Here is a 115,343-nt window from a genome sequence, read left to right on the forward strand (position 1 = left end):
CCGCCCCCCGCACCCCCGCCGCCCCCACCGGCACCCGCGCCGCGACCGGAGCCCCGGCCCGCCCCGCCGCCCGAACCGCAGCCGAAGCCCACCCCGCGCCCCACCGCGACCCCGGTGAGCTACCCGGCGTACCACCCCAAGCCCACCCGGCGGACCACGTCCTCCCCCACCTCGCCGGTCACCTACGTGCTGCTCATCACCGTCCCCCCGATCGTCGCCGTCGCCGCCCTGCGCCCGCGCTGACGCGGCCGTACCTCACCCCTGGAGGAACCACGTGTCCGATTGGCTTGTCCTGCTCCTGGCGATGCTGGGCGCGTGCGCGGTGGTGGTCGTCATCACCCTCGTACGGCACAAGCGGGCCCCGGAGGACGAGGACCCCAGCGAGACCCCGGACGTCATCGAGTACATGACGATGTGGATCGGTGTCGTCTACGCCATCGTCCTCGGCCTCGCGATCGCGGGCGTGTGGGAGGCCCGCAACGCCGCGCAGGACCAGGTGCAGAGCGAGGCCCAGGCGCTGCACGAGATCTCCGAGCGCGTCCGCGTCTATCCGCCGGAGGTGCGCGACCGCATCCGGAACGACATCGACATCTACGTCTCCCACGTCGTGACCACCGAGTGGAAGTCGATGACCGACAAGGGCGAAGTGACCGACAAGGGCGGCGAGTTGCTGGCCAAGGTCCGGCACGACGTCACGGACTACCAGCCCAGGAACGACTTCGAGGCCCAGGCGTACCAGCCGGTCCTGGACCAGCTGGCCGCCGCCGACCAGGCGCGTAACGCACGAGCCGACTCCACCGGGGACACCATGCCACCGGTGGTGTGGTGGGGGCTGCTCGCCGGTGCGGTGATCACCGTCGGCATGGTCTTCGCGCTCCAGATCCGGCGCACGGCACGGGAGTTGATCCTGGCCGGGCTCTTCTCCGCGACCATCGCCTTCATGCTCTTCCTGATCTGGGACCTGGACGCCCCCTTCAGCCGGGGCATCTCGGCGACGGCGGAGCCCTTCCTCAGCCTGTTCCCGGGCGCCAGGGGATAGCACCCCGGCGCCTCACGGGTACACGAAGATGCCGCCGCGTCCCGCGACGGTCGGCGGCGGCATCCGGGGTGAGGGGGACGGGGGTACGGCCCTCAGATCCGCCTCTCGCCCCGTCGGCGCAGCCAGAACACGCCGCCGCCGAGGAAGGCCGAGGCGACCAGACCGCTGCCGATGGCCATGTCGGCCGGGGCGGGCCCGCTCGAACTGCTGCCGCCGAAACCGCCGTTGACCCCGCCGAGCACGGTGAAGGCGTTGGGGCTGGTCACGGTGCGGCCACCGCAGTCGACGGTGATGTCGTAACGGCCGGGCCGGGCATTGCGGTTGATGGTGGCGACACCGCGCGCGCTGTTGTCGCGGAACGAGTTGAGCTGGGTGGTGCGGAAGACCTCGGAGTAGACGCTGCCGCCCCGGCAGCCCTCCACGGTCACCGTCAGGCGGCCACCGGCCGGGAGCGCGTTGGGGCTCACGTCGATGTTGCGGATGCCGCCGCCGTGACCGCCGCCTCCGCCGAAGTCGCCGTTGTTGCCCCGGCCGCCACCGAAGTTGTCGTTGTCGCGGCCTCCGCCGAAGTTGTCGTCGCCCCGGTTGTTCCCGTTGCCGTTGTTGTTGCCGTTGCCGTTCCCGTGCCCGTTGTCGTTGAAATTGCCGTTCCCGTTGTTGTTCCCGTTCCCGTGCCCGTTCCCATTGTTGTTGTTGAAGTTGTTGTTGCCGTTCCCGTTCCCGTTGCCGTGTCCGTTGTTGTTGTTGAAGTTGTTGTTCCCGTTGAAGTTGCCGTTCCCGTTCCCGTTGAAGTTCCCGTTGCCGGGCACCGGGACCGGGACCGGGACGACGCCCGACGTCCCCGCCACACCGTTTCCGTTGCCCATGCCGTCCGCGACGGCCACGGGCGCCGTCACCGAGAGCACGGCGATGGCGGCGCACACCGCCGCCAAGGCACCTTGGTTGCGCATCTGAATCCTCCGCGGGAGGCACCCCGGGTCCGGTTTCCGGGTCGATCGGCGAGAAAGCACCTCCCGACAGCACCATCGGGCGCGCGGAACACGCCCGCATGTCGAGAATGCTCCGTCCTGGTGATCAAGGACGTCGTACGACAAGCACACAATCGGATGTTGTCGCAGGTCACGCGCCGTCAGAAATTTCCTGTGAACCGCAACTCGGATGGCGCACCGCGCGGCTGACGGGCCACCCGTTCGCCCCTCGCCCCGTCGCCGCCGCCCGCGCGGGGGACTTAATTTCTTCCCATGCGCTGTGGACGTGGCCGCGACCACGTGACGAAGGGATGGCCGATGTCTGCCTCCGAGCTTGCGGAGTGGGAGGAGCGGCCGAGGAGACGCGCGCCCTGGGGCGTCATAGCGCTCGTCCTGCTGACTGGTCTGGCCCTCATCCGCAACGGCTCCGGCGAGTTCGACGTGGGCCCGCCCCAGCCGGCCGCGGCGGCGGCCCTGGACACCGGCACCGCGGCGACCGTCCCCGACGTGCCCGCCGCCCCGGCCGCGTCGGGCTCGGCCGCCCCCGCGGCGCCCTCGCTCGCGTTCTCCGCGCCCTCCCGGGTGCGCATCCCCGCGATCCGGGTCGACGCCCCCGTCACCTCGGTCGGTCTGAACACCGACGGCTCGGTGGGCGCCCCGCCGCCGGAGGACACCAATCTGGCGGGCTGGTTCTCGGGCGCGGTCTCCCCGGGCGAACGGGGCACCGCCGTGATCGTCGGCCATGTCGACAACCAGCGCGGCCCCGCCGTGTTCTACGGCCTCGGCGCGCTGAAGAAGGGCGACCAGGTCGAGGTGGACCGCGAGGACGGACGGACAGCGGTCTTCGAGATCTACGGCGTCGAGGTCTTCGCGAAAAGCACGTTCCCCGGTGACCGGGTCTACGGCTCGAAGGGCACCCCGGAGCTGCGCGTGATCACCTGCGGCGGCGGCTTCACCAAGCAGAACGGCTACGACGGCAACGTGGTCGTCTTCGCCCGCCTGGCCACGGCCGGCTGAACCGGCGGCGGCCGGGCGGGAGCGGGCCCGCTCAGGCCGTACGGCGGGGCGGGACGGTGAGGTGGTAGCCCTGGTCGAGCAGATAGGGCAGGTACTCGCGGATCGCCTGGACGCTCTGGGTCCGGTCACCCCCGGCGTCGTGGGAGAGGATCACGACGCCGGGCCCGGCGTTCTTCTCCACCCGGTCGATCACGGTGCGGGTGCCGGGGGTCATCCAGTCGGTGGTGTCGTGGGTCCAGGCCATGGGCTCCATGCCCAGCTCGGCGCCGAGCTGGAAGGTGGCGCGGTTCCAGGCGCCGTAGGGGGCGCGGAACCACTGCGGGCGGTCGCCGTAGGCGTCCTCGATCACGTCGCAGGTGCGCTCGATCTCGTCGCGGATCTCCGAGCGGCGCAGCTGGGTGAGGAGCGGATGGGTCCAGGTGTGGTTGCCGACCACGTGTCCCGCCTCGGCCATGCGGGCGAGGAGTTCCTTGTTCTGGACGGCCATCTCGCCGCACACGAAGAACATGGCGCGCGCGTCGTACTTGGCGAGGGTGTCCAGGATGTGCGGGGTGTAGTCGGGATGGGGTCCGTCGTCGAAGGTCAGCATCATCTGCCGGCCCTTGGTGGAGATGCGCACGAACGGTGCGTGGCGGACCTTCAGCTTGGCGGGGGCGGTGTGCGGGGTGCCGTAGCCCGCGAGGGGCTGGAGCCGGAAGGCGGAGGGCTTGAGCGCCGGGCGGGCCTGCGGTCCGGCGAGGGCGGCCGGGGCGGCGGGCTTCTCGCCGCCGCCCGCCAGAAGGAGACCCCCGGTCCCGGCGGCCCCGAGCGCGGCGGCCGAGCCGAGCAGCAGCCGACGCCGTGTGAACAACCGATGCTTCTGCATGACCCATCAGTCGCCCCGCCCGACGCGTGGCCCCCACATCGACACCGCGAGGCCCGGCGATTCCACCCGCTCGGCGGACGGATATCGCGTCCAGCGGTATGACGAATACGACGAGCGGAACATGGCCCGGACGTGCCGCTTGTGCTCGCCGACGGTTTCGATAGCCTCGCCCGCGTGAAGGAACAGCACGCGGAGAACGCGCATCAGTTCGAGCGAGGTACCGACGGCCCCAGGGTCATCCTGGTCGGGATGGACGGCTCCGATTCCTCGCTGCGGGCCGCGGCGTACGCGGGCGGCCTCGCCCGGCGCCAGGGCGCGCTCCTCGTGGTGGTGTACGTGCAGCCGGTGCTCGCGGCCGGGGCAGCGCTCGGGGCGCCGGTGGCGGAGACGACCGACGAGATCGCCGAGGACCTGATCGCGCAGATCCGGGAGGCCGCCGAGCGCGTGAAGGGGATATTCGAGGTGCGCTGGGAGTTCCACACCTTCCGCGGCGACCCGTACAACGGCCTGGTCCGGGCCGCCGACGAGCTGAAAGCGGACGCGGTGGTGGTGGGCGCCTCCGAACAGGCGGGCCACCGCATCATCGGCTCGGTGGCGGTACGCCTGGTCAAGGCGGGACGCTGGCCGGTGACGGTGGTGCCGTAGCGGGGCGGCTGCACGGGCCAGAGCGAACGCTCGCGCGGGCTGTGGCGGCGGGCCCCCGTCGGACCACCGTAAGCGGTCGTGCGGGGCCGTGGCGGGGCGATCCGCACCAGGCCGGAGCAGGCGGGCCCAGCGAGGCCGTAGCAGGGCGGTCGGACCGGGCCCGCGCGGGCGGGCGTGCACCGCCGTGGCAGCCGGTCGCTCGGTCGCAGCGAGCAGTCGCGCGGCGGGCCGTCGTGGTCGGTCACATAGGACCGCAGCGCGGCACCCGTACCGGGCCGGAGCGGGCGGCCCAGCGAAGCCCTGGCGGGGCGGTCGACCGGGCCCGAGCGGGCGGACGCACACGGCCGTGGCGGCCGGTCGCGCGGGCCGCAGCGCCGCGGTCGCGCGGGGGCCGTCGTGATCGGTCGCGTAGGGCCGCAGTGGGCACTCGTACCGGGCCGGAGCGGGCGGTCGCGCTGGGCCGGGACCGGTGGTCCGTGCGTGGCGTCTTCCCTCCTCGGCGGGGCTGAGTCATCATGATCCGCCGTCAGCCGTTTGCCGTCGGGGAAGAGGTGAGGCGTGTGGCCAAGATCCGTGCGGGTGAGGGGATTCTCCGTCGCAAACCCATTGAGCACATCGACGAGTCCGAGGCGGCCGAGAGCGGCGGCCTCGAACGCTCGCTCGGGCTGTGGCAGCTCACCGCGATCGGCGTGGGCGGCATCATCGGCGCGGGCATCTTCACGCTGGCCGGGACGGTGGCCAATGGCAAGGCCGGTCCCGCCGTCCTGGTCTCCTTCCTGATCGCCGGTGTGGCGAGCGCCTGCGCGGCGCTGTCGTACGCCGAGTTCGCCGGGCTGATCCCGAAGGCGGGCTCCGCGTACACCTACGGCTACGCGGTGCTCGGCGAGTTCGCGGGCTGGTTCATCGGCTGGGACCTGCTGCTCGAGTACACCGCGATCGTGGCGGTGGTCGCCATCGGCATCTCGGGCTACTTCAGCTTCCTGGTGGAGCAGCTGGGCGCCGACCTGCCCGCCTGGATGCTGGGCGCCCCCGGCACCGGAGCGGGACACCGGGTGGACCTGTTCGCCGCGCTGCTGTGTCTGCTGATCGCCTGGCTGCTCACGCTCGGCATCCGCAGCGCGGCCCGCTTCGAGACGATCGTGGTCGTGCTCAAGGTGCTGGTGGTGCTGCTGGTGATCGGAGTGGGCGTGTTCCACATCAGCACCGCGAACTACCACCCGTTCTTCCCGTTCGGCATCACTGGCGCGTTCACGGGCGCCGCGACCGTGTTCTTCGCGGTGTTCGGCTACGACGCGATGTCGACGGCCGCCGAGGAGTCCAAGGACGCGCAGCGGCACATGCCGAAGGCGATCATCTACTCGCTGATCATCTCGATGGTGCTGTACGTGGCGGCCTGTCTGGTGCTGACGGGCATGCAGAACTACAAGGACATCGACCCGGAGAGCGGCTTCTCCTCGGCGTTCAAGTCGGTCGGGCTGAGCGGGCTCGCGGACGTGATCGCGGTGGGCGCGATCATCGGCATCCTCACCGTGATGTTCACCTTCATGCTGGGCGTGACCCGGGTGTGGTTCTCGATGTCCCGCGACGGACTGCTCCCGCGCTGGTTCGCCAAGACGCACCCGACCCGGCACGTGCCGACCCGGGTGACCTGGATCGTCGGCGCCGGGTCCGCGGCCATCGCCGGGTTCGTGCCGATCGGCGAGGCCGCCGAGCTGACCAACATCGGCATCCTGCTGGCGTTCGTGGTGGTGTGCGTGGCGGTGATCGTGCTGCGCTACAAGCGCCCGGACCTGCCGCGCGCCTTCCGCACCCCGTGGATGCCGTTCGTGCCCGCGCTGGGCGTGATCTTCTCCATCTGGCTGATCACGTTCCTCGCGTGGCAGACCTGGGTGCGGTTCGCCATCTGGTTCCTCATCGGTTGCGTGATCTACTTCGGCTACTCCTACCGCCGCTCGACGCTGGCCCGCGAGCCCGCGCCGGAGCGGCAGGGGTGAGAGCGGCGGGAGTGAGCCCGCCTCAGGGCGCCATGGTCAGCCCCGCCTTGGCGCCTCCGCCGCCGAGGGCCGCGTCCTTGATCCGGTCGCGCACCCCGGTGAGGTCGGCGCCCTGGGTGAGGGCGGTGCTGACGTCCAGGAGACGGCCGGAGTCCTGGTCGTAGAACTGCGGCAGGAACTCGGCCCGGCGGACCTCCCAGCGCCCGCCGGGCTTGGCGGGCGGGGCGAAGGTGAAGCGCGCGGTGGTGGACTCGCCGCCGCGCCAGTCCCCCGCGCCCTGCGCGCCGGTCGCGCCGGGGCCGATCTGGTCGCCGCTGCCGTAGACCACCCAGACGCCGTTGACCTTGCCGTACGCCTGCGGGAGATGGCCGTCCGCGCCGAGGATCAGATCGACGTCCGGGCGCCCTCCGGTCTTGGCAGCGGTCAGCCGCTCGGCGAGCGCGGTCACCGCGCCGTTGGGGGCGTCCTGCCAGCCGTCGCCCCAGTCCAGGGACAGGACGACCACATCGGCACCCGCCTTCCGCGCGGCGCGGGCCCCGGCGATCACCCGCTGCTCGTTGAGCGCGGCGACGGTCCACTCGGGGCTGTCGCCGGCCCGCTGTCCGGGGTCGTAGGTGTACGACAGGTGCGCGACCTTGGCCGGGCCCGCCTGGAGCAGCGGTGTCTGCCCCGCCTCGGCCTGGGTCCGGGCGGTACCGGCGTGCCGGATCCCGGCGCCGTCCAGGGCGTTCAGGGTGCGCGGCACCCCCGAGGGGTCGACGAGGGCGTCGGCGGCAGCGGTCGCGCAGCTGTCGTAGCCGGTGGCGGCGAGCGCGCGGGCGAGCTGCGGCAGGGACGCGGCGGCGGGGTCGCTGTCGTCGCCGGGTACCGGATCGAGGCGGCAGAGCGCGAGGTCCGCGTCGGAGACGGCGGGTTCGACGGCGGCGAGCATGGGGCCGAAGTCGTAGCCACCGCCGTTGTCGCTGTTGTCGCCGTTGCTGGTGCCGCTCGCGTCGAAGGCCGCCCGCTCCGCGACGGTGCTGTGCGGCACGACGCTGCCCGAGGCGACGAGGGTGAAGCCCCTGGTGGCGACCGGCGTCTGCGGTCCCGCGGCCGGGGCGGCCCGCTCCTGGTTCTGACAGGCAGCCGCCGCCGCGAGGACGGCGGTGAGCGCCAGGGCCACCTGATGCTTGCGTCCGATCATCGACTCACCCCTGCGTGGTCACGTAGCCGGAATTGTCGTATTGACAGATGAAGCCATGAGGGGTGGGCGAGGACGAAGGGGACTCCCCGGGCGGGTGGGACGGGAGGCCCGATCGGCCCATTCGGGAGGCGGCGCCGAGCCTCGGGGGCGGGAGCGGGGGCGGGAGCCGGGGACGCTGCCCCGGGACCGGGGAGCGCGGCACGGGACCGAGGGCGACCGCTCGTCCGACCGTTCACCGACGGAATCGACCGCCCGTCGCACAACCCTGCGCGCGCCCTGTCCCCCACCGGCGCCCTGCGCTGCCATACGGCCATGACGGCCGTGACCTCCACCGCACCCGGGACGACGACCGCCGAGCACGAACTGGCCACGCTCCAGCGCGAGCACGGCCGCACCCTGTTCGCCCTGCTCCTCCGGCTCAGCGACGGGGATCGCCAGCGTGCCGAGGATCTGGTGCAGGAGACGCTGGTCCGGGCGTGGCAGCATCCCGAGGCGCTGCACGCCGCCGAGTTCGAGTCCGTACGACCGTGGCTGCTCACGGTCGCGCGGCGGCTGGCCATAGACGCCCGGCGCGCGCGGCGGGCCCGGCCGCCGGAGATCGTGGACGAGGTCCCGGAGAACGCGCGCGTCACGGCCGACCACGCGGAGCGGGCCGCCGCCGCGCTGGACGTACGGCAGGCCGTGAAGACTCTCACACCCGAGCACCGTGACGTCCTGATACTCGTGTACTTCCGCGGTGCGAGCGTGGCGGAAGCGGCCGAGATCCTGGGCATACCGGCCGGTACCGTGAAGTCCCGCGCCTACTACGCGCTGCGAGCCCTGCGCCGGGTGCTGCCCGGATACGCGACCGAACCCCGCTGAAACCGGATGCCGGGTCAAGTCTCGGCAAAGCGCCTTGCCGTGACCGGTGCCGGGGCCATGAGCTGTCCTCATCCGTGTTCCGGGCGGGGGCCGGGTTCGGGCGACACGTACGCACGCACCGGAGGAAGGCAGGCAGGGATGCTGCACAGAGGTCACGAGAGCACGGGCGACACCGGGGGCGAACTCACCGTTCCCATGGCCTGGTTGTACGCCGAGTACATCGCCGACGAGCTGCTGCGCACCGGCGATCTGATGCCACCGACGTCCTTCGAGTTCCGGGCGGGGCGCGACGCTCTCGCCCTCACCGTCTTCCTCTCCGACACCGACGGTGAACTCTCCTGCGTCCGTGTGGTCTCGCACCTGGAGCACTGGCTCTCCCTGACGGCCTACGACCACCTCTGGCAGGACTGGGTCCGCGAGCGCCTGGCCACCCTGACGGCCGAGTCCCCCACCCCCTCCCCCGATCTGGCGCTCGCCGTCTCGGCCTGGCGCTGGCTGGAGGAGACGGAACTGCTCGCACCGGACCTGGACGCGGTCCCCGGCGGAGCGGGGCCCTTCGGGGAGGACGACGGGCCGAAGGTGTGGACACCGGCGTGGCAACTGGGGCTGCCGCTGGGGCACTTGGCGATCCATCTGTTCTGAGCGGCTGCGTCTCTCGACGAGTTGGCCGTTTCCGGCACCCCCGGCTGGCCAGGGAACGGCAGGCGAGACGATCATGCCGGAATGGATCACACGTCCTCACCCTCAGCGGCACCGGTGGTACGCCTCCCGCACTACACACCGGCCGACCAGGCCGAAATCCTCGGTGACGGCCCCGACCCCTTCGGCGTCGCCGACACCGGCCTGACCTTCCGCCCCAAGGAGATCCACTTCGGCATCAAACCGCACGACCGCCTGATCGCCCACGCGGGCCTGCTCGAACTCCCCCTGTCGATCGGCCCCTTGACGACGAAGGCCATGGGCATCGGCGGCGTGGCCGTAGCCCCGGACGTACGCGGCCAGGGCCTCGCCCGCCGCGTCCTCACCACCGCCCTCACCCACGCCCGCACCCTCGGCCCGGACCACGCCCTCCTCTTCTGCCGCCCCCCACTCGTCCCCTTCTACGCCCATCTCGGCTGGCACCCCCTGACGGTGAACGTCACCGTCGAACAACCCGGGGGCGCCGTCCTGATGCCCCTCCCGACGATGTGGACACCACTGCGCGCCGGGGCGGAGTGGCCCGAGGGGGAGGTACGGCTACTGTCGTACCCGATGTGAGCCGTCTTCAGGACAACGGGGGAGCCCATGGGAATCGACCTGGAACTGCACTCGGGGCATCAGAAGGCGGCCCTGCTCGACCTCGCGGAGTTCCTTGACGCGTGTGCGGCGACGCCGGGGAGCTACTTGTGGTTCGTGGGCGACTAGACGGGCATGGCGGAACCATGTGGCCGTCTCCGCGGGCACCGCTTGGACCGCATCGTCAGGAGGAACCCGTGTCATACCCGCACCTGCCCACCCCCGAGGAGAGGCTTGCCGAGGCGAAGAAGCTGTTGAGCCTGCCGCGTATCGTCGTGATCTGTGGCTCCACCCGCTTCATGGCCGAGATGAACGAGGCCGAGCTGCGGGAGACCGAAGCCGGAAGGATTGTCGTCAAACCGGGCTGTGACATGAAGTCGCCGCACGCACTGTGGTCCGACCCCGTCAAGGCCGCGGCCCTGAAGGTCCGACTCGACGCTCTGCACCGGGCCAAGATCCGGCTAGCCGATGAAGTGCTCGTGGTCGGCGACTACATCGGGGACAGCACCCGCGCCGAAATCGCCTACGCCCGGTCGCTGGGCAGGCCCGTACGGTTCACACACCCCGAGGTCGACCCGTCGGTCACGTGAGTCCAGCGGCCTGCCGGAGCCTCGCTCGGTCTTCGGGGCTGGGCAGTTCCGACCGAGACCAGAAGGCTCAGCAGCTCGGACCGCACAGGGAGTTGTGGATCACCGGCCAGGCGGAGCAGGAAGGGCAGCGCCGTCGGCATCGCGACGTGAGTCTGTCGGGGGCCACCGGCCGTAGGGCAGGGGCCGGGTGTCCTTGGTCAAGAACTCGATCCCGTATGCCTCCCGTTCGGGAAAGCCGCTGGTTCGCCGGGTCCACGCCGCCCTACGGTGACGCCATGAGCGATCGCCAGGAAGCACCTGTCGCACCCGTCGAGCCCTACCAACCCCCGTACTACGTCGCCGTCTTCACCGCGGTCCGCACCGAGAACCAGAGCGGCTACAGCGAGATGAGCGCCCGCATGGAGGACCTGGTGAAGACCATCCCCGGCTACCTGGGCATGGACCACGCACGGACCCCCGGCGGCCTCGCCATCACCGTCGGCTACTTCCGCGACGCCGACGCCCTCACGGAGTGGCGAAGCAACACCGAGCACCAGGCGGCCCAGAACCGCGGCCGAGCCGACTGGTACCAGAGCTACACACTCCACGTGGCCAAGGTGGAACGAAGCCACGGGTTCACCCGACCACAGGACTGAACACCGTCGAGACCAGAATGTAACCAGCCATTTCCAGTGGACCACTCCCCCACGACGCCCCCGCGCGACACCCCCATCACACCCCCTGACCAGCCCCTTCCCCCACCCCCCGAAACGGACCGGAAATCGCACCAATCCAAACCTCCCCCCGCTCCGAATCTCTTCGCCGTGATTCGTGGATGTGGCTTGAGTGATTCGGCCGTGCTCTGCGTACGGATGGGTGCAACGAGTAACCCCCCACCCGCACCCACCGGCACGAGGTTTCGGCATGAGGTCCCTGGAAAGGCATCGCGACGTCGGCGCTTATGCGCTCGGCGTGCTGGACGAGGCGGATGCCTTCCGCTTCGAGGACCATCTCGTGGAGTGTCCCCAGTGCGCGGCACGGGCGACCGAATTCGGGCCCACCGCACGGCAGTTGATGCTGTTCCGGCAGGCTACACCGCAGTTCGTGCCGCCGCTCGCACAACCCGGACCCCGGATGCTGGAGCGGCTGCTCGGGGAGATCGGCGTACGCCGCAGGGCGCAGCGGCGGCGGTTTCTGTACGGGCTCGCCGCCTCCGTCGTGCTGGCGGTCGCCGGCTCCGCGCTGGCGCTGCAGACCGGGTCGAGTGCCGCGCCGGAGGCCAGAGTCACGGCGGCCACCGACCCCAGCACCGGCGTGTGGGCACAGGTCACGGCCGAGGGCGCGGACTGGGGCAGCGGACTGAGCCTGAAGGTGCGCGACACCTCCGGGCCGCACTCCTGCCGTCTGTTCGTGGTCGGCCGGGACGGTACGGAACAGGCCGTCGGCGGCTGGAACGTCGGGGCGCACGAGAGCGGTACGACCTCCACGACCGTCGGTTCCTCGATGAGCCCCGACGACATCGACCACTACGACGTGCGCACCTCGGACGGGCAGCGCCTGGTGACGCTTCCGGCCCACTGACACCCGCCATGCAAAGACAGCGCTCACTTCAGCAGCCGCGAAAGCCTCCGGTCCGCCAGCGGCTTGCCGCCCGTCTGGCACGTCGGGCAGTACTGGAGCGAGGAGTCGCTGAAGGAGACCTCGCGGATCGTGTCCCCGCACACCGGGCACGGTTCGCCGGTCCGGCCGTGGACGCGCAGCCCGCTCTTCTTCTCCGCCTTCAGCCGCCCGGCGGCCACGCCCCGCGACCGCTCCACCGCCTCGGTGAGGGTCGTACGCAGCGCCTCGTACAGCCGTGAGGTCTCCTCGGGCGTCAGGGAGGCCGCCAGTTTGAACGGGGACATCTTCGCGGCGTGCAGGATCTCGTCGCTGTAGGCGTTGCCGACCCCGGCGATCAGGGACTGGTCCCGCAGCGCGCCCTTGAGCTGCCGCCGCTCGTCCCGCAGCAGCGCGGCGAACCGCTCCTCGTCGAAGTCGTCCGCCAGCGGGTCGGGGCCGAGCCGGGCGATGCCGGGCACCTCGGCCGGATCGCGGACGACGTACACCGCGAGGCGTTTCTGCGTACCCGCCTCGGTCAGGTCGAAGCCCTCACCGGTGTCCAGGGCGACGCGCAGCGCCAGCGGCCCTTTGCCGGGGCGGGGCGGGCCGTCCGGGAGCCGGTCGCGCCACTGGAGCCAGCCCGCGCGGGCCAGATGGGTGATCAGATGGAGGCCGCCGTCGGTCTCCAGGTCCAGGAACTTGCCGTACCGGCGCACGGCGGTGACCTCCGCGCCCTCCACGGCGGTGACCGGCGGGTCGTACGTCTTCAGGACGCTGATGGCCACCGGCAGGACGCGCACCACCCGGCGTCCCACCAGGTTCTCGGTGAGGAAGTCCCTGAGCGCTTCCACCTCGGGCAATTCCGGCATACGTCCAGAGTGCCATCCGTCACCGACAGCGCCAGGCGGACACGGACGGGAGACGGCATGCGGGCGTACGTCAGCCCGCGTCGCGCTCCCCGCCGCCGTCCCCGTCCGCCCCGCCGTCCCCTTCCTCCCAGTCCTCCCGCTCCGCCCGCACCTCGAACTCGCACCACACCGCCTTGCCCCCGCCCCGCGCCTCCACCCCCCACCGGTCCGCCAGCAGCTCCACCAGCAGCAGCCCGCGTCCGGAGACCCCCTCCGCCCCCGCCTCCCGCCGCCGGGGCAGCGCGCTGGAGGAGTCCTCCACCTCGACGCGGAGCTTGCGCTCGGGGCCGTCGAGCACCCGGAGGGTCACCGCCGCCGAGCCCTCCGTGTGCATGAGGACGTTGGTGACCAGTTCGTCGGTGACCAGCTCGATGTCGTCGGCGCGCTCGCGGGCGCCCCAGGCGCGGACGGCGGTGCGGATCATGTGGCGGGCGCGGGAAAGGGCCTCGGGATCGCCCGGGGCGACATGGCGGCGCAGCCGGCCGCCCGCGAGGGGGGTCTCGGGGACGCGGCGCCTGAGGAGGAGCAGGGCCACGTCGTCCTCGCCGCCGCGTTCCTCGGCCATGCCGATCAGCCGCCCGGCGAGTTCGCGGACGTCCTGGGGTCCGGCGGCGACGGCGGAGGCGAGGGCGCGCATCCCGTCGTCCAGGTCGACGCCGGGCTGTTCGACCAGGCCGTCGGTGCACAGGACCAGGGTGCGCCCTGGATCGAGTTCCAGGGTGGTGATCGGGTACTCCAGACGGCCGAACTCGGCGGACAGACCGAGCGGCAGCCCGCCCTCGACGCAGATGCGGCGGCAGGTGCCGTCGGAGTAGCGCAGGAGCGGGTCGAGGTGGCCCGCGCGGACCATCTGGACGACGCCCGTGGACAGGTCGGCCTGGGCGTAGAGGCAGGTCGCGAACCGGTCGGTGTCGAGTTCGTGCAGGAAGACGGAGGCGCGGGCCATCACCGCGGCCGGGGTGTGTCCCTCGGCGGCGTAGGCGCGCAGCACGATCCGCAGCTGGCCCATGACGGCGGCGGCGTGGGTGTCGTGGCCCTGGACGTCGCCGATGACCGCGCCGACCCGGCCCCCGGGGAGCGGGATGAGGTCGTACCAGTCGCCGCCGATGTCGCGGCCGAGGGCCGCCGAGCGGTAGCGGACGGCGACCTCGGCGCCGCGCACGCTGGGGATGGTGCGGGGCAGCATCGCCTGCTGGAGGTTCTGGGCGAGGTCCTTGTCCTGCTCGTAGAGCATGGCGCGCTGCAGGCTCTGCGCGATGCTGCTGCCGAGCGCGACGAGGACGGCCCGCTCCTCGGCGGAGAAGCCGCGCCGGTCGCTGTAGAGCAGGCCGAGGGCGCCGATGGGGCGGCCCTGGGCGATGAGCGGCAGGTAGGCGGCGGAGGTGACGTGCAGTGCGGTGAGGTGCGGCCAGAGGATGGGGTAGCCGTCGGAGAACTCCTCCGGTGACTCGATGAAGCGGGGCGCGAGCGTGCGGACGACCTCGCTCATCGGGTACGGCTCGTCGATCCGGGTGATCCGGGTGCCGGGCACGAAGCTCCCGGCCAGTCCCTCGGCGACCAGCCGGATGCGTCCGGCCTCCACCAGGCCCATGACCACGCTGGCCACGCCGAGGCGGCGGATGCCGTGGGCGTTCTTGAGCACGTCGATCACGTCGTGGACGCTGCGGGCGTGGGCGAGGGCGGCGGTGATGACCTGGACGACGTTGGTCTGGCGGCGGAACGCCTCGTCGCGCAGGGTGCGCGGCCCGTGCTCGGGGCTCTCGGCGAGTTCCCGGGTGGCGTCCCGGACGATGCCGACGACCCGGTGCGGGCGCCCTGTGCCGTCGCGGCGGATGGCGCCCTGGCTGTGGGTCCAGCGGTAGCTGCCGTCGCGGCGGCGGATGCGGAAGTAGGTGCCGTAGTGCTCGCTGCCGTCCTTGATGGCGCGGGCGACGACGGCGTCGAGATGGGCGGCCTCGGGCGGCGGCATCCGGGCGGCCAGGGACTCCAGGCGGCCGTCGTACTCCTCGGGGAGCAGGTCGAAGACCTCGTGGGCGCGGGCGTCCAGGTGGAAGAGACCCGCGTCCAGGTCCCAGTCGAAGGTGCCCATGCCGTTGAGCGCCAGGATCGTGTCCGGGTGGGCGGGCGAGTCCTCCGGGAGTGACAGGGCACTCGCTCCCCGTTCAGCCATGGAGCCACCTTGCCAGCAATCGGCGGATTCTTCGAGTGCTGCACAGGCGTCCGGTTAGCCGGGCCGGGGCGCGCGGTACATGGACTGGCGGGCGTCGAGCGGCCGTGTGCGGAGCGGTCGCGCCGGAGGCAGGAGTGTCGTGGACTGGTTCACCGCGCCGGAGTACTGGCTGAGCCGGCTGGTGTTCCAGCGCGCCCTGGCCGGGCTGTATCTGGTGGCGTTCCTGACGGCGGCCCTCCAGTTCCGGGCGCTGCTCGGCGAGCGCGGGATGACGCCGATCCCCCGCTATCTGGCGCGCACGCGCTTTCGCCGGGCCCCGAGCCTGTTCCATCTGCGCTACTCGGACCGCTTCTTCGCGGGGTGCGCGTGGGCGGGCTGCGCGGTGTCGGCGGCGCTGATCGCCGGGGTGGACTCGCTGCTGCCGCTGTGGGCCGGGGTGCTGCTGTGGCTGGTGCCCTGGGCGCTGTATCTGTCGATCGTGAACGTCGGCCAGACCTGGTACGCGTTCGGCTGGGAGTCGCTGCTGCTCGAAGTCGGCTTCCTCGCGGCGTTCCTCGGCAACGACGAGGTGGCACCCCCGATCGTGGTGCTGTTCCTGCTGCGCTGGGTGCTGTTCCGGGTGGAGTTCGGGGCCGGGCTGATCAAGCTGCGCGGCGATCCGTGCTGGCGGGACCTGACCTGCCTCTACTACCACCACGAGACCCAGCCGATGCCGGGCCCGCTGAGCTGGTTCTTCCACCATCTGCCCAGGCCGCTGCACCGGGTGGAGGTAGCGGCCAACCACTTCACCCAACTCGTCGTCCCCTTCCTGCTGTTCACCCCGCAGCCGATCGCCTCGGCCGCCGCCGCGCTGATGATCGTGACCCAGCTGTGGCTGGTGCTGTCCGGGAACTTCGCGTGGCTGAACTGGATCACCATCGTGCTCGCGTTCTCCGCGCTGCTCCTCCCCACCGACGCGCCCTCGGTGCCCCCGGCGCCGCTCTGGTACGAGGTCCTGGTGCTGGCGGTCGGCGCGGGCCTGCTCTTCCTGAGCCACCGCCCGGTGCTGAACATGCTCTCCCGCCGCCAGGTGATGAACCGCTCCTTCGACCCGCTGCACCTGGTCAACACCTACGGCGCGTTCGGCAGCGTGGGCCGGGTGCGCTACGAGGTGGTGATCGAGGGCACCTACGACGATCCGCCCCGGGAGGACTCCGACTGGCGGGCGTACGAGTTCCGGGGCAAGCCGGGCGATCTCGGTCACTGGCCGCGCCAGTTCGCGCCGTACCATCTGCGCCTGGACTGGCTGATGTGGTTCGCCGCGCTGTCGCCCGGCTATGCCGGGGAGTGGTTCGGCGGCCTGGTGGAACGGCTCCTGGAGGGCGACCGGGCCACCCTGCGCCTGCTGCGCCGCTCCCCCTTCCCGCCCGAGGCCCCGCCCCGCCACATCCGCGCCCGGCTCTTCCGCTACCGGTTCACCGACCGGCGGGAGCTGCGGGAGACGGGCGCGTGCTGGAAGCGGTCGTACGTGCGGGACTATCTGCCGCCGACACGGCTCACGGAAAGCCGTTGAGCAGGCGGTTCACCGGCGGCGGGCCGCGCCGGGCTCTCGACGCGGGGGCGCGCGAGCGGGCACAGTGGCCCCTGCGCGTCCAGCGTCGGGCGCGCGGAGACAGCAACGAGGAGCGTCCGTGAACGACTGGGCCGGCCGCAGCGCCGCCGAGATCGCCGCCGCCGTGCGCGAGAAGCGCGCCACCCCGCGCGAGGTGGTCGCCGACCATCTCGCGCGCATCGAACGGCTCGACGGGCGGGTGGGTGCCTTCCGCACGGTGCGGGCCGGGGCCGCGCTCGCGGAGGCGGACGAGGTCGCGGCCCGGGGCGATCTGGACCGGCTGCCGCTCGCGGGGGTGCCGGTGGCGGTCAAGGACAACCTGTCGGTGCGCGGCGAGTCGGTGCGCAACGGCTCCGCCGCGACCCCGGACACCCCGGCCACCGAGGACCATGTGACGGTGGCCCGGCTGCGGGCGGCGGGCGCGGTGGTCGTGGGGCTGACGAACGTGCCGGAGCTGTGCGTCTTCGGCACCTCCGAGAGTGTGTACGGCACCGCCCGCAACCCGTGGGACCTCACCCGTACGGCGGGCGGTTCCTCCGGGGGCAGCGCCGCGGCGGTGGCGGCGGGCCTGGTGCCGCTCGCGGTGGGCAACGACGGCATGGGCTCGCTGCGCATCCCGGCCGCGCACTGCGGTCTGGTCACGCTGAAGCCGGGGCACGGGGTCGTACCGGCCGGGATCGGCAACGGCGACTGGTTCGGGATGTCCGAGAACGGCCCTCTGGCCACCACGACCGAGGATCTGCGGCTGATGCTGTCGGTCCTCGCGGACACGGAGTTCACCGGTCCGGCGGGGCCCGAGCCGCGCCGGATCGCGGTGGGGCTGCGCAGCCCGATGGCCGGGTTCCCGGTGAACGGGGCGTACACCGCGGCGGTGCGGCGGGCGGCCGGGCTGCTGGCCGGGGCGGGCCACACGGTCCGCGAGGCCGAGCCGCCCTATCCGCTCGACCTGGGCATGACGGCGCTGAGCACATGGACGGCGGGTACGGCGGTGGACGCGGCGGAGCTGGACCCGGCGCTGCTCGCCCCGCGCACCCGGACGCACGCGGCCGTCGGCCGTCGCTTCCTCGGCCCGGTGCGCACCGGGAAGGCGCGGGAGCGGCTGCGGGCCCGCCTCGCGCCGTTCTTCGCCGAGCACGATGTGCTGCTGACCCCGGCGCTGGCCCGGCGCGGTCCGAAGGCCGAGGCGTGGCACGAGCGTAGTTGGGCGGCCAACCTCGCGGTGAACAGCGCCTGTTCGCCCTTCACCCCGGTCTGGAATCTGACCGGCTGGCCCGCGATGTCGGTGCCGTTCGGCAGGCTGTCCGACTCGGGTGCCCCGTGCGCGGTGCAGCTGGTGGGCCGTCCGGGCAGCGAGCCCGTACTGCTGGCGGTGGCCGAGGAGTTGGAGCGGCTGCTGCCCTGGCCGCGCACGGCGCCGCTGGAGCCGTAGGGCCTGTTCTCAGAGCGCCCGGTGCATGATGTGCAGGCCGACCCGGCCGTGCCGGGGGTGTGCGAAGGCGTCCGGGACCGTGCCGAGGACGGTGAAGCCGAGGGCGGTCCACAGGCGGACGGCGGGGTTGGTCTCCACGACGGCGTTGAAGACCATCGCGCGAAAGCCCTGGGCCCGCGCCTCGGCGAGGACGTGTGCGGCGAGGGCGCGGCCGACGCCGCGTCCGGTGTGGCCGGGGTCGACCATGAAGGCGGCGTTGGCGATGTCCGCGGCGGGGCCGCCGTAGTTCGGGGTGAGGTAGGCGGAACCGGTCACCGTGCCGTCCGCGTCCTCGGCGACGTAGACCCGGCGGGGCGGGTCGGTCCACAGTCGCCGGGCGGCGTCCTCGGGGGTGTCGGGGGCCCAGGTGTAGGTCTCCCCGGCGGCGACGATCCGGTGCCAGAACGGCCAGATCCGCGGCCAGTCGGCGGCCACGGCTTCTCTGATCTGCATGGGCGCGAGTGTGTCACGCCCATGCGGTCACGGCGGTCGGCCCGGGGTCAGTCCACGCTGGGCAGGATGTGCGGCTCGGCGAGGTCGTCCTCGTAGCCGGCCAGGCGAATCGGGGCGGAGCGGGCCCATACGTCGAGGCTGCCGAGCTCTCCGGGCCTGCGGCGGGTCCGCTCCGGGCGTTCGTCGGGGCCCTGTTCGCGATTCGTCTTCTCCGGTGTCACCGCGCACTCCCTCTGTGTCGGGTCGCCCCTCTCCATTCAGGTTAACCAAATGAGCGGGGCTCCGCTCGACAGTGAGTGCAAACAAGACGTAAGCATTGCGGGTCCTCGGGACCTCAATACCCGTCGATGTGTTGCGATTTCATGACACGCGCACCGCGTGACCGTCCGCCGGGTTCACCCACTCGGCCTACGGACCGTCACACGGTGCCAGGGCGGTTTCACCACTTGCCGGGCGCGTAGTCCTTCATGAAGACGCCGTACAGGTCGTCGCCCTGCTCGCCGCGCACGATCGGGTCGTATACACGAGCGGCGCCGTCGACCAGGTCGAGCGGGGCGTGGAAGCCCTCCTCGGCCAGGCGGAGCTTGTCGAAGTGGGGGCGCTCGTCGGTGATCCAGCCGGTGTCGACGGAGGTCATCAGGATGCGGTCGGTGTCGAACATCTCCTGGCCGCTGGTGCGGGTCACCATGTTCATCGCGGCCTTGGCGGCGTTGGTGTTCGGGTGGCCCGCGCCCTTGTAGCCACGGGCGAAGACGCCCTCCATGGCGGAGACGTTCACGACGTACGCCCGTCCGCTCGCCGCCTTCTTCGCGGCCTCGGCCATGCTCGGGCGCAGCTTGCTGATCAGGATGAACGGCGCCGTGTAGTTGCACAGCTGGGTCTCGAGGAGTTCCACCGGGGAGATCTGCTCGATGGTCTGCACCCAGGTGTTGGACTCGACCACGTCGGGGAGCAGGCCGCCCGCGTCGATGGCGGTGCCGTCCAGGTGCCGGGCGACGCTCGCGTTGCCCGCGACCAGGGCGAGGTCGGCGACCTTCTGGGCCTCGATGCCGCTGGTGCCGAGGGGCAGCGCGGCCAGGCCGTCCACGGCGCCGGAGTTGAAGGCGCCGATGACGTGGTGGGCGGGCAGCTCACCGGCGGGCAGCGGGGCGCTCTCGCCGTCGACCAGGGCGGCGTAGGCGGAGGGCAGCCGGCGCACGGTCTGGGTGGCGTTGTTGACGAGGACGTCCAGCGGGCCCGCGTCGGCGACCTGGTCGGCGAGGGCCACGGCCTGGGCGGGGTCGCGCAGGTCGATGCCGACGACCTCCAGGCGGTGCATCCAGTCCGCGGAGTCCTCCATCGCCTTGAAGCGGCGGATGGCGTCCTTGGGGAAGCGCGTGGTGATCGTGGTGTGCGCGCCGTCGCGCAGCAGCCTCAGTGCGATGTACATGCCGATCTTGGCCCGGCCGCCGGTGAGCAGGGCGCGCTTGCCGGTGAGGTCGGCGTGGGCGTCGCGCTTCTCGCGGTTCACGCGGGCGCAGTCCGGACAGAGCTGGTGGTAGAAGTAGTCGACCTCGACGTAGCGGGTCTTGCAGGTGTAGCAGGAGCGCGGGCGCTGGAGTATGCCCGCGATACGGCCCGCCTCGACCTTGGAGGTGGGCAGGATGCCCTCGGTCTCGTCGTCGATGCGCTCGGCGGAGCCGGTGGCGGTGGCCTCGGTCACGGCGCGGTCGTGCGCGGTCTTGGCGGCGCGGCGCTCCTGGCGGCGGCGCTGCTTGACCGTGCGGTAGATGTGCGAGGTGGCCCGGCGCACCGCGATCGCGTCGGGGTGGTCCACGTCGATCCGGTCCAGTTCCTCCAGCACGCTCAGGCAGACGGCCAGGCGCTCCGGGTCGATCCCGGGTCCGTGGACCACCTCGTCGACGGCCTCCGTGGACACCGAGCCCATGGACGCCGCGCCGTCCTCTGTCACCGTCATCGCGCTGCCGCTTTCCCTGATCACCCGAGCGGCGCCGGACTGGCGCACGCTGTCGAACGGGGAATTTTACGGAGCGCCCGGCCCCGGGACCAAACCCGAGGCCGGACCGGTGACTCAGATCTCTCCGGCCGTGATCAGCAATCCGCGCAGGCGGCGGTCAGCGCGGCCGTCTCCGCCGTGAGCGCGCGGGCCAGTACGTCCAGGTCGGGGACGGCGCGGGCGTCCGCGACGAGGCCGTAGTGGACGCGTCCCCGGTAGGTGGAGATGGCGACCGCGAGGGACTGGCCGGGGGCCAGCGGGGCGAGCGGATAGACCTCGGTGAGCTGGTGGCCGCCGAGTTTCAGGCCGATGCCGGGCAGGGGCACGCTGGTGACGAGGATGTCGAACCAGAGCCGGGCTGCCTGGCCGACCAGCGGCCCGCCGAGCCGGTGCCCGAGCGCGGGCACGTGGTCCGCGAGCAGGGCGACGGCACCGGCACCCCGGTGGGGGCCCGCGTCCTTGTTGCGCAGCATGGCGGTGCGCACCGCGTCCAGGCGGCCCAGCGGATCGGGGTCGCCGACCGGAAGCCGTATCAAGTACCCGGAGAGCCGGTTGCCCTGGGGGTGGGCGGTGCGCGGGCGGCGCCGGGAGACCGGGATGAGCGCGCGCGGCGCGACGCCCTCGCTGCCGTCGCCGCGCTCGTCCAGCCAGCGGCGCAGGGCGCCCGCGACCACGGCGATCAGGACGTCGTTGACGGTGCCGCCGACGCTCTTGCGGATGCGGTGCACGTCGTCGATGTCGAGCACGGCCCCGGCGATGCGGCGGGTGCCGCTGGGCGCGGAGGTCAGCGCGGGGGTGGGCCGCATCCCGAGGGTGGAGCGGGCCAGCGAGGCGCCGATGTCCAGGGCCCGGCCCACGTCGGAGAGCGTGTCCCTGACCAGCCCGGGGACGCGGCCGGGCAGCGCGCGCACCTCGGAGAGCAGCCCGCGCGGCGGCTCGGCGGGGCGCGGGGCGCGCTCGGGCAGCTCGACGGGGTCGAGGAGACCGGCCGCGAGCTTGAGGGCGCGCAGGCCGTCGGCGAGGGCGTGGTGGAACTTGAACAGCACGGCGAAGGACACGCCGTCCTCGCCGGGCAGCACATGGGCCTCCCAGGGCGGACGCCCGCGCCCGAGCGGGCGCTGCATGAGCCGTCCCGCCATGGCGTGGAAGTCGGCGGTGGGGGCGTGGAGGCGGACGTGGTCGAGCGGGTCGAAGTCCGGGACCTCCTCGCGGGTGGCGCCACCGAAGGCGAGGGGCTGCCACACGTCGCGGATGCGCATCCGCAGCCCGGGCACGGCGGCGGCGCGCGCGGCGAGCAGGTCGGCGGCGTGCGCGCCCGCGGTCGGCGAGTGCGTGGCGAAGATCCCGAGGGCGCCCAGGTGCATCGGGTGCCGGTCGGACTCCATGTTCCAGAAGGCGAGGTCGAGTGGAGCGAGCAGGTCGGAAGTCAAGGGCGTGCCTCGCGTCGTCGACGGGTGGTTGTGTGCAGTCAATCCCCGAACCTTGATTACGGTCAAGTGCGATCACGTTACGCTCAGTTAACAGCAGATAAAGTCCCGCCCTCGAAGACGGGGCGGACTCCTCAGATCGTGAGGTCATCTCAGTACCGGGGGTGCCGCGCCCGGTGTCGTGCCCCACTCGGACGGGCGCGGGCCGACCGTGAACGCGAGCGTGCGCAGGGAACGCAGGGCGCTCGTCGACAGCCAGGTCCGCCCGTGCGCGGTGCCGTCCGTGCGGACGCCCTGGATGTACCGGGCGTCCGCCGAGGTGCCCGGCGCGGTGACGGTCAAGGCGCCCGTCGGCCAGTAACGGCGGTCTAGGGTGAGGTCGACCCGGTCGAAGACGGGGGTGGACAGGCCCCAGGTGTCGTAGCCGGGCTGGACCGGGAAGATCCCGATCGAGGAGAGCACCATCCAGGCGGACATCGTGCCGAGGTCGTCGTTGCCGGTCATGCCGGTCGGGGTGGGGGTGAAGAGGGTCAGCGCGGCGTGCACCACGTCGGTGGTCTTCCAGGGCTGCCCGGTGGAGAGATAGGTGTAGGGGGCGATCAGGTCGGTCTCGTTCTGCGGGTTGTACGTGGTGGCGTTGTAGTAGTCGTACGGGTCGCCGTGCACCCACACCCGGCGGGCGGTGCCCTCGGGGTCCGCGAGCAGCCGGTCGTAGGCGAAGAAGGAGTCCAGGCGCTTCCCGGCCGCCTCCGGGCCGCCGATCAGGCCGATCATGCCGGGCAGGTCCTGGGGCACGAGCCACTGGTACTGCCAGGCGGTGCCCTCGTGGAAGCCGGTCCCCCGGGCCGGGTCGGCAGGACCGGTGAAGGCGCCGGAGGCGTCGCGGGCCCGGAAGAAGCCGGTCGACGGGTCGAAGACGTTGCGGTAGTTGCGGGCACGGGCGGCATAGCGGGCCGCGTCCTCCGAGTGGCCGAGACCGCGTGCCATCTGGGCGAGCATGGCGTCGGCGAGGGCGTACTCCAGGGTCGCGGAGGCGCCGAAGTGGTAGTCGGAGTCGCCCATCTTGGCGTAGGGGCGGCCCTGGACGTACGGCGCGAAGCCCTGCGCCAGATACTCCTGGTTGGCCTCGCGGCCGACGCCCGGATAGGCGGCCGGGGGCACGCCGTCGGCGTTCTTCCGCAGCGCCCGGTACGCCCGCTCCTCGAAGCCCTTCAGCAGGCCCATCTGATAGGCGGTGGTGAGGAACGGGGTGACCGGGTCGCCGGTCATGATGTTCGTCTCGACCGTGCCGTAGCCCCACTTGGGCAGCCAGCCGCCGTCCTCGTCGATCCGCACCACCGAGCGCGCCATGTCACGCGCCTCGCGCGGGGCGAGGAGGGCGAGGAGCTGGGCCTGGGTGCGGTACGTGTCCCACAGGGACCAGTTCTGGTAGTAGGTGAAGCCGTCGGCGTGGTGGGGTTTCTGGTCCCAGCCGGTGTAGCGGCCGTCGGCGTCGCTGCCGATGTTCGGCGCCAGGAACGAGCGGTAGAGGGAGGAGTAGAAGGTGCGGCGCAGGCTGTCCTCGCCGCCGCCGACCCGGACGGTGCCGAGCCGCCGCTCCCAGTCCGCGCGGGCCCGCTCGCGCACCGCGTCGAAGGAACGGCCGCCCTCCGCACGGAGGTTGAGGGCCGCGCCGCGCGCGTCCACGTACGACAGCGCGGTGGTCGCCTCCACGGTGCGGTCCCTGGTGGTGTCGAACCGTACGTACGCCCCGCCGGTCCCCGTCTTCGCGCCGTCGGTGACCGTGGAGCCGGTCCAGGTGCCGTGGGCGATGAAGGGGCGGCTGAAGCGGGTGATCGTGTAGACGGAGTACGGCCCGGTGTCGCGGCAGAAGCCGTGGCCGCCGATCCGGGTCCGGACGGTGCGGTCGTCCAGGATCTCGACCTCGCTGCCGCCCGGCTTGTGCAGCGACTGGGCCGCGTTGAGCAGGACGTTGGCCTTGGTGGTGGCCGGGAAGGTGTAGCGCTGGACGCCGGTGCGGGCGGTCGCGGTCAGCTCGGCGCGGATGCCGGAGTCCAGACCGACGCGGTAGTAGCCGGGGCTCGCCGCCTCGTCGGCGTGGCGGAACCCGGCGGCGTAGCGGGCGTGGTCGGTGGTGGTGACGTCGCCGGTGGTGGGCAGGACGGGCAGGTCGCCGCCGATCGGGCAGCCGACGCCGGAGAGATGGACCAGCGAGAAGCCCCGGATACGGCTCTGCCCGTAGTCGTAGCCGGTGCGGTGGCCGGTGTCCGGGGAGAGCTGGACCATGCCGAAGGGCACGGTGGCGCCGGGGAAGGTGTTGCCCTCGTTCTGGCTCCCGATGAAGGGGTCGACCAGGTCGGTGAGGGGGCCGTCGGCCCGCGCCGCGCCCGTGGCGGGACGGGTGGCGGCGCCCGCGGCCGGGCTCGTGGTGGGGTTCGCGACCAGCGCGGACGCTGCCAGCACTCCGGCCAGGCACAGCCGGGTGCGCCGGGTCCGTCTCATGGATGGCCTCTCGGGGTTCGACGTCGTTGCCTGCATCGTGCGGGTCGGACGACGTGAACCCGGGCATCCCGGGCGGAATGTGTCGGCGCGTCGCGGAACGGCGTCGCCTGGAGCGCGGGTCAGCCTCAGGTCACCAGCTGTCCCTTCCCCAGCGCGATGACCCCGCCCTTCGAGACGGTGTACAGCTCGGCGTCCCGCTCCGGGTTGACCCCGATGGTCGCGCCCGGCGGGACCTCCACGTTCTTGTCCAGTACGGCGCCCCGCACCACCGCGCCCCTCCCGACGCGCACGTTGTCGTGCAGCACCGAGCCCTGGACGACCGCGCCCGGGTCGATCCGCACCCCCGGCGACAGCACCGAGCGGGTGACCTGTCCCTTGATCAGGCAGCCCGCGCTGATGATGGACTCGCTCGCGATGCCGCCCGCGTTGAAGCGGGCCGGGGAGAGCTGGCCCGAGTGGGTGTAGATGGGCCACTGGCGGTTGTAGAGGTTGAACGCCGGGCGCTCGGCGATCAGGTCCATGTGGGCGTCGTAGTAGGCGTCGAGCGTGCCCACGTCGCGCCAGTAGCCCTGGTCGCGGCTGGTCTCGCCGGGCACGTGGTTGTCGCCGAAGTCGTAGAGCTGGGCCTCGCCCCGGCCGGTGAGCTGGGGCAGGATCGAGCCGCCCATGTCGTGCACGGACTCCTCGTCCTCCGCGTCCCGCTGCAGCGCCTCGATGAGGACCTTGGTGGTGAAGACGTAGTTGCCCATCGAGGCGAACACCGAGGCGGGGTCGTCGGCCAGGCCCGGCGGGTCGGCGGGCTTCTCCTGGAAGCGCTGGACCGTACGGCCGTCCGAGCCCGGGGTGATCACGCCGAAGGACGAGGACTCAGCCCGGGGCACCCGGATACCGGCCACCGTGACGCCCGCGCCGCCCTCGATGTGCTGCCGGAGCATCTGGCGCGGGTCCATGCGGTAGACGTGGTCGGCGCCGAACACCGCGACGTACTCGGGCTGTTCGTCGTGGACCAGGTTGAGCGACTGCAGGAGCGCGTCGGCGCTGCCCAGGTACCAGCGCGGGCCGAGCCGCTGCTGCGCCGGGACCGGGGTGACGTAGTTGCCGAGCAGGCTGGACATCCGCCAGGTGGTGGTGACGTGCCGGTCCAGCGAGTGCGACTTGTACTGGGTGAGCACGCAGATGCGCAGCACGTCGGCGTTGACCAGGTTGGACAGCACGAAGTCGACCAGCCGGTAGGTGCCGCCGAAGGTGACCGCGGGTTTGGCGCGGTCCGTGGTGAGCGGCATCAGCCGCTTGCCCTCCCCGCCCGCCAGCACGATCCCGAGTACCGAAGGTCCCCCTCGCCGCATGGCCACTCCCCTCACCGTGGATGAACCCATGGATGCCCCCGCGCCGGGGGGGCTAAGCCTGCGCGAGGATCTCCTCGTACAGCGCCGCCGTGCGCCGGGCCACCGCGTCCCAGCCGAACTCCGTGGTCGCGCGCGTCCGTCCGGCCTCGCCCATGCGGGCGCCCGCCGCCGGATCGGCGAGCACGGCGTCCAGGGCGCGGGCGAGGTTCGTCTCGAACTCCCCGTCCACGTCGACCAGGAGGCCCGTGCGTCCGTCGTCGACGACCTCCGGGATGCCGCCGGTCCGGGAGGCGACCACGGGGGTGCCGCAGGCCATCGCCTCCAGGTTGACGATGCCCAGCGGCTCGTAGACGGACGGGCACACGAACACGGCCGCGTGGGTGAGGAGTTGGATGACCTCCGCGCGCGGCAGCATCTGCGGGATCCACAGCACACCCGCGCGCTCCGCGCTCACCTCCTGGTACAGCTCGCGGAACTCCCGGTCGATGTCCGGGGTGTCGGGCGCGCCCGCGCAGAGCACGACCTGTACGTCGGGGTCGATCTGCCTGATGGCGCGCAGCAGTTGGGGCACGCCCTTCTGACGGGTGATCCGGCCGACGAAGAGGACGTAGGGCCGCTCGGGATCGACTCCGTTGCGGACCAGGGCTTCTGTGCCCGGGTCGGGGCGGTACAGGGCGGTGTCGATGCCGTTGTGGATCACGTGGACGCGGGCGGGGTCGAGCGCCGGGTAGCAGGCGAGGATGTCGTCGCGCATAGCGCCGGATACGGCGATCACCGCGTCCGCCGCCTCGATCGCGGTGCGCTCGGCCCAGCCCGACAGGGCGTAGCCGCCGCCCAGTTGCTCGGCCTTCCAGGGGCGCAGCGGCTCCAGCGAGTGCGCGGTCACCACGTGCGGGACGCCGTACAGCAGCTTGGCGAGGTGACCCGCGAGGTTGGCGTACCAGGTGTGCGAGTGGACCAGGTCGCGGCCCTCCAGGGCGGCGGTCATGGCGAGGTCCACGGAGAAGGTGCGCAGCGCGTCGTTGGCGTCGTCCAGGGCGGCCCAGGGGCGGTGGCGTACGACGCCGGTGCTGCGGCCCTCGCCCCAGCAGTGCACTTCGAGGTCGACCAGCCGGGACAACTCCCCGGCCAGGAACTCGACATGGACGCCCGCGCCGCCGTACACGTCCGGGGGGAACTCCCGGGTCAGCAGTCCCACTCGCACCGGACAACCCCCTGGATTCGGCGGCAGGTTCCCTCATGGTCACCCAGAAGCGGCGCGCGGGGAAGAGCCCGGTGGCCGTGTGAAGCAGCAGTCTCCGCAGACTCCGCCGCCGGGGACGCGGTAGTAGAGGCAGCAGCTGCGGCGGCGGAAGGCTCTCCCGGCGCGCGCTCCGGTGCCGTACAGCGGGGGCCGGGCGAAGAGGGCGTCGGTGAGGGCGGCGGCGCGTCCGGCCACGTCCCTGCGGCCGTTCGCCCGTGCCCAGTGGTCCAGTTGGCGGGCGGCTCCGGCGAGCGCGGAGGCCGCGTTGCCCCACAGGAGTCCGGACGCGACCCCGTAACGGGCCGTCAGGGTGTCTCCCAGGGGTGCGAGGTGGGCGCGCAGGACGGTGTCCGCGAGGGTGTCCGCGTCCCCGGGCAGCGGTCGTACGCCGGTGAGCCACAGGTCGTCGGGGGCGCTCGCGGTGGCGTCCCAGTGGAGCGGGGCCAGGTCGGGGACCTCGCCGTACAGCGCGGCGCAGGCCAGTGCGGGCGACCACAGCCGGGCGGCGAGGCCCTGCTGGGCGATGGAGGCGCGCACGCGGGGCTCGGTCACCCGGAGGCGGTCGCCGACCAGGGCGACGCGGGCGTCCAGGGCGTCGGGTTGAACGCCGGGGGCGGGCGTCCCGTACACCTCCGCGAGGAGCTGCCCGGGAGGGCGGGTGCCGTCCGGGAGCGTGCGCAGGGCGAAGAAGCCGCCGAGCGGGCGCAGTGCGGTGAGGTCGGGATCGAGGGCCACGTCCGCACTTGTATCAGGGCCCGAGCGGGACCTGCGCCAGGGTCGGAGCGGGGTCGGGCATCAGGGCGCAGTCAGGGCAGGGCGGACGAAGTCACCCGCCTCGGGGATGATCGGGAGGCTTCCGTACTCCATCGGCAGTAGGACGCATCGCGTGCTCAGGGACGACGACTTGGGGCGCGCGGGCGGGCAGAGTTGCGCCCATGGAAGCCGACCGCGCACCGCGCCGGGCCCTGCGGGCCCTTTGTCGAGGGAGCCGTAGATGAGCGCCCTCGCGCTGTCCGTCCTGCTGTCGTTCGTGTCCGCCGTGGCGTACGCGGGCGGCGCCCTCGCGCAGGAGCGGGTCGCGGTGTCCTGCCCGGACGCCCGGTTCCTGCCGCTGCGCCGGGCCGGCTGGTGGGCGGCGCTCGGGCTGAACGGGCTCGGCGCCGTGCTGCACGTCGTCGCGCTCGCCTACGGCCCGCTGAGCCTGGTCCAGCCGCTGGGCGCGCTGACCATCGTCTTCGCGCTGCCGATGGCGGTGCTGTTCGTGGGCCGTCCGACGGGGGCCGCCGCCTGGCGCGGGGCTGTCATGGCGACGGCGGGGCTCGCGGGGCTGCTCGCGCTGGTCGGCGCGGCCGAGGCGCACAACCTGGACCCGGCCCGGCGCATGGCCGTCGCGCTGGTGGCCGGTGGAGTGGTCGTGGCGCTGATGGTGGCGGGCCGGGCCGCGCACCGCAGTCCGGCGGTGCGCGGGGTGTTCCTCGCGGCGGGCGCCGGTACGGCCTTCGGCATGGGGTCGGTGTTCACGAAGACGGTCGCCGCGGACTGGAGCGTCAGGCCGGGCCTCGGGGACCTGTCCTCGCTGGTGCTGATCGGTGTGTTCTCGGCGGCGGGCGTGCTGCTCTCCCAGGCGGCCTACCGGGGTGGCGGCCTGGCCGCGCCGCTGGCCACGCTGACCGTGATCAACCCGGTGCTGGCGGCGGTGGTCGGCATCCTGATGTTCGGCGAGACGTTCCGCCACGGCACGACGGGCACGATGCTCGCGCTGGCGTGCGGGGTGGTGACGGCGGGCGGGCTGATCCTGCTGACGACGGAGCGGCCGGAATCGGACGCGGAGGTGCCCGCGGCGCGGACGGAACTGTCCGGGGCGCGCGCCAAGGGGCTGCCTCCGGTGGATTTTCCGCTGGACGCCGTCAAGGTGCTGCCCGGACCCCGGCGCGCGGAAGCACTCGTCCCGGACGTGGACGCCGTACACGGCCCTGAGGGACGCGCCGCCTGACCGTCGTACGGCGCGCCCGTGCGGCCCGGTCGCAACGGCCGGGCCGCGCTCAGAGTTTGACGCCGTGTGCCCTCAGGAAGGAGAGCGGGTCGACGTCCGTGCCGAAGCCGGGGCCGGTCCGCACCTCGAAGTGCAGATGCGGGCCCGTCACGTTGCCCGTCGCGCCGGAGCGGCCGACCCGCTGCCCCAGGGCCACGTTCTGCCCGGCGCGTACGGAGATCGCGGACAGGTGGGCGTACTGCGTGTACCGGCCGTCGGCGTGCCGGATGACCACCTGGTAGCCGTACGACCCGCCCCAGCCCGCCGCCACCACGTGCCCGGCACCGGCCGCCTTGACCGAGGTGCCGGTGGGCACCAGGAAGTCGACGCCCGTGTGGTAGCCCTTCGACCAGTGGGAGCCGCCCGCGTGGTACCCGGTGCCGATGGCGGCACTGACCGGGGCGGCGAACCCGCTGGTGGAGGCGGGGTGCGCGGCGGTCTTGTGCGTGGGGGCCTTGTGCTCGGGGGCCTTGGGCGCGGGGGTCTTGTGTTCCGGAGCGGCCTTCTTGCGGGCGGGCTTGCTCTCGGGGGTGGTCGTACGGGCCGCCGTCCCGGAGCCGGGCCGCAGGCTGAGCCGCTGTCCCGGCAGGATCAGGTCGGGATCGGAGCCGATGGCCGCCCGGTTGCCCGCGTACAGTCCGCGCCAGCCGCCGCGCACCTCGTGCTCGTCGGCGATGCCGGAGAGGGTGTCGCCGTGCACGACCGTGTACATCTCGGCGCGGCCCGCCCGGGACTGGGGGATGGTCTGCGGGCTGACGTCCTGCGCCTTCGCGCTCCGCGCGGGGCGGACGGCGGCGCTGTCGGTGTGCGGCGCGGCGGTGTGCTGAGGAGCCGTGTGCTGAGGGGCCGGAGCGGCCTCGGTGTGCGCGGGTGGCCCGCCCCGGGTGAGCCCCGCCCGGACCGAGCAGACGGGCCAGGCGCCCGGCCCCTGTCCGTTCAGGACCTTCTCGGCGACGGCGATCTGCTGCTCGCGGGTGGCCAGGTCGGCGCGGGGTGCGTAGCGGGTGCCGCCGTACGCCTCCCAGGTGGAGCGGGTGAACTGGAGCCCGCCGTAGAAGCCGTTGCCCGTGTTGATGCTCCAGTTGCCGCTGGACTCGCAGGCGGCGACCTTGTTCCAGGTGGAGGGCGCGGCCGCGTCGGCGGTGCCGGCGGCCACCAGCGGGATCGCGAGTCCGGCGCCTCCCGCCGTGACGGTGAGCGAGGCCCGGTTGATCCTGCTGGGCTGGTACCGGCGATGCCGGCCGCGTACGGCCATCTCCGCAATCCCCTCGACATGTGTCAGGAGGGGCAAAAGTAAGGGCGGGGCACAGGCCGTGACAAGAGGGGAATCCGGCCGAAGTCGGTGGCCGATTCGCCCCTTGCGTCTGGATTCCTGATGGGGTGAAAGAAGCCGCCTGTCAGGGCACGGCGAGGCTGTCGGCAGCGGATTTCGCCTACGCTCCCGTGAACTGAGCCGAGGGGCGCCTCCCGTCCGTAAACATGCGTGGCGGGCCGGATGTGCGCTCGCCGGGGCGGCGCGACAGGATGGGCCGCGAGGCCCGCACGACGGAGCCGCACATGACGATGGCAGCTAGGGAGCAGGCGATATGAGCAGTTCAGCGCAGATCGGCGTCACCGGCCTCGCGGTCATGGGCCGCAATCTCGCCCGGAACTTCGCGCGCAACGGCTACACGGTCGCCGTGCACAACCGCACGGCGTCGAAGACGCGCGAGCTGGTCGAGGAGTTCGGCGGCGAGGGCGAGTTCGTCCCGGCCGAGACCGCGAAGGAGTTCGTGGAGGCCCTGGAGCGCCCGCGCCGCCTGGTCATCATGGTGAAGGCCGGTGAGCCGACGGACGCGGTGATCGAGGAGTTCGCGCCGCTCCTGGAGCCCGGCGACATGATCATCGACGGGGGCAACGCGCACTTCGCGGACACCCGGCGCCGGGAGCGGGAGCTGCGCGAGCAGGGCATCCACTTCGTCGGCACGGGCATCTCCGGCGGCGAGGAGGGCGCGCTGAATGGCCCGAGCATCATGCCGGGCGGCTCGGTGGAGTCGTACGACTCGCTCGGCCCGATGCTGGAGAAGATCTCCGCGAAGGCGGACGACGGCGCCCCCTGTGTGACGCATGTGGGCCCCGACGGCGCCGGGCACTTCGTGAAGATGGTGCACAACGGCATCGAGTACGCCGACATGCAGCTGATCGGTGAGGCGTACCAGCTCCTTCGCGACGTCGCCGGGTACTCCCCCGCCGAGATCGCGGACATCTTCCGCACCTGGAACCGGGGCCGCCTGGACTCCTACCTGATCGAGATCACCGCCGAGGTGCTGTCCCACGTGGACGCGGAGACCGGCAAGCCGTTCGTGGACGTGGTGGTCGACCAGGCCGAGCAGAAGGGCACCGGCCGCTGGACGGTCCAGATCGCGCTCGACCTCGGCGTGCCGGTGTCCGGCATCGCGGAGGCGGTCTTCGCGCGGTCGTTGTCGGGCCACGCGGCGCTGCGGGAGGCTTCGCGGGACCTGGCGGGACCGAAGCCGACGCCGCTGAGCAAGGAGGAGGCCGCCGCCTTCGCGGACAAGGTCGAGCAGGCGCTGTACGCCTCCAAGATCGTCTCGTACACCCAGGGCTTCCACGAGATCGCGGCGGGCAGCGCGGAGTACGACTGGGACATCGACCTCGGTGAGGTCGCCTCGATCTGGCGCGGCGGCTGCATCATCCGCGCGGCCTTCCTCGACCGCATCCGTGCCGCGTACGACGCCCGCCCGGACCTGCCGAGCCTCCTGTCGGACGAGACCTTCGCCCGCGAGATCGCCGAGGCCCAGGACGACTGGCGCGAGGTCCTGATCGCCGCCACCCGCCAGGGCGTCCCGGCCCCCGGCTTCGCGGCGGCCCTCGCGTACTACGACGCACTGCGCGCGGACCGGCTGCCCGCGGCGCTGACGCAGGGGCAGCGGGACTACTTCGGCGCGCACACGTATCGGCGGGTCGACAAGGACGGCTCGTTCCACACGCTGTGGGGCGGGGACCGGGCGGAGGTCCGGGCGTAGGTGACGCGGGAGGGGCGGGGCGGCGGGATCTGCTGAGGCCGCGTCGCCCCTCCGGGTTCGGTACGGGCTCGGGGTCCGGCGGCACGGGGTCCGGCGGCACGGGAGACGGGCACGGTCCCGGCGGCACGGGGACGGCGGCGGGACCGACTGGAACCGTTGCCGGGGCCCTCGCCCCCTCCGGGATGAACGCGAGCCGGGTCGCACCTGACTCCTCACTCCTCCGGCGTCAGCGGCGGTCCCGGCTCCGGGTTCGGCATGGGCTCGGGGCCCGGCGGAACGGGAGACGGGGACGGCCCGGGCGGCACGGGAGACGGCGGCGGAACCGGCTCGGGACTCGGCGGCACCGGCGGCACCGGGGACGGCGGAGTCGGCGGCGGGCCGGGCGGCACCGGAGGCGGCGGGGTCGGCTCAGGACCTGGCGGTACCGGGGACGGCGGGCTGGGCTCAGGACCTGGCGGTACCGGAGGCGGTGTCGGACCCGGTCCCGGCGGTGTCGGCCCGGGGCCCGGCTCCGGAGGCGGCACCGGGCTCGGGTACGGGTCCGGCGGCGTGGGCCCCGGACCGGGCGGCGGGGCCGGAGGTGCGGGGTCGGGGTTCGGCTGGGTCATGACTGTCCTCCGAGCGGTCCCCGGACCTGGTGACCCGGGACCACCCCCCGACTACCCGACCACCCCGCACTCACTCACGCCGATACGGCCTGCGGACTCCGCTCCTGGTCGGACCCCGGCACCGGCTCGGAGGGGTCGGCCCCGAGCGCGACGATCCGGTTCTCCCCATCCACGTGCACGACCTTCGGCTTCAGCGCCCGCGCCTCGGCATCGTCGACCTGCGCGTAGCTGATCAGAATCACCAGGTCCCCGGGGTGCACCAGATGCGCGGCGGCCCCGTTGATCCCGATGACCCCGGACCCCCGCTCCCCCTCGATGACGTACGTCTCCAGCCGTGCCCCATTGGTGATGTCCACGATGTGCACCAGCTCCCCGGGCAGCAGATCAGCGGCATCCAACAGCTCGGCATCGATCGTCACCGATCCCACATAGTGCAGGTCGGCCTGGGTGACGGTGGCGCGGTGGATCTTCGACTTGAACATCGTGCGCAGCATTCTTGACTCCTGAAAGACGGCTCCCTGCCTGCTTTCTGCAGGTCAAGGGCGGCGTTCACTGTACTCAACATATCTTCGACTCGAAGACTTTCCAGAACGTCGTGCGTCGTAGCGCGCAGGCTCCCCACCTGCATGATCTGTGAGCAGCAAGCTGCCGCGAAGCCTGCAACCGGGAGCATCTACGGAAGACTGCCTCGGTCCAATGCTGACCGGATGCTGACTTACCTGGTGAGTTGTCAGGTAGGTCGAGGGGGCCAGAGCAAGTTGCTAAAACCATGTCCTACGTGGTGAGGCGTGGAGTTGGATTGTTCCGGATGGGTTGTGGGAGATCGCGAAGCCGTTGATCCCGCCGTCACGGGTGCGGCCACAGGGCGGCGTAACCCGGACACACTGATGAAACGCTGTTCGCGGCGATCATCTACGTGCTGGTCAGCGGTTGCGCCTGGCATTAACCTCGCACCCCCTGCAGACGCGGGGACGACGAGACGGCGGCGCCGACGAGACCGGTGGCGGCGGAGCAACCCCCGCGGTCGCGGGGACGACCCGCACCCTGGGGTCCGTCTCCCATCCGGTGGTGAGCAACCCCCGCGGTCGCGGGGACGACACGCCGGGCTGCTTGGTAACGGCCTCCACGATCGAGCAACCCCCGCGGTCGCGGGGACGACCGCGGCGGCGTCAGGTACGCCTCGACCATCTCCGAGCAACCCCCGCGGTCGCGGGGACGACCTTATCCCCCTTTTTCAAGCACGGCAGGCTCCCGAGCAACCCCCGCGGTCGCGGGGACGACCCCTCCTCCTGCCGGATGTACAGCCAGTGCCACGAGCAACCCCCGCGGTCGCGGGGACGACGAGCTCGTCGGCGCGGGCCGCGACCCGCTGTGCGAGCAACCCCCGCGGTCGCGGGGACGACGGTGCGGGGCGAGCCCCGGCAGCCAGGTGTGTTGAGCAACCCCCGCGGTCGCGGGGACGACACGGTTCCGCGTTCGAAACCGAGTTTTCCACGGGAGCAACCCCCGCGGTCGCGGGGACGACGACATAGAGCTCGTAGAACACGCGGACGTTCGGGAGCAACCCCCGCGGTCGCGGGGACGACGGCATCGCCAACTACCTTGCCGTCAGCGAGCCCGAGCAACCCCCGCGGTCGCGGGGACGACATTTTGACCTTGAGACCAAGCAACACGAGTTGCGAGCAACCCCCGCGGTCGCGGGGACGACACTTGCTGAACTGCGGTGATGGTAGCAAGGCCGCCTGTTTTCATTCACCTGTGTGAGGCTGCGAGGCGTCTCCTCCTGGATTGTCAGACCCGGCGTCTATGGTGCTGGGCAGTTTGGAACGGGGCTGGTTGGGGGCCGGTGATGGATGAGCGTTCTCTTGTGGACCTGATGCGGTCGATGGGGGTATCGGACGAGACCGTTGCTCGGGTGTCTCGGTTGTGGGGGAAGTCGGCAGCGCTCAATGGGGGGCGAACGCATCTGCTGCTGGGACATCTACTGGACACGGCGGCGGTCGCGGCCCTGATGTGGGATGGGTACCTGTCGCCGTCGTTGCGGCGGCGTCTGGACGAGATCAGCCGCGGCCGGGGGCGGGCGTGGTTCATGTGGGTGTGCGGGATTCATGACTGCGGTAAGGCGTGTCCCGCCTTCCAGGGGCTGGATGAGGCAGAGGCCGCTCCCGTGCGCGCCACCGGACTGACCTGGGGCAGGCTCCCGGCCGGGAAACCCAGGAAGTGGCGACATGACGTGGCTGGTGGCGCACTACTGCGGGCCCGGATGCGTCGGGAGTGGGCTGATGACGAGGCGGCCGGTTGGGTGTGGCCGTTGGTCGCGGGCCACCACGGTGCCTTCCCTTCTGCGAGCGGGCTGCGAGTGCCGTATCCGGATGCGCTGGGGCGCGGAGCAGGGTGGGCCGAGACTCAACAAGCCGTGGTTGATGTGTTCACACGGGCTGTCGGCTTTGACGCTTTTGCTGAAGTGAAACCTGCTGCAGCGCTACGGAAAGCAGAGCAGTTGGCGTTGTCGGGGCTGATCGTGATGGCGGACTGGATCGCCAGCGACAGCGCGTCCTTCCCTGGTCTGGCCGATGCTCGGGAGATCTCGCCCGCCGGCGCGATGCGCCGGGCTGAACTGGCATGGAGCAAGCTTGGGTTCACGCCCGGGTGGGGGCATCTGGTGATGCCGGACCGTGCGCTCGCACCGTTGGAGGACCGTTTGGGGGTCTCTCCACGTGCGTCACAGTGGGAGCTGGTGGAGCGGGCTTGGTCGATGCCGGTTCCGGGGCTGTTGGTGGCTGAGGCCCCGATGGGTGAGGGCAAGACCAAGGCAGCGTTTGCCGCAGCAGAGATTCTGGCGGCTCGTTTCGGCTTGAATGGCGTGTTCGTGGCGATGCCGACGCAGGCAACGAGCGATCCGATGTATGGGCAAGTGCTGGAGTGGGTGCGCTCGTTCGATCCGGCTCTGGAGTCGCAGGTGGCGCTCCTGCATGGCAAACGGGGCTTCAACCGTCGGTGGGTGGAGATTTGGTGGGAGGGCCGACCGGATACGGCCGATCAGCCCGATGGCTCGGTGTGGGACGACTTCGGAGCCATCGACGAGGACGAGGACTTCGGCTGGCAGCCCGGCACCAAAGCGCAGGAGGACGCCGAGCGAGCGGGGCCGCCCGTGTGGTTCCTGGGCAACAAGCGCGGGCTGCTGACACCGTTCGCTGTGGGCACCGTCGATCACCTGCTGTACGCGGCGACGCGTACACGGCATGTGATGCTGCGGTTCGCGGGCCTGACGGGCAAGGTCGTGATCGTGGACGAGGTCCATGCGGCCGATGTCTACATGCGGCAGTTCCTGCTGGAGGCGTTGCGGTGGCTGGGACAGGCGGGTGTGCCGGTGGTCCTGTTGTCGGCCACGCTGCCGCCGGCGCAGCGGCAGGCGTTCGTCGATGCCTACCTGTCAGGGGTGCTGGGAAAGGCTGATACCGAGGAGCCAGTGCCGACGCCGGCCGGTTATCCCTGCGTGACGTCGGCGTCCGCCGTGGACGGCCGCCCGGTCGTGGAAAGTTCCCGCACGCCGACTCCGGCCTGGCGCAACCCGGTGGACACGCAGATCGAATGGCTTGCCGACTCGGACAAGGAGGGCGCAGCCGTCGCGTCGGCGGCTCGTGAAGCGGTCCGGGACGGTGGTGTCGTCCTGGTGGTGGTCAATCAGGTGGACCGAGCCCAGGCCATCTACAGAGAGTTGGCCAAAACGCAGTTCGACGGGCAGCTTCACTTGCTGCACGGACGTCTGAGTACCGGTCACCGCGCAGAGCGGACGGAGCGGTGTCTGCGGCTGATGGGGCCGCAGGCCGGTGACGATCGGCCGGAGCGGATGGTGGTAGTGGCCACGCAGCTTGCCGAGCAGTCCTTCGACGTCGATGCCGATCTGCTGATCACGGATCTCGCCCCGGTGGACCTGCTGCTGCAGCGAATCGGCAGACTGCACCGGCACGTCGGCACCCGTCGGCCCGCCTCGCATTCGGCGCCGCGGGTCCTGGTGACCGGGGTGAGCCCTGGACCCGAGGGAGGGCGTCCTCGGTTCCTGCCGACGTCCGAAACGATCTACGGTCGTTGGTCGTTGCTGCGGGCGGCTGCTCTGGTGGCAGAGGCTGCGGGGCCGCTCGATCCCGAAGCCGGGGATGGGCACCGAGGCTCAGGAGTGTGGTCCATCCCGGCGGTTGTGCCGGACCTGGTGGCACGGGCGTACGGGGAGGCTCCGGTCTGCCCGGAGGGCTGGGACGAGGAAGCCGCGTTCCGCACCTGGCAGGCGAAGGAAGAGCAACGCCGCGAGCGGGCCCGGGAGTTTGTGCTGACGCGGCCCCGCGAGTGGGGGACGACGACCCTGGAGGGTCTGCACTACGCGGGTAGCCGCATGAAGTCCGAGGAGGACCTCAATGCCGTTGTCCGTGACGGCGACAGCGGCGTCGAGGTCGTGCTGGTATGCCGTGGGCCGGCGGGCTTCACGGCGCTGGACGGCACCCGGCTCGGCATGCACGGCGAGGTCGTGGTCGATGACGTGGTCGAGCGGCTGCTGGCCGGATCTGTCCGGCTTCCGGCCGCGCTTTCGAATGACGGCCGAGCCCTGAAGCCGCTGTCCGGTTGGGCAGCGCACCCCTGGCTGCGCTACGCGCGCGCACTGGTCCTGGAGGAGGGATACGCACAACTGGGCAAGTCCCGGCTCTCCTACCACCAGGAGCTGGGACTTGAAGAGGAGCGGGGATGACGAGAACGCCGACTGGACCTTGATCCCACCCCCGCGGCCGCAGGGACAACGTCAAGCACCGAACAGGAACACCCCAACCTGAGTCGGGACCAGGTACAGCACAAGGCGCGAGGATATGCGCTGCGAGCTCTACTGCGCAGACCTTTCAAGAGATTTCCACAGATTATCCAGATCCGCTTGTAAGCAACGAACGTTCCATGCAGGCTTGGTCGAACCAAGAAGTGACGCCCAACCAGGCTTCACGGAGGGCGAGTTGCGTGCGTCCACTTGCGATCTCTGGGGAGAGACCGGACGGCACGCCAAGGGGAGGGGAAGAACGTGGAGCGTCATGAGGATGACCTGGTCCGACTAAGTTGGCTTTCCGCCGTCGGGCTGGAGGGCGAGCGCCTCGGCGTGGGCATTCTGGATGCCCTGACCGGCTCGCACACGATCCGACGATTCGATCTGCCGGTGCCGACGATGCTCCCCGCCGTGCTGCGGCAACTCCTGCTGCCCGTCATGTGGGATGCGCTGGGGCTGCCGAGGTCGCGCACCCAGTGGGCCGAGCGGATGGCACGAGGAGCCTTCAGCGACGCGGAGAAGGAAAAGATCTCCGACTATCTCGAGTCGCGTTACGCGGACCGGTTCCGGATCTTCTCGGAACGGCCGTTCGCCCAGGTCGCGGGACTGACCGCGCTCAACGGGCGGACGAAGACATCGGCCCTGCTCGTGCCATCGACGGCGTCGGGGAACAACGTGCCGCTGTTCAGCGCACTGAGCGAGGCCGACCACCTTGATCTCTCCCCCGCCCACGCCGTGCTGTGGCTGCTGCACGCACACTGCTGGGACACAGCGGCGATCAAGACGGGCGCCGTGGGTGACGAGCAGGCGAAGAGTGGAAAGACAACCGGCAACCCGACCGGCCCTCTGGGGCAGTTCGGGGTGATCGCCCCAACCGGCAGCACCCTGTACGAGACGCTGCTGCTGAACACACCGTACTGGCCCGACGGTCTGCCCGACAACGACCGGCCGCAATGGGCCTGGGACGAGCGTCCGGCCTCGTCGGGGGCGAAGTCACCGGCGACGCCCTCGTGGTCGGTACGTCCCGCCGCGGGGCTGCTCGACCTGTGCACGTTCCAGTCACGCCGTATCCGGCTCGTCCCGACCCGCACGGAGCAGGGCGTGAGAGTGCGGCAGGTCGTCGTCTGCGCCGGTGACCGGCTCACGACGTGGTCGGAGTACGAACTGCACACCGCCTGGAATCACACCGCCAAACCCAAGGCAGGACAGCCCGCACGCCGGCCCCGCCGCCATACCTCGGGACGTGCGGCGTGGCAGGGTCTGGGGGCCCTGCTGTCCCTGTCGGTCCCGGCGGAGGGCGACGGCCCATACACCTCCGCGCTGCTGCGCCAGATCAGCGATCTGCAAGCCGACGAGTGTCTACCGCCGGGTTTTCCCCTCGGGGTGGAGACCTGCGGCCTCGAGTACGGCAACCAGTCCGCCGTGGTGGAGAACGCCATCGCCGACAGTTTGCCGCTTCCCGTCGCCTCCCTCCTCGCCGACGACGACTGGCTGCGCCGGGCTGTTCTGGAGTGCGTCGATCAGGCAGACCGTGTGGCGAAGGCGCTGGACTCCCTGCTCAGCGATCTACGACGCGCCGCCGGCGGGGCGCCCCTGCCCCGGGACAAGGGCGAAAGGCCCTCGGCCCGGCTCCTGCATACCGTCGACGACCGGATGCGGCGTCTGCTGGCCGGGCTGCGGACCATCGGTGACGACTACGACATGCTGGAGCAGGCCCAGCAAGCCTGGGAGATCACGCTGCACCGCGCCGCCCGCCAGGAGGCGGACGCATTGATGGCCGCCGTTCCGCCGCGGGCTGTCATCGGACGCACCGAGAAGATCAACGGCAAGGAGGTTGTGTTCCGCAGCGGCAAGGCGGCCGGTGCCTTCTACGCCAGGCTCAACGAGATCCTCCCCCGCGTCAGCGAAACGGCAGCCCTGGGGGGAGAAACCGCATGACTCAAACATCCCTCGGACCCGGCACCCACCGCCGCCCCTACTACTGGGAGGAAGCCACCGCAGAGTGGCACGAACCCCGCAAAGCGTCGCAAGGCACAGGGGTACCGGCCCCGGCGCGGCACCTGCGCGCGCTGCGCGAGGGCCTGGGAGCCGAACCGGGCACTGTGGCGGGGATGCGTTACCTGCACCGAGTGGAACTCACCGACGCGGCGCGCGGCAGCGATCGTCTGCCCCGCTCCTACCAGGCCGAACATGCGGCGCTCACGCTCTTCGGTCTCCACCAGCAAGGTGCGCCCCAACCCGTCCACCACCCCGGACTGGGACTGGGAACAGCCTGCCGGGCCCTGCGCGCACACCAGGGCACCCAGACGTCGGCGCCTACTCAACACCGAGCAGAGCGGCAGGCGGACGGGCCGGAAACACGCCGGCTCACGGCCGCCGCGACGGCCGTGGACCTCGACGAACTGGTGCACCATGTCCGCGCCTTGGTCCCGCTGCTGCGCCAGGCCGGAATCGGCCTGGACTACACGCGGCTTCACCGTGACCTGTGCGACTGGCTCACCCCTCGCCACGGGCGGGTCCTGCGCGCCTGGGGTCTGCAGTTCACCGACCCGGCGGACGCCAACGGGCAGAGCATCCCTGGTGCGAAGAAAGTCCAGCCCGGCTACTGGGACGGCTTCGACCCGGCTGGCGCGGACGCGGGAGCCGATCTGGCTGTCCTGCGCTCCGGGCTGGGCGAGGAAGCCGGGACCGTTCCGGCCATGTGGGGCTTCTACCGCACCACGATGGGCAGCGACCTACGGGTCCGCGGCGCCCTCACCCGGGACCTGATCGCCGAACACGCCGCGCTCTCGCTGTTCGGCCTCCACCAGCAGGGCCGCCGACAGTCCGTGCACACGCCCGGGATCAACCCCGGCACCGCCTGCCGACTCCTCCTCGCACAGGGCGACGGCGTCAGCCAGGCAGCGCTGGAGGAGCGGCTCGGCATTCTGCTCACCTCCGCGGACGCGGGTGAACTCGCGCACCATCTGCGCAGCCTGGTGCACCTTCTGCGCAAGGCCGGAATCGGTCTCGACTACGACCTGCTGCGCCGTGCCCTGCGCAACTGGGACGACCCGCAACGGCCCGATGCACAGCCTGGGCTGCGCAGCACTTGGGATCGCGACTTCCACCGCAAAGACCCCACCGCCTGACACCGGCACCGCACATCCATTCACGCCACCCGGCACAGCCCCCGCCACGGCACCGGCGTCCCCGACATCCGGTGCGCAGGCGCGTGGCCGGCCGTCCGCTTCCCCTGTGGCGCTCATCTTCGAAGGAGCCGCACCATGACCGAGCCCACCCTGTTCGTCGAGGTCCACATCCTGCAGAGCCTCCCGCCGTCGAACATCAACCGCGACGACTCCGGCACGCCCAAGCAGGCCGTCTACGGCGGGGCCCGGCGCGCCCGGGTGTCGTCACAGGCGTGGAAGCGCGCCACCCGGATCGAGTTCGCCAAGGGCGAGGCGCCCGCCGACCGAGCCACCCGCACCAAGCGGATCGCCGCCCTGCTCTCCCAGCGCCTGGCCGCACCGGCCGCCGACGGCGGTGCCGGGCTCGAGACGGCACAGGCGGACCGGCTGGCCGGCGCCCTGCTGGAACCCCTGGGCATCAAGAAGTCCTCCAAGAAGGAAGAACAGTCCGCCTACCTGCTGTTCTTCGGCAAGCGACAGCTCGACTCCCTCATCGCCCTCCTCGGCGACCGGGCCGCAGAACTCGCCGCCCTCGCCGACAAGGAGCTCGAGGCCGAGATCAAGCAGCTCGACGTCGTCTCCGCCCTGTCCACCGGGCACCCTGCGGAGGTCGCCCTGTTCGGCCGCATGGTCGCCGACCTGAAGGAACTCAACGTCGACGCCGCCGTCCAGGTCGCCCACGCCCTGTCCACTCACGCCGTCAGGACCGAATTCGACTACTACACAGCCGTCGACGACGAGAACACCGACGACACCGGCGCCGGGATGATCGGCACCGTGGAGTTCAACTCCTCCACTCTCTACCGTTACGCCGTCCTGGGCGTGCACCAGCTGCGCGACAATCTCACCTCCGCCGACGCCGCCCGTCAGGCTGCCGTCCGGTTCGTCGACGCCTTCACCCGGTCCATGCCCACCGGCCACCAGAACTCCTTCGCCCACCGCACCCTGCCCCAGCTGGTCCTGATCACCGTCCGCACCGACCAGCCGGTCAACCTCGTCTCCGCCTTCGAAGAGCCCGTCACCGGCCAGCAGGGCCTGGCCGGCGACTCCGCCGTGGCCTTGGCCGAGGAACTGCGGTCCGTCGCCGCCACCTGGGGCAACGCCCCCACGCAGAGGCTCGCCACCTACGCCCTGAACCCGGACAAGCTCGAGGCGAGCTTCGGCCCCTCCATGCCCTTCCCGGCCCTCCTCGACACGCTTGGCGAACTGGTCGGCACCTGGCTCGACCAGGGCACCGTCCCCACCCAGCGCACCAACACCGTGGAAGCCGCGCAGCGATGAACGACCGAGCCGTCCTCCTGCTGCGGCTGGCCGCTCCCCTGCAGTCCTGGGGTGGCGCCTCCCTCTACAACCGACGCGACACCCGCGCCCAGCCCACCAAGTCCGGCATTCTCGGTCTGCTTGCCGCGGCTCAAGGACGCCCGCGCGAAGCGGGCCTGACCGATCTGCTCGGCCTGCGCCTGGGCGTCCGGGTCGACCAGCCCGGCACCCTGCTGCGCGACTACCACACCGCCAGTGACCACCGTGGCCTGCTCCTGCCCTCCGCCGAGGTCGATGCCAAGGGCGTGCAGAAGCGGAACAGTGCGAAGAAGTACACCGGGGTCACCCAACGCTCCTACCTGCAGGACGCGGTCTTCACCGCCGCCCTGGAGGGCCCCGCCTCCCTGCTCGAAGACCTCGAGACGGCCGTCAGGAACCCGGTCTTCCCGCTGTCCCTGGGCCGTCGCTCGTGTCCCCCGACCGGCCCGGTCAGCCTCGGCCTGGTCCCGGCCACCGACCTGCCCTCCGCACTGCAGGAAGTGCCCTGGCAGGCAGCCGCGCACCACCGCGCCCGCATCCGCACACCGACCGTGACACTCGAAGCCACCGTCGAAGATCCCGCCGGCGACATCAGCATCTCCGACGTCCCCGACACCTACGACCTCAAAGCCGGCACCGTCTTCAGCGACCGCACCGTCCGCCACCTGTGGATCACACTGCCCACCGGTCACAAGCCCACCGGCACCGCGGACGCCGCCGACCCCGGCCACGACCCCTTCGCACTCCTGGGCTGGTGACCCCATGCCATACCTGTCGAAAATCGCGCTCAACCCACGCCGCCGCCACGCCGTCGCGCTGCTCGCCAACCCCCACCGCTTGCACGCGGCCGTCCTGAGCGGCCTAGCCGTACAGCCCGTCGCCGAACGCGTCCTGTGGCGGCTGGACACGAGCACCGCGCACCGCGCCGAAGTCCTCGTCCTCACCGACAGCCGACCCTCCTGGCACCACCTCGTGGAGGAGGCCGGCTGGCCCGACGCCGACGGCGGCCAGCCGCTCATCGCCGACTACACCCCCCTGCTCCAGCGCCTCGCACTCGGCAAGGAGTTCGCCTTCCGGCTCACCGCCAACCCGGTCCAGCACGTGCAGAACCCGGAGAAGCCCAGCACCGAGCAGACCGAACGCCTCAAGAAGGCGAGCGACCGCCCCGGCAAACGCCGCGGCATCCGCGTCGCTCACCGCACCGCCGCCCATCAACTCGCCTGGCTCCTCGCACGAACAGAACGCCACGGCTTCGCCATCCCCTCCACCACCACCGCACCAGGCATCAACCTCGGCACCACCCACGAAGACAGCTCCGACACGGCACCCCCGGCTGAGACACCGGCCGTCTCCATCACCGCCCGCGAGACCCTCCGCTTCCGCAAAACCCCCCACGGCGCCCAGGTCACCCTGTCCACCGCCACCTTCCAGGGGCGCCTTCGCGTCACCGACACCGGCGCCCTCCGCGCCGCCCTGCTCAACGGCATCGGCCCTGCCAAGGGATACGGCCAAGGACTCCTGACCCTCGCCCCACTCCCGGACGAGACGCACCATGGCTGAACCCTGGTGGCGCACCGGCCCACAAGACGTCCATCGCATCGAAGACCGCGTCTCCAGTCTCTACGTCGAACGCTGCCACATCGACCGGGACGACAACGCCATCGTCCTGATCAACAAGGCGCGCATCGTCCACGTCCCCGCCGCCTACCTCGCCGTCCTTCTGATCGGCCCGGGCAGCCGTATCACCCATGCAGCCGTCACCCTGCTCGCCGACTCCGCCACCTCCGTGTGCTGGGTCGGCGAGCACGGTGTACGCCTCTACGCCTCCGGCCTCAGCACCGCCAGGGGCTCCCGACTCCAACTCCGCCAGGCATGGCTCGTCACCCGGCCCAAAGAACGCGTCACGGTGGCCCGCCGCATGTACGACCTGCGGTTCCCTGGTGAGAACACCACTGGCCTGACCCTTCAGCAGCTACGAGGCAGAGAAGGCAGCCGCGTCCGCAAGCTTTACGCAGAGCACTCCGCACGCACGGGCGTGCCCTGGACCAAGCGCGACTACAAACCCGGCGACGCATTCGCCGCCGGCGACGACGTCAACCGCGTGCTCTCCGCCGCCAACTCAGCCCTGTACGGCATCTGCCACGCCGTCATCACCGGCATCGGCACCAGCCCCGCCCTCGGCTTCGTCCACACCGGCTCCGCTCTCTCGTTCGTCCTGGACATCGCCGACCTCTACAAAGCCGAGCACACCATCCCACTCGCCTTCGACCTCACCGCCAACGGACTCACCTCCGAACGAGACGCCCGCACAGCCCTGCGGGACACCGTCGTCCAGCACAAACTCCTCCCCCGCATCGTCAACGACATCAAGAACCTCCTCGTCCCGGATAACCCCGACCTACTCGACGAGGAGATCCACGGCCTCTGGAACGAGGACAACACCGTTGCCAGCGGCGGCCGTAACTGGTCCGACCCCTTCGCAACAGACACCCACCTCGACGTCGTGCCGCCCACGGACAACCCGGGCAACACTCCCGGGGCCGACAGATGAGCGCGGGGACCACCGTCGTCATCCTCATTGCCGCACCCCCGGGCCTGCGCGGCCACCTCACTCGCTGGTTCGTCGAAGCCGCTCCCGGCATCTACGTCGGAACCCCCAACCCCCGCATCCGCGACCGCCTCTGGACGCTCCTCGCCCAACGCATCGACAACGGGCAGGCCACCATGATCGAACCAGCCCCCACCGAGCAGGGCTGGTCGGTGAGAACAGCCGGCCACGACCGCTGGACACCGGTCGACTTCGACGGCCTCACCCTCATGGGCCGCCCACGCAACAACGGTACGCGCACCGAATCCAAGTAAATGAAAACGCACCACTAACTCGACAAACCACCAGGTCAAGAAGTGTCGTCCCCGCGCTCGCGGGGGTTGCTCGTTCGTCCTGCCGAAGACCGGGGTGCCCGGCCAGTCGTCCCCGCGCTCGCGGGGGTTGCTCGGCTACAACGGCCGAATGCGAACCGCAGGCGGAGTCGTCCCCGCGCTCGCGGGGGTTGCTCGGGAGTCTCGTCGTCGATCATGAGGGGGACCTTGTCGTCCCCGCGCTCGCGGGGGTTGCTCCTCGTACTCGATGGGGGCAGGCGTGGTGAGCCGGGTCGTCCCCGCGCTCGCGGGGGTTGCTCGGCCGGTGGCGACGGGCACCCGCCAGTCCATCTGTCGTCCCCGCGCTCGCGGGGGTTGCTCCGTGACCTCCGGCGTCTCCTCGTCGTCCGGGTCGTCGTCCCCGCGCTCGCGGGGGTTGCTCCTTCGCCGTCTCGGGTTGGGGGGCGCACTGTCAGTCGTCCCCGCGCTCGCGGGGGTTGCTCGCGCGCGCGGGACGCGATCCAGTCCAAGTCCATGTCGTCCCCGCGCTCGCGGGGGTTGCTCGGTGGCCAGTGGGCCAGCGCATCGCGGGCACTGGTCGTCCCCGCGCTCGCGGGGGTTGCTCCGGCGACCCGATGATGCAGATGGTCGTCACCATGTCGTCCCCGCGCTCGCGGGGGTTGCTCGCACGGGCACGGTGTCCCGGCCCGCGGCCGGGTGTCGTCCCCGCGCTCGCGGGGGTTGCTCGTCCCTGCCACGCAGTAGGTTCCCTGGCCTCCTGTCGTCCCCGCGCTCGCGGGGGTTGCTCGCCACTTGGCGGTGCGGCCCGGCGCGTGCCTGAGTCGTCCCCGCGCTCGCGGGGGTTGCTCACGACACCGCCGCTCGTGGCTACCGGTTCGGGTCGTCCCCGCGCTCGCGGGGGTTGCTCGACCACATCGGCCGCTTCCTCGAGGACTGCTGCGTCGTCCCCGCGCTCGCGGGGGTTGCTCCAGCGGCGAGGAGGGGCCCCGGAAGGGGGTGCGGTCGTCCCCGCGCTCGCGGGGGTTGCTCCGGGCGGTCACCAGCGCGTCGAGGAGGGCCAGGGTCGTCCCCGCGCTCGCGGGGGTTGCTCCTCCCCCTACTCCAACTGGATTTCGGTGTGGTTGTCGTCCCCGCGCTCGCGGGGGTTGCTCCTGCCGGCCAGGGCAGGGGTGATGGACGTGGCCGTCGTCCCCGCGCTCGCGGGGGGTTGCTCCCCGGCCTTCTACCGCCCGGCGCACGGCACGATGTCGTCCCCGCGCTCGCGGGGGTTGCTCGACGTTGCCGATCGCGCAGACCACCGCCGGGGCGTCGTCCCCGCGCTCGCGGGGGTTGCTCCAGCCACGCCAGTGCGCACAGGTCGGACGTGGCGTCGTCCCCGCGCTCGCGGGGGTTGCTCCCCTACGGCAGCCGTACCGAGGCCGCCGCCCACGTCGTCCCCGCGCTCGCGGGGGTTGCTCGCCGATGATGGCCGACCTGCGCGAGTCCGGCGCGTCGTCCCCGCGCTCGCGGGGGTTGCTCCTGGCTGCCGTCCGTGTCCGCCCGGCACGCAGGGTCGTCCCCGCGCTCGCGGGGGTTGCTCCCGCACTCCCTGTCCCTCGCCCGGGTGCCGGGCGTCGTCCCCGCGCTCGCGGGGGTTGCTCGAGCAGCTTGTGCGCCTCCTTGATCGCGGGAAGGTCGTCCCTGTGCTCGCGGGGGGGTGCTTGGACCCCAAGGCGCTGCTCCCCTTGGGATTTGGGTTGCCCTGGCGTCCGCAGGGTTTACTCAGCGTTTCGCGAGCGGTAGGCCATGTTTAGCTGCCGCCAGACGCTCTGAGGCAGTGAGTCCCCTTCGTTGGCACTGAGTCCTCGAGAGGTAGATCCTCTCCCCCGGGTGGTTTGACCAAATCAGTCGAGACCAAGATCCGGACCGTACACGGGCCAACATTCCACCTATCACTGGCCCAGCCCTCGTTTCCCTGGCCGCTGAATCGCACAAGCCGTACCACCAGCAAACGAAAAACCTGCCGTCAGCCGTAGTCCCTTCAGGCGGCTTCCCACAGACCGGCATCCAGGATGCGGGCGGCCTTGATGATGCTGTCCGGCATCAGATGCCGGTACGTGCGATAGGTCTCCTCGATCGACTTGTGGCCCATCCACTCCGCCACATCGGTGATCGGTATGCCGTTCCCGAGCGCGTTCGGGGCGAAATAGTGACGGAAGCCGTACGTTCCGACACCATCCTCCGCTGGAGGTCCTTGAAGAGCCTCTGCACACGCCGGCGTTCCATCGGCTCCGTGTAGTACCCGCTCAGACCGCGCAGGAGATAACCCTCCTTCGTGGTGCCGCTCCATCGCTTCCTTCACGGAGCGCGGCAGAGGGACCTCCCGGAACTCCCCTGCCTTGCGGTGCTTCAGCTTCGCCGGCTTGTGCGTGTTGGAGTGGATCTGCTCGTGCACCCGATAGACGTCGTCCGCCACCACATTGATGTTCACCGCCCGGGTTTCCCCGTCCGCAAACCGCAGCCCACCATCATGACGATCTCAAGCGCGAGATATTCGTCAGCGACAGTCAGCGCCTTCTTGGCATAGGCGAGCGATGGGATGACCACCTTCTCGCGAACGTACTCCGGTTCCTGGAATTCCTTCACAGGATCATCCGCCATGGCGCCCTTACCGTATGCGTCCTGGAGGATCGCCTTGAGGACACGGAAGATGTTCACCTGGTTTCCCGCGCCCCACACCGTCCGTCTCCAACTCGTCCAAGAAGCGCTCAACCACGATAGGAATGATGTGCACGTTGATGGAGCCGTCCACGTGCCATCCCGTCGAGTACTCCGCCATCTCGCGCTGATGAGGCCGCCACTGCTTCGTATATTCCGCGATCGTCTGCTGACCAAGTTCGCGGCGAACCTCGGCAACGGATGGTGCCGTTGTCTTTTTCTCCGCGTAGATCTGCGTGAGGTGCTCGATCGCGTCATCCTGCGTGTCGTAGCCAACCTCTTCTCGCTGCTTGCCAAGAGCATCCCGGAACCGAATTGTGTACGGGTGCGGGCAACGAGTCGGCCTGGAACAACCGCACTCCTCGAAGAACGACCCCATCCCACGGGCGAGCTGACGAGCCACGAATCAAGCCGTCCGGGCGAGGCGCCGGGCGGCGCAGCAGGCCCCCGCTACAAGTTCAGGTCAGCAAGGCGGGACACAGTCCCGTCTCATGCTGACCGTTTGCTGACCTGGACGCGGCAATCAGGGCCCCGACCTGCCAAAACACCCAAACGCTAGATCTTCGACTTGAACATCGTGCGCAGCATTCTTGACTCCTGAAAGACGGCTCCCTGCCTGCTTTGTGCAGGTCAAGGGCATCCGTCACTGTACAGCGGCGCGCTTTCGGGCTTTGCTCGACCCCCGCTGCGATCTGCGGTGTTTTGCGCGACTATCTCCCAGGGGGCCGAGGTGGCCGGATCGAGCGGAGGTGTGGGCGTGTCGGTCGACATGAGCACCGTGGATGAAGCGAAGCTGAACGAACTGCTCGGGAAGGTCGTGGCCGATCTGGGCGCGGTCGCGGCGGCGCCCCTGGTCCTGCTCGGGGAGCGGCTGGGGCTCTTCCGGGCCCTCGCGGACGGCGAGGCCGTCACGCCGGGGCAGCTCGCGGAGCGCACCCGTACCACCGAGCGCAACGTCCGCGAATGGCTGGCCGCGATGGCCGCCGGCGGATTCCTCACCTACGAGGGTGACGACCGCTTCCGCATGTCACCGGAGCAGAGCGCGGTCTTCGCCGACGAGAACAGCCCTGCCTTCGCCCTGGGCGGATACCAGTCGTTCCTGTCGTGCGGCTCGGCCGAGGAACAGGACAGGCTGGAGCGCGCCTTCCGGGACGGCCACGGCGTCGGCTGGCACGAACACCACCCGGACCTGTTCACGGGGACGGCCCGCTTCTTCCGTCCGGGCTACGCGGCACACCTGGTGGACGAGTGGCTGCCTGCGCTGACCGGCGTGGTGGAGAAGCTGCGCACCGGTGGCAGGGCGGCCGACGTGGGCTGTGGACGGGGCCACTCCACCGTGATGATCGGCGAGGCGTTCCCGGACGCGCTGGTGACCGGCTTCGACCATCACGGTCCGTCCGTCGACGCGGCCCGGGAGCTGGCCGCGGAGACCGGTGTCGGGGACCGGGTCTCGTTCGAGGTGGCCGGGGCCAAGGACTTCGCCGGTGGCCCGTACGAACTGATCGCGTTCTTCGACTGCCTGCACGACATGGGCGACCCGGTCGGCGCCTTGGCGCGCAGCAGGGAGCAGCTGGCCGAGGGCGGCAGCATCATGCTCGTGGAGCCGTTCGCGGGCGACCGGCTGGAGGAGAACCTCACCCCGCTCGGCCGCACGTTCTACAGCGCCTCGTCGCTGATCTGCACGCCGGCCTCGCAGTCCCAGGAGGTCGGCCGTGCCCTGGGCGCCCAGGCGGGCGAGGAGCGCACCCGCCAGGTCGCGTCGGAGGCCGGTCTGACCCGTTTCCGCCGGGCGGCACAGACTCCGTTCAACATCGTCTACGAGGTCCGCGTCTGACCTCGGGGGCTACGGCCCCCTCCTGATCTCCTCAGAGAGGCAGCGCCCCGACCTGCTCGCGCGCCCCCTCGAAGAGCATCCGGGCGCGTTTGCGGCGGAACTCCATCCCGGTGCGGTCGAGGTAGCGGCGTCCGTACTCGGAGCTGCCCACGACGAGCGACGCGGCAAGGTTCTTCGCGACCACGGCCGGGACCACCCACGGGAGCGTGACGGGAAGGCGCAGGTCTTCCAGGCTCCGCTTGCCGAGGAAGTACCGCAGCATGCTCAGGAGGCGGGCGTGGGCGTAGCGGGCGCGGAGGGAGGTCAGGCGGCCGTGGTCCAGGTGGCGTTCTCCGTCGACGATCGCCGCTGACAGGGCCGCGCCCGCCGGGGTCTGGCCGTCCTGGGCGAGGAGGACGTGGTAGTTGAAGACGTTCTGCTCGCGTTCCGTGTCGAAGAGCCAGTCCTCGTGGACGCCGAGGAGCAGGCCGACGTACTTCCACAGGTGCATGACGGCGCGGGAGTCCGCCGCGCTCACGGGCCGGCCGAGGAGGCGGGCGCCCAGGAGGAGGGTGCTGTTGAACAGGCCCAGGGTGCCGGCCTGGTCGGACTGGTTGATGGGGAGGCCCCAACGGGCGGTGTCCCAGCGGCCGTTGGTCTCGAAGCGGTCGTTGATCAGGGCGTGCATCGCGCGCACGTGGACCGTGAGCCGGAAGCCCTCCCCGTCGCGTCGCATCCCGCCCGGCTCGACCACCGCACGCGTCCAGGTCTCGGTCTCGCCGAGCCGCCTCATGGCGTGCGCACCCGACAACCCGCCGGTGGCGACGAGCAGATCGGCGGGGCCGCCGTACCGGTAGCCGCCGATCAGGGAGAGCTGGAGCAGGACGTCGGTCGCGGTGCGCCCCATCCGCCGTACCACCCCGGCGCCCCGCTCCAGGAGGTCGAAGTCGACCCAGTCCGGCACCTCGTCGACCACCGCGAAGAAGCGCGGCAGGGCGGGCGGGGCGTCGGGTACGGACCGGACTCCGTCGTCCAGCGCCTTCTTGAACTGGGCCATGGTGACGCGTCCGGCGTCAGCAGCGCCGTCCTTGCGCATCGCGCGGACCAGGGCCGCCCCCACCTCGTCGCGGGCGTACATCCGCCGCCCGATCAGGTCGAGCAGTTCCTCGTCCACCTGATCGACGCCCGCCACGCGCCGCAGCACCCTGCCCATGCGGAGGCTGCGCTCCGGCGCGCCGCGGAAACGGCGCGGATACGGAGAGGTCTCCCGCTCGTCTTGTGCGTGCAGTGGAGTCACGTTTTGATGCTGACACGAGCGATTACTCGCGTTCAATTCGCGTTTCCGGAGCGGACATGACCTTGGGCTCACCGCAGCGCGCGGCCAGACGGACACCCCGGCAGGACCGGTCCCGTGCCATGGTCGAAAGAATCCTCGCGGCCGGTCGCGAGGTCCTCATGGAGCGGGGGTACGAGCGCACCAGCACCAGCCGGATCGCCGCCCGGGCCGGGATCAGCCCGGGGTCGCTGTACCAGTACTTCCCGGACAAGGAGGCGATCCTGGACCGGGTGCTCGACCGCTACGTGGAGCGGCTGCACCTTCGCATCACCGACGCGTTCGTGTCCCACCTCGACGCCACCGACAGCGTCCGCAGCACGATCGGGGCCCTGCTGGACGCCCTGGAGGGCGACGCCGGTCTGCTCCGCGTGGTCTACGAGCAGCTGCCGCGCAGCGCCAACCCGCAGCGGGCCGAGTTCGTCCGCCGCATCGACGACCTCGTGACCACCGCTCTCCTCTTCCAGCGCCGCCCGGCCGCGATGCCGGTGCGCTCTGCGGCCTGGATCCTCGTGCGCACCATCGAGTCCGTGACGGTCGGCTACGTCCTCGATCCGCCGCCCATCGACCGCGAGTCGATCGTGGACGAACTCACCCGGCTGATCGAGGGGTACCTCGCCGCACCGTCCCCACCGGGAGCCACCTGACCCGCGAGCCTCCGTTGCCCGGCGCACACCGGTCCGGCCGCCGCGAAGGCGACCGGATACAGTGCGCGGGACGGCAGCCCGGTCAGGGAGGGAAGCGTGACCGACATCAGCGACACCCGGCCCACGGAGGGTGAGGCGAAAGCGGCGCGGCAGAGCGGACTGCACCGCCTGATCCGCTACCTCCCCCTGATCGCCCCCGTCCTGCTGTGGGCCGTACCCTGCTGGGTCCTCCTGTACGGCGGCCAGCACTGGCCGCTGCCCGTCACGGTGACCGGCACCGCGCTGTTCGTCCTCGGCCTGATCGGTATGCCGCTCGCGATGGCACGCGGCCACGGACGGCGCCAGCGGGACGGGGCGGCGATCATCGGTGACACTCTGCTGGGGGCCGGCTGGGTCCTGTTCACCTGGTCCGTGCTGCTCGGCGTGCTGCTGAGGCTCGCCCTGACCGTCGCGGGCGTCGGCGACGGACAGGACCGGGCGCGCATCGTCGCCTGGGCCGTCCTCGGCACCGCCGCCGTCCTGCTCGGCTGGGGGTACGCCGAGGCCCGCCGCGTGCCCCGCGTACGCCGACTCGACGTGGAACTCCCGCGTCTGGGCGCCGGGTTGGACGGCACCCGGGTCGCCCTGATCACCGACACCCACTACGGCCCGCTCGACCGCGCCCGCTGGTCGGCCCGGGTCTGCGAGACGGTGAACACCCTGGAGGCGGACCTGGTCTGCCACACCGGCGACATCGCGGACGGCACGGCCGAACGCCGCCGCGCCCAGGCCGCCCCGCTGGGCACCGTCCGGGCGACGCGGGCCCGGGTGTACGTCACCGGCAACCACGAGTACTACAGCGAGGCCCAGGGCTGGGTCGACCTGATGGACGAACTGGGCTGGGAGCCGCTGCGCAACCGCCATCTGCTGCTCGAACGCGGCGGTGACACCCTCGTGGTCGCCGGTGTGGACGACGTCACCGCCGAGTCCTCAGGGCTGACGGGCCACCGCGCCGACCTCGGCGACGCCCTGGACGGCGCCGACCCCGACCTGCCCGTCCTCCTCCTCGCCCACCAGCCCAAGTTCGTCGACCGCGCGGCGGAGCACGGCATCGACCTCCAGCTCTCCGGCCACACCCACGGCGGCCAGATCTGGCCCTTCCACCACCTGGTCCGCCTCGACCAGCCCGCGCTCGCCGGTCTCACCCACCACGGCCCCCGCACCCTCCTCTACACGAGCCGGGGCACGGGCTTCTGGGGCCCGCCGTTCCGCGTCTTCGCGCCGAGCGAGATCACGCTGCTCGTGCTGCGCTCGCCGCAGGGGTCCGCGTCGCGGTAGCGGCCCCCGGGCCGTCGGGCGCGGCGGCTCGGCTCCTTGAGCGCCGGGCTGCCACCGCCCGCGTCAGGCGCTGCCCGCCCGGGCCCGCTGCTTCAGCTCGATGATCGTCGCGACGGCGTGCAGCCAGGTGGCCGTGGTGTCGTCGGTGGTGATGCCGCCGCCGAGGTCGGTGGCGGCCCGCAGCCACTGCCGTACGAGGTCGGCGGCCGGTCGGCGGGGCAGGGGCTCGGGCAGGTCCGCGGCGCGGGCGAGTCCCCCGGCGCGGACGGTGTCGGCGAGGAAGGCGACCGAGCGGGGCTCGGTGCCGAGGCGGTCGAGGAGGACGGCGGCAGCGGCAGCGCCGTCGCCGAACAGGGCGGTGCGCCGGGGGCCGGGCTCGGCGGTGAGGCCGTCGCGCAGGAGACCGGTGATGTCGAGCCGGGCCAGCTCGTCGTCCGTGCGGTTCGGCGGGTGCGGGGTGGGGGCGTTCACGGCGGGGCCTCGGCTCATCGGACGGTGACGGTGTAGGTGATGCGCTCGGGGGCCGGAGCGGCGGAGGCTCCGGTCGTCGCGGACGGCTCGGCCGAGGCTCCGGTCGTTGCCGGGGGCTTCGTAGAGGTGTTGCCCTGACAGGTGGTGAACGTGCAGTGCAGCAGCGTGAACCGGGTGGTCCCCTTGGCCTTGGCCTCGAAGGTGAAGGTGAGCCGGTGACCGGAGCCGGGCGCCGTCGTCCCGTCGCCGGAGTCCGCCGCACGCCCCCGGCTGACCAGCACCGAGCTGTCGGGCCGGGGATCGACCAGGTACCAGTACTCGCGGGTGGAGGCGTTCTGGTCGACGGTGAGCGTGAAGCGTTCGCCCGGCTCGGCGCTGATGCTGGTGTCCTTCACCGAGAGGCTGGTCGTCCGGCTCGTGGTGCTGGACGTGCCCGTCGAGCCGTCGCCCGAGCCGCAGCCCGTGGCGAGCGCGAGCAGCGCGGCCGTCGCGAGCACGGCACCGCCTCGGCTACTGCGGAAGATAGACGCTGTACGCGTTGGGGAGATCACTGTTGGAAGCCTTGCCCATGTGGCCGTTGATGAAGTCGTCCTCGCTGACCCAGGTGGTCTCGCCCCAGGGGTTGTACACCTGAAGCATGTCACCCTCCTGGGCGATGATGGTCATCGCGTGGGCGCCCTCCTTGCCCGAGACGTCGACCGGCACCGGCCGCCCCTCGGCCACCGACTTCTCGACGTCGGTGAGGACCGCCCTGCGGTCGGCGGCGCTGTTCAGGTCCTGACGCGAGTAGTCGGTGCCGGTGGCGCTGCCGACATGGGTGTCGTTGATCCGTTCCTGTCCCTCGGGCCCCATGCCGCCCCAGTTCTCGCCGCCGTCGCCCTCGGTGTGCAGCCGGTGCTGTTCGGCCACCAGACGCTGCCGGAAGGCATCGGGGTCGTCCTGCTGTCCGTCGGGGCCGCCGGTGAGGCCGAGCGCGTACACGGGGTCGACCATCGCGCGGGACGTGACGGTGGACGAGGCCACGCAGGTGCCCTCGGAGCCGTCGCCGCCCTGGATCCACCGCTGGCCGTCGAACGTGACGAAGTCCTTGTTGTTGTTCGAGCCGTCCGGTGCCAGGCCCTCGTCCTTCATGCTGTCCGAGGCGGTGACCACCGGGGTGAGGTGGCGGCGCAGCCAGGCGGGGTCCTTGCCGTGGATCTTGGCCTGGAACTGCTCGATCTCGGTGACGCTGTGCCCTGCCGCCAGGGCCTTCATCAGATAGGCCCGTTCCTGCGGGCTGTCGGACTTGGCCAGCATCCGTTCCATGGCCGTCTCGTCGTCCAGGCTCAGCAGGTCCATGCGGGCCGAGGCGCGCGAGAGGTCGCCCGCCGTCAGGATCTCGTTCAGGTCGGCGTCGGCGCCCGCGACACCGGTGTCGGCGAGCATCAGCTTGTCGACGGCGGTGAGTTCGCTGGTCTCCATCTTCCCGGCGCGCGCCTCGGAGGCCCACTTGTTCAGGTCACGGGCCGCGACGCGGGTGGCCTCCTGGGCGTCGGCCACGGCGTCGTGCATCAGGTCGACCGCGGAGGAGCCGAAGTGGGCGGCGTTCTTGCGGTCCCACTCCTCCTCGTCGTTCTCGTGCAGGTTGTCGAAGAAGCCGTCCTTGCCGCCCAGCATCTTCTTCTGCTCCCGCAACTGCCCGCGCCCCTGCTCGTCCTTGAGCTGGGCGGCGCCGATCGCGTCGGCGAGGGTCAGCAGGACGGTCGCGCACCCCTGGAACGCCTCGCTCATCCGGGTCACCGACCGCCCGGCGGCGTTCACCACGTCGGAGGCGAGGACGCTCGTGTCGCCGACCCACACCTCCGGGAGACCCTTGCGGCCCACTCGGTCGACCTGGTCGAAGACGCCGCCGACCGGGTCGACCTGGCCGCGGTAGAGCGCCGCCAGGCCCTCCAACACACCCTGGTCGCCGCCCGGTTCGGGCACCGAGAGGGCTTCGTCGATGAGGTCGAGCACTTCGTTCTTGGTCCCGGCGCCGAGCAGCTTCTTGGACAGCCCCGCGAGCCATTCGAGGCGGAGGGAGGGCGAGTCGAAGGGGGAGGAGAAGAAGGACATCGGCCCGTCGCTCAGTAGCTGGAGAGGACGGACGTACGGCCGCCCCCTGTCGAGGTGTCGGTGAGGCCGCTCGCGCCGCCGGAGGGAACGCTGTCGGCGTGCGCCCGCACCTGGCCGTCGGTGCCGTGGTAGGTCTTCTTGCTCAACTCCACCTTGTCACCGAGTTCGTGCAGCGCCGACGCCAGTGCCTTGGCCTCCGCCTCCCACGCCGTGACGAACGCGTTCAGCGCGTCGGCGGCGTCATGGCCCCCGGCGTCGTCGTACGAGTAACGCGTGCGCGAGCGGACGGCCGAGCCGACGCCGTCCATGTCCGTGCCCGCGTCGTCGAGTTGCTTGGCCTGGCCGGTCATGCCCGCCTTGACCTGATAGCCGTCCGAACCCATCGTCACTCCCCCGACTGTCTGACCATGAACACGCTAACACTCACGGTCCGTACGGCTGTACGGCCTCCACGGCGCGGAGTTGGCGGGGCCTCGGCTGCCGGACGACGCCTCCGGACAGCCTCAGTGCGCGCACACGAAACTCGACGCGGTGTCCGGGTCACCGGCGCGGTACCTGGGCCAGCCCGGGTACGCGCACAAGGGGCGCGTGCGGTGGTGGAGGGCGTCGGACACGACCTGGCCGACGGGCGGCTCGTCCTTTTCGACCCAGTACTCAAGGGCGGAGAGCGAGTCCGTGGCGGCGGCGAACGCGGGGGTGCCGAAGTTCGCGTGGTTCGCCCCGGGCACGACGTAGTACCGCAGGAACGCGTGGGTCGGCCCGGCGCCCAGGGTCGCGCGGACGCGCTGGTAGTAGTCGGTCGTCGAGTACGGGGAGACGAGTTCGTCCGCCGCGCCGTGGAGCAGGATCAGCTTGCCACCGGCGCGGGCGAACGGGCCGAGGTCCGTGTCGTTGCGGTCCTGGATCGTGGACAGACGGCTGATCCGCGCGAGCCACGTGCCGGGGTTACGGGGATCGACGGCGAGGGGGTTGTGCCCGAGGTCGCGGGTCAGGAAGTACTTGACCCATTGGTCCCAGAACTGCATGCCGTAACCGCTCGTCACCGGCATGGGGTTGGCCGGTGCGCTGGTGCCGAACCCGAGGAACGGGGTCCGCATGTCCGCCCCCGCGAGGAACGGGAAGCCGGGGTATTCCTTCTCACCGCTGGCGATCCGGTACGGCCATCTGAACGGCGCCGACATGGCCGTCACGGCCCTGATCTGCGCGTCCGACAGGCAGGTCGGTCCGGCATCGGTGCCCTTCGGGCAGCGCAGCGTGCGGGGGTCGAAGTGACAACTTCCCGGATTCGAGACGACGTTGTCCTTGACGCCGTCCAGCCCGTCGCACGCCTGGACGACCCTGTCGTACAGGAGCGTCTGCTGGTCGACTCCGGGGAAGGCGCCGGGGCGGGACAGGAGTTGGGCCAGGTACCCCACGTACAGCATCTCGCTGAGGTTGTTCCAGGCGGGGAAGGCGGAGATCACGCCGTCGAACGCGGTCGGCCACCGCTGCGCGACGACGAGGGCTTCCCGGCCGCCGGTCGAGCCGCCCGCGAAGTAGACCTCGGCGGGCCGCGCCCCGTAGGCGTGCCGGACCAGGAACAGGCTCGCGTCGCGTGTCTTCTTGAGCGCGTCACCGGCGGCGAAGTTGCTCAGGGCCTCGTCGTTCACGCCGAACGACCCGTCCAGCGACGGAGGCGCCGTCGGGCTCTGCCGGTGCCCCGAGTCACTGGCGAACGTCGCGTATCGCCGCGCCAGGGGGGCCGGTTGACCGGTGGGGCCGAACGGCACGTCACCCGTGAGGTCGGGGATGGTGCCGTTGTAGCCGCCCCCGCCGAACATCAGGGCCTTGCCGTTCCAGTCGTACGGCAGGTCCACGCGCATCGTGATGGCGGGCGCGGCCGGGTCGACGGGAAAGAGGTCGGCGTCGACCTGGCAGTACGTGATCGTCTCGCCGCTGACGAGGCCGGTCCTGACCGTGGCCGACTCGACGCGGCCTCCGCCGGTCGGCAGGCTCATGACGGATGCGGGGATCACCAGACCGTCCAGCCCACCGCACACGGGCACCGTCGCCGGACGCCCGGCCCGGTCCGGACTCGCCCCGGCCCCGGGGACTTGGCTCATGCCCGCCAGCAGAACCAGGGACGCCAGCACGCCGAACCGGCGAACCACCTTGCCTCTTACGGAAGTTCTCCTCACGATGACCTCTTCCTCGAAGCCGAGCGCGCGCAGAGGTGACGACGGTGAGGTTAGGGCGCGGTGACGTCGCGGTTGAGGGGTACGTCCCCCACACCTCGCACCGTCGCGGTGGGGCTTTCTCCCACCGGGTGCGCGGAGACCGATGTCGCGCGGTGCGTCGGCGGTGGGGCGCCGGGCGGAGAACCGCCAGGCGACCGCTGCGGCGGAGGAGACCTCGATGACCGAGTCGAGTCCGAGGCCGAGGTGGCCTGCCGCCAGGCGGACACTGCGGGCATCAGACGGTCAGCGCCCCCCGCTCGCCACTCTCAGCGAGCCAAGGGGCGCGCAAGGATCGCCTCGAACCACGCGACCTCGTCCATGACCGCACCCTATGGGCATCCGACGAACGTCAGGCCACCGAATGGGGCGCGAGCCGCGCGGCAGGGAGCGGTCAGCGGTGGCGCAGTGCGGCGAGTGTCGTCGTGAGGTCCGTCGGGTGGGGGCGGTTGTGGGGGAGTTTGGCGAGCAGGGTGGCCATGCCGCAGGTGTCGGTCAGGGCGGAGAGGACGAGGCCGCCTGCGACGGCCGCGGAGAGGAGCTGGAAGGCGGGGTGGACGAGGAGGCCGAGGAGGAGGCCCAGGAGGACGAGGGCGCCGGCGGTGAGGCGGACCTGTCGTTCCATGGTCCAGGCCGTGCGGGGGTCGCGGGTGGTGGGGTGGTGCAGGTCGTGTCCGGCGGTCGCCCAGGCACGGGTGCCGCCGGTGAGGGTGGCCGCCGGGATGCCCTGGTCCACGAGGGTCTGGGCGGCGTTCGCCGAGCGGGCGCCGGAGGCGCACACCATGAGGAGGTCGCCCCGGTCAGCGGCGTGGCGGAGGTCGGGCAGGGCGTGGCGGAGCCGGTCCAGGGGGATGTTGAGGGCGCCGGGGAGGTGCCCTGAGGCGTACTCCGCGGGAGTACGGACGTCGATCACGATGAGTTCTTCGAGGCGGGCGCGGGCCTGGTCGATGCCGAGGGTGCGGGGCGTGGTCATGGCGGATGTGATCCTTGTCGGTGTGCGGGTCGTCACCGTCCCGAACCGGGACGTAGAGTACCCCTAGGGGTATTTTTCGAGGAGTGAGCGTGGAACTGGAGCTTGAGGGCGCGAACTTGAAGTCCGTGCTGAACCGGCTACGGCGGGCGCAGGGCCAGATCTCCGGCGTGATCCGGATGATCGAGGAGGGCCGCGACTGCGAGGAGGTCGTCACCCAACTGGCCGCCGCTTCACGGGCGTTGGACCGCGCCGGTTTCGCGATCATCGCGACGGGCCTGCAGCAGTGTCTGACCGATGTTGAGGAGGGACGGAAGAGCGGGGAGGACACGGCGGCGATGCGGGCGCGGCTGGAGAAGCTGTTCCTGTCGCTGGCGTAGCGCGGGCGCGGCGGGGGCCGTAGCCGTCTGGTCGTACGGGCCGCTCATCGCGCCACCGCGTCCACCAGCATGAAGCAGGCCACGCCGAGCAGGGCCACGGCGAAGAGCCGCCGCAGCGCGCGCCCCGGCAGCCTCGCGGCCAGCCGCTTGCCGTCCCACGCGCCGAGCACCGCCGCCGCGGTGAACGGCCCCACGACGGCCCAGTCCAGCCCGTCGGCCGTACCCGCGCGCAGAGCGAGCGCCGCCAGCGAGTTGACGGTGATCACGAGCAGGCTGGTGCCCACGGCCGCCCGCATCCGCATCCCGAGGACGCCGACCAGCGCGGGTACGGCGAGAAAGCCGCCGCCCACCCCGAGCACACCGGTGACCAGGCCGAGACCGGCACCGGCGACTGCGGCCCTGCCCGGCCGTACGGCCCGGACAGCTCCCTCGGACACGGCGGCCCGGGGCCTGAGCATCCGGATCGCGGCGGCGCCCGCGACCAGCGCGAAGGCCACGGTCAGCACCGCCCCCGGCAGGCGCCCGGCGAGCGCCCCGCCCAGCATGGCGGGCCCGATCCCGGCCGCCGCGAACAGCAGCCCGGTGCGCCAGCGGACGTACCCGTCCCTGGCATGGGCGGACAGCCCGGCCGCCGAGGTGAAGGCCACGATGATCAGGCTCGCGGTGGTCGCCGCGACGGGGGTGAAACCGAGCAAATAGATCAGGGCGGGTACGGCCAGCACACTGCCGCCACCCCCGAGGCCACCGAGCGCCAGTCCTACGACGGCTCCGGCGACCAGGGCGAGTATGAGAGCGCTCATCCGTGGGTGCGGGCGGCCGGGGCGGCCTGTTCGTCGACGGCTTCGGGGTCGCCGCTGTGGGCGGGGGCGCGTACGGCCGGGCTGGTCTGCGCGGGCGCGTCGTCATCGGTGTCGTGCGGGTGAGTGCGTACGGCGGGTCCGGCCTGCGCGGGCGCCTCGTCATCGTCACCGCGCGGATGGGCGCGTACCGCCGGTTCGGTCTGCGCGGACGCGTCGTCGTCCTCGCCGCGCGGATGGGTGCGTACGACCAGTCCCGCGCGCTCCGCCGCGTCGAAACCGTCGTCGATCGCGACCACCTCGCGGCCTGCGGCGTCCAGCAGGGAGGCGGCGATGGCGGCGCGCATGCCTCCGGCGCAGTGGACCCACACCTGTCCTTCGGGGACCTCGTGGAGGCGGCGGGGCAGGGCGTGGAGGGGGATGTGGACGGAGCCGTCGATGAAGGCCACCGCGCGCTCGGAGTGGCGGCGGACGTCGAGGACGACGGGGGCGTGGTACCGCGCCTCCGGTTGTGCGGGGAGGCCACCTCTCACTGTCGCCGCGAGGTCGACGAAGGTGGCGCGCGGGAACGAAACGAGTCCGTCCGCCGTCCACCCCTCCGGCTCCCCGGTGGCCCCGGCGGCGGGCCGGTCGATGCCCACCCGGACCAACTCACGCTGGGCGGCGGCGAGTTGTTCCGGGGACGCCGCGAGCAGGGTCACCGGCTTGCCCCACGGGATCAGCCAGGCGAGATACGTCGCGAGCTGCCCCTCGGCCTCGAAGTTGAGCGAACCGGCGACGTGGCCTGCGGCGAAGGCGACCCGGCTGCGCAGGTCGATCACCCACTCCCCCGCGGCGAGCCGGGCGGCCATCTCCTCGGCGTCGGCCACGGCGGGCGGAGTCAGGTCGACGGGCGCGGGTCCTGCGGCGTTGGCCGGGCCCATGTGGGTGTAGTACGCGGGGATGTCGTCCAGCCCGGCGAGCAGGTCGGCGACGAAGGTGTCGACGTCCCGGAGTAGCACCTCGTTGGAGACCTTCTCCTCGCCGATCGTGCTGCCCTCCCCCTCCGCCCGCTTCGACGAGCAGAAGCTGCCGAACCCGTGCGTGGGCAACACCACGGTCGCGTCCGGCAGTTCACCGGCCAGCCGGTGGGCGGACGCGTACTGCGCCCGGGCCAGCCGCTCGGTGAGCCTCGGCTCGACCAGGTCGGGTCGGCCGACGGTCCCGGTCAGCAGCGAGCCTCCGGTGAACACGGCGACGGCTGTGCCGTTCTCCTCCAGGACGTAGGCGGTGTGGTGCGGGGTGTGTCCGGGGGTGGCCAGCGCGCGCAGCCCGACCCCGGCGTCCACGTCGAACCGGTCACCGTCTTCCACGGCCACGTGCGGGTACGCGACCCGGGCCCCAGCGGGCACGAGGTAGGCGGCGCCGGTCACGCGCGCCAGCTCCAGCCCTCCGGTGACGTAGTCGTTGTGCACATGGGTCTCGACGACGTACGCGATCCGCACACCGCGCCGCGCCGCCACCGCGATCACCTGATCGATGTCACGCGGCGGATCGACCACGACGGCCGCGCACTCACCACCGGCCAGGTAACTGCGGTTGCCGAGGCCAGTGACGTCGAGGGTGTCGATGAAGAACACGGGGTACTCCCTTCCAGCGAGCCGAATTACCCCCGGGGGTATATCTGGACGGTACCACGGGTACCCCGGGGGGTATTTTGGAGGGCAGGGAGTTTCCGTGACGCGCCGCATCAGCGCCGACCGGCCTCGCGGGGCAGCGGAAAGCGGGGTTCGGCAACGGCTGGGCCAGGAATCAGGCAGGCGTCGACGCCCACGAGTGCTCAAGTCCAGCGATCAGGCAGCGCCGAACCACACCGGACGCGTCGACCGCCCTCAGCCCTCGGCCGGAGCCGCCGCGCCCTCGCCCGGCAGGTAACTCGCCAGCCCCCGCAGGATGATCTCCAGGCCGATGTCGAAGCGGTCGTCGGAGGAGTCGGTCACCATCAGGCTGGACAGGGCGCGGAGATGGGGGAACTCACCCTCGGGGAGGGACGCGAAGTAGTTCTGCATCTCGTCGGCCATCTCACGCCAGTCCGGGCGGGCCAGGGAGTCGCCGCCCTTCTCGCTGCGGGCGGCCCGGTCCTGCCACATGTCCTCTTCCAGGACGAAGCCGTCGATGTAGGTGGAGATGAGGTCACCGGCCTCCGCCGCGATGCGGTCCGGGAGCCCGGCGGTGCGGAATATGGCCAGCAACCCCTCGACGTGCGGCAGTAGTTCGGCCGTGAACGGCACGTGGGCCATGGAGATGCGGGCCACGTCGCGATGGGACAGCAGGCGGCGGCGTCCGGCGCGGGCGTAGTCGCGCACCTGCTCCTGCCAGTGCTCGGCGTCGGGTTCGGGCATCTGGAAGCCGTCGAAGAGCCGGGTGTACATCAGCTCGAGGAGGTCGTCCTTGGAGCTGACGTAGGCGTAGAGGGCGGAGACCGTGACGCCCAGCTCGGCCGCCACCTGGCGCATCGAGAGCCCGTCGAGCCCCTGGCGGTCCAGCACGACGAAGGCGGCCTCGGCGATCCGGTCCCGTGAGAGCGGCGCCCGGGCGGGGGCGGCCTGTGTCCGGGCGGGACGCGGGCGCTCCCAGGGGGACGGCGGAGGGGTGGCCGGGGTACCGGGGGCCGCATCGGTCATGGGGACAGTCTAGGCACGCGGGAGAACAGTGTTCTCGTCGGTGAACAGGCAACTTCCACAGGCAGACGCGATATATCTTGTCTCGGCCCAGCGATTGCGCTATATCTTAATGAACAGCGTTCTCCGAGTGAGCAGTGTTCTGTTACTGTGAACAGTGTTCTCCCGTGCGTCCGGCCGCATCGGCTCACCGGGCCGTACCGGCGAGCCGGGCAGCCGTATCCATCCACCCGCCGTACCCGTGGGCGTCATCGCGGGCGCGGCCCTTCCGCCAGGAGTCCCGATGTCCACCACCGGTGTCGCGTCCAGCGAGACGCCCACCGACTCTCCAGCGCCCTACCGGTGGCGCTGGGCTGCACTCTTCGTGATCCTCGCGGCCGAGGTGATGGACCTCCTCGACGCCGTGGTCACGAACATCGCCGGCCCCTCCATGCGGGCCGATCTCGGAGGCGGCGCGTCCACGCTCCAGTGGCTCGCCGCCGCCTACACCCTCTCGATGGCCGTCGGACTCGTCACCGGCGGACGGCTCGGTGACATCTACGGCCGCCGCCGGATGTTCATGGTCGGCGCCGCGGGCTTCACCGTGGGCTCGCTGCTGTGCGCCATAGCGGGCTCGCCCGAGATACTCATCGCCGCGCGGGTCGTGCAGGGCCTGTTCGGCGCGGTGATGCTGCCTCAGGGCCTCGGCATGATCAAGGAGATGTTCCCGCCGAAGGAGTCGCAGAAGGCGTTCGGCATGTTCGGGCCGGTCATGGGTCTGTCCGCGGTGTGCGGCCCGATCCTGGCGGGCTGGCTCGTGGACGCCGACTACTTCGGCACCGGCTGGCGCATGATCTTCCTGATCAACCTGCCGCTGGGCGCCGCGGCCCTCCTGGGCGCCGCGCGCTATCTGCCGAAGGGCCGCTCCGCGACCAAGCCGCGCCTGGACATCCCCGGCATGCTGCTGGTCTCGCTCGGCGCGATGCTCATCATCTTCCCGCTGGTCCAGGGCCGTGAGTACGACTGGCCGGTGTGGACCTTCGCGATGATGGCCGCCTCGGTCGTCGTGTTCGCCGTCTTCGCGCGCTACGAGTCGAGCCGCAGCCGGGCCGGCCAGGACCCGCTGGTCGTCCCCAGCCTCTTCCGCAAGCGCGGCTTCAGCGGCGGCATGATCCTCGGGCTGGTCTTCTTCTCGACCATGCAGGGCTTCATGCTGGTCTTCAACCTCTACACCCAGATCGGCCTCGGCTACTCCCCGCTCAAGGCGGGCCTGGTCATGGTGCCCTGGTCCGGCGGCATGATCGTCGGCTTCGGCATCGCCCAGGGCGTCGCCCGGTTCGGCCGCGCCGTGCTCCAGGCGGGCACCGTGGTCATGGCGCTCGGCGTATTCGGCGTGTGGCTGACCCTGGACATCGTGGGCGCGGGCGTCGGCCCCTGGCAGCTCCTGCCCGCGCTGCTCGTCACCGGCATCGGCATGGGCCTGCTCATGGCGCCCTTCTTCGACATCGTGCTCGCCAGCGTGGAGCAGCACGAGACGGGTTCGGCGTCGGGCACCATGACCGCGATGCAGCAGCTCGGCGGCGCCTTCGGCGTGGCCCTCCTGGGCACCGTCTTCTTCGGCCTCCTCGGCGGCGGCATCGCCACCGCCGTCGACCACCGTGCGGACGGTCTGCGCGGACAGCTGGCCGCCGCGCATGTCGCACCGGCCGCGCGGGACCGTGTGGTCGCGGATCTGCGGCACTGCGCCTCGGACCGCGCCGTCGCCAAGGACCCGGAGGCCACCCCGGCGTCCTGTGCCCGTCTGGAGAAGGACACCCGCGCGGCCGTCACCTCGCCGCAGGCCGCCGCGCGCATACCCGGCGCGCTGCGGGCCACCGCGTCGTCCGCCTTCGAGAGCGGTTTCGGCTCCGTGATGAAGACGGTGCTGTGGATCGTCGACGGGATGCTCGTCCTGACGTTCCTGCTCTCGTTCCTCCTGCCGCGCCACGCGCGTCCTGAGGAGTCCGCCGGGCACTGAAATTCCCCCGGCGGCGGGACGGGACGGCCGGGCGGCTCCTTCGGCGGGGCTGCCCGGCCGTCCTGTTCGGAACAGGCCCAGCGTCCGTCGTGCCGTACGAGACACCGGCGTACGGCGGGAGTCGCGTACCGTAACGCCACGCGGGCGGGACGGCGGCGGTCAACCGCGTTCCACGGCCCGCGCCGCACCACGCTCGACACCCTCACCGTTCCGGAAGGACGCCCCCGTGCTCACGTCGTACGCAGCGCACTTCGACACGCCCGCCGGGTATCTGGACTTCGCCCGGTTCGGGCCGCCGTCGCGGGATGCCGTGGCCGCCACCGCGCGGGCGATGGAGGAGACCGCGCGGGCCGACCACACCACCGTGGACGGTCTGATGCGCGCGGAGGACACCGCACGGGAGGCGGCGGCACGCCTCGCGGGCACCGACGCCGCGCACACGGTGCTGCTGCCGAACGCGTCGACCGGCGTGTTCCACGCCGCGCTCGGTGTCCGGGACGGCGTGGTCCTCGTACCGCGCAGCGACTTCCCCGCCAATCACTATCCGTGGCGCCGCAGCGCGCACCTGGGCCGGGCCACACCGCGCTGGCTCGACCCGGAGCCCGGCGGCGGCGTCACCCCGGAACTGGTCCGCGCCACGCTCACCGACGACGTGGTCGCCCTGTCCGTCAGCGCGGTGGACTTCCGTACGGGGTTCCGGGCCGACCTGACGGCACTGCGCGAGGCGATCGGGCCGGACCGCCTGCTGATCGTGGACGCCATCCAGGGCTTCGGCGTGGCCGACCTCCCCTGGAGCGCGGCGGACGTCGTGATCGCGGGCGGCCAGAAGTGGCTGCGCGCGGGCTGGTCCACCGGCTTCGCCACCCTGTCCGACCGGGCGCTGGAGCACCTGGAGCCGGTCCTCACCGGCTGGACGGGAGTCGAGCACGTCGGCCTCTTCGACGGCGCCGAGCACCCGCCCGCCCCCGACGCCCGACGCTGGTCGATCACCAACCTGAGCCCGGTGACCGCCGCCTCCTTCACGGCCGCGCTGGAGTTGGTCGAACGGCACACGGTCCCGGCGATCGAAGCGGCCATCGAGCTGCGGATCACCGAACTCACCGAGGCCGTCACCGCCCACGGCGGCCACATCCTCTCCCCCACCACCCCGTCCCACCGCGCGGGCATCCTCTCCTTCACCCTGCCCGACCACGACCCCGCCCTCGTCGCCAAGGCACTCCACGCGGAAGGCGTCACCCCGACGGTACGCACCGACTCGCTCCGCCTCTCCCCGCACGCATCGACCCCGCCGGAGGCGACGGAGCGGGTGGCGACGGCGCTGTCGTCGCTGCGCGGTCGCTGAGGGCGGCGGGAAGCCGCCCGCTCCTCGGCCGGACCCCGCCCCAGCCGCCCTCGGCAGAGCCGGAGTCGACCAGACCCCGTAACCCCCGGCAGGACCATGTCAGCCCAGGTCCAGCTCCGGGGCGTACAGGTCCAGCCAGAGCGCCAGGTCGAGCGTGCGTTCCATGCCGCGTCGGGCGGCCTGGGTGACGACAGGGCCGTCGCCGGTGGCGGTGCGGCGGACCTTGTCGCGGTCCAGGAGGTCGAAGACGCGGTGGGAGGGCTGGGAGAGGAGGTCGTGGATCTGGGACTGGAGGGCTCGGGCGTAGCCGGGGTCCTGGGTGGAGGGGTAGGGGCTCTTGACGCGGTCGTAGACCGAACGAGGGAGGAGGTCGGCGGTGGCCTCGCGCAGGAGGCTCTTCTCGCGGCCGTCGAAGGACTTCAGGGCCCAGGGGGTGTTGTAGACGTACTCGACGAGCCGGTGGTCGCAGAACGGCACCCGGACTTCGAGGCCGACAGCCATGCTCATGCGGTCCTTGCGGTCGAGCAGGGCTCGGACGAAGCGGGTGAGGTGGAGGTTGCACATGCGCCGCATGCGGTACTCGAAGTCGCTCTCCCCGTCGAGGCGTTCGATGCCGGAGACGGCCGTGCGGTAGCCGTCGGCGATGTAGCCCTCCAGGTCCAGGGATTTGGTGAGGTCGGAGCGCAGGACGCCGGTGTCGTCGCCGAAGTGGCGGCCGAGGCTGACGAGCCAGGGGAAGGTCTCGGCGTGCCGGGCCTCCTCGTCGAAGAACTGGAGGTAGCCGCCGAAGACCTCATCGGCGGACTCGCCCGAGAGCGCCACCGTGGACTGGTCGCGGATGGCGCGGAACAGCAGCAGGAGCGAGGCGTCCATGTCACCGAACCCGGCGGGCAGGTCGCGGGCGCGGATGACCCTCGCGCGGGCGGCCGGGTCGGCCAGGGACTGGGCGTCCAGGACGATGTCCTGGTGATCGGTCCGCGCGAGTCGGGCCACGTCGTGGACGAAGGGGGTGTCGGGCGTGCCGCGCAGTTCGTCCGCGACGAAGTTGTCCGCCTGTCCGGCGAAGTCGACGGCGAAGCTGCGTACCTTCTCCCCCTGCTCACCGAGCTGCCGGGCGGCGAGCGCGGTCATGGCGGAGGAGTCCAGGCCCCCGGAGAGCAGGGTGCAGCGGGGCACGTCGGCGACGAGCTGGCGGCGCACGATGTCGTCGAGGAGCGAGCGGACGGTGGCGATGGTGGTGTCGCGGTCGTCGGTGTGCGGGCGGGTCTCCAGCCGCCAGTAGGCGCGGGTGCGCAGGCCGGAGCGGTCGACGGTGACGACGGTGCCGGGCTCGACCTCGCGGATGCCGTCCCACACGGCGTGCCCGGGCGTCTTGATCAGGGTGAGCAGTTCGCGCAGGCCGTCCAGGGTCACCCGGGGGCGGGCCAGCGGGTTGGCGAGGATGGCCTTGGGTTCGGAGCCGAAGAGGACGCCGTCGGGGGTGGGGTGGTAGTAGAAGGGCTTGATGCCCATGCGGTCGCGGATCATCACGAGCTTGTCGTGGCGGCCGTCCCACACGGCGAAGGCGTACATGCCGTTCAGCCGCTCGGCCACCGCGTCGCCCCATGCGAGGTAGCCGCGCAGGACGACCTCGGTGTCGGAGTCGGTGGTGAACCGGTGGCCGCGGCCCTGGAGTTCGCGGCGCAGCTCGGTGAAGTTGTACGCCTCGCCGGAGTAGACGAGGGCCACGGTGCCCTCGGGGGTGCGGACGGTCATGGGCTGGCGTCCGCCGGGGAGGTCGATGATCGCGAGCCGCCGGTGTCCGAGCGCGGCCGGGCCCTCGGCCCAGGTGCCCCGGTCGTCCGGTCCCCGGCAGGACATCGTCTCGGTCATCGCATCCAATGCGGAGTCGTCGGCCGCGAGGTCGCGGTCGAAGGAGACCCATCCGGTGATGCCGCACATGTGCTGCCTCCTGCCTCCGGCCGACGGCCGCCCCTACGCTCACCTGCGCTTTCCGGGTGGCGTGCGAGAGACCGCCGAACCAGTTGTATCGAGCACCTATATGACGAGCCTCCGCCCGCGAGCCGCCCGGGTCAACGCGTCCGTAACATACCCGACCCCTGCCCCACACACGCCGGACACGATTTCGGCCGCCCTTTGCCAAAGCGAAAGCCAGACAGCGGGGCACGTTCGGGCCGAGCGGCCCCTCGACACCCCGGATCAGGCCACGGGCAAAAACTTCCCCAAAGGGCAGACGATCACGGTCTTCGCGAAAAGAAACGGGACGACCCCTACGACTCCCTCTTCGACCTCCGGAACTTCCGGCGCTTCCGCACTACGCTCGCGCCCGTACCACGGCACATCACCACACGGAACGGAACAAACACACACATGGCGGAGCAATTCTCGGTCGGCGACCACGTCCGGTGGAACTCGGAGGCGGGTCACGTCGAAGGCGTCATCATCAAGAAGCACACCCATGACGTGGAGTTCAAGGGCTACACCCACCACTGCTCGGAGAAGGACCCGCAGTACGAGATCAAGAGCGACAAGACCGACCACATCGCCCTGCACAAGGGCTCGGCGCTCACCAAGATCTGACCGGCCGGAAGCCCCGGTTCCCGCGCGTTGCCGGTTCCCGGCAATCCTGACTACGCTCCAGTGGATCAACACCGGCAGGAGCACGTCAACGGCGTGCGCGAGGAGCGGGGGACACGGTGTCGGAGCCGGACGTGGCCGGATTCCTGGGCGGGTACGCCCATACGCTGGCCGAGGTGTCCGTCACCGGGCGCAGACTCACCCGGGAGGAGCTGGAGGAGCGGCGCGCGCTCGGGGAGCGGGCCGCCGACGCCGGGCACAGTCTGCGCGCTCTCGTGCGCGGCCATCTGGCGGCGACCCGCACGTCCTGGCCGGCCGGTACGCCGGGGAGCGCGGTCGGCGGCGTGCTGGCCGCCGTCGAGCAGGCGGTGGACGCCTTCGCGGAGGGGTACGAGCGGGCGCAGCGCCTGGCAGTGCGTCAAGAAGAGGCCGCGCGACGGGAGTTCATCGACGATCTGCTCTACGGCCGCAGTGATCTCGGGCGGCTCGCCGAGCGGGCCGAGCGGTTCGGGCTCGTCCTCTCCCACGGGCACGCGGTCGCGGTGGCCGAGGGGACGGACGCGTACGACGACGCCTCCCCCGCCACTCGCCGGGTGGAGGGCGACCTGATGGCGCGGTTCGACCAGCGGCACATCCTGCTCGCCACGAAGAACGGCAAGCTGATCTGCATCGCGCCCGGCGACGAGGGCGAGATCCTGGACCGTTTCGCGGAGCAGGCGCGGTCCACCACCGACTGCGTACGGGTGGCCATCGGGCGGCCCCGGCCCGGTCCGGGCGGTGTCGTGCAGTCGTACGAGGAGGCGCTGAGCACGCTCGATCTCGCCGAGCGGCTGGGGCTGGACACCCCGGTCGTACGCGCCGCCGATCTGCTGGTGTATCCCGTGCTGGCTCGGGACCGGCAGGCGATGGCGGACCTGGTGCTCAGCGCGCTGGGGCCGCTGCGGGCGGCCCGGGGCGGTGCGGAGCCGCTGCTGCGCACGCTGGAGGCGTACTTCGAGTCGGGGTGTACGGCCGCGGCGGCGGCCCGGCGGCTCGCGCTGAGCGTGCGGGCGCTGACCTATCGGCTGGACCGCATACACCAGTTGACCGGCGCCAACCCGGCCGATCCCCTGCACCGGTACACCCTGCAGACCGCCGTCATCGGGGCGCGGCTGCTGGGGTGGCCGAAAGAAGAGCTGTAAGAGCGAGCTGTAACGGAGGCTGTACGGAGGAACCGCGCAAGGCCAGGGGGCCCACCGCGCGCGGCAGGCCCCCGGCCATCCAACTCCCCCGGTCTCAAGGCTTCTTGAGCCGTCAGCCGGTGATCTCCACCTTGCCGTTCGCCCGCTCCGGGTGCTGAGCCGGGGCCGCGGCCCGCTCGGTGACGCCCTTCAGGAGCTGGGCCAGGTCGACTCCCGTGGTGGAGCCGAGCAGTTCGAGGCCCTGGGCCACGTTGTCCGCGACCGCGCGCGGGATGCGGCCCGCGCCGTCGGTGGAGATGACCGTCATCTTGTCCACGTTGGACAGCGGCTCGGACGCCTTGGCGACGACCTCCGGCAGCACCTCGATCAGCATCTGGAGGACGGCCGCGTCGCCGTACTCCCGGTACGCGTCGGCCTTCTTGCGCATGGCCTCGGCCTCGGCGCTGCCCTTGGCGGTGATCGCCGCGGCCTCGGCGTCGCCCTCCAGGCGGACCGCCTCCGCGACGGCCGCACGGCGGGACCGCTCGGCCTCACCCTGCTTGAGGCCCTCGATGGCCTCCGCCTCGGCCAGCGCGCCACGGCGCTGCTTCTCGCCCTCACCGGTGAGCCGGGCCCGCTCGGCCTCGGCCTCGGCCGCCGCGATCGCGGCAAGGCGCTCCGCCTCGGCCTGCTTGACGCGGGCGACCCTGCGCGCCTCCGCCTCCTGCTCGGCGGCGTAGCGCTGGGCGTCGGCGGGCTTGCGGACCTGGGTGTCGAGCTGGCGGTCGGTCAGGGCGGCCTGGCGCTCGGCGACCTTCTCCTGCTGGGTGAGGATCTCCTGCTGGCGGGCGGCGTCGGCGAGCGGTCCGGCGGCGTTCGCGCGGGCGGCGGCCTCGTCGGTCTCCGCCTTGATCTCGGCCTGCTTCAGCGCGAACGTCCGCTGGGCGACGGCGATCTCCTCGGCGGCCTTGAGGCGGGCCTGCTCGGCGGCGCGCTGGGCGACGGCCTCCGCGATGTCGGCCTCCTGCTTGGCGCGGGCGGCCTCGGGACGGCCCAGGTCCTCCAGGTAGGAGCCCTCGGTGGTGATGTCCTGGATCTGGAAGGCGTCGAGCACCAGGCCCTGGCCCGACAGGCTCGCCTCGGCCTCCTCCGCCACCTGACCGGCGAACGCGGCACGGTCGCGGATGACGTCCTCGACCGACATGCGGCCGACGATGGCGCGCAGCGCGCCGGAGAGGACTTCCTGGGTGAAGCCGACGATGCCGTCCTGCTGCATCAGGAACCGCTGGGCGGCGGCGCGGATGGAGTCCTCGCTGCCGCCGACCTTGACGATGGCGACCCCGTCCAGGTTGGCCTTCACACCGCGCAGGGTCACCGCGCCGCGCACCGCGACCGGGATGTGCCGCGAGGACAGATCGAGGGTGAACCGCTGCTGCACGAACGGTACGACGAACACGCCGCCGCCGACCACGACCTTCTGGCCGCTGTTGTCGGTGAAGACCCGCCCGGTCTCCGGATCGGTGGACTTCTTGCCCCGGCGCCCGGTGACGATGAACGCCTCGCTCGGGCCCGCCACTTTGTAACGACTGACGACGACGAGAGCCGTGAGAACGATCAGGACGATGATTCCGACCACGGCGACGACGACTGGACTCATGACAGTGCCCCCAGACACATGACACCCCGTAGGGGGTTGGCAACTCCGGCCCGTGCGGGGCCGGTCGAACGATCACGGGCCGGATCTCTCACCGGCCGACAAGCGGAACGGTCTTGCTGAGCGCGGGAGTTCAGCGCTCGACGGGCCGCACGAGGACGGAGGTCGGCGACGGGGTCGCCTCCACCCAGACCTCGGCACCGCGCGCCACCGGTACGGCGCTGCGCGCGGCGAACTTCACGCGGTGGCCGCCCAGTCGGAGCAGCACCTCGCCGTAGCCACCGGCCGGGATGGCCGTGACGACGCTGCCGGAGGTGCCGATGACGTCGTCCCGGCTCGGGGCCGCGGCCGTACGGTCGCGCATCAGCGCGCGGCTGAAGCGGTACGTCGGCCAGGCCAGGGCCACCCCCGCCACCGCGCCGAACGCGGTGGCCCCCGCCGGGCCGACTCCGGTGGCCGACTGGGCTATGACCGCGCCGAAACCGGTCATCGCGAGGAAGCCCGCGACGACCGGCAGAGACAGCCATCCGTCGAGCAGGCCGTCCAGCGCGCCATCCAGCACGCCTTCCAGCAGACCGTCGAAGACCAGCGACAGGACGAGCAGCACGACCCCCGTGATGCCGAGTCCGAGAAACCAGGCCATGCGTGCAGTCCCCCTCCCGTCCCGTCGCCGATCTCCGGCTTGACGGAATCTTGACACACGGGCGGAGGGGTTTTCATTGCCTGGTTCCGGCAGTTTTTACGCTTCTTTTATGCCGCCTTTCAGCCCTCGTCCCCCGCTCGTCTCAGCTCGTCTCAGCTCTCGTCGCCGCCGAGGCTGCGGATGATCGCGGCCGAGAAGGCGTCCAGGTCGCCGGGATCGCGGGAGGTGATCAGCGTGTTGCCGCCCGTCGTGTCAACGACGACCTCCTTGTCGTGCCAGGTCGCGCCCGCGTTGGTGAGGTCGGGGCGCAGCGAGGGGTACGAGGTCAGCTCGCGCCCCTCGGCCAGTTCGCTGTCCACCAGCAGCCAGGGGCCGTGGCAGATCGCGGCAACGGGTTTGCCGTCGCGCGCGAACTCGGCGACCAGTCGGCGCGCGGTCTCGTCGGTGCGCAGCTGATCGGCGTTGAGGGTGCCGCCGGGGACCACCACCGCGTCGTAGTCCGCCGCCGCCACCTCGTCCAGGACGGCGTCGGGGGTGATCCGCTGGCCGGGGTCCTGGTCGGAGACCAGGGTCTGCACCGGTTCGGCGCTCTGCGCCGCGACGACGACGTGGGCGCCCGCGTCCAGCAGCGCGGACACCGGCTTGACCAGCTCGTCCTGCTCGGTGCCGTAGTTCGTGGTGAGCACGAGAACGTTCGTGTCTTCGATCGCCATGGTCCGGCCTCCTCCGGGGGGGTGGGGTTGTCGCCCCTCCGACTGCCCATGCGGGGGAGGCTTATTCAGCCGGGGGAATTCTGTCCGCAGCGGAAATGGCGGCACTCTCCTTGTTTGCCATTTTCCATTTTCCACCGGACGCGGAAATACCAATGCAGATCCTCGGCCGCTCTTCCGAGGATCTGCATTGGAGAAAGGGTGCGGGTCAGTTCTTCTTGTCGCCCGCGGTGTAGGAGGCGGCGCCGGTTCCGGCGAGCTTGCCGCCGTCGACGATCAGGTACTCGTCGCGGATCGGGGTGCCGTCCAGGAAGTTCTCCAGGATCTCCCGGGTACCGGCCGCGTAACGCGCCTGGGCGGTCAGGGAGGTGCCGGAGATGTGGGGGGTCATGCCGTTGAACGGCATGGTGCGCCACGGGTGGTCCGCCGGGGCGGGCTGCGGGTACCACACGTCACCGGCGTAGCCGCCGAGCTGACCCGACTCCAGGGCGCGGACCACGGCGTCGCGGTCGACGATCTGGGCGCGGGCGGTGTTCACGATGTAGGAGCCCTTGCGCATGCTGTTCAGGAGCTTCTCGTCGAACAGGTTCAGCGTCTCGGGGTGGAGCGGGGCGTGGATGGAGACCACGTCGACGTTCTTGGCGAGGTCCTGCGCGGTGGGGTGGAAGGTGAGGTTCAGCTCCTCCTCGATCTCCTTGGGCAGCCGGCGCTTGTCGGTGTAGTGGAGCTTGACGTCGAACGGCTTCAGACGGCGCAGTACCGCCACACCGATCCGGCCGGCGGCGATGACACCGACGTCCATGCCCTCCAGGTCGTAGGAGTGCGAGACGCAGTCCGCGATGTTCCAGCCGCCCTCGGCCGCCCACTTGTGCGAGGGGAGGTAGTTGCGGACCAGGGACAGCACCATCATCACGGCGTGCTCGGCGACGCTGATGGAGTTGGAGTAGGTGACCTCGGCGACCGTGATACCGCGGGCGATCGCCGCGTCCAGGTCCACATGGTCCGAACCGATACCGGCGGTCAGGGCCAGCTTGAGCTTGGGAGCCTTGGCGATCCGCTCGGGGGTGAGGTAGGCGGGCCAGAACGGCTGCGAGATGACGACGTCCGCGTCGGGCAGGTGACGGTCCAGCTCCGAGTCCGGACCCTCCTTGTCCGAGGTCACCACGAGGGTGTGGCCGCGCTCCTCGAGGAAGCGGCGCAGGCCCAGCTCACCGGAGACACTGCCCAGCAGCTCACCGGGGGTGAAGTCGATCGCCTTCGGCGACGGCAGGGTCTGACCACCCGGGTAACCCTCGATCTTCGGCAGATCGTTCCGGGCATACTTCGGCGGGAAACCCGTCACCGGGTCCGGGTACAGAACACAGACAATCTTCGCCACGATTTCCTCCTGTGGAACCGCGGAATTTCTGCCGGATTTCGTTTCCGTTTTCCGCGGCCGAGATCCACCTTCCACCCGTGCGTGGAGGAAAGTCAAAGAGGGGTTTCCGAAGACGCGATAGGGCGCGCTTATCGGTCGCCGTAAATACGCGGGACGCTAGATCGGCTGGGGTTCGAAGTCCCAGTACGGCCGGGCCCGCGAGCGCATGTAGCGGGTCTGGTCGTGGTCGGGGCCGTGGCTGGCGGAGAGGGTCATGAGGGCGACGCGCTCCAGCGCGGACGCCTCCTCCGCGCGGCCCAGGGCGCGCAGATCGAGGGCGAGACCGGCGCGCAGGTTGGCGGAGAGGACGTGGTCCGCGCCCATCGCGGGGATGGCACGGCCGAGCGCGTCGCGGCCGAGGCGTTCGGCGCCCTCCACGTCGCCGAGGGCGGCCAGCGCCGCCGCGCTGTTCATGGCGCAGCCCAGCGACCAGACGTGGCCGCGTCCGATGGCCGCCTCCAGTTGCCGCATGGATTCGTCGGCGAGGTGGGCGGCGGCCTCCGTCTCCCCGTCGTCCAGCATCAGCAGGGCGAGGTTGTTGCGCGCGCCGATGGCGTACGGGTGCAGGGTGCCGAGGCGGGCGGCGTAGGCGCGGGCGGTGGACTCGGCCAGTCCGCGTGCCTTGGTCCGCTCGCCCAGGACGCGGAGCAGCATCGCGTAGTCCAGGTTGACCATGAGGACGTCCGGGTGGTCGGCGCCGCTGAGCACGATGAGCCGTTTACGGGACTCGCGCATGATGGCGCGGGCCCGCTCGAACTCGGCGTCGCGCCTGAGGCACAGGGCGAGGTTGTGCTCGGCCAGCAGGGTCTGGCGGTGGGCCGCGTCGAGCGTCCTGCGCAGCTGGCGCACGTTGTAGTCCTGAAGGCTTCTGGCCTCGGGGAGTCTGCCGAGCAGGCGCAGCATCCGGGCGGTGTAGTAGCCGGACTGGAGGGTGCGCCGGGCCCGGCCGCCGAGGAGGCCGACCCGGCGGTCGTAGACCTCGCGGTGGAGGGTGCAGGACTCCTGGTAGTGGCCCTGGAGGCCGAGGGCGAGGGCGAGGTTGGTGCGGAACTGGAGGGTCTGCGGTACGTAGCGGTCGCCGAGCCAGTCGGTGGCGTTCTGCGCGGCCTCCTCGTACAGGGCGCGTGCCTCGTCGTAGCGGCCCCGGGCCATGAGGGTGGCGCCGAGGCCGTCCTTGGCGCGCAGCAGTTCGAGGCCGCTGTCGATCCCGGCCTCGCCGAGGAGGCCGAGGATGCCCCGGTCGGCCTTCTCGGCCTCTTCGTAGCGGCCGAGGCCGCGCAGCATGCGGGCCTCCTGGTGGGCGGCGGCGAGGACCCGGCTGTCGGTGGGGGCGAAGGTGCCGCGCCAGCGGTCGAGCACCCGGCGGGCCAGGTCCCAGCCGTCCTGGTACTCGCCGCGTACGCGGAGGTAGTCCAGGCAGTTCAGCAGGAGTTGGCGTACGTCGCCGTCGTCGGAGTCGAGAGCGCCGGAGGGTTCGAGGTGGGGCAGGATCTCGGCGTAGCGGTGCCAGTTGCGGGGTGCGCCCGGCTCGCCGGGGTCGGAGGCGACCAGGACGCGGGCGGCGGCCGAGGCGTACTCGCGCTCCGTCTCGGGGGTGAGGCTCGCGCGGATGAAGCGGCGGAAGCTGCGGTGCATCCGCAGGGAGACGATGCTGGTGGTGTCCTGCCGGGCCTCGGTGGCGAACTCGACGCGCATGGAGGCGAGTTCGGAGATGGTGAGCAGGGCCGCGTCCCAGGTGCCGGGTTCGCTGACCGATGCGGCGAGATGGGTGGGCAGGTCGCTGGGGCGGGCGGCGCGCAGCAGCGGGACGGGCAGCATGTCGGGCGAGAAGAAGGTGAGCAGGAGGAGCAGTTCGTGCACGGCCGGGGAGCGTGCGGCCAGGGAGCCGAGGGTGTGTGCCCACACCTGGCGGTGGGCCGGGGGCGCGGCCACCGGGGTCTCGGGGTCCGGGGTATCGGGGTCCGGGGCCGCGGGTTCGTCCGCTCTGATGGAGGTCAGATAGCGGGGGATGTCGGTGGCGGGGTGGGCGTCGATCCAGGCCGCGCTCTGGTCGATGACGAGCGGGAGGTCGCCGAGGGCGGCGGCGAGTTCACCGGCCTGGGCCTCGGTCATGCGGGGTGCGCGGCGGCAGGCGAAGGCGATGCTCTCGTCGCGGTCGAAGGGCGGCAGTTCGCGCGGCCGGGCGCCGTGCCGGGACCATGCGGTGTTCTGCGCGGTGAGCAGGATCTGGCCCCGGCCCTCGGGGAGCAGCGGGGCGATGCCGTCGATGTCCTCGGCGCCGTCGAAGATGACGAGCCAGCGGCCCTTCTCGTCCTTCCTCAGCGCGTCCTGCACCGCCTCGATCTGCCCGGTGAGCTGGTCGCCCTCGCTCAGGCCGACCTCGCGGGCGAGGGCCGCGAAGCCTTCGCGGGCGGCGGCCTTGGTGGCGGAGGGCACCCACCAGATGAGGTCGTACTCGCTGGCGAAGCGGCGGGCGTACTCCCCCGCGGCCTGGCTCTTGCCGACACCGGGCGGTCCATGCAGCAGGACGCGGCGGCCGTACCCGGCGTTGAGGGTGTCGTGCACCTCGTTGAGCAGGACCTCGCGACCGGTGAACCGGGGGTTGCGGCGGGGGCTGTTGGTGACATCGGGCGGGTCCTCGGGGTAGCGGGGGCCCTCGTCCTGGCGGTTGTACGGGGTGCTCGGCCTGAGGCCCACCTCCGCGAGGACGCGGCGTCTGGCCTCCTCGGGGCCGATGCCGCGCAGGGTGACCGCGCCGAGGCTGACGGCCTCGTCGGGCAGGGCGCGGGTGGTCACGGTGACCGCGCCGACCCGGTCGTGCAGCCGGGGCATCACCTGGCGCAGCACCTGGGCCCACTGCTGGTTGCGTCCGGTGTCGAAGCGCAGGTACCAGTCGTCCAGGACGAGCAGGACGCGTCCGGGGCGGCCGAAGAAGTCCTCCAGGTCCGCCAGGTCGGGCAGGGGGCTCAGCGGGGACCAGCGCACATGGGTGACCGGGCAGTCCGCCTGGCCGAGCACCCAGGCGATCCACTGGGCCCAGCCGTTGCTCACCCCGGCGTAGACGAGGGAGACGGGCGGCGGGGTGGTCAAGCGCCCTGCGTTCATGGGCAGGCTTCCGGGAGGCGGTGGCGGAAGGCGGTGACGGAAGGCGGCGGCTCGCTTCCGATCGAGCAACAAATACCCTGGTTTGTCAATGAGTTGGCCTACGAGTCGACGCGGTGAGGCTTTCGCGGCCGGGCCCGCTCACAGCGGCTGCGGTTCGAAGTCCCAGTACGGGCGCAGCCGTCGCTGGGCGTCGCGGGTGTGCGGATGCTGGGGTCCGAGGGTGTCGCCGAGGGTGCGGACGGCCTCGCGTTCGTGGGTGGCGGCCTCCTGCGCGCGGCCGAGGGCGCGCAGGTCGTCGGCGAGCGCGGTGCGCGCCGAGAGGGTGAGCGGGTGGGCGGCCCCGAGGGCGCGGGTGGCGCCGCGCACGGTGTCGCGGCTGAGTTCCCAGGCGCCGTCGACCTCGTAGGCGAGGCTGCGCGCGCCGCTCAGGTTGAGTGCGCAGCCCAGGGTCCAGGGGTGGTCGCGGCCGACGGCCTCGGCCATGTCGTGGTGGACCCGCTCGGTGAGGTGCAGGGCGAGCCGGTGGTCGCCGGTGTGGACCACGGCCAGCGCGAGATTGCCGAGGGCGCCGATGGTGTACGGGTGGTGGGGCCCGAGCAGTTCGTCGTACCGCTGGGCGACGGACTCGGCGGCGCGCAGGGCCGTGCTCAGCTCGCCGTGTTCGCGGAGGAAGGTGGACCGGTCGGCCTCCACCACGAGGGTGTCGGGGTGCAGCGGACCGAGCACCTGGGCGGCCCGCCGGGCGGCTCCGGCCAGCCGCTCCCCCGCCTCGGGGATGTCCCCGGCCCGGCGCCGGGAGACGCCGAGCTGGTGGTCGGCCATGATGGACTGCGGATGGCGTTCGTCGGAGGTCTGGCGCAGGGTGCGGACGATTTGTTCGAGGCGGGAGACGGACTCGGGGTAGTCGCCGAGCAGCCGGATGAGCCGCGCGTAGACCGTGCCGGAGTGCAGGGTGAGGTGGTGGCGGGAGCGCAGACGGCGCTGCCGTGTCTGGAGCACGTCGCGGTGGATGGCGCGGGCCTCGCCGTAGCGGCCGAGCAGGAGCAGGGCGAGGCCCTGGTTGTGGCGGGCGGCGAGGGTCTGCGGGGCCTCGGTGCCGAACTGGTCGGCGAAGCGGGCGGCGGCCTCCGTGAACAGCTCGCGGGCCTGCGGGAATTGGCCGAGGGCGAGCAGGGTGCTGCCGAGTCCGTCCTTGGCGCGCAGCAGTTCGGGGTGGTCGTCGGGGCGTACGGCGGTGAGCTGGGCCACCACGGAGCGGCCGAGCTGTTCGGCCTCGGTGTAGCGGCCGGCCAGCCGGAGCAGGCCGCCGAGTTTGTTGCGCAGGGCGAGCAGGGCGCCGTGGGCGGGATCGAGGGTGCGTTCCCAGTGGGCCAGGACCTCGTCGCAGAGCCTGAGGGCGGTGCGGTACTCGCCGCGCAGCCGCAGGTATTCGACGCAGTTGAGAACGAGTTCCTGCACGGCCTGGCGCGGGGAGTCGAAGGCCCCGGCGAAGCCGAGGTGCGGGATGAGCAGGGCGTAGCGTTCCCAGTCGCGGGTGTCGGAGGGGCGCCGGGGGTCGGCGCCGACCAGCACCTGGCAGGCGGTGTCGGCGTGCGCCCGGCGTTCCTCCTCGGTCAGCGACTCGCGCAGGAAGCGCTGGTAGAGGCGGTGCATCCGAACCTGTTCGACGGCCGGGTTCTCGGCCAGTTCCTGTTCGTAGTCGAGCCGTACGGCGGTGTACTCGGAGAGCCGGCGCAGCGCGAGGTGCCAGGAGCGGGGGTCGCGGACCAGGGCGTCCAGGGACGCGGGCAGGTCGCCGTAGCGGACCTCGGTGAGCAGGCGGACCGGGATCTCGCCGGGGGCGAAGAAGGCGAGGAGATGGAGCAGTTCGGCGGCCTCGGGGTGGCGGGCGCGCAGGGTGCCGAGGGTGGTGGACCAGGCGGTGCGGAAGCCGGGCGGGTAGGCCGCGTCGTCGGGGGCGCCGGGTTCGGGGGTGCCGGGTTCGGGGGTGGCGCGCAGGGTGCCGAGGTAGTCGGCGGCCGGGACGTCGTTGGCGGCGAGCCAGGCGGCGGTCTGGGCGAGCAGCAGCGGCAGGTCCAGGACAGTGTCGGCGAGTTCGTCGGCCTCCGCCGCGGTGAGCCGGGGGACGCGGCGGCGCACGTAGGCGACGCTCTCGGTCCGGGTGAAGGCGGCGATGTCGAGGACGCGGGTGCCGGGTACGTCCGTCCAGTCCCGTGTCCCGGCGGTGAGCAGGACGTGGGCGCGGTGGTCCGGGAGCAGGTCGGCGAGGAGGGCGGGGTCCTCGGCGCCGTCGAAGACCAGCAGCCAGCGGCCGGGGGCGGCGGCGCGGGCGGCCTCGTGCACCGCGCGGATGCGCTCCCCGATGCGCTCGCCGACCGGCAGGCCGAGGCGGGGGGCGAGCGCGGCGAGGCGTTCGCGGGCCTTGGCGCGGTGGGTGGCGTCGATCCACCAGACGACGTCGTACTCGCTGCCGAAGCGGTGGGTGTACTCGACGGCGATCTGGGTCTTGCCGGTGCCGCTGCCGCCGTGCAGCACGATGCGGGTGCCGGAGCCGGGGTCGGTGCCGTCGTCGGTGCCCTCGGCGTCCTGGGCGGTGAACGAGGCGCGCAGCTGCTCCAGTTCGAGGTCGCGGCCGGTGAAGCGGCCGTTGCGGCGGGGGGTGTCGAAGACGTCGGGGGGTTCGTTGGGGAAGCGGGGTGCGGTGGCGTCGCGGGGCAACGGGGCGGTGTCGATGGACAGTTCGCGCAGCACCCGGCGGGCCGCCTCCTGTTCGTCCAGGTCGTGGAGGTCGGCGGCCCCCAGCAGGGCGACGGCGCGGGGCACCGGCCGGGTGGCGACGGTGACGGCGGCGAGCCGGTCGGCGTTCCGGGGCACGGTGCGGCGCAGGACGCGGTCCCAGTCGTGGGTGGCGATGGGGCCGAGGCCGAAGTACCAGTTGTCCAGGACGAGGAGGAGCCGTCCCGGGGTGTCGAGCAGGGCGGCGAACTCGTCCTCGAAAGGCACGTCCACGCGGGGGTCGAAGCGGTCCAGGGTGACGTCGTGGCCGCGTGCGGTCAGCTGGTGGGCGATCCAGGCGGCCCACGGCCGGTTGTATCCGGCGTAGCTGATCGTGATGTGCCGGTCCTCGCGCTCGCTCCGGCTGTCCATGCGCCTGCTCCCCTCGTGGGCGCTCGAAATGATGATGCGTCAGATCGGCTGGGGTTCGAAGTCCCAGTGGGGGCGCCGTAGTTCCTCGGCGGACTTGGTGTGGGGGTGCTGGGGGCCCAGGGTCTCGCGCAGCCGCGTCACGGTGTCCCGGCGGATCTCCTCGGCCTCCTCGGCGCGGCCGAGGGCGCGCAGGTCGCAGGCGCGGGCGGTGGCGGCGGCCAGGGTGAGGGGGTGGCTCTCCCCCAGGCGGTGTGCGGCGGCGGTGTGCAGGTCGGTGTCGTGGGCGAGGGCGGCCGGAATCTGGTCGGACTGGGCGAGCCGGGCGGCCAGGTTGAGCCGGGTGCCGAGGGTCCAGGGGTGGTCGTCGCCGACGGCGCGGGTCATGAGCTGCCAGGCGGTGTGGGCGGAGCCCTCGGCCTCGCCGTGTTCGTCGCCGTCGGCCCACTGGGCCAGGGCGAGGTTGCCGAGCGCTCCGGCGGTGTAGGGGTGGTCGGGGCCGAGGAGGCGCAGATAGCGGTCGTTGACGGTGCGGGCGAGGTCGTGGGCCTCGCGGGGGGAGTTGTCGCGCAGCAGGGTGGCGCGGTCGGAGGTCATCATCAGGGTGTCGGGGTGCAGTTCGCCCTGGAGCTGCCGGCAGCGGCCGACGACGCTGGTGAACAGGGCGGTGGCTTCCTCCAGTCGGCCGTCGCGGCGCAGGCACTGGGCGAGGTTGTGCTCGGCGCGCAGGGTCTGGGGGTGGTCGGGGCCGAGGACGCGGCTGTGCAGGGTGGCGTTGCGGCGCTGGAGGGCGAGAGCCTGGCGGTAGCCGCCGAGGAGCCGGGTCATCCAGGCGAGGCAGAGGCCGGAGTAGAGGGTCTCGTAGTGGTCGGGGCCGAGGTCGCGGTCGCGGCGCTCGTGCAACTCCCGGTGTATCTCCAGGGATCGGGCGTAGTGACCGAGGAGTCCGAGGGTGAGGGCCATGTTGCTGCGGGCCATGAGGGCGCGGGGGCCCTCGCCGCCGGGGCGGCTGGTGTGTCCGCGCCAGACCTCCTCGAAGAGTTCGCGGGAGCGCTGGAACTGGCCGAGGGCCATCAGGGTGCCGCCGAGGCCGTCCTTGGCGCGCAGCAGCTCGGGGTCGTCGGGGGCGCGGGTGGCGGCCAGGGCGTCCAGGACGTCGCGGCCCACGGCTTCGGCGGCGCGGTAACGGCCCACCCGGCGCAGGAGGTTGGCGTACTGGTGGATCAGGACGAGCATGTCGGCGTCGTCCTGGGCGTGCCGGGGGCGCCAGCGGGTGACGGCCTTCTGGCACAGTCCGAGCCCGGTGTCGTAGTCGCCGCGCAGCCGCAGGAAGTCGACGCAGTCGAGCACGAGGCGCCGTACGCCGGGTTCGTCGCGGTCGAGGGTGCCCGCGTAGTCGAGGTGCGGGACGAGCGCGGCGTAGGTGTCCCGCTCGCGCCGGTCCGCCGGGCGGCCGGGGTTGGCGGCGGCGAGCACCGCGCTGGCGGTGGCGGAGAGTTCACCGCGGCGGGCGCGGCTGAGTCCCCCCTGTACGAAGCGGTGGTAGAGGCGGTGCATCTGGGCGGATTCGACGCCGTACTCCAGGGACGGGTCCTGGGTGTAGGTGAGGTGGATGGCGGTGAGGTCGGCGAGGGCGGCCAGCGCGCTCTGCCAGCGGGTGGCGTCGGTGACGGTGCGGGCGAGGCTGCCGGGCGGGAAGACAGCGGCGGGGGCGGCGGCGATGAGGCGCAGCGGGATGGCGTCCGGGGAGAACAGCACCATCAGCTCGATGAGTTCGGCCGCCTCGGGGTTGCGCTGCCGCAGCAGGTTGAGCAGCAGCCCCCAGGAGCGGACGAACCCGTTCGGGTAGTCGTCCTCGGTCCGCACCTCCAGGTCCTGCGGGGGCTGGCCCTGGAGGGCGTCCAGGTAGGCGTCGACGGGTTCGTCGGGGTTGGCGATGAGCCAGGCGGTGGTCTGGGCGAGGACGAGGGGCAGGTCCTGGGCGGCCTCGGCGAGGGCGCGGGCCTGCGTCTCGGTGGCCCTCGGGACGCGGCGGCGGATGAAGGCGGCGCTCTCGTTCCGGGTGAACGGGCGGACGGTGTGCTCCTGGAAGCCGAGCAGCCCGGACCAGTCCCGGCTGAGGCTGGTGATCAGCACGTCGCCGGGGCCTTCGGGCAGGAGGTCGCGTATCGCGCCCACGTCGTCGGCGCCGTCGAAGATCAGCAGCCAGCGCCTGCGGGGTCCGGTGCGGGCGCGCAGGGCGGTGTGCAGGGCGCGGACGCGTTCGCCCGCGTCGCGGGCCACCGGCAGGTCCAGATGGGCGGCGAGCGCGGCGAACTCCTCGCGGGCGGTGGCGCGTTCACCGGCGGTGACCCACCACACCACGTCGTAGCCGTCGCCGTAGCGGTGGGCGTACTCGGTGGCCAGGTGGGTCTTGCCGACGCCGGAGATGCCGTGCAGGACGACGCGGGCGCCGGTGCCGGAGGGGCCGGGTTCGGCGAGGAGTTCGGAAAGTTCCTCCAGGTCGTCCTTGCGGCCGGTGAAGTAGCCGTTGCGCCGGGGGGCCTCGCGGACCTGGGGCGGGTCGTTGGGGAAGCGGGGGCCGTCCGGGACGGGGTCCTCGCCGGGGTCGATGCCGAGCCGCCGCAGGATCCTGTCGCGGGCCTCGCTCTCGTCGAGTCCGGCCACGTCGACCGGGCGCAGCACCTCCATGGCGCCGGGCAGCGGTGCGGAGGACAGGGCGAGGGCGGCGAAGCGTTCGCGGTGGGGGCGGACGACCTGGCGGAACGCCTCGGACCAGTCGGCCTCGGCGTGCAGGTCGGGGCGGAGCGCGCGTTCGTTGACCAGGAGCAGGACGCGGCCGGGGGCGGCCAGCAGGGCGCCGAGGGATTCGACGGGGGTGCGGGGTGCGGTGTCCCAGTGCAGCTGGGTGGTGGTGCAGCCCGCGCGTTCGAGCTGGTGGGCGGTCCACAGGGCCCAGGGGCGGCTCTCCCCGGCGTAGCAGATGCTGATGTGCCCGGTGCCGGTGCGCCGCCCGGTGCCGTCCTCGGCGGTGTCCGTGGCCGCGTCCGTGGCGAAGGCGGGGTCCAGGTCGGGCAGGGGCGTGGTGTCGGGCTGGAGGACGGCCGGGGCGGGCAGCCGGTAGGTGGCGCCGTCGGCGGTGTGCAGCCGCCCTCCGGCGGGGCCCACCCATTCCTCGACGGTGGCGTTCCGGCCGACGAGGATGGTGCGTACGGAGTTCGCGGTGACGATTTCGATCACGCGCGGGTCGGTGTCCGGCACCGTGATCGCGAACTGCCCGGTGTCGAACGGGCTGTCGCTGAGGGTCAGGACGGGGCCGTTCCAGCCGAGGTGGAGCGCGGCCGTCGGCAGCCCGTGCGCGATGACGGCGACGTCGGCGAGGGCCAGCCGGTCGGGGCGGGCGCCCTCGGGGGGTTCGGTGGCCAGGCGTACGGCGGAGAGGGTGAGCAACTGCCAGGCGGTGGTGGAGCGTCGGACCCGCTCGGGCAGCGTCTCCCACGCTTCGGTGAACCAGCGGGCGACGCCGTCCCGTTCCTCCTCGACCAGCGCGCGCAGCGCGGGCCGCAGCGCCTCCTCGATCAGCGGGGCGGCGTCGGGACTGCCGCTGACGGCCTGCCAGGTCGCGGCCTCCTGGGCCCGCATGGCCGGGGAGGCGCCTTCGCGGACCCGCTGGAAGGTGGGCCACAGCCGGTGGACCGGGTCGTCCTCGCCCGCCCGCGTCAGCCGTTCGGTGAGTTCGGCGCGCAGTTCGTCCAGGAGCGCGGGGTTCAGTACGACGTGGCCGAAGCCCGGGTGGGTGACCAGGTCGCCGAACCAGAGGTCGACCTCCGCCGACACGTCGAGCCCGGGCGCCACGCGCAGCCGTACGGCCCGCATCAGCTCCGGTTCGATCCGGGCGGCGATGCTGAGCAGCACCGCGAGGGTACGGCCCGGCCGCTCGGCCGCGCTCAACGCCGGGCCCCCAGCGCCTTGCCGACGGTGGTGCCCCGGTCCCAGCTCAGCAGGGGCAGCAGCGAGCGCGCCCAGCGCGGCCAGTACCGCTCGGGCAGCGGGACCAGGGCCACGGGTTCGCAGCCGCGCTGGCGGATGGTGGTGACGGTGGCCCGCCATTCGCGTTCGGTGGCCCGCCAGGGGTTGAGCGGGGGGCCGCCCGCACCGAGGTCGGAGAGGATCAGCACCCGCACTCCGGGGCGGGGCGGGCGGTAGGGCCGCTGCCAGGTGGACCTCGGTCCGGGGCCCGCGCCGCGCAGCGGCACGTCGGCGAAGCGCAGGACCTGGGTGCCCGCGACCCCGGCGAGCGCGCGGACGTGGCCGATCACGTCCTCCACGTCGCGGGCGAAGGGTTCCATGGCGCGGGAGGTGTCCGCGAGGATCTGCACGCCGTGCCGGAGGGTGGACAGCGGCAGCCGGGGTATCGCGGTCAGCGGGCGGGCGCGGGCGAGTTCCTCGGTGGCGCGGTCCACGTCGAGTTCGCCCTCGGGGCTGACCCGGGAGAGGACCATGGTGAGCAGGGCGGCGGTGGAGCGGGGGGCGAGCAGCGGCAGATGCGGGGGGCGCGGGGCGGGGTCGGCGCGGCCCCGGGGCGGGGGCAGGGCGGGGGTGGTCCAGCCGGGTGCGGGCGGGCCGCTCTCGTCGACGGGGACGAGGAAGGTGACGGTGCCGGTGCGGGCGCCCCGGTCGTCGCGGCCGAAGGGCGGCGGCTCGTCGTCCTCGCGGGGCCGGTCGGCATCGTCGTCCTCGCGGGCGGGGGCCTGCCAGCCGGGGGTGTCCTCGGGCGGCTCCACGTCCGCCGGGGGCGTGGCCGGTTCCGGTGGGGGGGCGCCCAGGCCGAGGAGGGCGGCGATGCGGGCGTAGTCCCCGGGGTCGCGGGTGCCCAGGGCCCGGGCGGCGCGGGCCACGTCTCCGAGCCACGCCTCTCCGGTCATACCGGGTCACCGGCCAGTTGCTGCGGTTTGACCAGGACGTTGCGGGTGAGCATCCGCCACTCGTCGGTGCCGGGGCGGATGCCGAGCGCGCGGCAGGCGCGCAGCGCGTCCAGGTACTCGGCGGTGCTGGGGCGGCGCACGTCCTGCTTGTCGACCTGCTCGCGGACCTCCATCAGCTTGTCGGCGACGGCCTCGGCCAGTTCCTCGTCGGCGGGGGTGACCTCGCCGGGCCAGTCGGCCATGTGCTGCGCGGCGATCCGCACGAGCATGTCCCGGTCGTGCTCGGGGAGGCGGTGGACCACGCAGCGGCGCAGCAGGGCCTGGGGCAGTTCGCGTTCCTCGTTGGTGGTCAGCACCACCAGATGGCGGGACCACCGGGCGTGCTCGTCGGCGGCGTCGGTGCCACTGGCGGGAGCGGTCGCGGGCTGCTCGGTGTGGATCTCCTCGCCGATCTCGGAGACGACGAAGCGATGCGAACCCAGCGGTACCAGAAGGCTGTTGGGCACGTCCGGGTCGGCCTTGTCGATCTCGTCGATGAGGACCACCGCGTGATCGCGCTTGCGCCCGGCGTTGACCTTCTCGAAGGGGTCGCGGCAGGGGTCGGTGATCTCGGTGCCCTCGGGCCTGCCGCGCCTGCGGGCCGACTCGGGGGCGAGCGCCCACCACAGGACGCCGGGCTGTACGTAGCTCGCGTCGTCCGGGGTGCCGCCCCGGCGGGCCGCGACCTGGGCGTCGCCGAGCCTGCGGACGCTGTCGAAGCTCCAGAGCAGTTCGCGGGGCTGGGTGCGGTAGGTGACCACGTGCTCGTAGTACCGCCAGCCCAACTGCCGTGCGATGTACGGCGCGAGGGAGGACTTGCCGGAGCCGGGCCTGCCGCGCAGCAGCAGGGGGCGGCCGGTGGCGCGGGCGACCTTGACGGCGAAGTCCAGTTCGGACGGCATCACATAGACCCGGCCGTCGCCCCGGTCGGGGGTGTCGAGCCATTCGGCGCCGCCAGGTGACTCGGACGGCTCTCGCGCGGCGGTCTGTTCCTGGCTCATCAGGCCCCCCAGCCGATCGAACCCACGTGCTTGCTCACCCGACGGATGACGGCATTGACCAGAGTCTCATGACCGGGGCCGAACGACGGGTCGAGAACCAGCACTTCGTCGGGGTTTCCCGGCCAGCTCCCGCGCGCGTCCACGCCCCGCCCGGTGATGACGAGGACGTGCATCCACGGGATGCTCTCGTGCAGCCGGGAGATCACCCGGTGCACGACGGCCAGGTCGCACCGCTTGGCGTCGAGCAGCAGATAGAAGCGGCCGAAGCTCTCCGGCTCCTCGGGGGTGCCCAGTTCGTCGTACGGATCCAGTCCGATGGCCTGCTTGACGGCCTGCTCGCACTGGTCGAGCAGATAGTCCTCGGGGTCGTCGTCACCGGGCGGACGGCCCGCCGCCTCGGCGATGTAGTAGCTGCGGATGTCGACGCAGAACGCGCGGTCCAGGTAGTGCTTGCCGATCAGGGTGCTGTCCACGTTGAGGACGACGACGCGGCGCACCACGCCGTCGGTGTCGCGCACGATGCGCCGGGCGTCGTCGCGGTCCACCCACACCGGCAGGATCAGATGCGCCAGATCGCCCGCGCGACCGCGTTCGAGGCCGCCCATCAGGGCCGCGAGCACCGTGTTGTGCAGCTGCACGATGTCGTGGGAGTCGAGCAGCTGCGAGGCGATGAGCAGCGGGGCGAAGCCGGGGATCAGCTCACCGAACTCGTCGTCGGGAACCTCCAGTTCGCGGGCCAGCCGGGCGAAGACCGCGTGTTCCCTGATCTCCCGGAGCTGGATGCAGATGCGCTCCAGCCACACGCTCATGGAGTCGTCCCAGACCTGGCGCACGTCCGGGAACCGTCCGACGAGCCGGGCGACCTCGTCCGCGCTGCCGGTGGCGATCCGCTCCACGTCGTCGGTGGCGAGGTAGCCGAGTGCGGACTCCTTCAGCTTCCCGGCGCTGATGCCGTCCACCAGGACGGTGACCAGGACCATGTCCGGGTACAGCGTCTTGCGCCAGTGCAGGATGTTGGTCTCGCGGCGCACCCAGGAGGAGCGCAGGGCCGCCTCGTTGACGAGGACGAGGGCCGCGTCGCACTCGCCGAGGAACCGGGCGAGCTTCAGCTGCCAGGGGCGGCCGGTCTCCTGGATGCGCACGTCGAGCAGCACGGTGTGCTTGGCCTTGTCCAGGCCGGTGGCGAGGGCGTCGCGCAACTGGGCGGCCGGTTCATCCGTGTTGGTGCTGTGGCTGATGAACACCCTGACCACCCTCGCCCCGCCTTCAGTCCGCGATCCACTTGGCCATCCAGCCCTCGTTCTGCACCGAGACGACGTGTTCCGTCCGCTCGGCCAGCCGGTCGGCGTCCGCGTCCGTGGCCGGGTCGCGCTCGCGCCACCAGCGCAGCAGCGCGTCCAGTTCGCGCGCGGTCCTGGCGAACTCGATCTCCTGGGCGACGAAGCGCGCCGCCGCGCCGTACGACACGACGCTCGCCGAGACCGCGGCGACGACGGGGATCCAGGCGGCGGCCCGCTCGGTGGCGAAGGCACCGGCGACGGCGCCGAGCAGCACGGAGATCACGGCGAGCACCTGGCCGAAGCGTTCGACGAGCCGGGCCTTGGCGGCCATCTCCTCGGCCTTCGGGCGGTAGTAGTGCTCCAGTTGCCTGCGCAGACGCCCCTCGGCGTAGTCCGCGATGCCGGTGACCGGGGGCAGCGGCCGGGCGGCGGGCTCGATGCCCGTGAGGGCGCGGTCGAGGGTGCCCGCGTCGGCGAGGACGGCGCTCGTGCGGGCGCGCAGCTCCGTGTCACGGGTCTCGGGGGCGCGGTACTGGGCCGCACCCGCGAGATAGACGTAGACCTGGCTCTTCAGTTCCTCGGAGACCGAGCGCAGGACCGTCCAGTCGCGCACCCGGTCCGGGGAGGCACCGGCGGCGGTGAGCGGGGCGGTGCCCGCGGCGAGCAGCGCGAGGAAGGCGAGGACGCGGCCGGTGACCGGGGAGAGGGACATCAGCTGGGAGGCGGCGGTGCCGAGCACGGCCGCGGCGACCACCGCGCAGAGCGTGGCCGTGCGGGACCGCTCGATCGCCGCCTTGGCCCGATCGGCCGCCCGCGACCAGACGCTCTGGGCCCGCCAGATCTCCTCGGCCGCAGCCGCTCCCCCGAGTGTGCTCACGACAGAATTCTGACGCGGCTTCAACTCCCGTGCAATGCAAACGGGTTCAATCGGGCAGGAGGGGACCGGAGCGGAGAACCGGTTCGATTCTTCCCGCGATGTGGCGGATGAGCAGGGTGAGGTCGGCGCAGTACACGGAGGGGTTGCGGAAGCCGCTGCCCCGGCGGTAGCGGTGGGCGTAGTGGCCGCCGCCGCAGACCCGCATCAACGGACAGCGCAGACAGTCGGCGGAGAGCGCCCCCTGCCCCAACTGCCGTGCCACGATGCCGGGATGCTCCAGCACGTCGTCGAAGCTGTCGCGGAAGACGCTCATGCCGGTCGAAGGGGCCCTGGAATAGGCCGCCTTGAGGGAGTCCACCTGCTCGATGGCGCCGTCGGTCTCCACCAGGACGGCGGCGACCGGGGAGAGTCCGACGGCCTCGGCGCTGCTGGGGAAGCCGACCAGCAGCCCGATGATCTCGGTGAAGATCCTGATCCCGGTCCGGTAGCGGCCCCCGTCGAACCAGCGGTCGAAGACCCGGGCGAGCCACTGTCCGTAGGGCGCGGCACCGGCGCTGGAGGGGCCCTTTCCGGGCGGGGGATGCGCCCAGTTGGCGTGCGGCAGCAGCAGATCGAGGGCGGCGGGGCGGAACTCCATCAGGGAGTCGTAGATGTCCTCGGGGTCCTGGTCCAGGTCGATGGTGCACAGGATGCCCGCGTACGCCTCGGGGCGCTGGGCGAGCAGGGCGAGGCCCCGGGTGGCGGCGGGCCAGGCGGGGCGGCCCGCGTGGTCGACGCGCCGTTTGTTGTGCTCGGGTCGGCCGCCGTCGAGACTGACGCCGACACGGACCCCGGCGTCCGCGAGGCGCCGTACGGCCTCGGCGGTCAGCAGGGTGCCATTGGTCTGCACGCCGACCCGGACCTCGCAGTCGGCCCCGGCGACCGCGCGTACGGCCGACCGCACCTCGCCCACCTGCCGGAGCGCGGTGTCGACACCGCCCAACAGGGGCTCTCCACCGTGCAGTTCGACCCGGATGTCGCGCAGTCCATGGGCGGCGACGTGCTCGCCGATCCGCTCGGCGCTGCGGGCCAGCACCTCGGGGGTGACTCGGGGGGGACGGCCGCGCCAGGAGGTGTCGGCGGCGTTGTAGACGTAGCAGTACGAACAGAGCAGGTTGCAGCGGCTGTTGAGCTTCAGGACGAACTGGCGCAGCGGGACCGGTCCGGTTCCGGCGCGGCGGAGGGCGGGCACGTCCAGCAGTCGGTGCGGCCAGGGCGCCGAGGCGTGCGGGTCCGCGGTCTCCCCCTCCGGGTGCGGGGCCACCTCAGGGACTGTCCTCGTAGTAGGCGAGGGGGCGGCCCGCCGTCCGGCGGTCGCGTTCCAGCAGCTGGCGCAGTACCTCGGTCAGCACCGGATGGTCCACGCCGTGCGGCTGCGGCGCGTGACCGCCGCCCGCGCCGAAGCGGAACCGGACGGCCCGGTCGGGGCCGTCGGCCACCGGATGGTCGGCCGGCCGGTGATTCGACACCGCACTCCCTCCACGCGAGGCCACGCGGACGTGGCTGTGCCGTGGGGCGCCTCACGCGACACGGCGACGGGCCAATCGTAGAGCCCGACCGGCCGCCTTGGACCCCGCAACGGGCCTTCCACCGCAGGCGAGTCGGGGCCCTGGGCCGGGTGGGGCACGCATGTGCGGGAGCGGTACGGCACCGGGGTGCGGACGAGGCCGCCCCGGTGCCGTCCCGCTGCGCGCCGGGCCGGGTCAGGCGCCGGTGCGCAGCGTCCGCTCCAGCGCGGCCAGGCCCTCGCGGTAGATGTCCTGGAACAGGGCTTCCGCCTCGGCCGGGGTGACGCCGTCGGGGGTGAAGGTGCCCGACCACGCGATGCGCGCCGTGCCGGGGTCGGCCGTGGGGTGGACGGTCAGGGTGGAGAGGTAGCCGGTGACCGGGAAGGGGGCGTCGAGGATCGCGTAGGTGTAGCTGCGGGCCTCGTCGTCGAAGGCGCGCAGGCGTTCGACGATGATCTCGCCCTCGGCGTTGGTCAGCCTGCGGACCCGGCCGCCCTCGGTCAGCTCGCTGTGCGGGATGTAGGGGAGCCAGTCGGGCAGGGAGCCGAAGCCGCCGATGAGCCGCCAGACGTGGTCGGGGGTGTGGGGGACGTCGATGGACGCGGTGGTGCTTGCCATGGTGCTTTCCGGGTGGGGCTCAGGCGGTGGGGACGGGGGCGGCGGCGGAGATCAGCTTCTCCGCGCGCAGGTCGGACCAGAAGGCGGCCGGGACGTTCTCGCGCAGGGCGGCGGTGTCCTCGGCGATGCGGCCGGGCCGGGTGGCGCCGGGGACCACGGCGGCGGTCGCCGGGTGGGCCAGGGCGAAGCCGAGCGCGGCGGCCTTGACGCTGACGCCGTGCCGCGCGGCGAGGGCCTTGATCCGCTCGACCTTGTCGATGATCGCCTGCGGTGCCCGCTGGTACTCGAAGTGCGTGCCGCCCGCGAGGATGCCGGAGCTGTACGGACCGCCGACGACCATGTCGACGCCCTGCTCGACGGCGGCCGGGAGCAGCCGCTGGAGGGCGCGGTCGTGGTCGAGCAGGGTGTAGCGCCCGGCCAGCAGGAAGGCATCGGGCTGCGGCTCGTCCAGGTCGAGGGTCAGCTCGATCGGCTCGACCTTGTTGACGCCGAGGCCCCACGCCTTGATGACACCTTCGTCGCGCAGCTGCTGCAGGACGCGGAAGGCGCCGGTGCGGGCGGTCTCGAAGCGGGCGAGCCACGCGTCGCCGTGGAAGTCTTGGGCGATGTCGTGCACCCAGACGATGTCCAGGCGGTCGGTGCGCAGCCGCTTCAGGCTGTCCTCGATGGAGCGCAGGGTGGCGTCGGCGGTGTAGTCGTCGGTCATCCGGTTGGGGCGGCCGTGCTCGAAGAGGCCGCCCTTCTCACCCAGCTCGCGCGCGGCCGGGTCCTCCACGTCGTCGTGGATGACGCGGCCGACCTTGGTGCTCAGCACGTACGCGTCGCGCGGGCGGTCGGCCAGGGCTTCGCCGAGGCGCAGCTCGGAGAGTCCGGCGCCGTAGAAGGGGGCGGTGTCGAAGTAGCGGATGCCGTGGTCCCAGGCCGCGGCGACGGTGGCCGCGGCCTCCTCGTCGGGGATGGCGCGGAACATGTTGCCCAGCGGGGCGGTGCCGAAGCCGAGCTTGCCGGGGAGGAGGGACTTGATACCCATGAGTGGCGTCGATCCTTTTCACGAGGGTTCGGCAGTTTTTGTCCCGCAGTATGCACTCTTGCCGTTTCTGCTGGCTTTTCGTCGTTCTTGCGGGTTCTGCCGTTCTTGCCCTGTCGAGGCTAGGATCGATGCTTGAGACTGTCCAAGACTTGCTTGGATACACTTGAGTCCCCCGAGGTCTTACATGCTCGATCTGCGCCAGCTCCGGTACTTCGTGACCGTCGCGGAGACGGAACACGTCGGCCGCGCCGCCGAACGCCTGCACATCTCCCAGTCACCGCTCAGCCGCCAGATCGCCCAGCTGGAGAAGACCCTCGGGCTGACCCTGTTCGAGCGCAGCCAGCAGCGCATCCGGCTCACCGCCGACGGCCGGGTCTTCCTCTCCGAGGCACGGGCGCTGCTGCTGCACGCCGACCGCCTGGAGAACCTGGGCCGCAGACTCGGACGCGGCGAGGAGGGCGGCCTGTGCATCGGGTACGCCGCCGACGCCATGCACACCGGGGTGCTGCCGCGCGCGCTGCGGGAACTGCACGACGAGCGTCCCGGCATCCACGTCGCGCTCTACAACCACCCGGCGGCCGAGCAGTTCGAGGGGCTGCGCCGCCGCAGTCTGGACATCGCCCTCGTGTCCGAGCCGCCCGCCGAGGACGACCCCGACCTGCGCGCCGCGCCGCTCCTGGACGATCCCCTGCTCCTCGCGGTGCCGAGCGGGCACCCGGTGGCGGACCTTACGGAGATCACGCCCGCGGATCTGGAGGGGCTGCCCTGGATCGCGGTGGAGAACAGCCGCCGCCCGGCCTGGCGGGACGAGTTCATCGCCGCGTGCGCCGCGTCCGGGTTCGCCCCGGACGTCCGCCTGGAGGCCGCCGAACCGCTCACCGCGCTCGGTCTCGTGGCCTCGGGGCTAGGTCTCGCGCTGGTCCAGCGGAACATGCTGCGCGGCGAGGCAGCGGGGGTGACGGTGCGCGAACTGCCCTGGCTGGACATGTCCGTTCGGCTGTGGGCGGTGTGGCACCGGGTCGATCTGCGGGCGGTGGTCGCGTCGTTCCGGGAGACGGTGCTCGCCGCCCGCGAGGAGGCGGGCGGCGGGACGAAGGCCGAGGCGGTCGGCGAACGGCTGGACGTGGCGGTCGGCGAACGGAAGGGCGCGTCCGGGACGGGCCACCGCGAGGAGACGGACCCGCCCGCCTGAAGTGGCCGCCCCGCGCAGTACCACGGCAACGCTCGGCGCCGCGGCAACGCTCAGTACCGCAGCAGCGCCGCCACCCCGCCCGCCTCCGCCAGCGTGCCGTCGGGCACGAACAGCACAGGGGAGTCGGCGGCGATCGCCCGGTCCACCAGCTGTTCCACGATGTCGGTGGCCACGCCGATGGTGTGCGGCGGGGGCGTCACATCGGGCTTGGGCTCGGGCAGCGTGACCGGCTTGGGCACCTCGGCCAGCTCCAGGACCCGCCCGTCCTCGGTGACCCGGCCCGCGAGATACAGCCCCTCCTCCACGATCAGCCGCTGCACCCGCTTGTCCGCGACGGCGGTCCACACCTCCAGCGGCCCGCCCGCGTACTTGCCCTGCCCGCGCGCCTCGTTCAGCGCGCCGACCGCCTCGGCGACCTGCCGGTCACGGAACTCGTCGAGCACCGGCTCCAGCCGCTTCATCAGGTCCTGCGGGCGGTCCTTGTCCATGCCGGTGAGCGGGAGCGTGCCCGAGATCGCGGTGCCGTGCGTGGTCACGTCACGGAACGCGGAGAGGATCTTGTCGCCGCCGATGACGAACAGCGGCACGTCCCGGTGCTCCTCCAGCGCCTCGCCCAGCTTCCGGTCCACCCGGCGCAGATACTGCTCGACCCGCGCCCGGTGTCCCTCGTAGGGCGCGGAGTGCGGGATGGCGCCGGGCAGCGCGTCCTCGGGCGAGGGGATCTCCGGCCGGCAGGGGAAGCCGTGGTGCTCGACCTGCGTCAGACGCCGGACCGCGCCGTGGTAGAGGCGGCACATCTCCTGGTCCAGGACCAGGACGAGGAAGGGCCGGGAGCGCTGTTCGGCCGCGTCCAGATAGCGCGTCAGGAACGACTCCGCGAACTCGACGCGCGGCTGCACGGGTGCGAGGGAGGTCATCTGCCAGACCTGGACCGGCTCGTCGGCGGCCACGTAGACGACCATGGCGTCGTCCGGGTGGAAGGGGTCGGCGACGCGCTCGATCACCGCGGGCTCCAGCAGGTGGTCCCGCAGCTCAAGGCGCGTCTGCCGCCCCACCTCCGGGTCGTCCGCGAGGCGGCGCTTGGCCTCGGTCACCAGGTCACGCAGGAGGATGCGGTCCTTCTCGCTGAAGGGGAAGTCCGGATCGGTCGGCATCACCATCGTGATGGCGGGGTACGCACGGCGCTCGCTCAGAGCGGCACGGATCTCGGGAGTCAGCTCAGAGGTATGCACCAAGTCAGCGTCGCACCGCGCCCCGGGACACGCACCTCGAAACCCGCCCGCGCGCGGGACCACCCGAACGGCCGCCCGCTCGCCACCCGTACGGCTGCGGCGTACCGTGAATCTAACGAAATTCCGGGTGCCGTCACCCCGAGGAGCCGAGTCATGCGTAAGAACTCTCCGGTCAAGGGACACCACGGCCTCGGCGCGCGCGGCCAGGGCAAGCTGCTCTACTACCACACGCAGATCCCCGAGGCAGCAGCCAAGCAGTCGAAGGGTCAGCCGCACGACAACCACCGCCAGCAGCAGGAGCGCCGCCGCTCCGACGGCCGCTGGACCTGATCCGCTCATCGCCGGGCCCACCCCGGGCGCCGCGCCGGACCCTCACGTCCGGCGCGGCGCCGGGCGGAACTTGGGAACCCGTACGGTGATCTTCGTACCGGCGCCGACGCCGGTCTCGACGACCAGGCCGTACGGGTCTCCGTACACCTGGCGCAGCCTGCGGTCGACGTTGCTCAGGCCGATGCCGGTGGCGGGGCCCGCGGTGCCGCGCAGGACGGCGCGGGCCCGCTCGGGTTCCATGCCGACGCCGTCGTCCTCGATGACGACGCGGGCCTCGGTGCCCTCGTCCTCCGCGATGATCGTGATGCGGGCGCGCTCGGCGGACTCGGCGAGGCCGTGCTTGAGCGCGTTCTCCACCAGCGGCTGGAGGCACAGGAACGGCAGGGTGACCGGCAGCACCTCCGGGGCGATGCGCAGGGTCACCGCGAGACGGCGGCCGAAGCGGGCGCGGGCCAGCTCCAGATACTGCTCGATGGAGCGCAACTCCTCGGCGAGCGTGGTGAAGTCGCCGTCCCTGCGGAACGAGTAGCGCGTGAAGTCCGCGAACTCCAGCAGGAGTTCACGGGCGCGCTCGGGGTCGGTGCGGACGAACGAGGCGATGCTCGCGAGCGAGTTGTAGATGAAGTGCGGGGAGATCTGGGCGCGCAGGGCGCGGATCTCGGCCTCGATGGCGCTGGAGCGGGCCCGGTCCAGGTCGACCAGTTCGAGCTGGACCGACACCCACCGGGCGACCTCCCGCGCGGCGCGCACCGGTACGGCGTCCTCGCGGTCCGCGAAGGCGGCGAGGACGCCGGTGACCCGGCCGTCGACGGTCAGCGGGACGAGGACACCCCGGCGCACGGGGCAGCCGTCGTGCGCGCAGGACAGTTCGACGCTCTGTTCGCGGCCGGTGCGCACGGCCTGCGCGAGCAGCATCGCCGTCGCCTCGCGGTGGTGGTCGCCCGCGCCGTCCCAGGCGAGGACGGTGGCCTCGTCGGCGAGGGCGAGGGCGACGGTGCCGAGCAGCGGGCGCAGCCGCCGGGCGGCCTTGCGGGCGGTGTCGGGGGTGAGCCCGGCGCGCAGGGGCGGCGCGGCGAGCGAGGCGGTGTGCAGGGTGTGGAAGGTGGCCTGTTCGACGGGGGTGCCGGGGCCGGCCGGGTTCTCCTGCTGGCGGCGGACGGCGACGTGGCCGAGGGCGGCGCCCAGGACGAACAGCGCGAGTGCGGCGACGGCGAGCAGCAGCACGCCGAGCGCGCTCATCGGGGCCTCCGGGGCGATGTGATCACTCGTGTCACCGGCCCGCGCCCGCCTTCTCGGGCAGATGCAGCCGGGCCATGGTGGCGGCGGTGCCGGGCGGCACCCGGTCGCGGGTGGCCAGGGAGATCAGCACCATCGCGGCGAATCCGACGGGCACCGACCAGACGGCGGGCCAGGCCAGCAGGGTGTGCGGCCAGCCGGAGCGGGCGCCGCCGACGATGGTCGCGGTGACGGCGGTGAGCGCGGAGCCGCCGCCGAGGAGCAGTCCGGCGATCGCGCCGGGCGGGGTGAGGCCGCGCCACCAGATGCCGAGCACGAGCAGCGGACAGAAGGAGGACGCGGAGACGGCGAAGGCGAGCCCCACCGCGTCGGCCACCGGCAGCTCCCCGACGAAGGCACCCGCGGCGGCGGGCACCGCGATGGCCGGGACGACGGCGGCCCTGAAGTGCCGCAGGCCCAGGGCGGGCAGCACGTCCTGCGCGAGCACCCCGGCGACCGACATGGTGAGTCCGGAGGCCGTGGAGAGGAAGGCCGCGCAGGCACCGCCCGCGACCAGCGCGCCGAGCAGATCGCCGCCGACCCCGCCGATCAGCCGCTGGGGCAGGACGAGCACCGCGAGGTCGGTGTCGCCGGTGAGCAGCAGGTCGGGGGCGTAGAGCCGGGCGAGCGCGCCGTAGAGCGGCATCGGGAGGTAGAAGGCGCCGAGCAGGCCGAGCACGATCAGGGTGGTGCGGCGGGCGGCGCGGCCATCGGGGTTGGTGTAGAAGCGCACGACGACGTGGGGCAGGCCCATGGTGCCGAGGAAGGTGGCGAGGATCAGCCCGTAGGTGGCGTAGAGGCCGTGCTGTTCGCGGTGCGGGGACTGCGGTTGCGCCCAGCTCGACGGGGCGGACCCGGTGGTCGCCCGGTCGGGCAGCGGGACGCGGGCACCGGCCGGGAAGCGCAGGCTCGTGTGCGCGCCGATCCGGTGGCGGCCCTCGGTGAGCCGGAGCGTGCCGTCCTTCAGGGTGCGCCCGTCCACGGTCCCGGAGACGGCGCTCACGCGGACCGGTTCGCGCACCGTCACGGCCAGCGCGTGGTCCACACGGACCTCGGTGGAGCGGTGGAAGACCGGACGGTCGTCCCACACGGGCGCGGGGGCGTGGTCGGAGCGCCAGGCCAGCAGCAGGAACACCACCGGCACCAGCAGTGCGGTGAGTTTGAGCCAGTACTGGAATGCCTGCACGAAGGTGATGCTGCGCATGCCCCCGGCGGCCACCGCGGCCGTCACCACGGCGGCGACGACCAGGCCGCCGAGCCAGCCCGGCGCCCCGGTGAGCAGCCGCAACGTCAGCCCGGCACCCCGCAGTTGGGGGAGCAGATAGAGCCAGCCGATGCCGACGACGAGGACTCCGGCGATCCGGCGCACGGCCCGCGACTCGAGGCGCGCCTCGGCGAAGTCGGGCAGCGTGTACGCCCCGGAGCGGCGCAGCGGCGCGGCGACGTAGACCAGCAGGACGAGGAACCCGGCCGTGTAGCCGATCGGGAACCAGAGCATGTCCACGCCCTGGGCGAGGACCAGTCCGGCGATGCCCAGGAAGGAGGCGGCGGAGAGGTATTCGCCGCTCACCGCGAAGGCGTTGAGGCGTGGGGCGACGGTGCGCGAGGCGACGTAGAAGTCCGAGGTGGTCCGCGAGATCCGCAGGCCCAGCGCGCCGACGAGGGCCGTGGCGAGCACCACGGCCGACACTCCGGCGATTCCGTACGTCTGGTTCAACGCCCGGTCACGTCACCCTCGTTGCGCTCGGCACGCCGGACGTACCAGGCGCCGATGGCCAGCAGGGCGGGGTACGGCGCGACGCCGAGGGCGAGCCAGACGGCGAGGGGCACGTCGGCATTGCCGGTGGCGGGCAGGAGGTGGAAGAGGACGGGGAGCAGTCCGAGGAAGAGCGCGAGCAGGGCGGTGACGGTGAGCGCGGCACGCAGCTGACGGTTCATCAACTGTCGTACGGCGAGCCTGTTCTCGAGGGTGTTCGCGGGTCCGGTGCGGGTGCGCGCGGTCGGCTTCCCCGTGATCACCTCGCGGCGCGGCGGGACGGGCTCCGCACCCATGACGCACCCCCGAGGCCCCTGGTGATCGGCTAGTTGCGGCGAGTGTACGCAGCACGTCAGCGGTGAGGTAGCCACCTGACGCGGTTCGGCACACGGTCGCCACAGGGCGGTGCCGCCTCAGCGGGGGCGGTCGGCCGCGCGGGTGGCGCGGCGGGCCAGCAGGTCGCGCAGTTCGCGGGCGTTGCGGCGGCTGACGGCGAGGACGCGGTCACCGACGCGGACGGTCACGTTCCCGCCGTCCAGGCGCAGTTCCTCGATGCGGGCGAGGGCCACGAGGTGGCTGCGGTGGATGCGCACGAACCCGTGCGGGCGCCACTGCTCCTCCAGGGTGGACAGCGGGATGCGGACGAGGTGGCTGCCGTACGGGGTGTGCAGCCGGGCGTAGTCGCCCTGCGCCTCGGCGTGGACGATGTCGGAGACGGGCACGAAGCGGGTCACCCCGCCCAGTTCCACGGGGACTTGGTCGGTGCCACCGCTTCCTGGTGGAGCGGCGGGGACGGCCGGTCTCGGGCCCTGTCCGGCGCGGGTCAGTTCGGCCACCCGGCGCACCGCCTCCGCGAACCGCTCGGCGCGCAGCGGCTTGAGGAGGTAGTCGACGGCCTTGAGGTCGAAGGCGCGCAGCGCGAAGTCCTCGTGCGCGGTGACGAAGATGATGAGCGGCGGGGCGGCGAACCCGCCGAGCAGCCGGGCCAGTTCGAGTCCGCTGAGGCCCGGCATGTGGATGTCGAGGAAGACGACGTCGATGGCGCCGGTGCCGTCGGGCCCGGCCTCGACCGCCCGGCCGAGCAGCCGCAGCGCCTCGGTGGCGTCCAGGGCGGGCAGCACGTCGCCGACGCGCGGATCCTCGCCGAGGAGGTACAGCAGCTCTTCGAGGGCGGGTTCCTCGTCGTCCACGGCGAGGACGCGCAACGGGGGCGCGTGCGAAGCGAGTCGGGCGGTGGGATCGGTCTGCCGTGCCCGTTCCGTGGAACTCATCACCGCTGCTCTCTGCCCCGACGCGCCCGGTGCGCCGGGCCTTGCCCGAGGAATGGTGGTCCAACGGGACCGCCGCCGTCGAGACCTGCGACGACGGCGGTCGTACGGGACGGAGGGGGCACCGGCCGGTCGGGAGAGCCCCGCCCGTCAGGCCACCGCCTCCGCCTCGTCCCGTCGCGCCGCGAACTGCGTCCGGTACAGCTCGGCGTAGCGCCCGCCCGCCGCGAGCAGTTCCTCGTGCGTGCCGCGCTCCACGATCCGCCCCGCCTCCACCACCAGGATCTGGTCGGCGGCCCGTACGGTGGACAGCCGGTGGGCGATCACCACGGCGGTGCGGTCCCGCAGCGCCTCGGTCAGGGCCTCCTGGACGGCCGCCTCGGCGGTGTTGTCCAGGTGGGCGGTGGCCTCGTCCAGGATGACGACGCGCTGGCGGGCGAGCAGCAGCCGGGCGATGGTCAGGCGCTGGCGTTCGCCGCCGGAGAGCCGGTAGCCGCGTTCGCCGACCACGGTGTCCAGGCCGTCGGGCAGGGAGCGTACGACCTCGGCGAGGCGGGCCCGGCCGAGCGCGTCCCACAGCTCGGTGTCGGTGGCGTCCGGGGCCGCGAGGAGCAGGTTGGCGCGGACGGTGTCGTGGAAGAGGTGGCCGTCCTGGGTGACCATGCCGACGGTGGCCCGCAGCGAGGCGCCGGTCAGGTCGCGCACGTCGGTGCCGCCGACACGCACGGCCCCGGCGTCCACGTCGTACAGCCGGGGCAGCAGGTGGGCGATGGTGGACTTGCCCGCGCCGGAGGAGCCGACGAGGGCGACCGTCTCGCCGGGTGCGGCGCGGAAGGAGATGCCGTGCAGGACCTCGGCGCCGCTCCGCCGGTCGAGCGCGGCGACCTCCTCCAGGGAGGCGAGGGAGACCTGGTCGGCGGCCGGGTAGCCGAAGCGCACGTCCTCGAACTCGACCGCGACCGGGCCCTCGGGCACCGGTGCCGCGTCCGGCTTCTCGGTGATGAGGGGCTTGAGGTCCAGCACCTCGAAGACCCGCTCGAAGCTGACCAGCGCGCTCATGACCTCGACGCGGGCTCCGGCGAGCGCGGTCAGCGGGGCGTAGAGGCGGGTGATCAGCAGGGCGAGGGAGACGACGGCGCCCGCCTCCAGGGTGCCGTGCAGCGCGAACCAGCCGCCGAGCCCGTAGACCAGCGCGAGGGCCAGGGCGGAGACCAGGGTCAGGGCGGTGATGAACACCGACTGCGCGGTGGCGGTGCGCACCCCGATGTCGCGGACCCGGCGGGCGCGCGCCGCGAACTGGGCGGACTCCTCCTCCGGCCGTCCGAAGAGTTTCACCAGGGTGGCGCCGGGTGCCGAGAAGCGCTCGGTCATGCGAGTGCCCATGGCCGCGTCGAGCGTCGCCGCCTCGCGCTGCATCAGGGCCATGCGGTGGCCCATCCGGCGGGCGGGCAGCACGAACACCGGGAGCAGGGCGAGTGCGAGCAGGGTGATCTGCCAGGACAGGCCGAGCATGACGGCGAGGGTGAGCAGCAGGGTGACCAGGTTGGTGACCACGCCGGACAGGGTGCCGGCGAAGGCCCGTTGGGCACCGATCACGTCGTTGTTGAGTCGGCTGACGAGCGCGCCCGTACGCGTACGTGTGAAGAAGGCGACGGGCATCCGCTGCACATGATCGAAGACAGCGGTGCGCAGATCGAGGATCAGGCCCTCCCCCAGGGTCGCCGACAGCCGTCGGACCAGGACGCCGAGTCCGGCCTCCGCGACGGCGACCAGCGCGATCAGCACGGCGAGCCGTACCACCGTGCCGGAGTCGTGGCCCGTCACGATGGCGTCGACGACCCGCCCGGCGAGCACCGGCGTGGCCACCGCGAACAGCGCGGCGACGATCCCGAGCAGCACGAAGCGGAGGATGCCCGCGCGGTGCGGGCGGGCGAAGGCGGCGATACGGCGCACGGTGGCGCGGGCGAGGGGGCGCTGCTCCTGGGCGTTCAGCACGCTGTGGAGCTGTGTCCACGCGGTGGTCTCCATGCTCATGAACGGCACCGTAGAACCTCAAGCTTTGTTGAGGTCAAGGCGTGCGTCGCCCCACCCGCTCCACCGTCCCCAGGAACCTCCCCACCCCGCTCCCCGCGAAGGCTGCCGCCATGACCGCTCCCGCTCCCGCCCGTCCGCTGCCCGGCCGCAAGCCGCTGTCCGCCCCGCCGCCACCCGCCGTTGGGGCGGCGGGGGAAGCCTCCCCGGGTGTGACGGCGCTGACTTCTCCTCCTCCACGGCCGCTGCGGCGCTTCCGTGTCCGCGTCCAGGTCCGCCGCGTGCTGTGCCTGGTGCCGCTGGTGCTGGTCGCCGTGGTCGCGGTGCGCCACCGCTCGGTCCTGGCCGAGGGGTTCGGGCAGGTGCGCACCGCGTCGTGGCCGTGGCTGCTGGTGGCGGGCGCGGCGACCTGTCTGACCTGGGTCGCGGCCGCGTGCACCCGCCAGGGCGCGGTCCTGCGCCCGCTGCCCAAACGGCGGCTCCTCGCGACCCAGTTCGCGGCGGGCGCGGCCAACCACCTGCTGCCCACCGGCCTCGGCGCGAGCGCGGTGAACCTGCGCTTCCTGACCGTGTGCGGGGTGCCCCTGGCCCGCTCCTCGGCCGCGCTCGCCCTGTACCTGCTGGCCGAGTGCGTGGGCCGCCTCGGCCTCCTGGCCGCGCTCCTGATCGCCTTCCCGGACGCACTGCGCCTGCACCCCGTCCTGCCCGACGGCTCGGCGCTCCCGCTGCTGCTGGGCGGCGCGGCCCTGGTGACGACGGCGGGCGCCCTCCTGTTCCTGGTACGGCGGCTGCGCGCGACCGTCGCCCGTTTCCTCCGGGAAGCCCTGGGCGAGGCCCGCTCGGTGCACCGGCGCCCGGCCCGCGCCCTGGCCCTGTGGGGCGGCGCCCTGGCCTTCCCGGCCCTCCAGGCGGCCGGACTCGTCGCGGTCGGCCGCGCGCTGGAACTTCCGGTCCCGGCCCCCCACGCGGCGCTGGCCTACCTCGCCGCGACCACGGCGGTCGCCCTCGTCCCCACCCCGGGCGGCATCGGCTCGGTGGAGGCCGCCCTGGTGGTCGCCCTGGTCGCGGCAGGCGGCCCGGCGGCCGTGGCGACGGCGGTGGTCCTGGCGTACCGGATGATCACGGTGTGGCTCCCCCTGGTGCCGGGCGCGCTGACGCTGGGGGCGTTGGTGCGGCTGCGGGTGATCTGAGCGAAGCGCGGTCCCCTCAAGGACGTGGCGAGGGGTCCTGGTGGTCCTTTCGAGGGCGGATGCCGAGGCGCTCCCAGAGGCCGGCCAGATGTGTGCGCAGGACTTCCTCGGCTTCCCGCCCGGTCAAGTGGCCGATGAGCACATGGGTGGTGAGGCCGTCCGCCAGGGCGAGCAGAGCGCGAGCCTCGCGCTGCGGGTCGGGCGGCGTGGCGCCTTCGTCGGCCGAGTCGGTCTCGGTGGCCTCTGCGATGAGGCGGACGAGGAGGGTCTGGAGGGCCGTGTAGCTGATTCTCAGCGGACCGGCGAGTGACTCGCTGACAGCGGCCTGGGCGACGAACGCGAGCCAGATCCGTGCTTCCGCGCGGTGTTCCTCGCGGAGCAGGGCGATCTCGTCGGTCGCGTGGCCCAGGACGGCGGCGGCCGATCGGTCCGGGCTTGCGGCCAGGCGGTTCCTCACCCGCTCGGTGATGCGCTCGCCGACGTGGTCGACGGCGAAAAGCAGCATCTCCCCCTTGCTGCGGAAGCAGCGCTGGACGGCGCCCACGGAGACCTGCGCGCGGGCGGCAACATCACGCATGCTCACCCCCTCCGGCCCGTGTTCGTCGGCGAGGAGGCAGACGGCCTCGGCGATCCGGCGGCGTCGGCTCTCGTAGTCCACCTGTTTGGGCATGCGCGGTCGGCCTCCTTATTCCAATACGATCGTATCGGTTCCGGGCTATGGTGCGGACCCGGGTACTTCGGCATGCGGAGGAAAGCACGATGATCAGGCAGGACGCCCTGTGGGGCATGACGGCCGCCGCCCAGGCGGAGGCGGTCCGAAGCGGAGAGATCTCGGCCCTCGAACTGGTCGACAGTCACCTGGCCCGCATCGCCGAGGTCAACCCACGGGTCAACGCGGTCACGCAGCTGATGGCCGAGCGAGCCCGTGAGGCAGCGGCGCGGACGGACCGGCGGCGAGCGGCGGGCGAAGAACTCGGGCCACTGGCCGGGGTGCCGTTCACGGTGAAGGAGACCACCGCTGTCGAAGGCGTGCCGACCACGCTCGGAACGGCACGCTTCCGCGACATGGTGGCTCCGGCCGACGCGCCCCCGGTGGCCCGGCTCCGCGCGGCCGGAGCCGTACCGATCGGCCACAGCAACATGCCCACCCTGGTCCTGGCCGGGATGCACACCCGCAGCGAACTGTTCGGCGACACCGTCAACCCGTGGGACCGGAGCCGGACCCCGGGCGGCAGCAGCGGCGGTGACGGAGTGGCCGTCGCCACCGGCATGGCCGCGCTCGGACTCGGCAACGACTCCGGCGGATCGGTACGGATCCCGGCCTCGTTCTGCGGGGTGACGGGGCTGAAGCCGACCACCGGACGGTTCCCCGCCGACCACCGCGTCCTCGGCCCGGACGACCCGGGCCCGGCCTCACAACTGCTGGTCACCGACGGGCCCCTGGCCCGTACGGTCGCCGACCTGCGACTGGCGTACGAGACACTGGCCGGGACCGACCCCCGCGATCCACGGGCCGTTCCCGTGCCCCTCTACGGCGAGCCGCTGCCGGGGCCGCTCAAGGTCGCGGTCGTCGCCGACCCCGGAGGCCACGGCGTCCACCCGGCGGTCCGCGGGGCCGTCACGGCGGCGGCGGACGCGTTGCGCGACGCGGGGTACGACGTACGGGAGTTGGCCGACGTTCCGCGACTGGACGAGGCACTCGAGGCGTACGGCCGGATCACCGTGACCGAGTTCGCGCCGACCTGGCCGGTGGTGCGCAAGCTGCTCGGCGAAGGCCAGGACCGCTACATCCGGTGGGCCATGGAGAAGACCCCGCCCGCGACCGCCGCGGAACTCACGAAGCTGATGGGGACCTGGCTCACCATCCGCCGTTCCTGGGCGGAGTTCCTCCACGCATACCCGCTCCTGCTCGGGCCGGTGTTCACCGAGCCGCCCGTCGAGCCGGGCCTGGAGTCACGTGACGAAGCGGGACGGGAACGGGTCGCCTCGGGCATGCGCCTGTGCACGGTGACCAGCTTCGTGGGCGTGCCCGCGGTAGCCGTACCGACCGGAGTCCACGACGGACTGCCGTCCGGCGTGCAGATCATCGGGCGCGCCTTCCGGGAAGACCTGTGCCTGGCCGCCGCCCAGGAGATCGAGGACCGCCTCGGCGTGCTCACACCGATCGACCCGCGCCGCGGGTGACCCGACTCGACCGGTTCTCCCGCTCCGGGCCGCGCGAGCGGAGTATGGGACCGCACAACCCGAGAAGACCGTGATCACCGAGCGAGGAGAAGAGCAGCCGTGTCGGTCCGTGTGGAGCGCAAGGGGTTTGTCACCACCGTCGTCCTGTCCCGGCCGGAGGCGCGGAACGCGGTGGACGGGCCGACGGCCGTCGAACTGGCCGATGCCTTCCGGGCGTTCGAGGCGGACGACGGTGCGCGGGTGGCGGTGCTGTGGGGTGAGGGCGGGACGTTCTGCGCGGGGGCGGATCTCAAGGCGATCGGTACGCCGCGCGGGAACCGGGTCGAGGAGGGTGGGGACGGGCCGATGGGGCCGACGCGGTTGCGGCTGTCCAAGCCGGTCATCGCGGCCGTCGCCGGGCATGCCGTGGCGGGCGGTCTCGAGCTGGCGCTGTGGTGTGATCTGCGGGTCGCCGAGGAGGACGCGGTGTTCGGGGTGTTCTGCCGCCGCTGGGGCGTCCCGCTGATCGATGGGGGCACGGTACGGCTGCCCCGGCTGGTCGGCACCGGGCGGGCGCTGGACATGATCCTGACCGGGCGGCCGGTGGAGGCCGCCGAGGCGCACGCGATCGGGCTCGCGGACCGCGTCGTACCGAGGGGGCGATCCCGGGCGGCGGCCGAGGAGTTGGCCGCCGCCATCGCCCGGTTCCCGCAGGACTGTCTGCGTGCCGACCGGGCGTCGGTGCTCGACCAGGAGGGGCGGCCGGAGGAGGCGGCGATGCGGGACGAACTGCTGGGCGGGCGGGACGTGTTGGGCGAGGCGTTGCGGGGTGCGCGGCGGTTCGCGGACGGGGCCGGGCGGCACGGTTCTTTCACCGGGCTGTGAGCGGGGGCCAGTTACCCGCAGTAAGCGATCATGCTCCGCCGTCCGGGTGCGGAACGCCCTCCGGGATACGGCAGGATGACGAGCGAACGCGCCCGCCGGTGCACGGCGTGCGGCGCGCCACGGCACATCCCGGACTTCGAGCAGGTGACAACGTGACGAGACTTCACTTCAAGCTCCACGCGGCCGTGTCGGCCCTGGGAGGCGGCCGGTGAACCACGTGCTGACCCGTGAGGCGACGCTGGACGACCTCGTGCTCGCCGGGATCGCCCTGGCGGCCGGTGTGGTGCTGGCCTTCCTGTCCCGCACCGTGCTGCGCTGGCTGGCCAAGCACGCCAAGCGGACCAAGTGGAGCGGCGACGACGTCATCGTGGACGCGCTGCGCACGGTGGTGCCGTGGGCGGCGATAGCGGGCGGGGCGGCGACGGCCGCGGCGATGCTGCCGCTGACCCGGACCACGAAGCACAGCGTGTACCAGATCCTCGAGGTCTGGATCATCTTCGTGGTGACGCTGTCCGCGGCCCGGGTGATCGCGAACCTCGTGCACGCCGTCACCCAGTCCCGCTCGGGGGTGGCGGGCTCGGCCACCATCTTCGTCAACATCACCCGGGTGCTGGTCCTCGCCATCGGCTTCCTGGTGGTGCTCCAGACGCTCGGCATCTCCGTCGCGCCCCTCATCACCGCCCTGGGCGTCGGCGGTCTGGCCGTCGCGCTGGCCCTCCAGGACACGCTGGCCAACCTCTTCGCGGGCATCCACATCCTCGCCTCCAAGACCGTCCAGCCGGGCGACTACATCCGGCTGAGCAGCGGCGAGGAGGGCTACGTCGTCGACATCAACTGGCGTCAGACGACCGTCCGCCAGCTCTCCAACAACCTCGTGGTCATCCCCAACGGCCAGCTGGCCAAGACCAACATGACCAACTTCACCCGCCCCGAGCAGCAGCTCACGATGCTGGTCCAGGCGGGCGTGGGCTACGACTCGGACCTCGAACACGTCGAGCGCGTGACCGCCGACGTCGTGGGCGAGGTCATGACCGAGATCACCGGCGCCCTCCCCGAGCACGAGGCCGCCATCCGCTTCCACACCTTCGGCGAGTCCCGCATCGACTTCACCGTCATCCTCGGCGTCGGCGAATTCAGCGACCAGTTCCGCATCAAGCACGAGTTCATCAAGCGCCTCCACCGCCGCTACCGCGAGGAGGGCATCACGATCCCGGTCCCGGCCCGCACGGTGACGCTGCAGCAGGGGGCGCCGTTGATTCCGCATCAGCGGAGTGCCGGCGACGTACCGGCGGGTCCGGCACTGGCCGACCAGTGAGCCGGGTGGCGGCGCCCCGTGGGCAGGGCGTCGCCACCACTCCGCTCAGCCCTCGGACGCCTCAGCCCTCGGCCGCCGCGTCCCGCTCAGCCCTCGGCCGCGCGCCCCGCTCAGTCCTCGGCCGCCGTGCTCCGCGACCAGCCCCGCCTCTCGCCCTCGTCGATGAGGTGGCGGCCCGCCGTCCACAGCGAGGCGGAGGCGTCGCCGATCACCGCCTTGCGGGCCCGGACGTCGTCGGCGGTGACGCCGGGGGTACGCCAGGTGCCACCGCGGGCCATCCAGTTGAGCAGCAGCGGCTGGAGCCGGTCCATGGCCTTGGCGAACCGGGCCTCGGGCGTGGCCCGCTCCTCGAACTCGTCCCACAGGGCCCGCATCCGCCGGGCCTGGTCGTCCGGGAGCAGCCGGAACAGCGCGTCGGCCGCGACCGCCTCCCGCTCCTGCTGACCGGCGCCGCCCGCGCTGTCGTACAGCGGGGTGTCGCCGGCGTAGATCTCCACCAGGTCGTGCAGCAGCACCAGCTCGATGGTGTGGCCGACGTCGATCGGCTCGTCCGCGTGCTCGGCGAGGACCGCCACCATCATCGCCAGGTGCCACGAGTGCTCGGCGTCGTTCTCCCGGCGGTCCGCCGCCGCGAGGGGCGACTGGCGCAGCACGGTCTTGAGCTGGTCCACCTCCACCAGGAAGGTGAGCTGGGCCCGCAGCCGCTCCTCGATGCCGTCGGGCAGGGGTGTCTTGTCCACGAGCAGGTTCCGGCGTTCATCGGTCACCGGCTCATCGTGGCACGCCCGGTCCACGGCTCACGCCACCGGGCTAAGCTCGAAATAGTATGACTTCTCCGCGCGAACCCGAACCCGAGCCCGAGCCCGACCCCATCCCCGCCCCCGAACCCTTCACCCCGCCCACCCCCGCCGCCCTCGACGCCCGGCTCGACTCGATCACCCGGCAGCCGTTCCGCGCCAAGTTCCATCTCCGTGGCCGGGACCGGGTCACCGCCGAGCTGAAGGGCCCCGCGACGATCCGCTGGCACGCGTACGACCTGATCGCGAAGCGGCTGGCGCCCGCGCGGCCGTACAAGGACGGCAAGCAGACGCCGTACCGGGGGCACCCCGTCTTCGTGGCGCAGCACGCGACCGGGACGTGCTGCCGGAGCTGTCTGCTGCGGTGCCACGGGATCCCCAAGGACCGTGACCTCACCCGCGCCGAGCACGTGTACGTCGTGGACGTGATCTGCCGCTGGATCGAGCGGGAGATGACCGGGACCGGCCGCTGAGCGATCGGCGGCGGACCCCTGTCGAAGCGAGAGCGGTCACGAGATATCTTGATGTCGAGCAATGTTGCAGACGTGGAGCGGAGCACCCGGTGACTGACTCGACCATCATCTACACCTACACGGACGAAGCGCCGGCCCTGGCGACCCATTCGTTCCTGCCGGTGATCCAGGCGTACGCCGCCCAGGCCGGTGTGCCCGTGGACACCCGCGACATCTCGCTGGCCGGGCGCATCATCGCCGTCTTCCCGGAGTACCTGACCGAGGACCAGCGCATCCCGGACGCGCTCGCCGAGCTGGGCGCGCTGGCCAAGACCCCCTCGGCCAACATCGTCAAGCTGCCGAACATCTCGGCGTCCATCCCGCAGCTCAAGGCCGCCGTCGCCGAGCTGCAGGCCAAGGGCTACGCCCTCCCGGCCTACCCCGAGGACCCGAAGACCGACGAGGAGCGCGAGATCCGCGCCCGCTACGACAAGATCAAGGGTTCCGCCGTGAACCCGGTCCTGCGTGAGGGCAACTCCGACCGCCGCGCCCCCGCCTCGGTGAAGAACTACGCCAAGACCCACCCGCACCGCATGGGCGCCTGGACCCCCGAGTCCAAGACCAACGTGGCCACCATGGGTGAGGACGACTTCCGCTCCACCGAGAAGTCCGTGGTGATCGCCGAGGACGGCGCGCTCCGTATCGAGCTGGTCGCCGAGGACGGCACCACCACCGTGCTGCGCGAGTCGGTACCGGTCCGCAAGGACGAGGTCGTCGACGCCTCCGTCCTGCACGTGGCCGAGCTGGAGCGCTTCCTGGCCGCGCAGGTCGCCCGCGCCAAGGAGGAGGGCGTTCTCTTCTCCGTGCACCTGAAGGCCACGATGATGAAGGTCTCCGACCCGATCATCTTCGGTCACGTGGTGCGCACGTTCTTCCCGAAGACGTTCGCGAAGTACGGCGAGACACTCAAGGCGGCCGGTCTCTCCGCGAACGACGGCCTCGGCGGCATCCTCAAGGGCCTGGAGGCCCTGCCCGAGGGCGCCGAGATCAAGGCGTCCTTCGACGCCGAGCTGGCCGAGGGCCCGGCCCTCGCCATGGTCGACTCGGACAAGGGCATCACCAACCTGCACGTCCCCTCGGACGTCATCGTGGACGCCTCCATGCCCGCGATGATCCGCACCTCCGGCCACATGTGGGGCGCGGACGGCCAGGAGCACGACACCCTCGCGGTGATCCCGGACTCCTCCTACGCCGGTGTCTACCAGGCCGTCATCGAGGACTGCCGCGCCAACGGCGCCTACGACCCGTCCACCATGGGCTCGGTCCCGAACGTCGGCCTGATGGCGCAGAAGGCCGAGGAGTACGGCTCCCACGACAAGACCTTCGAGGTCCCGGCCGCGGGCACCGTCCGCGTGGTCGACGCGAACGGCGACGTCCTGATCGAGCAGCCGGTCGCCGCGGGCGACATCTTCCGCGCCTGCCAGACCAAGGACGCCCCGATCCGCGACTGGGTCAAGCTGGCCGTCACCCGCGCCCGCGCCACCGGCGACCCGGCCGTGTTCTGGCTGGACGAGGAGCGCGCCCACGACGCGCAGCTGATCGCCAAGGTCCACGCGTACCTGGCGGAGCACGACACCGAGGGCCTGGACATCCGTGTCCTCTCGCCCGTCGAGGCCGCCAAGCTGTCGGTGGAGCGCATCCGCCGCGGCGAGAACACCATCTCGGTGACCGGCAACGTGCTGCGCGACTACCTGACCGACCTCTTCCCGATCCTGGAGCTGGGCACCAGCGCCAAGATGCTGTCGGTCGTCCCGCTGATGGCGGGCGGCGGCCTGTTCGAGACGGGCGCGGGCGGCTCCGCCCCCAAGCACGTCCAGCAGCTCGTCAAGGAGAACTACCTGCGCTGGGACTCCCTCGGCGAGTTCTTCGCCCTGGTCCCCGCCTTCGAGCAGTACGCCGAGGCCACCGGCAACGCCCGCGCCAAGGTCCTCGCCGACACCCTGGACCGCGCCACGGCGACCTTCCTCGACGAGGACAAGTCCCCGACCCGTCGCGTCGGCGGCATCGACAACCGCGGCAGCCACTTCTACCTGTCCCTGTACTGGGCGCAGGAGCTGGCCAAGCAGACCGACGACGCCGACCTGGCCAAGGCGTTCGCCCCGCTCGCCGAGGCCCTCGCGGCCGACGAGCAGAAGATCGTCGAGGAGCTGCTCGCCGTGCAGGGCTCCCCGGCCGACATCGGCGGCTACTACAAGCCGGACGCGGCCAAGGCGGACGCGGTCATGCGCCCGTCGGCCACCTGGAACGCGGTCCTCGCGTCCCTGAGCTGATCCAGGCGTAGCTCACCGTGCCCCGGCCGGGCTCTCCGGCCGGGGCACGGTCGTACCCGTCGGCAGTACGTCGGGGGCATTGCCCCGTGTTGCGGCGGTGTGCCGAGCATGACGTCCTCGTGTCGGGGTGCGCGCCGGACTGTCCGGTGCCCGCCGCCCGTGCTTGTCTCGTCGCGAGTCCGCGCCCGACCCGTACGAGGAGCACCATGAGCAGCCGGCCCATCGACTCGGTCACCGCAGGCCACACCCCCGACGAGACGCCCGCAGGACCCGACACCTCGGCCTGGTCGTTCGAGACCCGGCAGATCCACGCGGGGGCGACGCCCGACCCGACCACCGGGGCGCGGGCCACGCCGATCTACCAGACGACGTCCTTCGTCTTCGAGGACACCCGGCACGCGGCCGACCTGTTCTCGCTCGCGGAGCCCGGCAACATCTACACCCGCATCCACAACCCCACCCAGGACGTCTTCGAGCAGCGCGTCGCCGCTCTGGAGAGCGGGGTCGCGGCCGTCGCGCTCGCGTCCGGGCAGGCCGCCGAGACGCTGGCGATCCTCACCCTGGCGGGCGCGGGCGACCACATCGTCTCCAGCACCTCGCTGTACGGCGGCACCTACAACCTCTTCCGGCACACCCTGCCGAGGCTCGGCATCGAGGTGTCGTTCGTGGACGACCCCGACGACCTGGACGCCTGGCGCGCGGCGATCCGCCCGGACACGAAGGCGCTGTTCGCGGAGACGCTGGGCAATCCGCGCGGCAACGTGCTCGACGTACGCGGCGTCGCGGACGTGGCGCACGACGCGGGCGTACCGCTGATCGTGGACAACACGGTGCCGACTCCCTATCTGCTGCGGCCCATCGAGCACGGCGCGGACATCGTGGTGCACTCCGCGACCAAGTTCCTCGGCGGACACGGCACGACCATCGCGGGCGTGGTGGTGGACGGCGGAACCTTCGACTTCGGCGCGCACCCGGAGCGGTTCCCTGACTTCACCGAGCCCGACCCGAGCTACCACGGGCTGCGCTACTGGCCCGCGCTCGGACCCGGCGCCTTCGCGGTCAAGCTGCGTGTGCAGCTGCTGCGCGACCTCGGCCCGGCGCTCTCCCCGCACTCGGCGTTCCTGCTGCTCCAGGGCGTGGAGACGCTGAGCCTGCGCCTGGAGCGGCACTCGGCGAACGCGCTCGCGCTGGCCGAGTGGCTGGAGGGCCGCGACGAGGTGGCCGCCGTCCACTACCCGGGCCTCGAGTCCAGCCCGTGGTACGAGGCCGGGCAGACGTATCTGCCGCGCGGCGCCGGTGCCGTCGTCTCCTTCGAGCTGCGGGACGGCGTGGAGGCGGGCAAGCGGTTCGTGGACGCGGTGGAGCTGTTCAGCCATCTCGCCAACATCGGTGACGTGCGCAGCCTGATCATCCACCCCGCGTCCACCACCCACAGCCAGCTCGACGAGGAGCAGCTGACGGCGACGGGCACCGCGCCGGGTCTGGTGCGCCTCTCGGTGGGCCTGGAGAGCGTGGCCGACCTCAAGGCGGACCTGGAGGCCGGGTTCCGCGCGGCCAAGGGCGCCTCCTGAGCACGGTCCCGGCGACACCGGACCACGCCCTCCCGCCCGCCGCCACCGGCGCCTGGCGGGAGGGCGACCCCGTGGGGCGGCGGCGCTGGTACGCGGCCGAGGCGCCGCTTTCGTTGGAGGCGGGCGGTGAACTGCCCGGTGTCCGGCTGGCGTTCGAGACCTGGGGACGGCTCGCCCCGGACCGCTCCAACGCGGTACTGGTGCTGCACGCGCTGACCGGGGACAGCCATGTGGCCGGTCCGGTGGAGCCCGGGCATCCCTCCCCCGGCTGGTGGGACGCGCTGGTCGGGCCCGCGCGCGCGCTGGACACCGACCGCTGGTTCGTCGTCGCGCCGAACGTGCTCGGCGGCTGCCAGGGCAGCACGGGACCGGCCTCCGTACATCCCGGCGGTCCCGGCGCCGGGCGGGCCTGGGGCGGTTCCTTCCCGTTCCTGACCCAGCGGGACCAGGTGGCGGCGGAGTCCGGCCTCGCGGACGCGCTCGGGATCGACCGGTGGGCGCTCGTCGTCGGCGGCTCGATGGGCGGGATGCGGGCCGTGGAGTGGGCGGTGTCGTACCCGGAGCGCACGGGCGCCCTGCTGCTGCTCGCCACCTCGGCGGAGGCGAGCGCGGAGCAATTGGCCTGGGCGCACATCCAGCTCCGGGCCATCCGCGACGACCCGCACTGGCAGGGCGGCGACTATCACGACACCGGGCACGGACCGCTCGCCGGACTCGGCCTGGCCCGCCGCGTCGCCCATGTCACCTACCGCGCCGAACCGGAACTCCGGGCCCGCTTCGGACGGCTCCCGCAGGGTTCGGAGGACCCCTGGCACGGTGGCCGTTACCGGGTGGCGTCCTATCTCGACCATCACGCCGACAAACTGAACCGCCGCTTCGACGCGGCCAGTTACGTGGTGCTGACCGAGGCGATGAACGCCCATGACGTGGGCCGGGGGCGGGGCGGTACGCGGGCCGCGCTCGCCCGGGTGACCGCGCCCACCCTGGTCGCCGGGGTGGACTCCGACCGGCTCTATCCCCTGGCCCAGCAGGAGCGGCTGGCCGCGCTGATCCCCTCGGCGGACCGGCCCCGGGTGGTGGAGTCGGCGTACGGGCACGACGGCTTCCTGCTCGAGACGGAGCAAGTCGGCACAATGGTGCGCGAGTTGCTCGCACCGTCCGCGCCGCCCCGGGAGTGATCCGTGACCCCACGCTCGTTCGACCTGCTGCCCGGGGGCGCCGCCTCGCCCGTGCTGCTGCACGTCCCGCACGCGGCACGGGCGCTGCCGGACGAGGTACGCGCGGGCCTCGTCCTCGACGACACGGCGCTGGCGCGGGAGCTGGACCACCTCACCGACGCCCACACCGACATGCTCGCGGAACGGGCCGCCGAGCTGGCGTCCGTGCGGCCCTGGCGGTTCGTCAACCGGCTCTCCCGGCTGGTCGTGGACCCGGAGCGGTTCCCGGACGAGCGGGAGGAGATGCTGGCCGTCGGCATGGGCGCGGTGTACACCCGGACCACGCGCCGGGAGCCGCTGCGCCCCGAGCCCGCCGATGCAGGGCCGCTGGTCGAGCGGTACTTCCGCCCCTACGCGGAGGCGATGACCCGCGCGGCGGCCGGGCGCCTCGCCGCGACCGGCCGGGCCGTCGTCATCGACGTGCACTCCTATCCGACGAAGCCGCTCCCCTACGAGCTGCACCAGGACGGCCCGCGCCCCGCCGTCTGCCTCGGCACCGACCCCTTCCACACCCCGCCGGAGCTGACCGGCGCGGCCCGGGCCGCGTTCGCGCGCTGTGGCGACGTCGGCCTGGACAGCCCGTTCAGCGGGACGTACGTACCGCTCGCCCACTACGGCGTGGACCGGCGGGTGAGCGCCCTGATGGTCGAGATCCGCCGGGACACCTATATGACCGAGCCGGGCGGCCCGGCGGGACCGGGCCTGGAGCAGCTGGCCGACGCCTTGGCGGAACTGGTGGACACGGTGAGCGGCGGAGCTTGAGGACCGGATCGGGGTGGGCTGCGCTCCGGCCTTCGATGTCACCAACCGGCCGCCGCGCCGACGGACCTGCGGGGCGCGGTGGCCCGCACCGCCCCAAGCTCGCAGCGAGATGGTCGGCACCGCCCGACGGCCGGGACCTGACAGGGCGGCACCACCTGCCCCGCGGACCGCCGGACGGCACTCCCGCTCAGGACGCGGCCCGCTCCGCCCCCGCTCCCGCGTCGGGGTGGGCAAGTCCCAGGTGCTCGCGCAGGGTCGTGCCCTCGTACTCGGTGCGGAACACCCCCCGCTCCTGGAGCAGCGGGACCACCCGGTCCGCGAACGGGTCGAGCCCGCCCGGGGTGATGTGCGGGACGAGGATGAAGCCGTCGGAGGCGTCGGCCTGCACGAACTCGTCGATGGTGCGGGCCACGGTGGCCGGGGAGCCCACGAAGGTCTGCCGGTTGCCGGTGTTGATCACCAGGTCGCGGATGGACCAGCCGTTGGTCTCGGCCAGCTCGCGCCACTCGCGGGCGATGGCCACCGGGTCGCGGTACATCCGCACCTGGGCCCGCCCCCGGGATATGTGCTCCTCGCTCACCAGCGGGTCCACCTCGGGCAGCGGGCCCTCCGGGTCGTAGCCCGACAGGTCACGGTTCCAGACGAACTCCAGGTGCTTGAGGGCCGTGGCCCCGCTGACCTGCTGCCTGCGCACCTCGCGGGCCAGCTCGGCGGCCTCCTCGTCGGTGTCGCCGAGGACGAAGGTCGCCGCGGGCAGGATGAGCAACTGGTCCGGTGTGCGGCCGTACTTGGCGAGGCGGCCCTTGACGTCGGTGTAGAAGCGGCGGCCCTCCTCCAGGGTGGCGTACCGGCTGAAGATGGCGTCCGCGTCGGAGGCGGCGAACTCCCGGCCCTCCTCGGAGTCGCCCGCCTGGAAGATCACCGGGCGGCCCTGCGGGGAGCGGGGGACGTTGAAGCGGCCGTGGATGTCGAAGTGCTGCCCCTGATGGGTGAAGGCACCGGCCTTGGCGTCCCGGAGGAAGGCGCCGGTGGCCTGGTCGGCCAGGATCTCGTCGCCGTGCCAGGAGTCGAAGAGTTCGTTCGCGGTGGCCAGGAACTCCTTGGCGCGCGAGTAGCGCTCCTCCTGCGGCAGGAAGCCGCCCCGGCGGAAGTTCTCCCCGGTGAACGCGTCCCAGGAGGTGACCACGTTCCAGGCGGCGCGGCCCCCGGAGAGGTGATCGAGGGAGGCGAACTGGCGGGCCACCTCGTACGGCTCGTTGAAGGTGGAGTTGATGGTGCCGGTCAGGCCGAGCCTGTCGGTGACGGCCGCGAGCGCGGCGAGGACGGTGAAGGTGTCGGGGCGCCCCACCACGTCCAGGTCGTATATCTCGCCGCCCTGTTCGCGCAGCCGCAGCCCCTCCGCGAGGAACAGGAAGTCGAACTTGGCGCGTTCGGCGGTGCGGGCGAAGTGTGCGAAGGAACTGAACTCGATGTGGCTGCCGGCCTCCGGGTCGCTCCACACGGTGGTGTTGTTGACCCCGGGGAAGTGCGCGGCCAGGTGCACCTGCTTCTTGGGCTTGCTCATGGCGTCGGGTCTCCTCTCCGGTGGCTCAGGCGGCGTAACGGTTGGCGGGGCGGTCAAGACCGAGGAGACCGCGCAGGGTGCGCGCCTCGTAGGCCGTGCGGAAGCGACCCCGGCGTTGCAGCTCGGGCACCAGATCGCGGCTGACCCGGGGCAGATCGTGCCCGGTGACGGCGGGGCGCAGCCGGAACCCGGTGAGCCCGCTCCCGGCCAGTTCCTCCAGCAGGTCGGCCAGTTGGGCGGCCGTCCCGGTGAAGACGCGGGCGTCGCTGGTGTACGGCTCGCCCGCCAGCTCGTCCAGCCGCGCGCGCCGCTCCTGCGCCCCGGCCGTCGTGTCATCCAGGAAGACGACGAGGTCGCCGAAGACGTGCAGGGGCTCCTCGGCCCGGCCCGCCGCGTCCTGCTCGGCGCGGACCTCGGCGACTATGGCGCGGGCGTCGGCCGCGTCGTACGGGGTGACATAGCCGATGTCGGCCTGGCGGGCGACCAGCCGGTAGGGCACGGTCTGGTGGGCCAGGGCCGTGACCAGGGGCTGGCCCTGGGGCGGGCGCGGGGTGATGGATGGTCCCTTGACGCTGAAGTGGCGGCCCTCGAAGTCGATGTAGTGCAGCTTCTCGCGGTCGA

92 protein-coding genes, 4 pseudogenes and 2 CRISPR repeat arrays (1 of these 98 running past the window's edge) are annotated in these 115,343 nt (G+C 72.2%); of the genes and pseudogenes, 43 read left to right on the top strand and 53 right to left on the bottom strand.

Annotated elements, in window-relative coordinates:
• Together B079_RS36155 and B079_RS0128800 are read left to right on the top strand one after the other, a co-directional pair.
• Nucleotides 1-243, top strand: a pseudogene (locus B079_RS36155) (hypothetical protein); the annotation flags it as partial.
• A gap of 31 nt (nt 244-274) precedes the next feature.
• Nucleotides 275-1,039: a DUF4239 domain-containing protein gene (locus B079_RS0128800; protein ID WP_018549320.1), complete on the top strand. Its 765-nt coding sequence runs from the start codon at nt 275-277 to the stop codon at nt 1,037-1,039.
• A gap of 92 nt (nt 1,040-1,131) precedes the next feature.
• On the opposite strand, the gene B079_RS34750 is transcribed toward B079_RS0128800, so the two are convergent.
• The gene (locus tag B079_RS34750) at nt 1,132-1,989 is read right to left on the bottom strand and encodes a hypothetical protein (RefSeq protein ID WP_026249182.1); all 858 of its coding nucleotides are present in this window, start codon (nt 1,987-1,989) and stop codon (nt 1,132-1,134) included.
• Between the two features lie 336 nt (nt 1,990-2,325).
• Between B079_RS34750 and B079_RS0128810 the strand changes: the two genes are divergently transcribed.
• Entirely contained in the window at nt 2,326-3,024 is a 699-nt protein-coding gene (locus tag B079_RS0128810; protein WP_018549321.1) for a class F sortase, read from the top strand.
• 31 nt (nt 3,025-3,055) lie between these two features.
• Here B079_RS0128810 and B079_RS0128815 read toward each other — a convergent pair whose 3' ends face one another.
• Entirely contained in the window at nt 3,056-3,889 is an 834-nt protein-coding gene (locus tag B079_RS0128815) for a polysaccharide deacetylase family protein (RefSeq protein WP_018549322.1), read from the bottom strand.
• 174 nt (nt 3,890-4,063) lie between these two features.
• Here B079_RS0128815 and B079_RS0128820 point away from each other — a divergent pair, with 174 nt between their 5' ends.
• Nucleotides 4,064-4,534, top strand: coding sequence for a universal stress protein (locus tag B079_RS0128820; RefSeq protein WP_026249183.1), 471 nt, complete (start codon nt 4,064-4,066; stop codon nt 4,532-4,534).
• Between the two features lie 560 nt (nt 4,535-5,094).
• A complete protein-coding gene (locus B079_RS0128825) occupies nt 5,095-6,528 on the top strand; it encodes an amino acid permease (protein ID WP_018549324.1) in 1,434 nt (477 codons plus the stop codon).
• A gap of 22 nt (nt 6,529-6,550) precedes the next feature.
• On the opposite strand, the gene B079_RS0128830 is transcribed toward B079_RS0128825, so the two are convergent.
• Nucleotides 6,551-7,711: a CapA family protein gene (locus tag B079_RS0128830; RefSeq protein ID WP_018549325.1), complete on the bottom strand. Its 1,161-nt coding sequence runs from the start codon at nt 7,709-7,711 to the stop codon at nt 6,551-6,553.
• Nucleotides 7,712-8,023: 312 nt separating this feature from the next.
• Here B079_RS0128830 and B079_RS0128835 point away from each other — a divergent pair, with 312 nt between their 5' ends.
• From B079_RS0128835 to B079_RS0128865, 6 genes are all read left to right on the top strand, one after another.
• Nucleotides 8,024-8,572, top strand: a complete 549-nt coding sequence (locus B079_RS0128835; RefSeq protein WP_026249184.1) for a sigma-70 family RNA polymerase sigma factor — start codon at nt 8,024-8,026, stop codon at nt 8,570-8,572.
• Nucleotides 8,573-8,710: 138 nt separating this feature from the next.
• Nucleotides 8,711-9,214: a hypothetical protein gene (locus tag B079_RS0128840; protein ID WP_018549327.1), complete on the top strand. Its 504-nt coding sequence runs from the start codon at nt 8,711-8,713 to the stop codon at nt 9,212-9,214.
• An 81-nt stretch (nt 9,215-9,295) separates the two neighbouring features.
• Nucleotides 9,296-9,829 carry a GNAT family N-acetyltransferase gene (locus tag B079_RS0128845; RefSeq protein ID WP_026249185.1) on the top strand — a complete coding sequence of 178 codons (534 nt, stop codon included), beginning with the start codon at nt 9,296-9,298 and terminating at the stop codon, nt 9,827-9,829.
• A gap of 215 nt (nt 9,830-10,044) precedes the next feature.
• The gene (locus tag B079_RS0128855; protein WP_018549330.1) at nt 10,045-10,437 is read left to right on the top strand and encodes a hypothetical protein; all 393 of its coding nucleotides are present in this window, start codon (nt 10,045-10,047) and stop codon (nt 10,435-10,437) included.
• A gap of 275 nt (nt 10,438-10,712) precedes the next feature.
• On the top strand, nt 10,713-11,072 hold the full coding sequence (locus tag B079_RS0128860) for an antibiotic biosynthesis monooxygenase family protein (protein ID WP_018549331.1): 360 nt from the start codon (nt 10,713-10,715) through the stop codon (nt 11,070-11,072).
• Nucleotides 11,073-11,340: 268 nt separating this feature from the next.
• Nucleotides 11,341-11,997 (top strand): zf-HC2 domain-containing protein, encoded by a 657-nt coding sequence (locus B079_RS0128865; protein WP_026249186.1) that lies wholly within the window; start codon nt 11,341-11,343, stop codon nt 11,995-11,997.
• 23 nt (nt 11,998-12,020) lie between these two features.
• Here the strand turns inward: B079_RS0128865 and B079_RS0128870 are convergent, their stop codons facing one another.
• Both B079_RS0128870 and B079_RS0128875 read right to left on the bottom strand, forming a co-directional pair.
• The gene (locus B079_RS0128870; protein WP_026249187.1) at nt 12,021-12,884 is read right to left on the bottom strand and encodes an Fpg/Nei family DNA glycosylase; all 864 of its coding nucleotides are present in this window, start codon (nt 12,882-12,884) and stop codon (nt 12,021-12,023) included.
• Between the two features lie 70 nt (nt 12,885-12,954).
• Nucleotides 12,955-15,093 carry a SpoIIE family protein phosphatase gene (locus B079_RS0128875; RefSeq protein ID WP_018549334.1) on the bottom strand — a complete coding sequence of 713 codons (2,139 nt, stop codon included), beginning with the start codon at nt 15,091-15,093 and terminating at the stop codon, nt 12,955-12,957.
• A 139-nt stretch (nt 15,094-15,232) separates the two neighbouring features.
• On the opposite strand from B079_RS0128875, the gene B079_RS0128880 reads away from it, so the two are divergent.
• Nucleotides 15,233-16,645: a lipase maturation factor family protein gene (locus B079_RS0128880; protein ID WP_018549335.1), complete on the top strand. Its 1,413-nt coding sequence runs from the start codon at nt 15,233-15,235 to the stop codon at nt 16,643-16,645.
• Between the two features lie 118 nt (nt 16,646-16,763).
• Nucleotides 16,764-18,113, top strand: a complete 1,350-nt coding sequence (locus tag B079_RS0128885) for an amidase (RefSeq protein WP_018549336.1) — start codon at nt 16,764-16,766, stop codon at nt 18,111-18,113.
• Nucleotides 18,114-18,122: 9 nt separating this feature from the next.
• Here B079_RS0128885 and B079_RS0128890 read toward each other — a convergent pair whose 3' ends face one another.
• The 8 genes from B079_RS0128890 to B079_RS0128925 form a co-directional block, all read right to left on the bottom strand.
• Nucleotides 18,123-18,605, bottom strand: coding sequence for a GNAT family N-acetyltransferase (locus B079_RS0128890; RefSeq protein ID WP_018549337.1), 483 nt, complete (start codon nt 18,603-18,605; stop codon nt 18,123-18,125).
• Nucleotides 18,606-18,652: 47 nt separating this feature from the next.
• The gene (locus tag B079_RS32910) at nt 18,653-18,826 is read right to left on the bottom strand and encodes a hypothetical protein (protein WP_018549338.1); all 174 of its coding nucleotides are present in this window, start codon (nt 18,824-18,826) and stop codon (nt 18,653-18,655) included.
• A 218-nt stretch (nt 18,827-19,044) separates the two neighbouring features.
• Entirely contained in the window at nt 19,045-20,562 is a 1,518-nt protein-coding gene (locus B079_RS0128900; protein ID WP_018549339.1) for an SDR family NAD(P)-dependent oxidoreductase, read from the bottom strand.
• A 134-nt stretch (nt 20,563-20,696) separates the two neighbouring features.
• Nucleotides 20,697-22,031, bottom strand: coding sequence for a wax ester/triacylglycerol synthase family O-acyltransferase (locus tag B079_RS0128905; RefSeq protein ID WP_018549340.1), 1,335 nt, complete (start codon nt 22,029-22,031; stop codon nt 20,697-20,699).
• Nucleotides 22,032-22,175: 144 nt separating this feature from the next.
• Complete coding sequence (locus tag B079_RS0128910; RefSeq protein ID WP_026249188.1) at nt 22,176-24,530, bottom strand: GH92 family glycosyl hydrolase; 2,355 nt, start codon at nt 24,528-24,530, stop codon at nt 22,176-22,178.
• A 125-nt stretch (nt 24,531-24,655) separates the two neighbouring features.
• Nucleotides 24,656-25,876: a glucose-1-phosphate adenylyltransferase gene (glgC, locus tag B079_RS0128915; RefSeq protein ID WP_026249189.1), complete on the bottom strand. Its 1,221-nt coding sequence runs from the start codon at nt 25,874-25,876 to the stop codon at nt 24,656-24,658.
• Between the two features lie 52 nt (nt 25,877-25,928).
• On the bottom strand, nt 25,929-27,080 hold the full coding sequence (gene glgA / locus B079_RS0128920) for a glycogen synthase (protein ID WP_037802249.1): 1,152 nt from the start codon (nt 27,078-27,080) through the stop codon (nt 25,929-25,931).
• Nucleotides 27,081-27,119: 39 nt separating this feature from the next.
• A complete protein-coding gene (locus B079_RS0128925; protein ID WP_018549344.1) occupies nt 27,120-27,854 on the bottom strand; it encodes a (2Fe-2S)-binding protein in 735 nt (244 codons plus the stop codon).
• Between the two features lie 259 nt (nt 27,855-28,113).
• Here B079_RS0128925 and B079_RS0128930 point away from each other — a divergent pair, with 259 nt between their 5' ends.
• Nucleotides 28,114-29,112, top strand: coding sequence for a DMT family transporter (locus B079_RS0128930; RefSeq protein WP_018549345.1), 999 nt, complete (start codon nt 28,114-28,116; stop codon nt 29,110-29,112).
• Between the two features lie 49 nt (nt 29,113-29,161).
• Here B079_RS0128930 and B079_RS0128935 read toward each other — a convergent pair whose 3' ends face one another.
• Nucleotides 29,162-30,406, bottom strand: coding sequence for a transglycosylase family protein (locus tag B079_RS0128935; RefSeq protein ID WP_018549346.1), 1,245 nt, complete (start codon nt 30,404-30,406; stop codon nt 29,162-29,164).
• Nucleotides 30,407-30,737: 331 nt separating this feature from the next.
• Between B079_RS0128935 and gndA the strand changes: the two genes are divergently transcribed.
• Nucleotides 30,738-32,177 (top strand): NADP-dependent phosphogluconate dehydrogenase, encoded by a 1,440-nt coding sequence (gndA, locus tag B079_RS0128940; protein WP_018549347.1) that lies wholly within the window; start codon nt 30,738-30,740, stop codon nt 32,175-32,177.
• 682 nt (nt 32,178-32,859) lie between these two features.
• On the opposite strand, the gene panD is transcribed toward gndA, so the two are convergent.
• Nucleotides 32,860-33,279 carry an aspartate 1-decarboxylase gene (gene panD / locus B079_RS0128945; RefSeq protein ID WP_018549348.1) on the bottom strand — a complete coding sequence of 140 codons (420 nt, stop codon included), beginning with the start codon at nt 33,277-33,279 and terminating at the stop codon, nt 32,860-32,862.
• 304 nt (nt 33,280-33,583) lie between these two features.
• On the opposite strand from panD, the pseudogene B079_RS35630 reads away from it, so the two are divergent.
• From B079_RS35630 to cas2e, 9 genes and pseudogenes are all read left to right on the top strand, one after another.
• Nucleotides 33,584-33,725: pseudogene (locus B079_RS35630) on the top strand (transposase); the annotation flags it as partial.
• 69 nt (nt 33,726-33,794) lie between these two features.
• A CRISPR array of direct repeats spans nt 33,795-34,493; the repeat unit is 28 nt; unit sequence GAGCAACCCCCGCGGTCGCGGGGACGAC.
• A 141-nt stretch (nt 34,494-34,634) separates the two neighbouring features.
• Entirely contained in the window at nt 34,635-37,526 is a 2,892-nt protein-coding gene (gene cas3, locus B079_RS0128950) for a CRISPR-associated helicase Cas3' (protein WP_234016894.1), read from the top strand.
• Nucleotides 37,527-37,844: 318 nt separating this feature from the next.
• Nucleotides 37,845-39,524: a type I-E CRISPR-associated protein Cse1/CasA gene (gene casA / locus B079_RS0128955; RefSeq protein WP_026249191.1), complete on the top strand. Its 1,680-nt coding sequence runs from the start codon at nt 37,845-37,847 to the stop codon at nt 39,522-39,524.
• Complete coding sequence (gene casB / locus B079_RS0128960) at nt 39,521-40,717, top strand: type I-E CRISPR-associated protein Cse2/CasB (RefSeq protein WP_026249192.1); 1,197 nt, start codon at nt 39,521-39,523, stop codon at nt 40,715-40,717. Before casA ends, casB begins: the two co-directional genes overlap by 4 nt.
• Nucleotides 40,718-40,852: 135 nt before the next feature.
• A complete protein-coding gene (gene cas7e / locus B079_RS0128965; RefSeq protein WP_018549352.1) occupies nt 40,853-42,037 on the top strand; it encodes a type I-E CRISPR-associated protein Cas7/Cse4/CasC in 1,185 nt (394 codons plus the stop codon).
• Nucleotides 42,034-42,813, top strand: coding sequence for a type I-E CRISPR-associated protein Cas5/CasD (cas5e, locus tag B079_RS0128970; RefSeq protein ID WP_018549353.1), 780 nt, complete (start codon nt 42,034-42,036; stop codon nt 42,811-42,813). The genes cas7e and cas5e overlap by 4 nt, the downstream gene beginning before the upstream one ends.
• A gap of 4 nt (nt 42,814-42,817) precedes the next feature.
• A complete protein-coding gene (gene cas6e, locus B079_RS0128975) occupies nt 42,818-43,615 on the top strand; it encodes a type I-E CRISPR-associated protein Cas6/Cse3/CasE (RefSeq protein WP_018549354.1) in 798 nt (265 codons plus the stop codon).
• Nucleotides 43,608-44,606 carry a type I-E CRISPR-associated endonuclease Cas1e gene (gene cas1e / locus B079_RS0128980; RefSeq protein WP_018549355.1) on the top strand — a complete coding sequence of 333 codons (999 nt, stop codon included), beginning with the start codon at nt 43,608-43,610 and terminating at the stop codon, nt 44,604-44,606. Before cas6e ends, cas1e begins: the two co-directional genes overlap by 8 nt.
• Nucleotides 44,603-44,917, top strand: coding sequence for a type I-E CRISPR-associated endoribonuclease Cas2e (gene cas2e / locus B079_RS0128985; RefSeq protein WP_018549356.1), 315 nt, complete (start codon nt 44,603-44,605; stop codon nt 44,915-44,917). Before cas1e ends, cas2e begins: the two co-directional genes overlap by 4 nt.
• 44 nt (nt 44,918-44,961) lie before the next feature.
• A CRISPR array of direct repeats spans nt 44,962-46,575; the repeat unit is 28 nt; unit sequence GTCGTCCCCGCGCTCGCGGGGGTTGCTC.
• 380 nt (nt 46,576-46,955) lie between these two features.
• Here cas2e and B079_RS34425 read toward each other — a convergent pair.
• Both B079_RS34425 and B079_RS34430 read right to left on the bottom strand, forming a co-directional pair.
• A complete protein-coding gene (locus B079_RS34425) occupies nt 46,956-47,405 on the bottom strand; it encodes a tyrosine-type recombinase/integrase (RefSeq protein WP_158685061.1) in 450 nt (149 codons plus the stop codon).
• Nucleotides 47,402-47,632 (bottom strand): hypothetical protein, encoded by a 231-nt coding sequence (locus B079_RS34430; protein WP_018549358.1) that lies wholly within the window; start codon nt 47,630-47,632, stop codon nt 47,402-47,404. Before B079_RS34430 ends, B079_RS34425 begins: the two co-directional genes overlap by 4 nt.
• A gap of 757 nt (nt 47,633-48,389) precedes the next feature.
• Between B079_RS34430 and B079_RS0129000 the strand changes: the two genes are divergently transcribed.
• A complete protein-coding gene (locus B079_RS0129000; RefSeq protein ID WP_018549359.1) occupies nt 48,390-49,466 on the top strand; it encodes a methyltransferase domain-containing protein in 1,077 nt (358 codons plus the stop codon).
• Between the two features lie 31 nt (nt 49,467-49,497).
• Here B079_RS0129000 and B079_RS0129005 read toward each other — a convergent pair whose 3' ends face one another.
• A complete protein-coding gene (locus B079_RS0129005) occupies nt 49,498-50,742 on the bottom strand; it encodes an oxygenase MpaB family protein (RefSeq protein ID WP_037802251.1) in 1,245 nt (414 codons plus the stop codon).
• A gap of 119 nt (nt 50,743-50,861) precedes the next feature.
• Between B079_RS0129005 and B079_RS0129010 the strand changes: the two genes are divergently transcribed.
• Both B079_RS0129010 and B079_RS0129015 read left to right on the top strand, forming a co-directional pair.
• Entirely contained in the window at nt 50,862-51,425 is a 564-nt protein-coding gene (locus B079_RS0129010; protein ID WP_018549361.1) for a TetR/AcrR family transcriptional regulator, read from the top strand.
• Between the two features lie 96 nt (nt 51,426-51,521).
• Nucleotides 51,522-52,742, top strand: coding sequence for a metallophosphoesterase (locus tag B079_RS0129015; protein WP_018549362.1), 1,221 nt, complete (start codon nt 51,522-51,524; stop codon nt 52,740-52,742).
• A gap of 63 nt (nt 52,743-52,805) precedes the next feature.
• Here B079_RS0129015 and B079_RS0129020 read toward each other — a convergent pair whose 3' ends face one another.
• The 6 genes from B079_RS0129020 to B079_RS0129045 form a co-directional block, all read right to left on the bottom strand.
• Complete coding sequence (locus tag B079_RS0129020) at nt 52,806-53,231, bottom strand: hypothetical protein (RefSeq protein WP_234016895.1); 426 nt, start codon at nt 53,229-53,231, stop codon at nt 52,806-52,808.
• Entirely contained in the window at nt 53,228-53,710 is a 483-nt protein-coding gene (locus B079_RS0129025) for a protease inhibitor I42 family protein (RefSeq protein ID WP_018549364.1), read from the bottom strand. Before B079_RS0129025 ends, B079_RS0129020 begins: the two co-directional genes overlap by 4 nt.
• A 13-nt stretch (nt 53,711-53,723) precedes the next feature.
• Entirely contained in the window at nt 53,724-55,307 is a 1,584-nt protein-coding gene (locus tag B079_RS0129030) for a hypothetical protein (RefSeq protein ID WP_018549365.1), read from the bottom strand.
• A gap of 11 nt (nt 55,308-55,318) precedes the next feature.
• Entirely contained in the window at nt 55,319-55,690 is a 372-nt protein-coding gene (locus tag B079_RS0129035) for a hypothetical protein (protein ID WP_018549366.1), read from the bottom strand.
• 120 nt (nt 55,691-55,810) lie between these two features.
• The gene (locus B079_RS0129040) at nt 55,811-57,409 is read right to left on the bottom strand and encodes a tannase/feruloyl esterase family alpha/beta hydrolase (protein WP_037802279.1); all 1,599 of its coding nucleotides are present in this window, start codon (nt 57,407-57,409) and stop codon (nt 55,811-55,813) included.
• A gap of 505 nt (nt 57,410-57,914) precedes the next feature.
• Nucleotides 57,915-58,493 (bottom strand): rhodanese-like domain-containing protein, encoded by a 579-nt coding sequence (locus B079_RS0129045; protein ID WP_018549368.1) that lies wholly within the window; start codon nt 58,491-58,493, stop codon nt 57,915-57,917.
• 89 nt (nt 58,494-58,582) lie between these two features.
• Between B079_RS0129045 and B079_RS0129050 the strand changes: the two genes are divergently transcribed.
• Nucleotides 58,583-58,870: a metal-sensitive transcriptional regulator gene (locus B079_RS0129050; RefSeq protein WP_018549369.1), complete on the top strand. Its 288-nt coding sequence runs from the start codon at nt 58,583-58,585 to the stop codon at nt 58,868-58,870.
• A gap of 44 nt (nt 58,871-58,914) precedes the next feature.
• Here the strand turns inward: B079_RS0129050 and B079_RS0129055 are convergent, their stop codons facing one another.
• The 3 genes and pseudogenes from B079_RS0129055 to B079_RS0129065 all read right to left on the bottom strand — a co-directional run bounded on the left by B079_RS0129055 (nt 58,915) and on the right by B079_RS0129065 (nt 62,330).
• Nucleotides 58,915-59,670: a sulfite exporter TauE/SafE family protein gene (locus tag B079_RS0129055; RefSeq protein ID WP_018549370.1), complete on the bottom strand. Its 756-nt coding sequence runs from the start codon at nt 59,668-59,670 to the stop codon at nt 58,915-58,917.
• 239 nt (nt 59,671-59,909) lie between these two features.
• Nucleotides 59,910-61,286: pseudogene (locus B079_RS0129060) on the bottom strand (MBL fold metallo-hydrolase); the annotation flags it as partial.
• A 252-nt stretch (nt 61,287-61,538) separates the two neighbouring features.
• Nucleotides 61,539-62,330, bottom strand: coding sequence for a TetR/AcrR family transcriptional regulator (locus B079_RS0129065; RefSeq protein ID WP_018549372.1), 792 nt, complete (start codon nt 62,328-62,330; stop codon nt 61,539-61,541).
• A 280-nt stretch (nt 62,331-62,610) separates the two neighbouring features.
• Between B079_RS0129065 and B079_RS0129070 the strand changes: the two genes are divergently transcribed.
• Together B079_RS0129070 and B079_RS0129075 are read left to right on the top strand one after the other, a co-directional pair.
• On the top strand, nt 62,611-64,323 hold the full coding sequence (locus tag B079_RS0129070; RefSeq protein WP_018549373.1) for an MFS transporter: 1,713 nt from the start codon (nt 62,611-62,613) through the stop codon (nt 64,321-64,323).
• Nucleotides 64,324-64,549: 226 nt separating this feature from the next.
• Nucleotides 64,550-65,665, top strand: a complete 1,116-nt coding sequence (locus B079_RS0129075) for an aminotransferase class V-fold PLP-dependent enzyme (RefSeq protein WP_018549374.1) — start codon at nt 64,550-64,552, stop codon at nt 65,663-65,665.
• Nucleotides 65,666-65,764: 99 nt separating this feature from the next.
• Here the strand turns inward: B079_RS0129075 and asnB are convergent, their stop codons facing one another.
• A complete protein-coding gene (gene asnB / locus B079_RS0129080; RefSeq protein ID WP_018549375.1) occupies nt 65,765-67,606 on the bottom strand; it encodes an asparagine synthase (glutamine-hydrolyzing) in 1,842 nt (613 codons plus the stop codon).
• 429 nt (nt 67,607-68,035) lie between these two features.
• Here asnB and B079_RS0129085 point away from each other — a divergent pair, with 429 nt between their 5' ends.
• Nucleotides 68,036-68,245, top strand: coding sequence for a DUF2945 domain-containing protein (locus tag B079_RS0129085; protein ID WP_018549376.1), 210 nt, complete (start codon nt 68,036-68,038; stop codon nt 68,243-68,245).
• Nucleotides 68,246-68,361: 116 nt separating this feature from the next.
• Nucleotides 68,362-69,423, top strand: coding sequence for a PucR family transcriptional regulator (locus tag B079_RS0129090; protein WP_018549377.1), 1,062 nt, complete (start codon nt 68,362-68,364; stop codon nt 69,421-69,423).
• A 112-nt stretch (nt 69,424-69,535) separates the two neighbouring features.
• Here the strand turns inward: B079_RS0129090 and B079_RS0129095 are convergent, their stop codons facing one another.
• The 15 genes and pseudogenes from B079_RS0129095 to B079_RS0129165 form a co-directional block, all read right to left on the bottom strand.
• Nucleotides 69,536-71,059 (bottom strand): flotillin family protein, encoded by a 1,524-nt coding sequence (locus tag B079_RS0129095; protein WP_026249195.1) that lies wholly within the window; start codon nt 71,057-71,059, stop codon nt 69,536-69,538.
• A 130-nt stretch (nt 71,060-71,189) separates the two neighbouring features.
• Nucleotides 71,190-71,699 (bottom strand): hypothetical protein, encoded by a 510-nt coding sequence (locus B079_RS0129100; protein WP_018549379.1) that lies wholly within the window; start codon nt 71,697-71,699, stop codon nt 71,190-71,192.
• A 152-nt stretch (nt 71,700-71,851) separates the two neighbouring features.
• Nucleotides 71,852-72,412: a type 1 glutamine amidotransferase domain-containing protein gene (locus tag B079_RS0129105; RefSeq protein WP_018549380.1), complete on the bottom strand. Its 561-nt coding sequence runs from the start codon at nt 72,410-72,412 to the stop codon at nt 71,852-71,854.
• Between the two features lie 205 nt (nt 72,413-72,617).
• Entirely contained in the window at nt 72,618-73,787 is a 1,170-nt protein-coding gene (locus tag B079_RS0129110; protein ID WP_018549381.1) for an NAD-dependent formate dehydrogenase, read from the bottom strand.
• Nucleotides 73,788-73,943: 156 nt separating this feature from the next.
• A complete protein-coding gene (gene fxsT / locus B079_RS0129115) occupies nt 73,944-76,931 on the bottom strand; it encodes an FxSxx-COOH system tetratricopeptide repeat protein (protein ID WP_234016896.1) in 2,988 nt (995 codons plus the stop codon).
• Between the two features lie 138 nt (nt 76,932-77,069).
• Nucleotides 77,070-80,078: an FxSxx-COOH system tetratricopeptide repeat protein gene (gene fxsT / locus B079_RS0129120; protein ID WP_018549383.1), complete on the bottom strand. Its 3,009-nt coding sequence runs from the start codon at nt 80,076-80,078 to the stop codon at nt 77,070-77,072.
• Between the two features lie 39 nt (nt 80,079-80,117).
• Nucleotides 80,118-84,026 (bottom strand): FxSxx-COOH system tetratricopeptide repeat protein, encoded by a 3,909-nt coding sequence (fxsT, locus tag B079_RS32920; protein WP_234016897.1) that lies wholly within the window; start codon nt 84,024-84,026, stop codon nt 80,118-80,120.
• A complete protein-coding gene (locus B079_RS33405; RefSeq protein WP_051095367.1) occupies nt 84,023-85,000 on the bottom strand; it encodes a hypothetical protein in 978 nt (325 codons plus the stop codon). The genes fxsT (B079_RS32920) and B079_RS33405 overlap by 4 nt, the downstream gene beginning before the upstream one ends.
• Complete coding sequence (locus B079_RS0129135; RefSeq protein ID WP_018549385.1) at nt 84,997-86,040, bottom strand: AAA family ATPase; 1,044 nt, start codon at nt 86,038-86,040, stop codon at nt 84,997-84,999. The genes B079_RS33405 and B079_RS0129135 overlap by 4 nt, the downstream gene beginning before the upstream one ends.
• Complete coding sequence (locus B079_RS0129140) at nt 86,040-87,284, bottom strand: toll/interleukin-1 receptor domain-containing protein (protein WP_018549386.1); 1,245 nt, start codon at nt 87,282-87,284, stop codon at nt 86,040-86,042. Before B079_RS0129140 ends, B079_RS0129135 begins: the two co-directional genes overlap by 1 nt.
• A 22-nt stretch (nt 87,285-87,306) precedes the next feature.
• Nucleotides 87,307-88,197 (bottom strand): DUF4231 domain-containing protein, encoded by an 891-nt coding sequence (locus tag B079_RS0129145; protein WP_018549387.1) that lies wholly within the window; start codon nt 88,195-88,197, stop codon nt 87,307-87,309.
• Nucleotides 88,198-88,243: 46 nt separating this feature from the next.
• Nucleotides 88,244-89,500: pseudogene (locus tag B079_RS0129150) on the bottom strand (FxsB family cyclophane-forming radical SAM/SPASM peptide maturase); the annotation flags it as partial.
• 1 nt (nt 89,501) lies between these two features.
• On the bottom strand, nt 89,502-89,705 hold the full coding sequence (locus tag B079_RS0129155) for a hypothetical protein (protein WP_018549389.1): 204 nt from the start codon (nt 89,703-89,705) through the stop codon (nt 89,502-89,504).
• Between the two features lie 234 nt (nt 89,706-89,939).
• Entirely contained in the window at nt 89,940-90,362 is a 423-nt protein-coding gene (locus B079_RS0129160; RefSeq protein WP_018549390.1) for an SRPBCC family protein, read from the bottom strand.
• A 19-nt stretch (nt 90,363-90,381) separates the two neighbouring features.
• On the bottom strand, nt 90,382-91,392 hold the full coding sequence (locus tag B079_RS0129165; RefSeq protein WP_018549391.1) for an aldo/keto reductase: 1,011 nt from the start codon (nt 91,390-91,392) through the stop codon (nt 90,382-90,384).
• Between the two features lie 184 nt (nt 91,393-91,576).
• Here B079_RS0129165 and B079_RS32930 point away from each other — a divergent pair, with 184 nt between their 5' ends.
• Entirely contained in the window at nt 91,577-92,584 is a 1,008-nt protein-coding gene (locus tag B079_RS32930; protein WP_018549392.1) for a LysR family transcriptional regulator, read from the top strand.
• A 50-nt stretch (nt 92,585-92,634) separates the two neighbouring features.
• Here the strand turns inward: B079_RS32930 and B079_RS0129175 are convergent, their stop codons facing one another.
• Nucleotides 92,635-93,816 carry a hypothetical protein gene (locus tag B079_RS0129175; RefSeq protein WP_018549393.1) on the bottom strand — a complete coding sequence of 394 codons (1,182 nt, stop codon included), beginning with the start codon at nt 93,814-93,816 and terminating at the stop codon, nt 92,635-92,637.
• Nucleotides 93,817-93,969: 153 nt separating this feature from the next.
• On the opposite strand from B079_RS0129175, the gene B079_RS35345 reads away from it, so the two are divergent.
• On the top strand, nt 93,970-94,146 hold the full coding sequence (locus B079_RS35345; protein WP_018549394.1) for a hypothetical protein: 177 nt from the start codon (nt 93,970-93,972) through the stop codon (nt 94,144-94,146).
• Nucleotides 94,147-94,188: 42 nt separating this feature from the next.
• Here the strand turns inward: B079_RS35345 and B079_RS0129185 are convergent, their stop codons facing one another.
• From B079_RS0129185 to B079_RS0129205, 5 genes are all read right to left on the bottom strand, one after another.
• Nucleotides 94,189-95,385, bottom strand: coding sequence for a histidine kinase (locus B079_RS0129185; protein WP_018549395.1), 1,197 nt, complete (start codon nt 95,383-95,385; stop codon nt 94,189-94,191).
• A gap of 31 nt (nt 95,386-95,416) precedes the next feature.
• On the bottom strand, nt 95,417-97,138 hold the full coding sequence (locus B079_RS0129190; RefSeq protein ID WP_026249196.1) for a cation acetate symporter: 1,722 nt from the start codon (nt 97,136-97,138) through the stop codon (nt 95,417-95,419).
• Nucleotides 97,135-97,473, bottom strand: a complete 339-nt coding sequence (locus tag B079_RS0129195) for an LPXTG cell wall anchor domain-containing protein (RefSeq protein ID WP_018549397.1) — start codon at nt 97,471-97,473, stop codon at nt 97,135-97,137. Before B079_RS0129195 ends, B079_RS0129190 begins: the two co-directional genes overlap by 4 nt.
• A 117-nt stretch (nt 97,474-97,590) precedes the next feature.
• Nucleotides 97,591-98,448: a LytR/AlgR family response regulator transcription factor gene (locus B079_RS0129200; protein ID WP_018549398.1), complete on the bottom strand. Its 858-nt coding sequence runs from the start codon at nt 98,446-98,448 to the stop codon at nt 97,591-97,593.
• Between the two features lie 147 nt (nt 98,449-98,595).
• Complete coding sequence (locus B079_RS0129205; RefSeq protein ID WP_037802288.1) at nt 98,596-100,473, bottom strand: ABC transporter ATP-binding protein; 1,878 nt, start codon at nt 100,471-100,473, stop codon at nt 98,596-98,598.
• Between the two features lie 215 nt (nt 100,474-100,688).
• Here B079_RS0129205 and B079_RS0129210 point away from each other — a divergent pair, with 215 nt between their 5' ends.
• A complete protein-coding gene (locus B079_RS0129210) occupies nt 100,689-101,666 on the top strand; it encodes a lysylphosphatidylglycerol synthase transmembrane domain-containing protein (RefSeq protein WP_420705806.1) in 978 nt (325 codons plus the stop codon).
• 16 nt (nt 101,667-101,682) lie between these two features.
• Here the strand turns inward: B079_RS0129210 and B079_RS0129215 are convergent, their stop codons facing one another.
• On the bottom strand, nt 101,683-102,336 hold the full coding sequence (locus B079_RS0129215) for a TetR/AcrR family transcriptional regulator (protein ID WP_018549401.1): 654 nt from the start codon (nt 102,334-102,336) through the stop codon (nt 101,683-101,685).
• Nucleotides 102,337-102,425: 89 nt separating this feature from the next.
• Here B079_RS0129215 and B079_RS0129220 point away from each other — a divergent pair, with 89 nt between their 5' ends.
• From B079_RS0129220 to B079_RS0129230, 3 genes are all read left to right on the top strand, one after another.
• Nucleotides 102,426-103,850: an amidase gene (locus B079_RS0129220; RefSeq protein WP_018549402.1), complete on the top strand. Its 1,425-nt coding sequence runs from the start codon at nt 102,426-102,428 to the stop codon at nt 103,848-103,850.
• A 99-nt stretch (nt 103,851-103,949) separates the two neighbouring features.
• Nucleotides 103,950-104,714: a crotonase/enoyl-CoA hydratase family protein gene (locus tag B079_RS0129225; protein ID WP_018549403.1), complete on the top strand. Its 765-nt coding sequence runs from the start codon at nt 103,950-103,952 to the stop codon at nt 104,712-104,714.
• Nucleotides 104,715-104,934: 220 nt separating this feature from the next.
• Nucleotides 104,935-106,029, top strand: coding sequence for a mechanosensitive ion channel family protein (locus B079_RS0129230; protein WP_026249200.1), 1,095 nt, complete (start codon nt 104,935-104,937; stop codon nt 106,027-106,029).
• Between the two features lie 110 nt (nt 106,030-106,139).
• Here the strand turns inward: B079_RS0129230 and B079_RS0129235 are convergent, their stop codons facing one another.
• Complete coding sequence (locus B079_RS0129235) at nt 106,140-106,796, bottom strand: HD domain-containing protein (RefSeq protein ID WP_018549405.1); 657 nt, start codon at nt 106,794-106,796, stop codon at nt 106,140-106,142.
• Nucleotides 106,797-106,855: 59 nt separating this feature from the next.
• Between B079_RS0129235 and B079_RS0129240 the strand changes: the two genes are divergently transcribed.
• From B079_RS0129240 to B079_RS0129260, 5 genes are all read left to right on the top strand, one after another.
• The gene (locus tag B079_RS0129240; protein WP_018549406.1) at nt 106,856-107,299 is read left to right on the top strand and encodes a DUF4186 domain-containing protein; all 444 of its coding nucleotides are present in this window, start codon (nt 106,856-106,858) and stop codon (nt 107,297-107,299) included.
• 89 nt (nt 107,300-107,388) lie between these two features.
• A complete protein-coding gene (locus tag B079_RS0129245) occupies nt 107,389-109,608 on the top strand; it encodes an NADP-dependent isocitrate dehydrogenase (RefSeq protein ID WP_018549407.1) in 2,220 nt (739 codons plus the stop codon).
• 206 nt (nt 109,609-109,814) lie between these two features.
• Complete coding sequence (locus tag B079_RS32935; protein ID WP_018549408.1) at nt 109,815-111,179, top strand: bifunctional o-acetylhomoserine/o-acetylserine sulfhydrylase; 1,365 nt, start codon at nt 109,815-109,817, stop codon at nt 111,177-111,179.
• Nucleotides 111,176-112,357: a homoserine O-acetyltransferase MetX gene (gene metX, locus B079_RS0129255; protein WP_078496124.1), complete on the top strand. Its 1,182-nt coding sequence runs from the start codon at nt 111,176-111,178 to the stop codon at nt 112,355-112,357. Before B079_RS32935 ends, metX begins: the two co-directional genes overlap by 4 nt.
• 3 nt (nt 112,358-112,360) lie before the next feature.
• Complete coding sequence (locus tag B079_RS0129260) at nt 112,361-113,158, top strand: N-formylglutamate amidohydrolase (protein WP_018549410.1); 798 nt, start codon at nt 112,361-112,363, stop codon at nt 113,156-113,158.
• Between the two features lie 187 nt (nt 113,159-113,345).
• On the opposite strand, the gene B079_RS0129265 is transcribed toward B079_RS0129260, so the two are convergent.
• Both B079_RS0129265 and B079_RS0129270 read right to left on the bottom strand, forming a co-directional pair.
• Nucleotides 113,346-114,722: an NtaA/DmoA family FMN-dependent monooxygenase gene (locus tag B079_RS0129265; RefSeq protein ID WP_018549411.1), complete on the bottom strand. Its 1,377-nt coding sequence runs from the start codon at nt 114,720-114,722 to the stop codon at nt 113,346-113,348.
• 25 nt (nt 114,723-114,747) lie between these two features.
• On the bottom strand, nt 114,748-115,343 hold the final stretch of the coding sequence (locus B079_RS0129270; RefSeq protein ID WP_018549412.1) for an LLM class flavin-dependent oxidoreductase. Its footprint extends 613 nt past the window's final position; 596 of the gene's 1,209 nt are visible here — the last part of the coding sequence; its start codon lies off the right edge, out of view; the stop codon is at nt 114,748-114,750.

Origin of the sequence: Streptomyces sp. LaPpAH-108, from assembly GCF_000373625.1 — a bacterium.
Lineage (GTDB): Bacteria > Actinomycetota > Actinomycetes > Streptomycetales > Streptomycetaceae > Streptomyces.

Coding starts and splice junctions, on each gene's coding strand:
- B079_RS0128930 (WP_018549345.1), top strand. CDS start 28,114: ATGAGCGCCCTCGCGCTGTCCGTCCTGCTGTCGTTCGTGTCCGCCGTG.
- B079_RS0129160 (WP_018549390.1), bottom strand. CDS start 90,362: ATGGCAAGCACCACCGCGTCCATCGACGTCCCCCACACCCCCGACCAC.
- B079_RS0129045 (WP_018549368.1), bottom strand. CDS start 58,493: ATGACCACGCCCCGCACCCTCGGCATCGACCAGGCCCGCGCCCGCCTC.
- B079_RS0129070 (WP_018549373.1), top strand. CDS start 62,611: ATGTCCACCACCGGTGTCGCGTCCAGCGAGACGCCCACCGACTCTCCA.
- B079_RS0128890 (WP_018549337.1), bottom strand. CDS start 18,605: ATGCAGATCAGAGAAGCCGTGGCCGCCGACTGGCCGCGGATCTGGCCG.
- B079_RS0128900 (WP_018549339.1), bottom strand. CDS start 20,562: ATGACGGTGACAGAGGACGGCGCGGCGTCCATGGGCTCGGTGTCCACG.
- panD (WP_018549348.1), bottom strand. CDS start 33,279: ATGCTGCGCACGATGTTCAAGTCGAAGATCCACCGCGCCACCGTCACC.
- B079_RS0129020 (WP_234016895.1), bottom strand. CDS start 53,231: ATGAGCCGAGGCCCCGCCGTGAACGCCCCCACCCCGCACCCGCCGAAC.
- B079_RS0128860 (WP_018549331.1), top strand. CDS start 10,713: ATGAGCGATCGCCAGGAAGCACCTGTCGCACCCGTCGAGCCCTACCAA.
- cas2e (WP_018549356.1), top strand. CDS start 44,603: ATGAGCGCGGGGACCACCGTCGTCATCCTCATTGCCGCACCCCCGGGC.
- B079_RS0129240 (WP_018549406.1), top strand. CDS start 106,856: ATGACTTCTCCGCGCGAACCCGAACCCGAGCCCGAGCCCGACCCCATC.
- B079_RS0128865 (WP_026249186.1), top strand. CDS start 11,341: ATGAGGTCCCTGGAAAGGCATCGCGACGTCGGCGCTTATGCGCTCGGC.
- B079_RS33405 (WP_051095367.1), bottom strand. CDS start 85,000: ATGACCGGAGAGGCGTGGCTCGGAGACGTGGCCCGCGCCGCCCGGGCC.
- cas5e (WP_018549353.1), top strand. CDS start 42,034: ATGAACGACCGAGCCGTCCTCCTGCTGCGGCTGGCCGCTCCCCTGCAG.
- B079_RS0128935 (WP_018549346.1), bottom strand. CDS start 30,406: ATGGCCGTACGCGGCCGGCATCGCCGGTACCAGCCCAGCAGGATCAAC.
- B079_RS0128835 (WP_026249184.1), top strand. CDS start 8,024: ATGACGGCCGTGACCTCCACCGCACCCGGGACGACGACCGCCGAGCAC.
- B079_RS0129085 (WP_018549376.1), top strand. CDS start 68,036: ATGGCGGAGCAATTCTCGGTCGGCGACCACGTCCGGTGGAACTCGGAG.
- B079_RS0129105 (WP_018549380.1), bottom strand. CDS start 72,412: ATGGCGATCGAAGACACGAACGTTCTCGTGCTCACCACGAACTACGGC.
- B079_RS0129010 (WP_018549361.1), top strand. CDS start 50,862: ATGGTCGAAAGAATCCTCGCGGCCGGTCGCGAGGTCCTCATGGAGCGG.
- fxsT (WP_018549383.1), bottom strand. CDS start 80,078: ATGGACAGCCGGAGCGAGCGCGAGGACCGGCACATCACGATCAGCTAC.
- B079_RS0129205 (WP_037802288.1), bottom strand. CDS start 100,473: ATGGAGACCACCGCGTGGACACAGCTCCACAGCGTGCTGAACGCCCAG.
- B079_RS0128870 (WP_026249187.1), bottom strand. CDS start 12,884: ATGCCGGAATTGCCCGAGGTGGAAGCGCTCAGGGACTTCCTCACCGAG.
- B079_RS0129195 (WP_018549397.1), bottom strand. CDS start 97,473: ATGGGTGCGGAGCCCGTCCCGCCGCGCCGCGAGGTGATCACGGGGAAG.
- B079_RS35345 (WP_018549394.1), top strand. CDS start 93,970: ATGCGTAAGAACTCTCCGGTCAAGGGACACCACGGCCTCGGCGCGCGC.
- B079_RS0129040 (WP_037802279.1), bottom strand. CDS start 57,409: ATGAGCCAAGTCCCCGGGGCCGGGGCGAGTCCGGACCGGGCCGGGCGT.
- B079_RS0129200 (WP_018549398.1), bottom strand. CDS start 98,448: ATGAGTTCCACGGAACGGGCACGGCAGACCGATCCCACCGCCCGACTC.
- B079_RS0129055 (WP_018549370.1), bottom strand. CDS start 59,670: ATGAGCGCTCTCATACTCGCCCTGGTCGCCGGAGCCGTCGTAGGACTG.
- glgC (WP_026249189.1), bottom strand. CDS start 25,876: ATGCGGCGAGGGGGACCTTCGGTACTCGGGATCGTGCTGGCGGGCGGG.
- cas7e (WP_018549352.1), top strand. CDS start 40,853: ATGACCGAGCCCACCCTGTTCGTCGAGGTCCACATCCTGCAGAGCCTC.
- B079_RS32930 (WP_018549392.1), top strand. CDS start 91,577: ATGCTCGATCTGCGCCAGCTCCGGTACTTCGTGACCGTCGCGGAGACG.
- B079_RS0129035 (WP_018549366.1), bottom strand. CDS start 55,690: ATGGGTTCGGACGGCTATCAGGTCAAGGCGGGCATGACCGGCCAGGCC.
- B079_RS0128845 (WP_026249185.1), top strand. CDS start 9,296: ATGGATCACACGTCCTCACCCTCAGCGGCACCGGTGGTACGCCTCCCG.
- B079_RS0129030 (WP_018549365.1), bottom strand. CDS start 55,307: ATGTCCTTCTTCTCCTCCCCCTTCGACTCGCCCTCCCTCCGCCTCGAA.
- cas1e (WP_018549355.1), top strand. CDS start 43,608: ATGGCTGAACCCTGGTGGCGCACCGGCCCACAAGACGTCCATCGCATC.
- cas6e (WP_018549354.1), top strand. CDS start 42,818: ATGCCATACCTGTCGAAAATCGCGCTCAACCCACGCCGCCGCCACGCC.
- B079_RS0129100 (WP_018549379.1), bottom strand. CDS start 71,699: ATGGCCTGGTTTCTCGGACTCGGCATCACGGGGGTCGTGCTGCTCGTC.
- B079_RS0129215 (WP_018549401.1), bottom strand. CDS start 102,336: ATGCCCAAACAGGTGGACTACGAGAGCCGACGCCGCCGGATCGCCGAG.
- B079_RS32935 (WP_018549408.1), top strand. CDS start 109,815: ATGAGCAGCCGGCCCATCGACTCGGTCACCGCAGGCCACACCCCCGAC.
- B079_RS0129265 (WP_018549411.1), bottom strand. CDS start 114,722: ATGAGCAAGCCCAAGAAGCAGGTGCACCTGGCCGCGCACTTCCCCGGG.
- B079_RS34750 (WP_026249182.1), bottom strand. CDS start 1,989: ATGCGCAACCAAGGTGCCTTGGCGGCGGTGTGCGCCGCCATCGCCGTG.
- B079_RS0129185 (WP_018549395.1), bottom strand. CDS start 95,385: ATGAGCGCGCTCGGCGTGCTGCTGCTCGCCGTCGCCGCACTCGCGCTG.
- B079_RS0128910 (WP_026249188.1), bottom strand. CDS start 24,530: ATGAGACGGACCCGGCGCACCCGGCTGTGCCTGGCCGGAGTGCTGGCA.
- B079_RS0129095 (WP_026249195.1), bottom strand. CDS start 71,059: ATGAGTCCAGTCGTCGTCGCCGTGGTCGGAATCATCGTCCTGATCGTT.
- B079_RS0128830 (WP_018549325.1), bottom strand. CDS start 7,711: ATGATCGGACGCAAGCATCAGGTGGCCCTGGCGCTCACCGCCGTCCTC.
- B079_RS0128815 (WP_018549322.1), bottom strand. CDS start 3,889: ATGCAGAAGCATCGGTTGTTCACACGGCGTCGGCTGCTGCTCGGCTCG.
- B079_RS0129065 (WP_018549372.1), bottom strand. CDS start 62,330: ATGACCGATGCGGCCCCCGGTACCCCGGCCACCCCTCCGCCGTCCCCC.
- B079_RS0129135 (WP_018549385.1), bottom strand. CDS start 86,040: ATGAGCCAGGAACAGACCGCCGCGCGAGAGCCGTCCGAGTCACCTGGC.
- casB (WP_026249192.1), top strand. CDS start 39,521: ATGACTCAAACATCCCTCGGACCCGGCACCCACCGCCGCCCCTACTAC.
- asnB (WP_018549375.1), bottom strand. CDS start 67,606: ATGTGCGGCATCACCGGATGGGTCTCCTTCGACCGCGACCTCGCGGCC.
- fxsT (WP_234016896.1), bottom strand. CDS start 76,931: ATGAACGCAGGGCGCTTGACCACCCCGCCGCCCGTCTCCCTCGTCTAC.
- B079_RS0128810 (WP_018549321.1), top strand. CDS start 2,326: ATGTCTGCCTCCGAGCTTGCGGAGTGGGAGGAGCGGCCGAGGAGACGC.
- cas3 (WP_234016894.1), top strand. CDS start 34,635: ATGGATGAGCGTTCTCTTGTGGACCTGATGCGGTCGATGGGGGTATCG.
- B079_RS0129220 (WP_018549402.1), top strand. CDS start 102,426: ATGATCAGGCAGGACGCCCTGTGGGGCATGACGGCCGCCGCCCAGGCG.
- B079_RS0129165 (WP_018549391.1), bottom strand. CDS start 91,392: ATGGGTATCAAGTCCCTCCTCCCCGGCAAGCTCGGCTTCGGCACCGCC.
- B079_RS0128875 (WP_018549334.1), bottom strand. CDS start 15,093: ATGGCTGAACGGGGAGCGAGTGCCCTGTCACTCCCGGAGGACTCGCCC.
- B079_RS0128840 (WP_018549327.1), top strand. CDS start 8,711: ATGCTGCACAGAGGTCACGAGAGCACGGGCGACACCGGGGGCGAACTC.
- gndA (WP_018549347.1), top strand. CDS start 30,738: ATGAGCAGTTCAGCGCAGATCGGCGTCACCGGCCTCGCGGTCATGGGC.